Genomic DNA, 109,424 nt, shown 5'->3' with positions numbered 1-109,424 from the left:
AACATGTTGTCGGTGACCATCACGTCGAACTGCTTGGGCGCACGCACCAGCTGCATGGCGGCGTTGTCGACGTACATGTGCGACAGCTCGACGTCCGGGTAGTCCTTGGCCACTTCCTCGACGATTTCGCGCCACAGCTGGCTGGACGCCAGGACGTTGGCCTTGTCCACCGAGCAGAGTTTCTTGCCGCGCACGCGGGCCATGTCGAAACCGACCCGGGCGATACGGCGGATTTCGCTTTCGCTGTACGGCAGGGTGTCGTAGGACTGACGCTCGCCGCCTTCAAGCGTACGGGTGCCACGTGGCGCGCCGAAGTAGATGCCGCCGGTCAGCTCGCGGACGATGAGGATATCCAGGCCCGAAACGATTTCAGGCTTGAGCGACGAGGCATCGGCCAGTTGTGGGTAGAGGATCGCCGGACGCAGGTTGGCGAACAGGCCCAGTTGCGAGCGGATCTTCAGCAGGCCGCGCTCGGGGCGAATGTCGCGCTCGATCTTGTCCCATTTCGGGCCGCCCACGGCGCCCAGCAGCACGGCATCGGCCTGGCGCGCACGCTCCAGGGTCTCGTCGGCCAGCGGCACGCCGTGCTTGTCGATGGCCGCGCCACCGATCACGTCGTGGGACAGGCTGAAGTTCAGCTGGAACTTGTCGTTGGCCAGCTCCAGCACCTTGACCGCCTCGGCCATGATTTCCGGACCGATGCCATCACCTGGGAGAATCAGAATCTGCTTGCTCATGGGTTCCTCTTGTTCGAATCAAGCGACTCGCCGCAACGGCGGGCCGGAAAAATAACTAGCGCTCGGCCCAGAGCACCAGGACATCGGTGCTGAACGAGCCATCGGCTTCAATCTGGTAATACTGCCGTACTTCTTCGCCCATTGCCTGCTGCAAATGGCGTATGGCGTCACGCATCACCTGCGGGGTGCGCATGCGCTCGACCCAGGAGCCGAACTCCAGGCGCAGGCGCTGGCGGGTATGGCTGCGGGTGAACAGGCCGGCGTCGCTGACCTGCTGCAGCCACTCGGCCGCGGAAAAATCACGGACATGGCTGGTATCGCGCAAGACTTCGACGCTTTGCAGGTAGGTGTCGAGCAGCGGGCTGCCCGGCGACATCACGTCGATGAATGCAGCCACGCCGCCCGGCTTGAGCACCCGACGCACCTCGCGCAGGGCCAGGCCCAGGTCGCTCCAGTGGTGTGCCGAATAACGGCTGAAGACGAAGTCGAAGCTGGCGTCGGCGAACGGCAGGCGCTCGGCGGCGCCACGCGCGGTGACAATGTTCCCCAGTTGACGCTCGGTCGCGGTGGCGGCGACCACGTCGAGCATCTGCTGCGACAGGTCATAGGCCACCACTTCACGCACCAGTGGCGCGACATGGAAACTCACGTGTCCGGCGCCGCAACCCAGGTCCAGCACCCGTGCTTGCTCCTGCCCGGCCAGCTCAGCCTGCAGCAGGGCGAACTCACTGCCCTGGGCGTGTACGGCGCTGCTCAGGTAGGCGTTGGCCTGCTCGCCGAACTGGCGCTGGACGACATCCTTGTGGGTGGTGCTGGTCATTGGCATCTCCTGGGTCTTGATCGCGGGGCAAGCCCGCTCCTACAGGTGGGTGTAGGAGCGGGCTTGCCCCGCGATAGGTTCAACACATCAATCAGGCGTCACGAAACAGCCACGGCTGGCTCGCCCGGTGCTTGCCCTCGAACGCCTCGATGGCATCACGGTCCTGCAAGGTCAGGCCGATATCGTCCAGGCCATTGAGCAGGCAGTGCTTGCGGAACGCGTCGATCTCGAAGCTCAGTACCTTGCCGTCAGGACGGGTCACGGTCTGCGCCTGCAGGTCGATGGTCAACTGGTAGCCAGGGTCGGCTTCAACCTGCTTGAACAACGCGTCGACTTCCTCATCGCTGAGGATGATCGGCAGCAAACCGTTCTTGAAGCTGTTGTTGAAGAAGATGTCGGCGTAGCTCGGCGCGATGATGCTGCGAAAGCCGTATTCTTCCAGCGCCCACGGCGCATGCTCGCGGCTCGAGCCGCAACCGAAGTTCTCGCGGGCGAGCAATACGCTGGCGCCCTGGTAGCGGTCGTGGTTGAGGACGAAGTCCGGGTTCTTCGGACGCTTGCTGTTGTCCTGGTACGGCTGGCCGACATCCAGGTAACGCCATTCGTCGAACAGGTTCGGGCCGAAACCGGTGCGTTTGATCGACTTCAGGAACTGCTTGGGGATGATCTGGTCGGTGTCGACGTTGGCACGGTCCAATGGCGCGACGAGGCCGGTGTGCTGGGTAAAGGCTTTCATGCTGCGCTCCCTTGGATCAACTCACGGACATCGATGAAACGACCGGTAACTGCGGCGGCGGCGGCCATGGCCGGGCTCACCAGGTGGGTACGACCGCCAGCACCCTGGCGACCTTCGAAGTTGCGGTTGGAGGTCGAGGCGCAATGCTCGCCGCTCTCCAGGCGGTCCGGGTTCATCGCCAGGCACATGGAGCAGCCAGGCTCACGCCATTCGAAACCGGCCTCGATGAAAATCTTGTCCAGGCCTTCCTTCTCCGCCTGGGCCTTGACCAGGCCCGAGCCTGGCACGACGAGGGCCTGCTTGATGGTCGAGGCGACCTTGCGGCCCTTGGCGATCTCGGCGGCGGCACGCAGGTCTTCGATCCGCGAGTTGGTGCAAGAGCCGATGAACACCCGGTCGAGCTGGATGTCGGTGATCGCCTGGTTGGCGCTCAGGCCCATGTACTTCAAGGCGCGCTCGATGGAGCCACGCTTGACCAGGTCCATTTCCCGGGCCGGGTCCGGCACGCGCTGGTCGACCGCCAGGACCATTTCCGGCGAAGTGCCCCAGCTAACCTGCGGCTTGATCTGCGCGGCATCGAGCTCGACCACGGTATCGAACACCGCATCGGCGTCGGACACCAGGTCCTTCCAGGCCTCTACCGCCTGCTGCCACTGCTCGCCCTTGGGCGCGTACGGACGGCCCTTGACGTACTCGACGGTCTTCTCGTCGGTCGCCACCAGGCCCACGCGGGCGCCGGCTTCGATGGACATGTTGCAGATGGTCATGCGGCCTTCGACGGACAGGTCGCGAATGGCGCTGCCGGCGAATTCCATGGCATGGCCGTTGCCGCCGGCGGTGCCGATCTTGCCGATCACGGCCAGGACGATGTCCTTGGCGGTGACGCCGAACGGCAATTTGCCTTCGACGCGCACCAGCATATTCTTCATTTTCTTGGCCACCAGGCACTGGGTGGCGAGCACGTGCTCGACCTCGGAAGTGCCGATGCCATGGGCCAGGGCGCCGAACGCGCCGTGGGTGGAGGTGTGCGAGTCGCCGCAGACCACGGTCATGCCCGGCAAGGTCGCACCCTGCTCCGGGCCGATGACGTGGACGATGCCCTGGCGCACGTCATTCATCTTGAATTCGGTGATGCCGTATTCGTCGCAGTTTTCGTCGAGGGTCTGCACCTGCAGGCGCGACACCTGGTCGACAATGGCGTCGATGCCGCCCTTGCGCTCAGGGGTGGTCGGCACGTTGTGATCGGGCGTGGCGATGTTGGCATCGATGCGCCAGGGTTTGCGATTGGCCAGGCGCAGGCCTTCGAAGGCTTGCGGCGACGTCACTTCGTGAATGATGTGACGATCGATATAGATCAGCGCCGAACCATCGTCGCGCTGTTTGACCAAATGCGAATCCCAGAGCTTGTCGTAGAGCGTTTTGCCGGCCATCAGACTCTTCCTCATCATCTTTCTATGCCAATAACCCCTTGGCTTGTACGGACGATGCTATGAGGTTAGATTGAATAACTCAAATTCATAATTTTTATGCTTTGGATAACCAAAAGGAATTCGAGCAGTGGACCTGGCCAACCTCAATGCCTTCATTGCCGTCGCCGAGACCGGCAGCTTCTCAGGCGCCGGCGAACGCCTGCACCTGACCCAGCCGGCGATCAGCAAACGCATCGCCGGGCTTGAGCAACAACTGGACGTACGGCTGTTCGACCGCCTGGGCCGCGAAGTCAACCTGACCGAAGCCGGCCGCGCCCTACTGCCGCGCGCCTACCAGATCCTCAACGTGCTGGACGACACCCGCCGGGCCCTGACCAACCTGACCGGCGAAGTCAGCGGACGCCTGACCCTGGCCACCAGCCATCATATAGGCCTGCACCGCTTGCCGCCGCTGTTGCGAGCCTTTACCCGCCAGTACCCGCAGGTCGCCCTGGACATCCAGTTTCTCGACTCGGAGGTGGCCTACGAGGAAATCCTCCACGGCCGGGCGGAAATCGCGGTGATCACCCTGGCGCCGGAGCCTCATCACCTGGTACGCGCCGTGCCGGTCTGGGACGACCCGCTGGACTTCGTCGCCGCACCGGAGCACCCGCTGGCCTGCAATGGCGCGGTAAGCCTGGCGGACATCGCCCATCACCCGGCGGTCTTTCCCGGCGGCAACACCTTCACCCACCATATTGTCCAGCGCCTGTTCGAAGCCCAGGGCCTGACCCCAAACATCGCCATGAGCACCAACTACCTGGAAACCATCAAGATGATGGTCTCCATCGGCCTGGCATGGAGCGTGCTGCCACGCACTATGCTCGATGAGCAGGTGGCGCCCATCGCCTTGCCGGGCATACAGCTGTCCCGCCAGCTAGGCTACATTCTGCACACCGAGCGCACGCTGTCGAATGCGGCCAGAGCCTTCATGGCCCTGCTCGACAGCCATGCCAGCACCCCGAGCCATTGAGGTAGAACCCGGTCAGTACGACTCTCCAGGACGCGTCACCGCCAAAGGTCTGGTATCGATGCCCAAATCAGCGAATCCCTTTCCGCGCCTGCCGCGCATTCATGCGGCAGACCCCCAGGCGCTGGAGGAAACCTGGGAGAACGCCCCGCAGCTGCTGGCGGCGCTCAATGGCGCGCGCCTGGGGGCCTGGTTCTGGGACGTCGAGACCGGGCAGATCAGCTGGTCGCGGGGCACCCAGGCGCTGTTCGGCTTCGATCCCCACCAGCCGCTGCCCAATGACGTCGACTACCTCGAACTGCTCCCCCCAGAAGACCGCGCCCGCACCTTGCAGGCCTTTCATGCGGTGATCAACGGCGAGCCGGTGGAACAGGCCCTGCGCCACCGCATCCGCTGGCCCGACGGCAGCCTGCACTGGCTGGAGATCAACGGCAGCCTGGCCAAGGACAAGCATGGCCGGCCGCAGATGATCGGGGTGATCCGCGAGATCACCCGCCAGCGCGAACGGGAAACCGCGCTGATCAACTCGGAAAAGCGCTTCGCCACCCTGTTTCACCTGAGCCCCAACGTGATTCTCCTGAGCCGGCGCTCCGACGGCCTGATCTACGAGGTCAACCAGCACTTCGAACAGATCCTTGGCTGGCCGTGCCAGCAGGTGGTCAACAAGACCACCATCGAGCTGGGCCTGTGGGTCAATCCGCAGCAGCGCAATGTCGTGCTCGAAGCCACCCGCAACACCAGCGGCCCGGTGATCCTCGAGGTGCAGTTTCGCGCCAGCAGCGGCAAGATCCACGACGGCATCCTCAGCACCCAGAACATCGAACTGGAAGGCACGGCCTGCCTGCTCAGCACCTTTGTCGACACCAGCGAACGCAAGCGCGCCGAACAAGCCCTCAAGGACAGCCAGGAACGCCTCGACCTGGCCCTGGACTCCGCGCAGATGGGCACCTGGGACTGGCACATTCCCAGCGGCATGCTCTATGGCTCGGCCCGTGCAGCGGAATTGCACGGCCTGGAGCCGGTGCCTTTTCACGAGTCCTTCGAGGCGTTCTTCGAAGGGGTACCGGAGCATGAGCGCACCACGATGCGCCAGGCCTACCGCACCCTGCGCGAAGGACCGGCCGGCAACTACCAGTTCACCTACCGCATCCAGCTGGAAAACGGCACCTCGCGCTACATCGAAAGCCGGGCCCGGCTGTACCGCGACGAACAAGGCAGACCGCTACGCATGGCCGGCACCCTGCTGGACATCACCGAACAGGTCGAGCGCGAGCAACGCCTGGTCAGCTCGGAGGAAAAATTCGCCAGTCTGTTCCAGGCCAGCCCCGACCCGATCTGCGTCACCCGCCAAGACACCGGTCAGTTCATCGAGATCAATCCGGCCTTCACCCAGACCTTCGGCTGGAACACCAAACAGGTGATCGGCCACACCGCCGAAGAGATCGGCCTGTGGGCAGAATCGGCCCAGCGGGCCCGGCGCATCGAACGGGTGATCCGCGACCAGGCCCTGAACAACGTCGCCGTGGTGGTCAACCACAGTGATGGGCAACCCCTGACCTGCGTGATATCCAGCCGCCTGATCAAGGTCGACGACCAGCCCTGCAGTGTCACCACCCTGCGCGACATCACCCAGCAACAACGGGCCGAAGCGGCACTCAAGGCCAGTGAAGAGAAGTTCGCCAAGGCGTTTCATTCCAGCCCCGACGCCATCACCATTACCGAACTCGACAGCGGTCGTTACCTGGAGGTCAACGACGGTTTCTGCCGCCTGACCGGCTACAGCACGGCCGAGGTGATCGGCCGCACTGTGTACGAGATCGGCATCTGGGCCGACGACAAGCAACGCTCGGCACTGATCAGCGAATTCCAGGACAAGGGCCGCGTCCACCACCGGGAAATGCTCGGGCGCAACAAGCGCGGCGACATCCTCACCGTGGAGGTGTCGATCGAGCCGATCACCCTCAATGAAACCGAATGCCTGCTGCTCACCGCCCGCGATGTCAGCCTGCTGAAGAACGCCCAGGCGCAGATCCGTCACCTGGCCTACCACGACCCCCTGACCAACCTGCCCAACCGCGCCTTGCTGATGGACCGCCTGAGCCAGCAGATCGCCCTGCTCAAGCGCCACAACCTGCGCGGCGCCCTGCTGTTCCTCGACCTGGATCACTTCAAGCACATCAACGACTCCCTGGGCCACCCGGTCGGCGACACCGTGCTGAAGATCATCACCGCCCGCCTGGAAGCCAGCGTGCGCCTGGAAGACACCGTGGCGCGCCTGGGCGGTGACGAATTCGTGGTGCTGCTCAGTGGCCTTGAGGGCAGCCGCGACGAAGTCACGGAAAAGGTCCGCGAACTGGCCGACACCCTGCGCGAGCTGCTGGCCGAGCCCATGTCCCTGGATGGCCAGCGCCTGCAGGTGACACCGAGCATCGGCGTGGCGCTGATCCCCGATCACGGCACGACCCCCGCCGACCTGCTCAAGCGCGCCGACATCGCCCTGTACCGGGCCAAGGACTCCGGGCGCAACACCACCCAGTTGTTCCACACCACCATGCAGAAGGCCGCCAGCGAACGCCTGCGCATGGAAAGCGATCTGCGCATGGCCCTGGCCCGGGGCGAACTGGCCCTGCACTTCCAACCCCAGGTCGATGCCCGCGACAACCGTATCGTCGGCGCCGAAGTGCTGCTGCGCTGGCACCATCCGCAACTGGGCCAGCAACCGCCGACGCAGTTCATCCAGGTGCTGGAGGAAAGCGGACTGATCCTCGAAGTGGGCAGCTGGATACTCGACGAAGCCTGCGATGCCTGTGCCGGCATGCTGCGCGATCACCTGATCGATGCCTACGACTTCAGCCTGTGCGTGAACATCAGCCCGCGCCAGTTCCGCCAGAACGACTTCGTCGAGCGGGTCCTGCGCAGCCTCGATGACTTTCGCCTGCCCTACAGCATGCTCAAGCTGGAAATCACCGAGGGCATCGTCATCCAGAACCTGGACGACACCATCAGCAAGATGCGCGAGCTCAAGCGCTATGGCGTGAGTTTCGCCATGGATGATTTCGGCACCGGGTATTCATCGCTGACCTACCTCAAGCGCCTGCCGGTGGATACCTTGAAGATCGACCAGTCGTTCGTCCGTGATGCACCGGAGGACCCCAACGATGCGGAGATCGTCCGCGCCATCGTGGCCATGGCCCGCAGCCTGGACCTGTCGGTGATTGCCGAGGGGGTGGAGTTGTCGGAGCAGCTGGAGTTCCTGGAGCGGCTGGGGTGTCATTTGTACCAGGGATATCTGCACAGCCGGCCGTTGCCCCTGGGCGAGTTCCGGCGGATGTTGCTGGAAGCACCGGCCCTGTGACCTGTAGGAGCGGGCTTGCCCCGCGATTGCCGTCTGCCAGTTGCACCGTATCGCGGGGCAAGCCCGCTCCTACACGCGCCCAATAAAAAGGGCACCCGAAGGTGCCCTCTTGTGCATCACATCACTCAGTTCAGCGCAGGCTTGCTATCGCCGTTGATCGGGATGCGCTTGGCCTTGGCCTCTTCCGGGACGATGCGCAGCAGGTCGATGCTGAGCAGGCCGTTGGCCAGGCCCGCGGCCTTGACCTCGATGTGGTCGGCCAGGCGGAAGGACAACTTGAACGCCCGCTGGGCAATGCCCTGGTGCAGGTAGGTGACGCTTTCGCCGCTGCTGTCACGCTTGCCGCCGGTGACGGTCAGCACGCCCTTTTCCACTTGCAGGTCCAGATCCTGCTCCTGGAAACCGGCTGCAGCAACGACGATTCGATAGTGGTCATCGCCATGTTTTTCAACGTTGTAGGGAGGGTAGCTGCTACCCGCCTCATTACGCGCCGCGGATTCGAACAGGTCATTGAAACGGTCGAAGCCTACGGAATGACGGAACAGTGGAGCCAGAGAAAAAGCAGTAGTCATGGTACATCTCCTGAAAATCAGCGAGGTTGTGTAGTAGCGCGACCCGACTTCGGCATCGCGTACTCCTTAGATAAGGACCCTCGCCGGCTTTTCAAGCAACCCGACGAAAATTTTCACGCCGCCTGGCTGACCGGCATGCCGATCAACTGGCCAACCCGATCGCAATCGGTTTCCCGGCGCAGTTCGGCGAACAGTTCCACAGCCTCAGGGTAGGTACGGGTCAGCATCGCCACCCACTGCTTCAAGCGTCCCGGTGCCTGGCGCGGGGTCATCTGCGCCACCGCCTGGCCCCAGAAGTCGCGGATCAGCGGCAACAGGCCGTGCCAGTCCATGGGTACGAACTCGACGCCGTCGCGGGCAGCGGCGATCTGCCGGGCCAGGTCCGGGCGCGAAACCAGGCCGCGGCCGAGCATGATGTCCTCGACGCCGCTGACTTCACGGCAGCGCTGCCAGTCTTCGAAGGTCCAGACTTCACCGTTGGCGTACACCGGCACCTTGACCACGTCCTGTACCCGCGCCACCCACTCCCAGTGGGCCGGTGGCTTGTAGCCCTCGACCTTGGTCCGCGCATGCACCACCAGTTGCTCGGCGCCGCCTTCGGCCAGGGCACGGGCGCAGTCCAGCGCCACATCGGGGCTGTCGAAGCCCAGGCGCATCTTGGCGGTAACCGGAATGTGCGCAGGCACGGCACGGCGCACTTCACGCAGGATGGCATGGAGCAGCTCCGGCTCCTTGAGCAACACCGCACCGCCGCGGGACTTGTTGACGGTCTTGGCCGGGCAGCCGAAATTGAGGTCGATCACCGGCGCGCCCAGCTCGCAGGCCAGCACCGCGTTTTCGGCCAGGCACACCGGGTCGGAGCCGAGCAATTGCACACGCAAGGGCACCCCGGCCGTGGTCGCGGCGCCCTGATCCAGCTCCGGCGCCAGCTTGGCGAAGGTAGCGGCTGGCAGCAGCCGGTCGCAGACACGAATGAACTCGGTGACGCACCAGTCGATGCCGCCCACCTGGGTCAGTACGTCACGGAGGATGTTGTCGACCAGCCCCTCCATCGGGGCCAGGGCAATTTGCATGGGTGGCATCTCGGCTGAAAAAGGCCGGCAGTCTAGCAAAATCCGCGGCCTACAGCGCTCCGGCCATCAGCGCCGCACCATAACCTTCGATGAACTCGCTGGGCATGCGCTTGGGCCGACCTGTGGATAACTCGATACACACGAAAGTGGTCTGCGCGCGCAGCAAGGTGGTGCCGTCGCTGGGACGCACCAGCTGGAAGCGCCGGGTCATTTTCAGGCGTTGATCCCAGTCGACTATCCAGGTCGCCAGTTGCAACTCATCGTCTTCATAGGCCGAGGCCAGGTAGTCGATTTCGTGACGAACCACGGCCATGGCCCGGTCCAGGCGCCGATACTCGGCCAGGTCCAGGCCCAGGCGCTGGGAGTGGCGCCAGGCACAGCGCTCCAGCCAGGTGACGTAGACCGCGTTATTGGCGTGGCCGAGGCCATCGATGTCTTCGGCACCGACGCGCAGGTCGATGGTGAACGGTGTTGCCAGATCCCAACTCATGCCCGCTCCAGTTCTCTGATGAACGGGCAGAGTGTACCGGATGCTCAGGCCGATTGCCGCTCGCTGGCGTGCCTGGGCGCGAGCAGCGCCTGCACGCCTTCGATCAGTTGCGGGTCGGACAGCACACGCTGATGCCCCCCTTCGGGCAGCAGCAACAGGCGACTGTCGAACCAGGCCTCGTGAATGGCCAGCGCCTCGCTGGACGGCACCAGGCCGTCATCCTCGGCATGCACGACCAGTGCAGGAATATCCAGTTGATAGCCTTTCACATCAAGGCGCGCAATCGGCATCCCGACATCCCGCTCGACCTGGCGCACGAAGGCTGCTCGCGCCCGCGCCGGCATGCCCAGCCGGCGGGCGAAGCCACGCAGCACCCCCAGCAGTTGCGCCGGCGCGGCAATACTCACCGCCGCCTCGGCGCGCAACCCCCACTGCAGGGCCAGCATGACCGCAGAACCGCCCATCGAGTGACCGATCACCGCCCGCAGCGCCGGCAATTCGGCAGCAGCCTCCAGCAAGGCCCGGGCGAACAGCACGACATGCGCCTGATTACCCGGGGAATGACCATGGGCGGGCCCTTCCAGGGCCACGGCGGTGTAGCCGGAACGCACCAGGGTATCGATCAGGTGGGCGAACTGGGTCGGGCGCCCTTCCCAACCGTGCATCAGCAATACCGTTGGCCCCTGACCCCAGCGCAAGGCCGAGAGGCCGAAGCGCAAGGTAATACGTTCGGCGCGGGCCAGCAGCGGCAACTCCCAGTCCCGCGGCGGCAGGTTGCGCGGCGTCATGAACGCCCGGCGCATCTTGCTGGCCACATGCTCCGGTACCAGGTGTCCGAGGGTGCCGTTGACGCTACGAATCCAGCTCAAGGTATTCATCGCTTCGCTCCGGTGGATGGCGCAGGTTCAGACAACCGCCGACTTGGCGGCACGCAGGATGCGGTCAGACAATTCATCAGTGCCCAGGGCACGGGCCAGGGCAATGCCACCGACCATCAGGGCCAGGTCGGCCAGGACCTTGTCGGCGTCTTCGGGGCTGTCGGCCATGTTGGCCATCATCAGTTCGATGTGTTCGGCCAGGACTTCGCGGAAGGCATCTGGCAGGCGCGCCATCTCCACCAGGGAGGTGGGCAACGGGCAGGCATGTTCGGTGGCGTCACGGTGCTTGCGCGACAGGTAGAAAGCGGCGACCAGGCCACGGCGCTCCTCGCCGCTCATGTTCGGGTCGACTTCGGCGAGCAGGGCTCGACGCTCGGCAAGCAACTGGCGGAAGGCTTCCAGCATCAGCGCGTCCTTGCTGTCGAAATGCGCATAGAAGCCCCCGACCGTCAGCCCGGCAGCGCCCATCACCTGGTTGACGCTGGGTTCGGCGGGGCCGTGCTGGATCAATGCACTGCGGGCTGCCTCGAGAATCCGTTCGCGGGTTTTCGCCTTCTTGTCGTTCATGACCTGCCTCCAAATATTATGCTCACAATATTATTCTCATAATATTTTTCTGCAAGCACTATCGCCCGCCATTTGTCGTGGGGGTGCATAAGGAAGAGGAAGGAAGTTTTTTTCGCGGAAAAAACAAAAGGCTCATTCAATAATCGAATGAGCCTTGAAATCCCACAAAGTGGGTAAAGTGGCGTCCCCTAGGGGACTCGAACCCCTGTTACCGCCGTGAAAGGGCGGTGTCCTAGGCCACTAGACGAAGGGGACTTGTAACCTTCGTGCAGATCCGTTTTCACGAATCCTGGCAAAATTGGTGGAGCTAAGCGGGATCGAACCGCTGACCTCCTGCATGCCATGCAGGCGCTCTCCCAGCTGAGCTATAGCCCCAGATTTCTAGCCTCGCGGCCCAGCGACCTCTTTCGATGTCGCTTGTGTGAAACTGGCGTCCCCTAGGGGACTCGAACCCCTGTTACCGCCGTGAAAGGGCGGTGTCCTAGGCCACTAGACGAAGGGGACGAACCTTCTTACCTTGCCAACCCGGTCGCTGGAGCCCGGTTGACTCTGAAGTTGATACTACCAACTCCAGATCGGAATTTGGTGGAGCTAAGCGGGATCGAACCGCTGACCTCCTGCATGCCATGCAGGCGCTCTCCCAGCTGAGCTATAGCCCCACAATGTCGCTTTGAACTTGATTCGCTTGGCTGGGTGCTTCGCGTTTCGTTTTCGTTCATCGCTGTGGACGGGGCGCATATTAAGATCGGATCGCACACCTGTCAAATTTATTTTCGACTTTTTTTGAATTTTTTTTCCGAGATAACAAACACTTACCTTGGAACGCCCGGTTTTATTGGGCGCGACCGCTAAAACGCATCGCGGGACAAGCCCGCTCCTACCGTAGGAGCGGGCTTGCCCCGCGATGGGTACAACATTGAAAAAAGGTCAGGCGATAGTGCCCAACAGCTTCTCCCACTCCTTGTTTTCTTTCTTCGACACACCACCGAGCAGGTCCAGGGCCTGGCGCAGGCGGTAACGGGTCAGGTCCGGGCCGAGGATTTCCATGGCATCGAGCACCGATACCGAGCTGGCCTGGCCGGTGATGGCGGCGAACATCAGCGGCATGGCATCACGCAGCTTCAGCTCCAGCGCCTCGACAACGGCCTGGATGCAGCCGGTGATCCGCTCTTTTTCCCACTGGCGCAGGCTTTCGAGCTTCCACAGGATCAACTGGATCACCTGGCGAACCTGGTCGCCCGACAATTTCTTGCTCTCGAACAGCTTGGCATCGAGCTTCAGCGCGCCTTCGAAGAAGAAGCCGCCCAGCGGTGCGACCTGGCTGAAGGTCTCTACCCTGCCCTGCACGTGCGGCGCGATCTTCATCATGTAGTCGCTGTTGAACGCCCACTTCTGCAGGCGTGCGGCGAATTCTTCCACCGGCAGGTCACGCAGCCACTGGCCGTTGAGCCACGACAGCTTCTCGATGTCGAAGATCGGCCCGCCCAGGGACACTCGCGACAGGTCGAAGTGCTCGACCATCTCGGCCAGGGAGAACTTCTCGCGCTCGTCCGGCATCGACCAGCCCATGCGGCCCAGGTAGTTGAGCATCGCCTCGGGCATGAAGCCCATGCGCTCGTAGAAGGTCACCGAGGTCGGGTTCTTGCGCTTGGACAGCTTGCTCTTGTCCGGGTTGCGCAGCAGCGGCATGTAGCACAGTTGCGGCTGTTCCCAGCCGAAGTATTCGTAGAGCTTGATCAGCTTGGGAGCCGACGGCAGCCACTCCTCGCCACGCAGCACATGGGTGATGCCCATCAAGTGGTCGTCGACCACGTTGGCCAGGAAGTAGGTCGGCAGGCCGTCGGTCTTCATCAGCACCTGCATGTCCATGCGGTCCCACGGGATCTCGACTTCGCCACGCAGCATGTCCGGCACCACGCAGACGCCTTCGCTCGGCACCTTCATGCGGATCACATGCGGCTCGCCAGCGGCCAGGCGGCGCTGTACTTCTTCAGGCGAGAGCAGCAAGGCGCGGCCGTCGTAGCGCGGGGTTTCGCCGCGGGCCATCTGCTCGGCGCGCATCTGGTCCAGCTCTTCGGCGGTGCAGAAGCACGGGAAGGCGTGGCCCAGGTCGACCAGTTGCTGGGCGTACTGCTTGTAGATATCGCCCCGCTCGCTCTGCCGGTACGGGCCGTGCGGGCCGCCGACATCCGGACCTTCGCTCCATTCGATGCCGAGCCAGCGCAGGGCGTCGAAAATCTGCTGCTCGGACTCGCGGGTCGAACGCAGCTGGTCGGTATCTTCGATACGCAGGATGAATTCGCCGCCGTGCTGCTTGGCGAAGCAGTAGTTGAACAGGGCGATATAAGCGGTGCCGACGTGGGGATCGCCAGTAGGCGAAGGCGCGATACGCGTGCGAACGGTGGTCATGGACAGTCTCGAACTAGAGATGAAACAAAGGCTGGATGTTAACAGGGAGCGGGCATCGGGCTCCAGCAATGGGCGCGATCGGCACTTGTGAGCCTGGATCCAAACATTGTTAAATTTGCTTACATTTTTGGAACGATGGTACTCATGCCTGCTCAACTCAAACGCCGCCTGCTGGTTTTCATGACCCTGGTTGCGCTCGTCGCCCTCGCCTTTCTCGCCCACTGGTACATCAAGGGTCGCTTCTACGAAAGCACCGACAATGCTTATGTGCAGGGCGAAATCACGCGGATTTCCAGCCAGCTCGGTGCCCGTGTCGATGAAGTCCTGGTCCAGGACAACCAGCATGTCGCCAAGGGTGACCTGCTGGTTCGCCTGGAGCCGGATGATTTCCGCCTGGCCGTGGAGCGCGCCCGCGCCGCCCTGGCCACCCGCGAGGCCGAACACCAGCAGGCCGAAAGCCGCCTGACCCAGCAATCGAGCCTGATTGCCGCCGGCAAGGCCCAGGTCGCCGCCAACCAGGCCACCCTGGGACGCTGGGAACTGGACCTGAACCGCGCCCAGGCCCTGCGCAAGCCGGGCTTCGTATCGGAAGAACGGGTCACCACCCTGGCGGCGGAAAACAACGTTGCCCGCTCACAAGTCAGCAAAGCCCAGGCCGACCTGCAGGGCCAGCGCCAGCAGGTCAATGCCCTGTCCGCCGAGCTCAAGCGCCTGGATGCGCAGATTGCCAACGCCCGCGCCGAACTGGCCCAGGCCGAGCTGAACCTGACCCGCAGCGAAATCCGCGCCCCGATCAGCGGCATGATCGGCCAGCGTGCCGCGCGCAATGGTCAGGTGGTCCAGGCCGGCACCTACCTGTTGTCGATCGTTCCGGATGAGGACATCTGGGTCCAGGCCAACTTCAAGGAAACCCAGATCGGCCATATGCAGCCTGGGCAAATGGCCGAACTGTTGTTCGACAGCTACCCCGACACACCGATCCAGGCCCGGATCGACAGCCTGTTCGCCGCCTCCGGCGCGCAGTTCAGCCTGCTGCCGCCGGACAACGCCACCGGCAACTTCACCAAGGTGGTACAGCGCATTCCGGTCAAGCTGACCTTCGCGGCCGACAACCCGCTGCGCGGCAGGATCCGCCCGGGCATGTCGGTCACCGCCATCGTCGACATCCGGAACCACACCGACAATGGCCGGTGATGCGTTGATCCGTCCCGTCGGCGAACCCAGCCGGCGCGACTGGATCGCAGTAATGAGTGTGATGCTCGGCGCCTTCATGGCCGTGCTGGATATCCAGATCACCAACTCCTCGCTCAAGGACATCCAGGGCGCCCTGTCGGCGACCCTGGAGGAAGGCTCGTGGATCTCCACTTCGTACCTGGTGGCCGAGATCATCATGATCCCGCTGACCGCCTGGCTGGTGCAGTTGCTCTCGGCCCGGCGCCTGGCCGTGTGGGTGTCGCTGGGTTTCCTGGCCTCCTCGCTGCTGTGTTCCATGGCCTGGAACCTGGAGAGCATGATCGTCTTTCGCGCCCTGCAGGGCTTCACCGGCGGCGCGCTGATTCCGCTGGCCTTCACCCTGACCCTGATCAAGCTGCCCGAGCATCACCGCGCCAAGGGCATGGCGATGTTCGCCATGACCGCCACCTTCGCGCCGTCCATTGGCCCGACCCTGGGCGGCTGGCTCACCGAGAACTGGGGCTGGGAATACATCTTCTACATCAACATCCCGCCGGGCCTGTTGATGATCGGCGGCCTGATGTATGGCCTGGAGAAGAAAGAGGCGCACTGGGAACTGCTGAAAAGCACCGACTACGCCGGCATCGTCACCCTGGGCGTGGGCCTGGGTTGCCTGCAGGTGTTTCTCGAAGAGGGCCACCGCAAGGACTGGCTGGAATCGAGCCTGATCGTCGGCCTGGGCAGCATCGCCCTGCTGAGCCTGATCACCTTCGTGATCGTGCAGTACTCCAAGCCCAATCCGCTGATCAACCTGCGCATTCTCGGCAACCGCAACTTCGGCCTGTCGAGCATTGCCAGCCTGGGGATGGGGGTTGGCCTCTATGGATCGATCTACCTGCTGCCGCTGTACCTGGCGCAGATCCAGAACTACAACGCCCTGCAGATCGGCGAAGTGATCATGTGGATGGGGATTCCCCAGCTGTTCCTGATTCCGATGGTGCCGCAGCTGATGAAGGTGATTTCGCCGAAGATCCTCTGCACCCTGGGCTTTGGCCTGTTCGGCCTGGCCAGCTTCAGCTCCGGGGTGCTCAACCCGGACTTCGCCGGCGAGCAGTTCAACCAGATCCAGATCATCCGCGCCCTCGGCCAGCCGATGATCATGGTGACCATCTCGCTGATCGCCACGGCCTATATCCTGCCCCAGGATGCGGGCTCGGCGTCGAGCCTGTTCAACATCCTGCGCAACCTGGGCGGCGCCATCGGCATCGCCTTGCTGGCGACCTTGCTGGATGCGCGCACCAAGGTGTACTTCGACTACCTGCGCGAGTCGCTGGTGCCGAGCAACCCGCAGGTCGCCGAGCGCCTGGCGCAGCTGGCTGAAAGGCTGGGCAGCGACGCTGCGGCACTGGGCAAACTGAGCGAGATTACCCATCAGCAGGCAATGATCATGGCCTACAACGATGCCTTCCATTTTGTCGGCATCGGTTTGGCGATCAGCATGGTGGCGGTGTTGATGACGCGGACATTGCCGCAGGGGTTGAAGGCGGGAGAGGCCCACTGACGGCGGCGTCTGAATCGCGGGGCAAGCCCGCTCCCACCGGCTTTGTGGGAGCGGGCTTGCCCCGCGATGGCGTCCTCACGCCGTAATCATTCGCTCGCGCAATGCAGCAATCTCGTCGCGCAACTGCGCCGCCGCTTCGAACTCCAGGTCCCGCGCCAGCTGGTACATCTTCTCTTCCAGCTGCTTGATGCGCTTGGCGATTTCGCCCGGGGTGCGCAGTTCGGCTTCGTAGCGGGCGCTCTCCTCCGCGGCCTTGGCCATGCCCTTGCGCTTCTTGCTGCGCGAGCCGGGCACGTTGGCGCCTTCCATGATGTCGGTGATGTCCTTGACCACGCCCTTGGGCACGATGCCGTTGGCCTGGTTGAAGGCGATCTGCTTGTCGCGGCGGCGTTCGGTCTCGCCGATCGCCCGCTCCATGGAGCCGGTCATGTTGTCGGCATAGAGGATCGCCCGGCCATTGAGGTTGCGCGCCGCCCGGCCGATGGTCTGGATCAGCGAGCGCTCGGAGCGCAGGAAGCCTTCCTTGTCGGCATCGAGGATCGCCACCAGCGATACCTCGGGCATGTCCAGGCCCTCGCGCAGCAGGTTGATGCCCACCAGCACATCGAAGGTGCCCAGGCGCAGGTCACGGATGATCTCGACCCGTTCCACCGTGTCGATGTCCGAGTGCAGGTAGCGCACCCGTACGTCGTGGTCGGCCAGGTAATCGGTGAGGTCCTCGGCCATGCGCTTGGTCAGGGTGGTGACCAGCACGCGCTCTTCCATGGCCACCCGCTTGCGGATTTCCGACAGCAGGTCGTCGACCTGGGTGGTGGCCGGACGCACTTCCACCTGCGGGTCGACCAGGCCAGTGGGCCGTACCACCTGCTCCACCACCCTGCCGGCGTGATCGGCCTCGTAAGGCCCGGGCGTCGCCGAGACGAAGATGGTCTGCGGGCTGACGCTTTCCCACTCGTCGAACCGCATGGGCCGGTTGTCCAGCGCCGACGGCAGGCGGAAACCGTATTCGACCAGGGTTTCCTTGCGTGAGCGGTCGCCCTTGTACATGGCCCCGACCTGGGGAACGCTGACGTGGGATTCGTCGATCACCAGCAAGGCATCGGCCGGCAGGTAGTCGTAGAGGGTCGGCGGCGGCGCCCCGGCCGGACGCCCGGACAGGTAGCGCGAATAGTTTTCGATGCCGTTGCAGTAGCCCAGTTCGAGAATCATCTCCAGGTCGAAGCGGGTGCGCTGCTCCAGGCGCTGGGCTTCGACCAGCTTGTTGGCCTTGTGCAGGTACTCCAGGCGCTGTTGCAGTTCTTCCTTGATGCCCTCCACCGCTTCGAGCAGGGTTTCCCGCGGGGTCACGTAGTGGCTCTTGGGATAGAAGGTGAAGCGCGGCAGCTTGCGGATCACCTCGCCGGTCAGCGGGTCGAAGGCGGCAATGTTCTCCACTTCGTCGTCGAACAGCTCGATGCGGATGGCTTCCAGGTCCGATTCGGCCGGGAAGATGTCGATCACGTCGCCGCGCACACGGAAGGTGGCGCGGGCGAAGTCCATCTCATTGCGGGTGTACTGCAGGTCGGCCAGGCGGCGCAGCAGGGCGCGCTGGTCGAGTTTGTCGCCGCGGTCCACGTGCAGGACCATCTTCAGGTAGGTTTCCGGGCTGCCCAGGCCGTAGATGCACGACACCGTGGTGACGATGATCGCATCGCGCCGCTCCAGCAGCGCCTTGGTCGCCGACAGGCGCATCTGCTCGATGTGATCGTTGATCGAAGCGTCCTTCTCGATGAAGGTGTCGGACGACGGCACATAGGCTTCGGGCTGGTAGTAGTCGTAGTAGGAAACGAAATACTCCACGGCGTTATTGGGGAAAAACGCCTTGAACTCGCCATACAACTGCGCCGCCAGGGTCTTGTTCGGTGCCAGCACCAGGGTCGGGCGCTGCACCTGGGCGATCACGTTGGCGATGCTGAAGGTCTTGCCCGAACCGGTCACCCCGAGCAGGGTCTGGTGCGCCAGCCCCGCCTCGATGCCCTCGACCATCAGGCGAATGGCCTCGGGCTGGTCGCCGGCCGGCTGGAAACGGGTGACGAGCTGAAACTCGGACATGACGGACCTCTGTGTTATCGCGGCTGCAGGCAACTGTATCTATAGACAGTAGTTATACCGAATTTGTGTCACTGAGTGCCAGTTTCAACTCAGTGTTGCGGGCAATTGCCTCACCGGACCGGTCAATTCGACTAACGGTCGAAAATATTTCGGCCAAACAGCAGGAAAAGCTGCACCAGACTGTCGCCGTGACCGGTGGGTATCACTATACTGACTCCCCGTTTGTGCACCGCTCTAGTGCATTCGGCTGGAGCGTGCGAACTCTTCCACTCTCCATTCGAGCCAAGGTAATAATGAGCCTGTTTTCCGCTGTCGAGCTGGCACCACGCGACCCCATTCTGGGCCTCAACGAAGCATTCAACGCCGATACCCGTAGCAACAAGGTCAACCTGGGTGTAGGTGTGTACTGCAACGAAGAAGGGCGTATCCCACTGCTGCGCGCAGTGATCGAAGCCGAAACCCAGCGCGCTGCCCAGCACGCTTCCCGCGGTTACCTGCCGATCGACGGCATCGCCGCCTACGACCAGGCCGTGCAGAAGCTGCTGTTCGGTGCCGAGTCGCCACTGCTGGCCGCTGGCCGCGTGATCACCACCCAGGCCGTCGGCGGTACCGGCGCCCTGAAGATCGGTGCCGACTTCCTCAAGCAGATCTCGCCAGATGCCGTGGTCGCCATCAGCGACCCGAGCTGGGAAAACCATCGCGCCCTGTTCGAAACCGCCGGCTTCCCGGTGCAGAACTACCGTTACTACGACGCCGCCAGCAACGACGTCAACCGTAGCGGCATGCTCGAAGACCTCAACGCCCTGCCGTCGGGCTCGATCATCGTCCTGCACGCCTGCTGCCACAACCCGACCGGCGTCGACCTGAGCCTGGACGACTGGAAAAACGTCCTCGAAGTGGTCAAGGCCAAGGGCCACGTACCGTTCCTCGACATGGCCTACCAGGGCTTTGGCGACGGCATCTACGAAGACGCCTTTGCCGTACGCCTGTTCGCCGAGTCGGGCCTGAACTTCTTCGTTTCCAGCTCGTTCTCCAAATCCTTCTCGCTGTACGGCGAGCGCGTTGGCGCCCTGTCGATCATCACCGAATCCAAGGAAGAGAGCGCTCGCGTGCTGTCGCAGGTCAAGCGCGTGATCCGCACCAACTACTCCAACCCGCCGACCCACGGCGCCAGCATCGTTGCCGCCGTGCTCAACAGCCCGGAACTGCGTGCAATGTGGGAAGCGGAACTGGGCGAAATGCGCGGTCGCATCCACGGCATGCGCAAGCAGATGGTCGAGCTGCTGGCCGAGTACGGCGCGCAGCGCGACTTCAGCTTCGTCGGTCGCCAGCGCGGCATGTTCTCCTACTCGGGCCTGAGCGTTGAGCAAGTCGCCCGCCTGAAGAACGAGTTCGGCATCTACGCCCTGGACACCGGCCGTATTTGCGTGGCCACCTTGAACCAGAGCAATATCCATGTGGTGACCAAGGCTATCGTCGAGGTCCTGTAACTGATTAATTGCCCGGGGGAGGCTTGACTTCCCCTTAGCAATCAGTAAGATACGCCACAGATTCCGCGATAGCTCAGTCGGTAGAGCAAATGACTGTTAATCATTGGGTCCCTGGTTCGAGTCCAGGTCGCGGAGCCAAATACTTGAAAAACCTCCAGTTGCGCTGAGCACTGGAGGTTTTTTCGTTTCAGCCCTCCCCTATTGTGGATAAGGCTCGGTCACCGGCCGCTGCTCATCCACCAGAATCCAAACCAGCAATTTTGCCGGCTTCGCCTCACTGGCATTGCGCGACACCAGGTGCACGGCGCCCGGCGGCTCGTACCAGAAATCACCCGTCTTGTAGTTAACCGGCTTTTGTTCACCCTTGAGCTGGGAAACCACTTCGCCTTCGAGCACATAGGCCATGACCGCGCCCGGATGCTGGTGCGCGACGGACTTCTGCCCCGGCGCATAGTCGACCGTCAGCATGATGGCTTTCTTGCCCGGCGCGTTGGCTGGCAGTTGCTGCTGCAGGATGCCGACCGCCTCCTGGCCTTCTTCCGGGCCATGGGCCCAGGCGCCCGGCAGGGTGAACAGGCTGGCGACGATCAGCGTACTGATGGGTAACAGACGGGATTTCATGGGCATTACCTCGCAGGAGTGGATGCCGGCAGGTTATGCCGACGCCCGGGAGGTAAAAAGCGCCAATTCAGGGAAAAACGCGGAGGCTAATCAGCTGCGGCCAATGGGGTAGAAGGTGCCCGCGCTCCAGACGCCCAGCCATTCCTGGCCATCGATCTGGCGCGGCACGGCCAGCTCCACCAGCTGGTAGAACACATTGCGATGGATCAACGCTTCCAGGTTGCTGCGCATATGCACATAAGGCGAAGGCTCCTGGGTACTGGCATCGATCTCGAAGCGCAGAGGATGCTCAGGCCCCGCCTCGACCTGATCCTCGACATTGCTGGTGAAGCGCAGCACCTGCTGCTCACCACTGCCCTGCACGTCCAGGGCAACCGCCACGAATGGCGCATCATCGACCTTGATGCCGACCTTCTCCACCGGCGTCACCAGGAAGTAGTCGTCACCGTCGCGACGGATGATGGTGGAGAACAGCCGCACCATCGGTTTGCGGCCGATCGGCGTACCCAGGTAGTACCAGGTGCCGTCACGGGCGATGCGCATGTCGATATCACCGCAGAAATCCGGGTTCCACAGGTGTACCGGCGGCAACCCCTTCTCTGACTTGGGGATCTGCGCCAACAGATCATTGGCCTTGCCGCTTGCTGACATCACCCTCTCCTTACTGACTCATGCCCAGAAGACTGCGAGCGTAATCCTCAAGCGGTGGGCCAAGCAAATCTTCCGGCTTGTTGTCATGGAACGTCAGCAATCCGCCACGGCTGTTGATCCGCGTCGTGTCGATCAGGTAGCGGGTGCTGGTTTCGATCAGCATCAGTTGAATCACACCGGTATCGATCCCTAAGCGATCGACCGCCTGCTCGTCATACCATTCATCGCCATTGCCGATGCGGTCATCGGTGCGGGCAAAGCGCGCATACAGGAGGTAATGGGCGCCCACCGAACGCGCCTCGACCAGGGCGTCTTCAAGGCCCAGCGGCCCCTGGGCCCTGCGCACCAGGGGGAAGTACTCGATGAAGCCCTTGAAGGCCTCTTCGGCGACCACGTTGGGCCGTGGATAAGGGCCCTGGCCCGGCGGGACGAAGGCACCCTGGCCAATGTAGATGAACGAGTCAGGCTGCAAGCGTACCGACAGCGAGCGGCGGGTGTCGCTGTGGTCGAGCAGGCCAGCGTCGCTCATGTGGTAGCGAACACCCTCGCCCATATCGCTGACATTCATGCAGCCGCCCAGCGCCGTCAGCGCCAGCAGCAAACCCAGGCTACGCATCAATCCTCCAGTGGCCGGTGACGGAAAACCGGCGAATGGCCGACAGATGCAGCTTTTGCGCCAGTCTTAGCCGCCGATGATTTTCATCACCGTCACGCCACCGGAAAACGCCACCGGCTGCTTGTCGCCCAGGGCCTTGACCAGCAGCCCTTGCAGGGCAGGCAGCGCTTCATGGCGCGGCTTGTCGAGCAGGTCGCCGATGTAGTGACGATTGCTCGACGACAGGCAGCCGTGCAGCCAGCCGGTGGAGGACAGGCGCAGCCGCGAGCAGGTCCGGCAGAACGGCACGCTTTCGTTGGCGATCACGCCAAAGTAACCCAGGCCCGGGATCTGGTAGCGCAAGGCCGTGGCATCCACTGGCGCGTTGGCCTGCAAGTATTCGTAGCGCTCGCCGATCAGCTGCAGCAGGTGCTCGAGGCTGACAAACTGCTGCAGGAAGGCATTGTTGTCGCGGGCCAGATGGCCCATGCGCATCAGCTCGATGAAACGTAGCTCGAACCCGCGCGCCAGGCAGTATTCCAGCAGCGGGATCACCTGGTCGAAGTTCTGCCCGCGCAGGGGCACCATGTTGACCTTGATCTTCATCCCCGCCGCACTGGCCTGCTCCATGCCATCGAGCACGGTGGCCAGGTCGCCGCCGCGGGCGATGCGACGGAATGCATCGGGATCGAGGGTATCGAGGGAGACGTTGAGACGACGAATGCCCGCAGCACGCAGCAACGGCAGCTTGCGCGCCAGCAACTGGCCATTGGTGGTCAGGCTGATTTCATCCAGCCCCAAGGGCGCGACCGAGGTCAGGAAGGTTTCCAGCTTGGGGCTGACCAGGGGTTCGCCGCCGGTGACCCGCAAACGCTCGATGCCGGCCGCTTCGATCAGGTAGGCCACGCCGCGCGCCATGGCTTCGGCAGACAGCTCGTCCTGGGCCGCCACCAGACGCTTGCCGTCCGGTACGCAATAGGTGCAGGCATAGTTGCAGGCAGCGGTGAGGCTGACGCGCAAGTTGCGAAAACGCCTGCCTTGGCGGTCGACGATCATGGATGACTCCGGCATGGATGAATCGGGCTTGCAAAACCTGACTCAAAAATCAGGTTTTTGCAAGCCTTCATACCTGAGTATATTCCTGCATTGCACTTCCCTGTAGCGGCATCGGGCTGCCGAATGTGTCAGTTACCGGCCGCATCCGGGTCGCGCTTGCGCTTGTTACCCATGCGCACGCCGATGTCCATCAGGAACTGGAAGAAGCCTTCCTGGTCTTCCAGCACATTGCTCCAGAACGGCGAGTGATACAGGGCCACGGCACCGTGCACCAGGGCCCAAGCGGCGCAGTAGTGGAAGTACGGCGGCACGTCTTCGAGCTTGCCTTCGCTGATGCGCCCCTTGATCAGCAGGGTCAGGCGGTCGAAGTTGGAGGCACGGATCTTGTGCAGCTCCTCGACCATTTCCGGCACCTGGTTGCCCTTGACCACCTTCTCTTCGAGGCGGTCGAACAGCCGGTAGCGCTGCGGGTCGCGCATGCGGAATTCGAAATAGGCGCGCGACAGGGCTTCCTTGTCGCGGTCAACGTCGGCGGAGTGCAGCAGTTCGTTCAAATCGCGCTCGTAGTCGAGCATCAGGCGCAGGTAGATCTCCGCCTTGGATTTGAAGTGCTTGTAGATCGTGCCTTTGCCGATACCGACAGCATCAGCGATCATCTCGACGGTGACGCTGTCTTCACCCTGGTCGAGAAACAGCTTGAGCGCGGTATCGAGAATTTCCTGCTCACGGCGACGAAACTCACGGACCTTACGAGGTTCTTTCTGCATATGATGGACTGGATCGGAATCGAAGCCGGTTATTATGCCTAACTTGCGCCAAAATGCACGGATCATCCAACCATGTCTATGTTTCTCGATGAGTTTGAACAGGCACCAGGACTGCGCTATCTGAACCATGCAGCAGTGGCTCCCTGGCCGAAACGCGCCAGCCAGGCGGTTTCGCGCTTCGCCGACGAAAACGTTTGGCTAGGCGCAAGGGACTATCCGCAGTGGCTGGCAACGGAGCAACGCCTGCGTGAGCGGCTGATGCGCCTGACGAATGCACCGTCGACCGATGACATCGCCCTGATCAAGAGCACCTCGGAAGCTCTTTCCTTCGTCGCCTTCGGGCTTGACTGGCAAACGGGCGACCAGATCGTCATCAGCGACGAGGAGTTCCCGTCCAATCGCATCGTCTGGGAAGCCCTGGCCGACCGGGGCGTCGATGTAATCCAGGTCAGCCTCAAGGGCGCCGACCCGGAAGCCGACCTGCTCGCCGCCTGTGGCCCGCGCGTGCGCCTGCTGGCGATCAGCGCCGTGCAGTTCGCCAGCGGTCTGCGCATGGACCTTGCACGGCTTGGCCAGGGCTGTCGCGAGCGCAATGTGCTGTTCTGCATCGACGCCATCCAGCAACTGGGCGCCCTGCCCTTCGACGTGCAGGCCTGCCAATGCGACTTCGCCATGGCCGACGGGCATAAATGGATGCTCGGCCCGGAAGGCCTCGGGGTGTTCTACTGCCGCGCCGAGGTGCGCCCACGGCTGAAGCTCAGCGAGTATGGCTGGCACATGCTCGAACGCATGGGCGACTACTCTCGCCCCGAATGGGAACCGGCCCACAGCGCCCGGCGCTTCGAATGCGGCAGCCCGAACATGCTCGGCGCCGCAGCACTGGAGGCCAGCCTGTCGCTGCTGGAGGAAGTGGGCATCGAACAGGTGGCCGCGGCCCTGCAGCAGCGGGTGACCTGGCTACGCGACGGCCTGGCGGCGATCGCCGGGGTACGCCTGCACAGCCCGCAGGATCCGGCACGACGCAGCGGTATTGTGTCGTTCAGCATCGACGGCATTGATAACTTCGTGGTCTATCAACACCTCAAGCAGGAGCAGGTGGTGTGCATTACGCGAGGTCCTGGCGTGCGTTTTTCGCCGCATTTCTACACACCAAAGCACGTAATCGACGAAACTCTGGCTATAGTGCGACAGATTGCAGAGCGATGAGTGCTCAGCAGCCGCAGCCGTATTCCAAATCTGTTTAAAAAACGAGCAATGCGCGCTGGCAGCCCGCCAATCCTGACCAATACTTCAGGTGTTGACGCGGCACATCCCCCCAGTGGCGCGCCGATAAAGGTGCTCAGGGACCGCGTACCTTTGTTTTACTCCTAATGGTCTTAACCCGGATTCACCCCCCAGAACCCGGGTTTTTTTTGCCTGCAATAATCTGCCGGCACCACCATCAATCCGTGGAGGAGCTGTGGGAGCTGGCGTAGCCTGCGATACCAACACCGCGCAACCCATGACACCGCATCGCAGCTATCGCCGGCGATGCCGGCTCCCACAGTAGCCAGCCAATCAAGGCAAATGCCCTGTCAGCTCACCCGCGCCAGCGGGAACAGGCGCTTGAAGTTGGCGGTGGTCTGCTGCGCCAGTTGCTCGTAGCTTTCCCCCCGCAGCATGGCGACGAACTCCGCCACTTCCCGCACGTACTGCGGCAGGTTCGGCTTGCCCCGGTAGGGAATCGGCGCCAGGTAAGGCGAGTCGGTCTCCACCAGCAAGCGGTCGGCCGGCACCTGGCGGGCCACGTCGCGCAACGCATCGGCATTGCGGAAAGTGACGATGCCGGACAAGGAGATGTAGTAACCCAGGTCCAGCGCCGCCTTGGCCATGTCCCAGTCTTCGGTGAAGCAGTGCAGCACACCGGCCTGGCCCAGGTCAGCCTCGCGCAGCAAGGCCAGGGTGTCGGCGCGGGCTGCACGGGTGTGGATGATCACCGGCTTGCCGGTGGTTTTCGCAGCCTGCAGGTGCAAGCGGAACGACGCCTGCTGCAACTTGGCCGCTTCCGGCTCGTAGTGGTAGTCCAGACCGGTTTCGCCGATGGCCACCACATGGGGGTGTTCAAGCTCCTTGAGCAGCCAGTCCAGGGCCGGCGCACCGTCACTGGTCAGGTCCAGCGGATGGACGCCCACCGAGCAGTCGACATCGCTGTAGCGCTCGCTCAGCGCCTTGACCGCTGCCGCATTGTCGGCGCTCACGCCGATGCACAGGAAGTGCCCTACCCCCCTCGCCCGCGCCGCCTGCAGGGCAGCATCAAGGGAGCCCTGGTGGGCCGAAAGATCAAGACGGTCTAGGTGGCAATGGGAATCTACAAGCATGGCATCACGGCAACTGTGGAAAATGAATGGATTCGGGCTAACCGGCTCAACGCTGGCCGGGCAACATGGCCCAGGACGCCAGCAGTGCTTCGAGCAGCAGCACGCGGTTGAGGTTGGCCTTGGACAGGACTTTCTGGCGCTGGGCGAGGATCCAGTCCTGGATCTCCAGCACCTTGCCCTGGCCGCTCTTCTGCGCCAGGTACTGCACGACCTTGCGCATATCGCTCAAGCCTAATCCTTCCTCATCCTCGGTCAACTGATAGCGCAGGATCAGGTTGGACCAGTCGCAGAACCAGTCGAACAGCTGCAATAGCGGAATGGCATTCCAGGCCTCGGCCAGCTGGCTGGGGGATTGCTGTTGCTTGAGCAGCTTCTTCACCCCGTCGACCACCTGTGCACGCTGTTCACGCACGCCCTGGGCGTTCAGGGTGATGGCGGCCAGCGGCGAGCCGGCGGCCAGGCTCAGCAGCTCGAGGCGCTCCTGCTCGTCGCATTCCGGCAGCGCGCTGGTCAACCAGGCCAGGCTCTGGGCAGCATCGGGCAAGGGGCAGGCCTGCTGCACGCAGCGGCTCTTGATGGTCGGCAGCAAGCGGCTGGGCTGGTGGCTGACCAGGAGCAGCACGGTGTCGCCGGACGGCTCTTCCAGGCTCTTGAGCAAGGCATTGGAGGCGTTGATGTTCATCGCCTCGACCGGCTCGATCAGCACCACCTTGCGCCCGCCCAGCTGGGCGGTCTGGACCACGAAGGACACCAGGTCGCGCACCTGGTCGACCTTGATCGGCTTGTCGGCCTCCTCCGGCTCCAGCACATAGTTGTCCGGATGACTGCCGGCGGCCAGCAACAGGCAAGACTTGCACTGGCCACAGGCCTGCAGGTTGGCCGGGCGCTGGCACAGCAGCAACGCCATCAGGCGCTCGGCCAGGGCCCGCTTGCCGATGCCCTGGGGCCCATGCAGCAGGTAGGCATGGGCATGCTGGGTGCGACCGGCCAGTTGCTGCCACAGCGCCTGTTGCCAGGGGTAGGCTTCAGCCACGGCAACGCTCCAGGATTCGCGGCAGCACGGCGTCGAGTGTGTGCTGTACCTGCGCCAGCGGCTGCGACGCATCGATCAGCGTGTAACGTTGCGGGGCCGCCTTGGCGCGTGCCAGATAGGCCTGGCGCACGGCCTCGAAGAACGCCTGGCCTTCCTGCTCGAAGCGATCCAGGCGACCACGGGCTGCGGCCCGGGACAAGCCGATCTCTACCGGCAGGTCGAAGACCAGGGTCAGGTCCGGGCGCAGCTCGCCCTGGACAAACTGCTCCAGGGTGGCGATGCGCTCGAGCGACAAGCCGCGACCACCGCCCTGATAGGCATAGGTGGCATCGGTAAAGCGGTCGCACAGCACCACTGCGCCTCGCGCCAGCGCCGGACGAATCACTTGCGCCAGGTGCTGGGCACGCGCGGCGAACACCAGCAGCAGCTCGGTGTCGGCGTCCATGGTTTCGTCACTGGGGGCCAGCAGCAGTTCACGAATTTTTTCGGCCAGCGGCGTACCGCCGGGCTCACGGGTCAGGACCACGTCCACGCCCTGGGCACGCAGATGCGCGGCCAGGTACTCGCGGTTGGTGCTCTTGCCCGCGCCTTCGGGACCTTCCAGGGTAATAAACAAGCCGCTCACAGGCAGTCCTTAGAATTGATCATTGCGAGGTGGTTTCGCTGTCCGGTGCAGACGCTTCCGTCTGCGCCCCCGGCTGTGCTTCAGGCTGTGCGTCAGGCTGCACCTGAGACGGCTCCGGCTGCTCGGCAGGCGACTCCTGCGGCGTTTCGGCTGCAGGCTGGCCCTCAGGCGCAGGGCTTGAGCGGTAATCGGCGCGACGCTTGAGCTGATACTCGCGAACCGCCGAGTTATGGGCATCCAGGTCATCGGAGAAGACGTGGCTGCCATCGCCCCGGGCGACGAAATACAAGCTGCTGCCCGGCGTCGGATTCAGCGCCGCGTGAATCGCCTCGCGACCGACCATGGCGATCGGCGTCGGCGGCAGGCCGGCGTTGGTGTAGGTGTTGTAGGGCGTCGGCTCGCGCAAGTCGGCGCGGCTGATCTTGCCATTGTAGCGCTCACCCATGCCGTAGATCACGGTCGGATCGGTCTGCAGCAGCATGCCGATGCGCATGCGCCGCACGAACACGCCGGCAATCTCGCCGCGCTCCTGGGGCACGCCGGTTTCCTTCTCGATCAACGAAGCCATGATCAGCGCCTGGTACGGATCGCGATACGGCAAGTCGGTCGGACGCGCCGCCCACTCCTTGGCCAGCACCTCCTCGAGACGGGCATAGGCCTGCTGGAGGAACTCCACATCGGTCATGCCACGCACGAAGCGGTAGGTGTCGGGGAAAAAGCGCCCCTCGGGAAAGACCCCGGGATGACCGAGCTTGTCCATCACTTCGGTATCGCTGAGACCATCGAGGGTCTGCTTGATCTTTTCATGCTTGGCCAGCGCCGCACGCACCTGGCGGAAGTTCCAGCCCTCGACCAGGGTCAGGCTGTATTGCACCACGTCGCCACGGCGCCACACCTCGAACAGGTCGTGCACGGTCATGCCCGGGCTCAGGCGGTATTCGCCGGTGTGCAGCGGCACGCCGGCCATGTTGAAGCGCCAGTACAAACGCAGCCAGAACGCATCGTCGAGCAGGCCTTCGCGCTCCATGCGGTAGAACATGCGGTTGGGGTTGGTGCCGGTGGGCACGTCGAGCAATTGCTCCTGGCTGACGTGCAGGGGTTGGTCCAGCGCCGAGTTCACCTTCCAGGCGGAAAACCCCAGCATCAGGCCTGCCAGAATCAATCCGGTCTCCAGCAGCACCAAGAATTTACGTCTCACAAATCAGGTATCCAGTAGCGTACGGGCAATGGCCTGCAGTTTAAGGGTGAGCGGCCCCGGCGGCCAGTTCAGCGATGCAAAAGCGCGCACCGGCCAGATGCCGTAGACACTGTTGCAGACGAAGACTTCATCGGCCAGCTCCAGGTCCTTGAGGGACAGGTCGGTAATGCGCACGGCAATACCGGCAGCAGCGGCCTGTTCGATCAGCGCCGCGCGCATCACACCGGCCACGCCGCAGCGGCTCAGGTCGGCGGTCAGCAGCTCGCCTGCGCGCACCAGAAACAGGTTGCTGTACACCCCCTCGATGACCCGACCCGACGTGTCGCGCATCAGCCCTTCGGCATGCTCGGCATCCTGCCACTCGGCCCGCGCCAGTACTTGTTCGAGTCGATTGAGGTGTTTGAGTCCGGCCAGCAGCGGTTGTTCCGCAAGGCGTGTGGAACAGGCAAACAGGCGCACACCCTGTTCGGCATTGGCGGTGGGGTAAGCAGGCAAGGGACTGCCCTGAAGGATGCGCCGGGGCGCGCCCCCCGCAGCCGGCGCATAGCCGCGCTGGCTGTCACCGCGAACCAGGATCAGCTTGAGCACGCCATCACCCAGGGCACTGGCGTAACGGCACAGCTCATCGCGAATCAACCCGTGATCGGCGCTGATCGCCAGGCGCTGGCAACCCAGCGCCAGGCGATCGAGGTGAAACGCGAGCAACGAGGGTCGACCGGCCCGCACGGCGATGGTCTCGAACAGACCATCGCCATAGGCCAGCGCGCGGCTTTGCAGATTGACTGCATCGGCCGGCAGGCCATCGACCCAGGCGTGCATCAGCCGGCGAACCGGCGGAACACCAGCGAGCCGTTGGTACCGCCAAAACCGAAGGAGTTGGACAGCACGACGTCGATCGGCATGTTGCGCGCCTGGTGTGGCACGAAGTCCAGATCGCAGCCCTGGTCCGGCTCATCGAGGTTGATGGTCGGCGGTGCTACCTGGCTGTTGATCGACAGCACGCTGAAGATCGCCTCCACCGCACCGGCAGCGCCAAGCAGGTGACCGGTCATCGACTTGGTCGAGCTGACCGCCAGCTTGTAGGCGTGATCGCCGAACACCGACTTGATCGCCGAGGCTTCGGCCAGGTCACCGGCCGGAGTCGAAGTGCCATGGGCGTTGATGTAGTTCACCTGGTCGGCGTTCAGGCCGGCATCGCGCAGGGCATTGGTCATGCAACGCGCGGCACCGCTGCCGTCTTCCGGCGGCGAGGTCATGTGGTAGGCGTCGCCGCTCATGCCAAAGCCCACCAGCTCGGCATAGATGGTCGCGCCACGGGCCTTGGCGTGCTCGAGTTCTTCGAGCACCAGAGCGCCGGCACCGTCGGACAGGACGAAACCGTCACGGCCCTTGTCCCATGGACGGCTGGCACGGGTCGGGTCGTCGTTGCGGGTCGACAGCGCACGCGAGGCACCGAAGCCGCCCATGCCCAGGCCGCAGGCGGCCATTTCCGCACCGCCGGCGATCATCACGTCGGCTTCACCGTAGGCGATGTTGCGCGCAGCCATGCCGATACAGTGGGTACCGGTGGTGCAGGCAGTGGCGATGGCGTAGTTGGGTCCCTGTACACCCAGGTGGATCGACAGGAAACCGGAAATCATGTTGATGATCGAACCGGGTACGAAGAACGGCGAAATGCGCCGCGGGCCCTGGTCATGCAAGGTCCGGCTGGTTTCTTCGATGTTGGTCAGGCCACCGATGCCCGAGCCCATGGCCACGCCGATGCGCTCGCGGTTGGCGTCGGTCACTTCCAGGCCGGCATTACGCACTGCCTGAAAACCGGCTGCCAGGCCGTACTGGATGAACAGGTCGAGCTTGCGGGCTTCCTTGACCGACAGGTACTGCTCGACTTCGAAGCCCTTTACCGAGCCGCCGAAACGGGTGGAGTAGGCAGACAGGTCCGTATGCTCGATCAGACCTATGCCACTGCGGCCAGCCAGAATGCCCTGCCAACTGCTCGGCACATCCGTACCCAGTGGCGACAGCATACCCATACCGGTGACCACGACGCGTCTACGCGACACAGCACTCTCCTTATTCAACATTGACTACATGTCTTGTAAAGAAAAAACCGCACGCCGGCGAAGGCAGTGCGGTTTTTCCATGACAAGAAGCGACGACTACAACGTCTTAGGCCTGGTGGGCGTTGACGTAGTCGATAGCAGCTTGAACAGTAGTGATCTTCTCGGCTTCTTCGTCAGGGATTTCGGTCTCGAATTCCTCTTCCAGAGCCATCACCAGCTCAACGGTGTCAAGGGAATCGGCACCCAGATCTTCGACGAAGGAAGCAGTGTTCACGACTTCTTCTTCTTTAACGCCCAGTTGCTCGGCGACGATTTTCTTGACGCGTTCTTCGATGGTGCTCATACCTTGTTTTCACTCCTAATGGACATATGTCAGGCAGCTGGCCGGTGTGTAAGTGTATAGAAAGACGTCTGCTTTTCAAGCGCAACACGCCTTACCAGACCACACCTGCCAACCGACTAGAATCTGGATGCAGCTTTATAACGGATTTTAGACAGCTCGTATGACATTTTTTTGAAGCAATCCGTCACATTCGATTTACATGTACATGCCGCCGTTGACCGGAATGGTCGCGCCGGTCACATAACCTGCGCCTTCGGAAGCCAGGAACGCCACCACATTGGCGATCTCCTGGGCCTGGCCCAGGCGACCCAGTGGAATCTGGGTCTGCAGCGCTTCACGCTGCGCTTCCGGCAGTTCGCGGGTCATGTCGGTGTCGATGAAGCCCGGGGTCACCGAGTTGACGGTGATGGCGCGGGAACCGACTTCACGGGCCAGGGCGCGGCTGAAACCTTCCAGGCCGGCCTTGGCGGCGGCGTAGTTGACCTGGCCGACGTTACCCATGGCACCGACCACCGAGCCGATGCTGATGATACGACCCCAACGGGCCTTGGTCATGCCGCGCAGCACGCCCTTGGACAGACGGTAGAGGCTGTTGAGGTTGGTGTCGATGACGTCGAACCACTCGTCGTCCTTCATGCGTAGCATGAGGTTGTCGCGGGTGATGCCGGCGTTGTTGACCAGGATGGTCGGCGCGCCGAACTGCTCCCCGATAGCGGCCAGGACGGCGGAGACCGACTCGTCGCTGGTCACGTTCAGTTCCATGCCGGTACCGGTGATACCGTGTTCCTTGAGGGTAGCGGCGATACGCTCGGCACCCGAGGCGGAGGTCGCGGTACCGATCACGGTCGCGCCCAGACGGCCCAGTTCCAGGGCGATGGCCTGGCCGATACCACGGCTGGCGCCGGTAACCAGTGCAACTTTACCTTGCAGGCTCATGCAAGCTTCTCCTAAATCAGGCCAGCGCCGCGCGGGTGGCGGCGACAGCATCCGGGGTGTTGAGGTTGTAGGTGGTGACGCCGTCGGCGCAACGCTTGTTCAGGCCGGCCAGGACCTTGCCCGGGCCGCACTCGACCAGGTTGACCGGGCCGTTGGCGGCCAGGGTCTGCACGCACTCGACCCAGCGCACTGGCTGGTAGAGCTGTGCCAGCAAATCTTGCTTGAGCGCGGTCAGGTCTGCAGCGACCGCCGCGGTGACGTTCTGCACTACCGGAATTTCCGGGGCCTTCCAGTCGATGGCGTTGACCGCCTCGGCGAAGCGCTCGGCAGCCGGGCGCATCAGTTCGCAGTGCGACGGCACACTTACCGGCAGTGGCAGTGCACGCTTGGCGCCCTTGGCCTTGCAGGCTTCCATGGCGCGCTCGACAGCGGCCTTGGCACCGGCGATGACCACCTGGCCCGGCGAGTTGAAGTTGACCGCGCTGACCACTTCGCCCTGGGCCGCTTCGGCGCAGATGGCGACGACGTCGGCGTCGTCCAGGCCGAGAATGGCGGCCATGGCGCCCTGCCCGGCCGGCACGGCTTCCTGCATCAGTTGACCGCGGCGCTCGACCAGCTTGACCGCATCGGCCAGGCTCAGGCTGCCGGCGGCGACCAGCGCGCTGTACTCACCCAGGCTGTGGCCGGAGACGAATGCAGGGCGCGCACCACCCTCGGCCAGCCACAGGCGCCACAGGGCGATGGAGGCGGTCAGGATCGCGGGCTGGGTTTTATCGGTCTGATTGAGTTGCTCCTCCGGGCCTTCCTGGACCAGTTTCCACAGGTCGTAACCCAGAGCCTCGGAAGCTTCCTTGAAGGTCTCGATGATCAGCGGCTTTTCTGCGCCGAGCTCGGCGAGCATGCCGAGGGACTGCGAACCTTGACCGGGAAAGACGAATGCGAGGGATGCAGACATTGAACAAGCCCCTAATGATCTTGTCGTCGGAAAATGAAGCGCCCGGCACCGGGCCGAGCACAAGAAACTGAAGACTTGGATGATAGCGAGCACCAAGCGGTCACATTTAACCACTTCCTGGCGGATTATGCCTAAAGCAACAGGTCTTCCAGGCGCCCGTGCAGACGCTCGGGCAGGTTCTCCTGGATCTCGATCAGGGCGCGCTGGATGGCGCTCTGGAACCCTTGCACGCCGGCAGAGCCATGACTTTTGATGACAATGCCCTGCAGGCCGAGAAAGCTTGCGCCGTTATGTCGCGCCGGCGCCAGGTCAGCACGCAGGCGCTTGAGCAGCGGCATGGCCATGGCACCCGCCAGGCGCGCGCCCACGCCACCCTTGAACAGGGCCTCGATGCGCGCAGCGATCATGGTCGCCAGGCCTTCGCTGGACTTGAGCAGGATGTTGCCGACGAAACCGTCGCACACCACCACATCGGCCTCGCCGCGGTACAGGCCATCGCCTTCGACAAAGCCGATGTAGTTCAGGCCACGGGCGTTCTGCAGCAGGTTGGCCGCAAGCTTGACCTGCTGGTTGCCCTTGATGTCTTCGGTGCCGACATTGAGCAGCGCCACGCGCGGCCGGGAGATACCCAGGGCCTGGGCCGCCACCGAGCCCATCACGGCGAACTGGAAGAGGTTTTCCGCGCTGCAATCGACATTGGCGCCCAGGTCGAGCAACTGGCAGTAGCCGGTCTGGGTCGGAATAGCCGCGACCATGGCCGGACGGTCGATGCCGGGCAGGGTCTTGAGCACGTAACGGGACAGCGCCATCAGCGCACCGGTGTTGCCGGCACTGACGCAGGCCTGCACCTTGCCATCACGCAATAACTCAAGGGCCACGCGCATGGACGAATCGGGCTTGCCGCGCAACGCCTGGGACGGCCGCTCGTCCATGCCGATCACTTCGCTGGCCGCAACAATCTGCAGGCGCGCGCGATCCGCTGCCGACTGGCCAGCGATCAGATCTTCAAGGAGGGAGGGTTGACCGACAAGGGTCAGGTGTAGCGAGGGGGTAGCCGACAGGCAAGCAATACTCGCCTGAACAATGCTGCGGGGACCGAAGTCCCCGCCCATTGCGTCAATCGCAATGATCTGAGCGGACAAGGATTACTCGTCAGCGCCCTTGTCGATCACTTTACGACCACGGTATACGCCTTCTGGCGATACGTGGTGACGCAGGTGCACTTCACCAGTGGTTTTCTCTACGGACAGAGCGTTTTCCGAGAGGGCGTCGTGGGAACGGCGCATGTCACGGGCAGAGCGGGATTTTTTGTTCTGCTGAACAGCCATAATTGATTAACTCCTAAACGTTTGGGTCACGCTTTAACTGCGCCAATACACTGAACGGGTTGGACCGTGTTACCTCGTCCTTGCTCGGTTCGGGCTCATCGGCGCCCGCCGGCTGCTGGCATTCTTCCGGATGATGAGCAGGCACGATGGGCAGGGCGAGCAGAAGCTCTTCCTCGACCAAGGCCTGCAGATCCAAAGGATCTTCGCCCAGTTCCAGCACGTCATAACCTTTCGGTAACGACTGGGTATTCGCACCCTCCTTCACCACGGCGTAGGTACACTCGCTGTGGATCGGCAGGGTGACCAGCTCAAGACAACGCTGGCAAACCATCTTGACCTCGACGTCGAGTTCGGTGTGGATCACCACAGCCTTCTGCTCGTCTCGCTCAAAATCGAATTTAGCCTGCACCGTACCGACATTGTCGGAAAGCGGGTCGCAGAGTCTCTCCAAATCGGCGAGCTGCAGCGTTCCTTCAATAGAAACACCACGATCGGCCAATTTGCGCGGGTCAACGTGAGGTGGAATCGGGTCATTCAACATAGGCGCAGCATTCTAGGGATGACCCCCGCCCCTGTCAAAGGAAATTCGGCCCCGTTCAGCATGTTAGAATCGTTTCACTTGCCCAGGAGTTTATCATGCTGCCTTTGTTACTGGCTTCCAGCTCACCTTATCGCCGTGAATTGCTCGAGCGCCTGCGCCTGCCGTTCAGCTGGGCGAGCCCCGACATAGACGAACAGCGCTTCGACGAAGAGCCCGCCGTGGACCTGGTCAAGCGCCTGGCCCGGGAAAAGGCCCACGCCCTGGCCGACAGCCACCCCGATCACCTGATCATCGGCTCCGACCAGGTCGCCGTGCTCGGCGAACAGATCCTCGGCAAGCCGCACACCTTCGAGCGGGCCTGCGAGCAACTGCTGGCCGCCAGCGGCAACCACGTCACCTTCCTCACTGGCGTCGCCCTGCTCAACAGCCAGACCGGCCACTGCCAGGTCGACTGCGTGCCCTTCACGGTGAACATGCGCGAACTGGACCTGCCGCGCATCCAGCGCTACCTGCGCGCCGAGGAACCTTATGACTGCGCCGGCAGCTTCAAGGCCGAAGGCCTGGGCGTCAGCCTGTTCCAGAGCACTCACGGGGTCGACGCCACCAGCCTGGTCGGCCTGCCCCTGATCCGCCTGGTCGACATGCTGCTGGCCGAAGGCGTGAACCTGCCCTGATCCTGTGGGAGCGGGCTTGCCCCGCGATACGGCAGTGCGACCGATCGCGGGGCAAGCCCGCTCCCACAGGCACAAAAAAGCCGACCCCAGGGTCGGCTTTTTCTTGCAGCGAATCACTCAGCGCAGCGACGGCCCCTGGAAGCCCATCCACAGCGCCAGGCGCTCGGCAATGCTGGTGCCCAGGCGCTTGGAGAAGCGATCGAACGGCGACTCTTCGACCGTGAAGTCCACCAACTCCTTCTCTCCCACCACTTCGCGGGCCACGTAGCCGGCACTGCCCAGGCCATCCACCAACCCCAGGGCCAGCGCCTGCTCGCCCGACCAGATCAGGCCACTGAACAGCTCGGGATGGTCCTTGTCCTTCAGGCGCTCGCCACGCCCCTGCTTGACGCTGGCGATGAACTGCTTGTGGGTGGTTTCCAGCACGCCCTGCCAGAACGCCGTCTCTTCCGGCTTCTGCGGCTGGAACGGATCGAGGAAGGCCTTGTGCTCGCCTGCGGTATAGGTGCGCCGCTCGACGCCCAGCTTCTCCATGGTGCCGACAAAGCCGTAGCCCGCCGCCGTGACACCGATGGAGCCGACCAGGCTGGCCTTGTCGGCATAGATCTGGTCAGCGGCACTGGCGATGTAATAGGCGCCGGAGGCTCCCAGGTCGCTGATGACCGCGTACAGCTTGATGGCCGGGTACTCGGTACGCAGGCGACGAATCTCGTCATAGATGTAGCCCGACTGCACCGGGCTGCCGCCCGGGCTGTTGATCCGCAGGATCACCGCCTTGGTCTTGGAGTCCTTGAACGCGTCGCGCAGGCCGCTGACGATGTTGTCGGCACTGGCAGGCTCCTGGTCGGCGATCATCCCGCGCACCTCGACCAGCGCGGTGTGGCTGACGCTGCGCGAGGCTGCCTTGTCCATGTCCATCAAGGGCGAGAACAGGGCCAGGATGCCGAACAGGTACACAAAGGTCAGCAGTTTGAAGAAAACCCCCCAACGCCGCGCACGACGCTGCTCCTGCACACCCGCCAGCAGGGTTTTCTCCAGCAGCTTCCAGCTCTTCTGCTCTTCGTTGCTCTCGGCGTCGGGCGCCTTCCACTCGTCAGCCATGCTCACCTACCCTGGAATTACCGCGGCAGGCGTCCGGCTCAGCCAGGCCTGCAAATGTGAAAAATGCTCGATACAGACCTGCGGCCCAAACGCGCTCAAGGCCTGCGGCGACATGGCCCCATAGCTGACCGCCACCGAATGCATGCCGGCATTGCTGGCCATCAACAGGTCGAACGATGAGTCACCGACCATCAATGCCCGCGCAGGCTCGACCTGGCAATGCGCAAGGATCTCCTCGAGCATCTGCGGATGGGGCTTGCCCCGACTTTCGTCGGCAGCCCGGGTGATATCGAAGTAATCTTCCCAGCCATTGGCCCGCAGCACCCGGTCCAGGCCGCGACGCGCCTTGCCGGTGGCTACAGCCAGACGATAACCCTGGGCACGGAAGACTTCCAGCGACTCGACCACCCCCTCGAACAGCGGCGACGGCTGGTCGTCGAGGGCCATGTAGACATCGGCGTAGTGCTGGCGAAAGCTCGCCACCTGCCCGGCATCCAGGTGCGGATACAGCACGCTGATGGCCTCGGGCAGCGCCAGGCCGATGATGCCCTTGACCGCCTCGTCGTCACAGGTGGCCTCGCCGGCGCGCCCGGCCGCCAGGTGCATGGCCTCGACAATGCGCCCGATCGAGTCCGCCAGGGTGCCGTCCCAGTCGAAGATCAGCAGGTCGTAATCACGCTGCACTCAGGCGCTCCACGGTCTTGGCCCACATCTCGTCGACCGGCGCTTCGAGCTTGAGCTCACCGCCATCGGGCAGCGGCACGGTCAGGGCGTAGGCATGCAGGAACAGGCGCTTGCCGCCCAGTTCGCGAATCTCGCGGGTGAAATCTTCATCGCCGTACTTGCTGTCGCCCGCGATGCAGTGACCGGCATGCAGGGCATGCACGCGAATCTGGTGGGTACGCCCGGTGATCGGACGCGCCTCGACCAGGGTGGCGAACTCGCCGAAACGGCGCAGTACGCGGAACAGGGTCAGCGCCTCCTTGCCTTCATCGTTGACCTCGACCATGCGCTCGCCCGAGCGCAGGTTGCTCTTGAGCAACGGCGCGTTGATCTGCTTCTTCGCGGTCGCCCAGTGGCCACGCACCAGCGCCATGTAGCGCTTGTCGACACCGTCGCCGCGCAAGGCGGTGTGCAGGTGGCGCAACATGCTGCGTTTCTTGGCGATCATCAACAGGCCCGAGGTATCGCGATCGAGGCGATGAACCAGCTCCAGCTCCTTGGCATCCGGACGCAACTGACGAAAGGCTTCGATCACGCCGAAATTCAGACCGCTACCGCCATGCACAGCAATGCCGGCCGGTTTATTGAGCACGATCAAAGCCTTGTCTTCGTAGACGATGGCGGCCTCAAGACGCTGAAGCAAACCCTGGGCCACAGGCACGGGCTCGTCGCGCTCAGGCAGACGAACGGGCGGAACGCGCACTACGTCGCCCGCCTGCAGCTTGTACTCAGGCTTGATCCGTCCCTTGTTCACACGCACTTCGCCTTTGCGCAAAATGCGGTAAATCAAGGTCTTGGGCACACCTTTGAGCGCAGTGATGAGGAAATTATCGATTCGTTGGCCGGCAAGTTCCGGCGCGACCTCAATCAGCTGGACGCCGGAGGTCGGAGGGGCATTAGTCGTCATTTGCCAATCATAACAATTTTTGATGGATTTGAAGCACTTAATGATTGCTGCTATAGTCGCGAACGCCGCCAAAAGCGGCTGGCCAGCGGACCCACGGCTTCTAGCCGGCCCTGACCGACGCAATTCTCGAGGACGCGAGGCCGTCCGACGGGGCTTTTGCCAGTTTACAGAAATGCCTGGAATCGCCACCAGCGCCGTGCAGAGAAGACCGATAAAAAACAACAAGAGCGGTGTTTTGCCCTCCCCCACGTTTTTTTCGATGCCACTCTGCCAGTGCCGTCAATTTCACGCACTCATGGCGAAGGCTTCGGAAACACCTGCCTTGAACATAAAAGGCGCGGGCTCCCCTTTTGGAGCCGGCGAAAATGCAACCCGTTGCGGATTCAGCGCGCGGCAGCACCCGAATTATCAGGGATACGTGTAGGGTGGAGATGCACAACCGTCGGACCGTGTAGTACTGCGTCCGGTCCACCGGCCAATCTGGCCAGGTGAGCGGACCCGGTCTTGATCAAGATGCCCCTGGGGCGTCCACGGCCGAAGGCTGATTCCTCCTCCTGACTGAGTGCATTTGACACCACAGCAAGCAGGACGCGTCGTCGCGACTTCGGCAGCACTGGGTTACCAGCCTGGCTCGAATGTCGCTGGACACGGGGGTGGCCCGCCACCCCTTGCGCACCTGACACCGACCGTGAGAAGTCGTGTGTGCCGAACGCCGTTTCCGGCAGCCCGGAAACCGACGGTATTACATGAAAAGAATGCTGATTAACGCGACTCAACCCGAAGAGTTGCGTGTAGCGCTGGTAGACGGCCAACGTCTCTACGACCTGGACATCGAGTCCGGTGCGCGCGAGCAGAAGAAGGCCAACATCTACAAGGGCCGGATCACCCGGATCGAACCCAGCCTCGAAGCCGCCTTCGTCGACTTCGGTTCCGAACGTCACGGCTTCCTGCCGCTGAAAGAAATCTCCCGCGAATACTTCAAGAAGTCCCCGGAAGGCCGGGTGAACATCAAGGAAGTACTCAGCGAAGGCCAGGAAGTCATCGTCCAGGTCGAGAAAGAGGAACGTGGCAACAAGGGCGCGGCCCTGACCACCTTCATCAGCCTCGCCGGTCGTTACCTGGTGCTGATGCCGAACAACCCACGTGCCGGTGGCATCTCCCGCCGCATCGAAGGCGAAGAGCGCAATGAACTGCGCGAAGCCCTGAACGGCCTGGTCGCCCCTGCCGACATGGGCCTGATCGTGCGCACTGCCGGCCTTGGCCGCAGCAGCGAAGAAATGCAATGGGACCTGGACTACCTGCTGCAACTCTGGACCGCCATCAAGGAAGCCTCCCAGGACCGCGCCGCACCTTTCCTGATCTACCAGGAAAGCAACGTCATCATCCGCGCCATCCGCGACTACCTGCGCCAGGACATCGGCGAAGTGCTGATCGACAGCATCGACGCCCAGGAAGAAGCCCTGACCTTCATCCGCCAGGTGATGCCGCAGTACGCCAGCAAGATCAAGCTGTACGAAGACAGCGTCCCGCTGTTCAACCGCTTCCAGATCGAAAGCCAGATCGAAACCGCCTTCCAGCGCGTGGTCGACCTGCCGTCCGGCGGCTCGATCGTGATCGACCCGACCGAAGCCCTGGTGTCCATCGACATCAACTCGGCGCGCGCCACCAAAGGCAGCGACATCGAGGAAACCGCCCTGCAGACCAACCTGGAAGCGGCTGAGGAAATCGCCCGCCAGCTGCGCCTGCGTGACATCGGCGGCCTGATCGTCATCGACTTCATCGACATGACCCCGGCCAAGAACCAGCGCGCCGTCGAGGAAAAGGTCCGTGAGTGCCTGGAAGCTGACCGTGCCCGCGTACAGGTCGGTCGCATCTCGCGCTTCGGCCTGCTGGAAATGTCCCGTCAACGCCTGCGTCCTTCCCTGGGCGAAAGCAGCGGCATCGTTTGCCCACGCTGCAGTGGCACCGGCATCATCCGTGACGTCGAGTCGCTGTCGCTGGCCATCCTGCGCCTGATCGAAGAAGAAGCCCTGAAGGACCGCACCGCCGAAGTCCGCGCCCAGGTGCCGATCCCGGTTGCCGCCTTCCTGCTCAACGAAAAACGCAATTCGATCACCAAGATCGAACTGCGTACCCGTGCGCGTATCGTCATCCTGCCGAACGACCACCTGGAAACCCCGCACTTCGAAGTCCAGCGCCTGCGTGACGACAGCCCGGAAGCCCTGAGCGGCCAGTCCAGCTACGAGATCGCCGCCGCCGAGGCCGAAGAAGCCCAGCCAGCAGCCGCCACCCGCACCCTGGTTCGCCAGGAAGCCGCGGTCAAGACTGCACCGGCCCGCGCCAACGCCCCGGTTCCGGCCACCCCGGAACAACCACCGGTTGCCGCCCCGGTTCATGCCGCGCCAGAGCCAAGCCTGTTCAAGGGCCTGGTGAAGTCGCTGGTCAGCCTGTTCGCCGGCAAGGAAGAGCCTGCCGCAGCGCCGGTTGTCGCCGAGAAGCCGGCCGCCGAGCGTCCGCAGCGCAACGAAGAGCGTCGCACCGGTCGCCAGCAGAGCCGCAACCGCAACGGCCGCCGCGAAGAAGATCGCAAGCCGCGCGAAGAGCGTGCGCCGCGTGAAGAACGCGCACCACGCGAAGAGCGTCAGCCACGCGAAGAGCGCGCCCCACGTGAAGAACGTGCACCGCGTGAAGAGCGTCAGCCTCGCGCCCCACGCGAAGATCGCCGCCAGCGCGAAGAGCGTCCGGTCCGCGAACTGCGCGAGCCGCTGGACGCCGCTACCCCGGCTGTTCGTGAAGAGCGTCCTGAGCGCGCCCCGCGTGAAGAGCGCCAGCCTCGTGAAGAGCGTGCACCGCGTGAAGAACGCGCACCACGCGAAGAGCGTCAACCGCGTGAAGAGCGTCAGCCACGCGAAGAACGCGCACCACGTGAAGAGCGTGCACCGCGTGAAGAGCGTCAACCTCGCCCACCACGTGAAGAGCGTCAGCCTCGCGCCGCCGAACAGGCTGCCGAAGCGGCCGAAGAGCAACTGCCGAACGAAGAACTGCTGCAGGACGAGACCCTGGAAGGCGCCGAAGGCGAACGCCCACGTCGCCGCTCCCGTGGCCAGCGTCGTCGCAGCAACCGTCGTGAGCGTCAGCGTGACGCCAACGGCAACCTGGTCGAAGGCGCCGAGGAAGGTAGCGAAGAACAGCCACAGCCAAGCGAGCTGGGTGCTGAACTGGCTGCCGGCCTGGCCGTGACCGCTGCCGTCGCCACCAGCAACATCAGCGCCGAAGCCGAAGCCGAGGCCAACCAGCAGGCCGAACGCGCCACCGCTGCCGTCGAAGAAGCGGCACCGGCTGTCGAGGTTGCCGCTGCCGAGCCTGAAGCTGTCGAAGCACCTCAGCCAGTCGTGGCCGAAGTGGCCGAAGTCAGCGAAGTGGCTGAAGCGGTTGAAGTCAGCGCCGCTCCGGTTGTCGAGCAGCCGTTCCAGGCCCCGGTTGAAGCTGCCGAAGTCAGCATCGCCCCGGTGGTCGAAGAAGTGGTTGTCGCCTCGGTTGAAGTGGCCGAGCCAGTGGTTGCTGCCGAGCCGGAAGTCCAGGCACCTGCGCAGGCCGAGCTGCAAGCGGTTGCCGAAGTTGCTGCAGAGCCAGCGCCAGTAGCGGTAGAAGCCCCGGCTCCGGTCGTTGAAGCAGCTGTCGAAGCACCAGCTCCGGCCAGCGCCTTGACCAGCACTGGCCGCGCGCCTAACGACCCACGCGAAGTGCGTCGTCGCAAGCGCGAAGCCGAAGCCGCAGCCGCTGCTGCAGCTGCCGCCGCTGAAGCCAGTGCCGATGCCGCCACTGAAACCCTGGAAACCGCAGAAGAGCACAAACCGCTCGTCTGATCTTCCAGGCTGAAAAAAAGCCCTGCCAGGTAACTGGCGGGGCTTTTTTATGGTTCTTCACGGAATCCCGGAGGGGCTAGGCTCCTTGGGCTTGGGCTTGGGCTTGGGTGTCGAGGTGGCGAGCTTATCCATTCCATGCAGTGACGCTGCCGGCCCCTTCCGCCTTTACGGCGGGTCCCTTTTGTCTTGGCAAAAGGAACCAAAACCGCTCGCTCCTACATACGGCCCTACGCTGCGCTCCGGGTTCCCTCGCTACGGTGTCTTCCAGGGGCTGCGCGGCCTACGACTTGCTTCGCCAAGTCTACGGCTCGCGTTCTTCGGCTACGCCGAAGGGTGCTGCGCACCCGCCCCCTCCAGACACCTACGCTCGGCCTCCTGAAGTCGCGAAGTTACGGGTGGCGCCTGTGCTGGCGTATCTTCGAAAGCAGATTGTGGCGCAGCCTGGCTGACGCCATCGCGGGGCAAGCCCGCTCCTACGGTTGCTCTTGATCTTCATGCGCGTCAGTTCAGGCGCTGCAGAATGCGACTTCAGGAGGCCGAGTGGAGGTGCCTGTAGGGGCCGTGCGCAGCACCTTCGGCGTAGCCGAAGAACGCGAGCCGTAGACTTGGCGAAGCAAGTCGTAGGCCGCGTGGCCCCGGAGGGCGCCGGAGCGAGGGGACCCGGAGCGCAGCGTAGGGCCGGATGCAGGAGCAGGCGGTTTTGCCTACTTTTTCCAAGAAAAAAGTAGGCCGCCGTAAGGGCGGAAGGGGCCGGCAGCGTCGCCACATGGAATGGATAAGCTCGCAAGCCCAAGCCCAATCCCAATCCCAATCCCAAGGACCATAGCCCTCAGGATTCCGTGAAGAACCTTTTTTATTGGACCCTGAAACCACCCTGTAGGAGCGGGCTTGTCCCGCGATGCGATCTGACTGGCGCGATCGCGGGACAAGCCCGCTCCTACAAAGGCGCATCAGTACAGGTTCGGCTCCATTTCCAGCTCGACCCCGAAGCGCTCGAGAATGTCAGCCTGGATCTTCTGCGCCAACTGATGCAACTGCTTGCCGCTGGCCTGGCCATAGTTGACCAGCACCAGCGCCTGCAGGCGATGCACCCCGGCATCTCCCTCGCGATAACCCTTCCAACCTGCCTGCTCGATCAGCCAGCCTGCCGCCAGTTTCACCTGGCCGTCAGCCTGTGGATAAGCCACCAGGCCCGGATGCTGCTGGCGAATCCGCTCCGCCAGTGCAGCCGGCACTACCGGGTTCTTGAAGAAGCTCCCGGCATTGCCCAGCTCGGCCGGATCCGGCAGCTTTTCACGACGAATGCTGCAGATGGCATTGCTGACATCCTGCGCAGTCGGCGCAGTGATGCCCTGCTCGCTCAGGCGCTGGCGCACCGGGCCATAGTCCAGGTGCGCCTGCAGAACACGACTCAAGGCAAAGCGGACACGCAGGATCAACCAGCGTCCCAGATGACGCTTGAACAGGCTGTCGCGGTAGCCGAACTGGCACTGCTCCAGGTCGAACTCGCACAGCTCGCCGGTCTGGCGATCCAGCGCCGTGAGGCTGACAAACACATCCTTGATCTCGACCCCGTAGGCACCGATGTTCTGCATCGGCGCAGCGCCGACCGTGCCCGGGATCAAGCTGAGGTTTTCCAGGCCCGCCAGGCCCTGGGCCAGACTCCACTGGACGAAGGGATGCCAGGGCTCGCCGGCCTCGGCTTCGACAATCACCCGCTCGCCGTCGTCGGCAAGGATGCGTAGCCCGCTGCTCGCCATACGCAGCACCAGGGCCTGCACATCCGTCGTCAGCAGCAGATTGCTGCCGCCACCGATCACCAGCACCGGAACCTGCTGGCGCGCCGCCTCTGCCAGGGCATCACGGACGTCCGCATCGTTATGCGCCTGGGTGAAGTAGCGCGCCTTCACATCGATGCCGAAGGTGTTGTAAGGCTTGAGCGATACCTGTTCCTGCCACTGCCCGCTCATAGACGTCCCTTGAGTTCGATGACCAACCGCTGGCAGGCCGCTTCGATCAGGTCCAGCACCTGCTCGAAGCCTTGTTCGCCGCCGTAGTAAGGATCTGGCACCTCATCCAGCACGCCGTCGAAGCGGCGCAGGAACAAGTCCAGCTCGGCCTTCGCCCCTGCCGGCCGCATGGCCTGCAGATGGCCAAGGTTGCTCTTGTCCATGGCCAGGATCAGGTCGTAGTCGTTGAAATGCGAAGCACGCACCTGCTGGGCGCGTTGCTGCGACAGGTCGTAACCGCGCAGCTGGGCCGCGCGGCGGGTGCGGCTGTCGGGCTGCTTGCCGACATGCCAGTCACCGGTGCCGGCCGAGGCCACTTCGATCAGTGCATCCAGGCCTTCGGCCTGCAACTGGTGGCGCAGCACGCCTTCGGCCGTGGGCGAACGACAGATGTTGCCCAGGCAGACAAACAGAACCCGCATCAGGCCTCCAGCAAGCGCCGTACGCGCTCCAGGTCTTCAGGCGTGTCCACGCCCACCGGCGGCGCCTCGAAGGCATCGGCGACATGGATACGCACGCCGTGCCAGAGGGCACGCAGCTGCTCCAGCGATTCGGTCTGCTCCAGCCAGCATGGGCCCCAGCCGACGAAGTCGTGGAGAAAGCCGGCACGGTAGGCATACATGCCGATGTGGCGACGGTACGGCACGCCCGCAGGCAACGCGTCGCGGTTTTTTGCAAAGGCATCACGCGCGTAGGGCAACGGCGCGCGGCTGAAGGTCAGCGCCAGGCCATTGCAGTCGCTGACCACCTTGACCGCATTGGGATTGAACACGGCGCCGACATCGCTGATCGGTTCGGCCAGGGTGGCGATACCGGCTTCAGGGTGTGCCGCGAGGTTAGCCGCCACCTGATCGATGATCACCGGCGGGATCAACGGCTCGTCGCCTTGCACGTTGACCACGATGGCGTCGGCGGCCAGGCCCAGCTTGGTGGCTACTTCTGCCAGGCGATCGGTGCCCGACTCGTGGTCTTCACGGGTCATCAGCACTTCGGCACCAAAGGCCTCGCACACCTGGTAGATACCGGCGTCGTCGGTGGCGATCACCACACGGCTCGCGCCGCTCTTGCGTGCCTGTTCCCAGACATGCTGGATCATCGGCTTGCCGGCAATCGGCAGCAACGGTTTGCCCGGCAGGCGAGTGGATCGCAGCCGTGCGGGAATGACCACTGTGTAATTCAGGCTCATTTATCCAGGCGCTCGTCATCGCTCAGGGTACGGGCCTCGCTTTCCAGCATCACCGGGATGCCGTCGCGGATCGGGTAAGCCAGGCCTGCGCCCTTGCTGATCAGCTCGGTCTTGTCGGCGCTGAGCTTGAGCGGGCCCTTGGTGATCGGGCAAGCCAGGATATCGAGCAGTTTGGTGTCCATGGGTATTCCTTGAGGCCGGTGGCCGGAAAAAGAAAGCAATCAGGGCTGTGGCGATGCCTGCAACAAACGCTCTAGCTGGCCGTCGAACCAGGCCAGGAAGGCCGGGGACGGCACGGCGTCGACCGCCAGGTACCACCAGTCGTCAGCGGCGAAGGCACGGCATTTGACCGCGTCCTTCTCGGTCATGATCAGCGGCAGCGAAGGCGAGAAGCTCAGGGCCTCGGCGTTGTACTGCGCGTGATCGGCAAAGGCATGCGGTACTGGCCGCCAGTTTAGCCCTTGCAGGGTATTGAAGAAACGTTGCGGGTTACCGATGCCGGCCACTGCGTGCACGGCCTGGCCAGGCGCAAAATGTTCAAGCCCCACCCGTTCGCCACTGCGCAGGTTGACCAGCGCGCTGGGCCTGAGGGTAAAGGCGAAGCCATCGTCGCGGTCGGCAACAGCGCCATTGTAGAGCAGCGCATCCACTTCCTGCAGACGCTCCACCGGCTCGCGCAGGGGGCCGGCGGGCAGGCAGCGGCGATTGCCCAGGCCGCGGGCAGCGTCGATCAGCACCAGCTCCAGGTCCCGGGCCAGGCGATAATGCTGCATGCCGTCGTCGCAGAGGATCAGGTCCAGCACCTCGCTGGCCAGCAGTGCCTGCACGGCGCGGGAACGGTCCGGATCGATCATCAGCGGCACGCCGGTGCGCTGCACGATCAGCAACGGCTCATCACCCGCTTCGCTGGCGTCCTGCCCGGCCGTCACCCGCCAGGGCAGTTGCGGTGGCTTGGCGCCGTAGCCGCGACTGACCACGCCAACCCGCAGGCCTTGCTGGCGGCAATGCTCGATCAGACAGAGGATCATCGGGGTCTTGCCGGTGCCACCGATGGTGATGTTGCCCACCACGATCACTGGCACCGCTGCCCGGTAGCTGGCGCTCTCCCCGCTCAGGAAGCGGGCGCGCTTGCGCAACACCACCCGGCGGTAGAGCGCCTCCAGCGGACGCAGCAGCGCCAGTGCCGGATGGCCATCGTACCAGGCGGCAAGCAGGCGATCGGCAAGGGCCATCAGGGTGTCCCCTGAGCCGCCTCGACCGTGGTCATGCGCAACTGGCTGAAACCGAGCTTACCGGCCGCATCCATGGCAGTGACCACCGCCTGGTGCGGGGTCTTGCCGTCGGCGCTGATCGACAACGGCAGTTTGGTATCACCGGCAGATTCTTTCTGCAGGGCTTCGGTCAGGGTCGCCAGGTCGCTCCTGGGCAACAGGTTGTTGTTCACCGAATAGATGCCGTCGGCGCTGATGGTGATATCCAGGCGCTTGGGTTCGTCGTCCGGTGCCGGCGCGCCGCTGACCGACTCGGGCAGCTCGACGCGCAACTGGGTTTCGCGGGTGAAGGTGGTGGTCACCACGAAGAACAGCAGCAGGATGAACACCACATCGATCAACGAGGCCAGGTTGATGTCCACGGTCTCCCGTGGCTTGCGCCGGAATTTCACGCCTTGCCCTCGGCCAGGTCGACTTCACGGTCGCCCTGCACCACTTCGACCAGCTTGATCGCCTCCTGCTCCATGCCGACCACCAGCTCGTCGATGCGTCGCTGCAGGAAACGGTGGAAGAACACCGACGGAATACCGACCATCAGACCGGCAGCCGTAGTGATCAGGGCCTTGGAAATACCACCAGCCAGCACCGAGGCATTGGCTGCCATGCCGGTACCCATGAAGGCGCTGAAAATGTCGATCATGCCGAGCACCGTACCCAGCAGGCCCAGCAACGGCGCCATGGCGGCGATGGTGCCCAGGGCGTTGATGTAGCGCTCCAGTTCGTGGATCACCCGGGCGGCGGCTTCCTCGATGCACTCCTTCATGATCTCGCGACCATGACGGGAGTTGGCAAGGCCGGCGGCAAGGATCTCGCCCAGCGGCGAATCGGCGCGCAGGGCCTTGAGCTTGTCACTGGTCAATTGCTTGTCCTTGATCCACATCCACACCTGGCCCAGCAGGTGCGGTGGAGTGACCCGGCTGGCGCGCAGGGTCCAGAGGCGCTCGGCGACGATAGCCATGGCGGCGATGGAACTCAGAATGATCGGCAGCATCATCCAACCACCGGACTTGACCAATTCCCACACAGTAAGCATCCCCTTGAAAAAGTCCGTAACTCTACCATAGGACCCCTGCACGCTCATCTGCCGAAGGTCGTCAACCGGGCTGGCGCCAGAAGCGCCGCTGCTCGCGCAGCCCCGACGGCCTGCCGAAAGCCCCCAGTTGCAGGCGTAGCGCACCATGTACAGCGCTGTCGAAGGCTTCGACGCCATTGGTCCGGTAGCGTTCCATGACCTCGGCATGGGGGTGGCCGAAGGCGTTGTAGCGGCCACGGGAAATCAGCACACCGCGCGGCGTCGTGGCATCCAGCAGGGCTTGGCTGGATGAACTGCGACTGCCGTGGTGCGGCGCCTGCAGCCAGTCGATCCGGGTGGCCTGCCAGTCCCGGGTCCAGGCCCGCTCGCCGGCAGCGTCCAAATCGCCGGTCAGCAACAGGCGCTCGCCGCCCGCCTCGACCAGCAGCACGCAGGACTCCTGGTTGCTGTCACCCGCGCCCCGCCACTGCCAGAGCGAGAAACTCACACCGTCCCATTGCCACTGCCGTCCGCTTGCACAGGGCTGGGCCTGCAAGACGGCTGGCAGCCTGGCCGCCTCACCGCCGACCACGCTGCGCACCGGCAATCCGCGCTGTACCGCCGGCGCACCGCCAGCATGATCGGCGTCGGCATGGCTGAGCAGCATCAGATCGACCGCGCTCACGCCCAGCTTGTGCAAGGTCGTCAGCACGATCCGCTCGCCCAGGTCCTGGTCGGCCAAGGCAGGGCCTGCGTCATACAGCAGCGTGTGGTGACGGGTACGCAGGACCAACGCCAGGCCCTGGCCGACGTCCAGTTGCCAGACCTCGACCTGCCCGTGCGGCACCCGCTCCCTCGGCGCAAATACCGCCAGCAGCAGCAAGGGCCAGCCCAGCACCCGCATCGGCAGGCCGCGGGGCAACAGCAGCAACAGCACCCCCAGGGTCAACAGGCCCCAGACCAGCCATGGCACCGGCTCCGGCACCCAGGCCGGGCGCCAATGGGCCATTGCCGCCAGTAGGCGAAACAATCCATCGAGCAACCCGCCCGCCAGCCACAGCATGGCTTCGCCCAGTACCGGCAGGGGCAATAACAGGGTACCCAGCAGCGCCAGCGGCAATACCGCCAGGCTGACCCAGGGCACGGCGATCAAGTTGGCCACCGGCGCACTGAGGCTGACCGGCAGGCCCAGCGCCAGCAGCGCTGGCAGCAGGCCGACAGCGATCATCCATTGCGCCCTGCCCCAGGCCAGCCAGGGGTTCCAGGCGCCTAAACGACCGCTGAAGGTAAAGATCAGCACCGCGACGGCGACGAAGGACAACCAGAACCCCGGCTGCAGGCTGGCCAGCGGCTCCCACAGCAATACCGCATCGAGCGCCAGCAACAGCGGCACACCCACGCCCAGATGGCGATAGCGCAGGCGCCAGAGCAACACCACCGCCAACATCAGGCAGGCGCGCTGTACCGGCACCTGAAAGCCGGCCAGCCCGCCATAGCCAAGCGCCGCACCGAAGGCTGCGGCACAGGCCCAGGGCAACCAGGGCACGGCCCGCGGCCACAGGCCCAGCCGCGCCAACCCGGCGACCAGTCCATAGACCAGCCCCGCCAGCAACCCGACATGCTGACCGGAGATCACCAGCAGATGCACCGTGCCCGTGGCCTGCAGCGTCTGCCAGTCCTCCCGGGCAAGGCCGGCGCCATGCCCCAGCACCAGGGCCACCAGCGCCGCCTCGCGGCCCTGGGCCTGCACCGCCAACAACCGCTGACGCAGGTCGTTGCGCCAGGCCGGCCCGGCAGCTTCCAGGCGCTCGCCGGCCTTCACGCTGCCCGTGGCGCCGATGCGCCGGGCCAGCAGGGCCGCCTCGCGATCCGGACCATGAGGGTTGAGCAAACCCTGGGGGCGCTTGAGCGTGACTGCCAGGCGCCAGCGCTCGCCACTGGCTACCGTCGGCCCGCCAAACCAGCTCAGTTGCAGGCGTTGCGGCAACTGCGCCCGCCGCGACCAGGGATCGTCAAGTTCGAAGCGTACTGCTCGAGCGCCCTGCTCCGGCAGGCCGCTGACCCGGCCCTCCAGCCACAGGGTGCGGCCATCGAGGGCGGAATCCAGGCGATCATCCAGTGCCTGCTGCGCCGACAGGCAGGCCCAGCTCAGGCCCAACAGGAACAGCCCCAGCGGACGAGCCCGCCAGGGCAAACAACAAAGACCGACCAGGGCGATGACCACCAGCATCCCGACCGATGGCAACACCGGCAGAGCGCCCAGGCACAACAGCCCCAGTGCAAGCGCCAACATCCCTGTGCGCATGGCTTGAAGCTCCAGAAGCGATTCACCTTCTGAGGCTTAGATCACTGGCAGCGGGTGCTCGCTCAATAATTGTCACAAAGTCTGTAATGGGCGCTTTTAGAATCCGTGCATACTTGCCATCTTCCTACAGTCGAGAGCCTACATGCCGCGTCGTCTCTTCAAACGCTACATGCCCGACCCGACCAGCATCAGGGAACACAAATCCTTACGCTTTCTCGGCCGGCTGTTGCACGACCCGAACCTCTGGCACCTGAATCGGCACTCGGTGGCGCGAGCAATGGCTGTCGGTCTTTTCGCGGCGTTCATCCCGATACCGATGCAGATGCTGCTGGCCGCAAGCCTGGCGATCCTGGTGCGCGGCAACATGCCGATTGCCGTCAGCCTGGTGTGGCTGACCAACCCGTTCACCATGCCGCCGGTGTTCTACTGCACCTACCAGATGGGCGCATGGCTGATGCAGATTCCGCCCAGGACCTTGCCCGAGGAACTGACCTTCGAGTGGATCACCGACCAGCTGTCGACCCTGTGGCAGCCGTTCCTGCTGGGCTCGGTGGTGTGCGGCCTGCTGCTCGGCGCCCTGGCCTACTGCCTGACCATGCTCTATTGGCGCTGGTGGGTAGGCCGGCAGTGGCGCCGGCGCAAGCAAAAGGTGTCAGGTGCGCATTCCTCGGCCGCTGACCAGTAACCGGGCGCAGCCGACATACAGCACGGCAGTGGCTACCAGCATGAAGGCGATGGCCACGCCGATGCGGATATCCGACACGCCGAGAATGCCGTAGCGGAACGAGTTGACCATGTGCAGCACCGGGTTGGCCAGCGACACGGTCTGCCAGAACGGCGGCAGCAGGTTGATCGAATAGAACACCCCACCCAGGTAGGTCAGCGGCGTCAGGACGAAGGTCGGAATGATCGAGATATCGTCGAAGTTGCGCGCAAACACCGCATTGATGAAACCGAGCAACGAGAAGATGGTCGCCGTGAGCAACACCACCAGCACGGTCACGCCCAGGTGGTGCACTTGCAGGTCGGTGAAGAACAGCGACAGCAAGGTGACGATCACCCCCACCGCCAGGCCGCGCAGCACGCCACCCAGGGTGTAGCCGATGAGGATGGTATGCGGCGATACCGGCGAGACCATCAGCTCTTCGATCGAGCGCTGGAACTTGCTGCCGAAGAAACTCGACACCACGTTGCCGTAGGAGTTGGTGATCACCGACATCATGATCAGCCCCGGCACGATGTACTCCATGTAGGTGAAGCCACCCATGTCGCCGATCTGCCGGCCGATCAGGTTACCGAAGATGACGAAGTACAGGACCATGGTGATCGCCGGGGGCAGCAGGGTTTGCGGCCAGATCCGGGTAAAACGACGTACTTCACGGTAGACAATGGTATTGAGGGCGACCAGGTTGGCGCTCAGCTCCGAACTCATACCGCCACCTTCGCCAGGTTTTTCTCGACCAGGGACACGAACAGCTCCTCCAGGCGGTTGGTCTTGTTGCGCAGGCTCTGTACCTCGATGTTCTGTACCGCCAGCTGGCTGAACAGCCCGGTGATGCCGGCTTCGTTGTCCACGCCCTTGTCCACCTGCACCTCCAGGGTATTGGGGGTGACCAGGCGGCACGGGTAGCCGATCAGCGTCGGCGCCTGGGCCAGCTCCTGCTTGAGGTCGAGCAGGAAGGTCTCGACATGCAGCTTGCCCAGCAACTCACGCATGCTGGTGTTCTCGACGATGGTGCCGTGATCGATGATGCCGATGTGACGGCACAGCTGCTCGGCTTCTTCCAGGTAGTGGGTGGTGAGGATGATGGTAATGCCCTGCTGGTTCAGCTCGGTGAGGAAGCTCCACATCGAACGGCGCAGCTCGATATCCACACCCGCGGTCGGCTCATCGAGGATCAGCAGGCGCGGCTCGTGGATCAGCGCCCGGGCGATCATCAGGCGCCGCTTCATGCCGCCGGACAGCGAACGCGACGGCACATCGTGCTTGTCCCACAGGCCCAGCTGGGTCAGGTACTTCTCGGCGCGCTCCTTGGCCACCTTGGCCGGAATGCCGTAGTAACCGGCCTGGGTCACGACGATGTCGAAGGTCTTCTCGAACTGGTTGAAGTTGAACTCCTGCGGCACCACGCCGATGCTGCGCTTGAGCGCGGCGGGCTTGCGGTCCAGGTCGTGGCCGAAGACGCTCACGCTGCCGCTGGTCTTGTTGACCAGGGTCGAGAGGATGCCGATGGTGGTCGACTTGCCAGCACCGTTTGGGCCGAGCAAAGCAAAGAAGTCACCTTCGGCGACATCCAGGTCAATGCCTTTGAGGGCCTGGAAACCGTTGCCGTAGGTTTTGGTTAGCTGCCTTATGGACAGAGCAGAACTCATAGCGGGTCATGTACCAGTATCGAAGGTTCGGAACGCGGTCGGGCAGGCCGACCGCAACGTATATGAGCATGGTGCTTGTCCAGGTCATACAAGTACAGTCATGAGTATCGATAGTAACTATCAGATTGACCGTTGTGATCAGGTCAAGGCGGTCATCACCGCCGCCTGGAAGGCCGGCCGCTCCTGCAGGCGCTCGTACCAGGCGCGCAGGTGACGCATTTCGGGACGCTCGATGGGCATCTCGAACCAGGCGTAGGCGAAGCAGCCCAGGGGGATGTCGCCCATTCCCAGTTGCTCGCCCGACAGGTAGGGACGTTCGGCCAGGGCCTGGTCGGCAATCGACAGCAACTGCGCGCAGGTCTTGTGCGCGGCATTGATCGCCACCCAGTCGCGCTGCTCGGCCGGCGTGCGCAGGATGCCCCAGAACAGCGGGCGGAACGGCGTGGCCAGGGACGAAGTGGCCCAATCCATCCACTTGTCGGCCTCGGCGCGCTGGCGCGGATCCTCGGCGTACCAGCCCGAATCCCGGCCATATTGCGCCGACAGGTAGCGCACGATGGCGTTGGACTCCCAGAGCACCAGGCCCTGGTCCTCGATCATCGGCACCAGGCCATTGGGATTGAGTGCACGGTATTCAGGCTCGTTGACCAGGCCGAAGGCACCACCGGCATCGATCGATTGGTATTCCAGCCCCAACTCTTCTGCGCACCACAGTGCCTTCCTGACATTGGTCGAATTCTTTCGGCCCCAGATCTTGAGCATGACGACGTCCTTATGGGTAGGCGGGGCGCCCAGTCTACTCCAGACATCGACCCTGGCAATCGCCGGGGTGAACGCCTGCAGTCATGGCCTGTCACTGTTCAGACAGGCCGACCTGCAGATGCGGACTAAGCTCTGAGGGATCGGCCGACGCCCTGGATTCACGGAGGAAGGATTATGTTGCTGTTGTGGATAGTGGTTCTGGTGATCGGTGCGGCCTACCTGGCCCACCGGCGTATCGCCGCCGTGCCGGCGCTGGCCATGCTCGCAGCGTACCTGGTGCTGATGGGCATCTTCAGCCATGCGCCCGGCTGGCTGCTGGCAATTTTCTGGCTGGTGCTGGCCGCCAAGGCCGCGCTGGTACTGCTGCCCGAACTGCGCCGCAAGGTATTCAGCGGGCCGTTGTTCGGCTGGTTCCGGCGCACCCTGCCGCCGATGTCGCAAACCGAACGCGAGGCCATCGATGCCGGCACCGTGTGGTGGGATGGCGAACTGTTCAGCGGCCGGCCGAACTGGAACACCTTGCTCGGCTACCCCAAGGCGCAGCTGAGCGAAGAGGAACAGGCCTTTATCGACGGCCCCACCGAAGCGCTCTGCGCCATGGTCAGCGACTGGCAGATCGGCCAGGACCTTGACCTGCCGGCAGCCGCCTGGGAGCACATCAAGGCCAATGGCTTCTTCGCCCTGATCATCCCCAGGGAGTACGGCGGCAAGGGTTTCTCGGCCTATGCCCACTCACAGGTGGCCATGAAGCTGGCCACCCGCAGCGGCGACCTGGCCTCCACCGTCATGGTGCCCAACTCCCTGGGCCCTGCGGAACTGCTGCTGCACTACGGCACCGACGAGCAACGCAATCACTACCTGCCGCGCCTGGCCCGCGGCGACGACATCCCCTGCTTCGCCCTCACCGGCCCCCTGGCCGGCTCCGATGCCGGGGCCATGCCCGACACCGGGATCGTTTGCAAGGGCCAGTGGCAAGGTGAAGAAGTCATCGGCCTGCGCCTGAACTGGGAAAAGCGCTACATCACCCTCGGCCCGGTGGCGACCTTGCTGGGCCTGGCGTTCAAGGCCTACGACCCAGACCACCTGCTGGGCGAAGAGGAAGAACTGGGCATCAGCCTGGCCCTGGTCCCCACCGACACCCCCGGCGTCGAGATCGGCCAGCGTCACCTGCCCCTGGGAGCGGCCTTCATGAACGGCCCCAACAGCGGCAAGGACGTGTTCATTCCGCTGGATTTCCTCATCGGCGGCCAGGCCATGCTGGGCAAGGGCTGGATGATGCTGATGAACTGCCTGTCGGTAGGCCGCTCGATTTCCCTGCCGGCAGCCGGCACCGGTGCCGCCAAGTACGCCAGCCTGGTCACCGGCCAGTACGCGCGGATCCGCGAGCAGTTCAACGTGCCGCTGGCCGCCTTCGAAGGCATCCAGGAATCACTGGCGCGCATCGGCGGCAACGCCTTCCTGATGGACAGCGCCCGCCTGCTGACGGCCAAGGCGGTGGACCTGGGCGAAAAGCCCTCGGTGTTGTCGGCCATCCTCAAGTACCATCTGACCGAACGCGGCCGCGAATGCATCCAGCACGCCATGGACGTGCACGGCGGCAAGGGCATCATCATGGGCCCGAACAACTACCTGGGGCGCGCCTGGCAAGGCGCACCGATCTCCATCACCGTCGAGGGCGCCAACATCCTCTCGCGCAACCTGATGATCTTCGGCCAGGGTGCGATCCGCTGCCATCCTTTCGTGCTCAAGGAAATGGCCCTGGCGGCTCGCGAGGACCACGACCAGGCACTCAGGGAGTTCGACTCGTTGCTGATGCGCCACATCGGCTTTGCCGTTGGCAACGCGGCCAGCACCCTGGTACTGGGATTGGGCCTGGGGCATTTCGAGAAAGTACCGGGTGATGCCCTGAGCCAGGGCTACTTCCGCGCCCTCAATCGCCAGGCGGCGGCCTTCGCCCTGCTGGCCGACCTGTGCATGATGCTGCTGGGTGGTGAACTCAAGCGTCGCGAACGCCTGTCGGCGCGCCTGGGCGATGTGCTGAGCCACCTCTACCTGAGCTCTGCGGCGCTCAAGCGCTACCACGACCTGGGTTCTGCCGAGCACCTGCAACCGCTGCTGCGCTGGGCCATGGAAGAAAGCCTGGGCCAGGCCGAGAAAGCCCTGGACCGGCTGCTCGACAACTTCCCCAATCGCTTCCTTGGCTGCGCCCTGCGCCTGGTGGTGTTTCCGTTTGGCCGCCGGCATACCGGGCCGGGCGACGAACTGGACGCCGAGGTGGCGGCACTGATCGGCCGGGCCAAGGGCGACCCGGCGCTGGAGGCGCTGCTAGTCGGCTGCTACCGGCCGCAGGATGCCGACGACCCGGTCGGCGCCCTGCAGCACGCCAGCACCTTGCTCGATGAAGCCGCGCCGCTGTACGAAAAACTGCATCAGGCGCACAAGAACGGCCAGTTCAACAGCGCTCCCGGGCAATCCCGGATCGAGGCCGCGCTGGAGGCCGGCGTGCTGCAAGCCGGCGAAGCACAAACCCTGCAGGCCACCGAAGCCGCCCGCCGCGCCGTCATCGATGTCGATGCCTTCAACCAGGAGGATCTGCTGCCCACGCCCGGTAAAATTCGTTAACGGTCGGGACACAGGGCGCCGGGAGCCGTATACTCCCGCGCCCGTTTTTTTGCTCAAGAGGATCGCCCCATGGCCAACCCACATCTGGAGTATCACCTCCTTCTGCTCGATCACCTGCGCAGTATCCTGGTCGCCCTGGGTGAAGCCGAGCAGGTCCCGGAAGAGAGCCATGCCTTGTTCATGGAGCGATTCGATGAACTGCGCGCGCAATTGCCCGTCGATCCCCTGGAGAGCCAATACCTGGGCCAGGACCTGATGTGCCAGGTGATCCAGCGCTACCCACAGATCGCCCACCTGGTGCCACGCGACCTGCTGTGGTTCTTCGGCGGCGACTGCCTGCACTACATGCCCGACGAAGAGCTGCAGGTCTACCAGACCCTGGAAGAGCGCCGCTACGAGGCCGAGCAGAACGATGAGCCGTTTGACTGGAACCAGGAAAAGCAGCTGTTGAGCCTGTCGGACGACGACAGCAAGCATTGACCTGCGAAGGCGCGCAGGGCACACGTCTGCCCTGTCGCCTGACAGGCGCGAAAAAATCGAGACGAAAAAAAACGCCGTTCAATCGAACGGCGTTTCTTTATTTGGAGCGGGAAACGAGACTCGAACTCGCGACCCCGACCTTGGCAAGGTCGTGCTCTACCAACTGAGCTATTCCCGCAAATCTTGAAGCAACCGGATTAACCGGCAGGAAAGAAAGTGTAAACACCCTCTTTCCAACGCATGCAGTACCTTGGGTACTGCGACGCCAAATCTGGAGCGGGAAACGAGACTCGAACTCGCGACCCCGACCTTGGCAAGGTCGTGCTCTACCAACTGAGCTATTCCCGCAAAAATGGCGTCCCCTAGGGGACTCGAACCCCTGTTACCGCCGTGAAAGGGCGGTGTCCTAGGCCACTAGACGAAGGGGACGACGCCCGAAACATGTAAAACATGCTTCAGTTATCCGGATCAAACCTTAAGGCAAGACCCTGGATTCTTTAACAAGCCCTGCCGTTAAGCAAAGCCTTTGTAAACTGGAGCGGGAAACGAGACTCGAACTCGCGACCCCGACCTTGGCAAGGTCGTGCTCTACCAACTGAGCTATTCCCGCATTGGCGTCCCCTAGGGGACTCGAACCCCTGTTACCGCCGTGAAAGGGCGGTGTCCTAGGCCACTAGACGAAGGGGACACACTACAACATTCACTCCCTGCCGCGTTTCGCTGTGTGCTTTACGCTGCAAGTGGCGCGCATTCTAGGGATGCTTTGAGAGGTCGTCAACCCCTCTGTATAAATTTATTTAAATCAATGACTTCCCGGTGCTTTGCAATGCTGTACGCGGTTATGCGCGCCTGGGCTTTGGCGTTTATTTTCTGACACCCGGCCCTGGCTCAAACCCGCGTGCCTGCGGCAGGCTACCAGCAAAACGCTATCAGGGAGCCCCCGAGAACCGCCAAACAACCCTATCCGCCCAAATGCTTAGCCACTACACTCGAACGGTAAATCATCCTGTATGAGGCGTTATCGGTGACACCACTAATGATCACCCTGCTTATCGTGGCGGGGATCGCACTATTGATCGTGATCGGCTACCTCAACAATGTGGTCGAGAACAACAAGCTCGAGCGCGCCCGACTCAAGATCGAGCTGGCCGACCGTTTGCGCCGCTGTGGTGAGATCACCGAAACCTTCCCCGGCCAGTTGATGACCCCGGCCCTCAAGCTGCTGCTGACCCGCCTCGAACTGAACCTCAACCAGCGCCAGTTGGCCCTGGACAAGAACAGCCGCGAGATCCGTGCACGCATCGCCGAACTCGAAGGCCTGATCGCCCAGGGTGAGTCGCTGCCGGTCAACAACCCGCCCTCCCCGATCCAGACCGAGGCCCGGGCCAAGGATGTGCGTTTTCTGCTCGAAGGCATGCACAACCAGATCACCCGCGCCGCCCAGGAAGGCTTCCTGCCGACCACCGAGGCCAAGCACTGGATCAAGGAGATTCGCCACATCCTGGTACTGCTGCATATCGAGTTCTTCAACAACCAGGGGCAACAGGCGCTGCAACAGAGCCAGCCCGGCCATGCCCGCCTGGCGTTCGAACGCGGCGTCCAGTACCTGCGCAAGCAGCAGGACCCTGCGCTCTACCGTGAACAGCTCGAATACATGGAAAAACTGCTGGCCCGGGCCAATGCCCAGGTATTGAGCCAGCTGGAGCCGGCCGAGGATGAGGTCAACGAGCTGACCGAAGGCCTGAAGACCGACACCAGCGAAGACTGGAAGAAGAAAGTCATCTACGACTGATAACCCCCATCGCAGGCTTCGCCAGCCCCCACAAAGACAGTTGCTCCTACAACCTGGTGGGAGCTGGCGAAGCCTGCGATCGACCGCATAGCGGTCGTCAGCAATCGGTCAGGCGCAGGAAAATCTGTGCCAGACGCTCAAGCCCCGCCTGATCCGCCTCACTGAAACGCGCCAGTTTCGGACTGTCCAGGTCCAGCACGCCAATCAAGCGCCCGTCCTTGACCAACGGAATCACCAGCTCGCTGTTCGACGCACTGTCGCAGGCGATATGCCCGGGAAAGGCATGCACGTCTTCGACCCGCTGGGTCTGGCGACTGGCTGCAGCGGCACCGCACACGCCGCGACCGAATGGAATGCGCACGCAAGCCACCTGGCCCTGGAAAGGCCCCAGCACCAGCTCTTCATTGCGATTGAGGTAGAACCCCGCCCAGTTCAGGTCCTCGACCTGGCTGTACAGAAAGGCCGAGAACTGCGCGGCATTGGCAATGAAGTCGCGTTCGTCGGCGAACAGGGCTTCCAGCTGCGCCGCGAGCAGGCCGTAGCCTTCCAGGCCCGCGCCGGCAGCATTGAGGTCGATCATCGTTTTTGCTCCAACAGTTGCAGTCCTACCCAGTACCGGGCGAACTGATAGGCACAACGGCCATTACGGTTGCCGCGGCCGGTTGCCCAGCGCACAGCGGCTTTTTCCAGGGTTTCGTCGCGCTGCCAGACCAGCCCCGGCCCCTTGGCCAGTTCACTGATCCAGTGCTCGACAACATCGAGAAAGTGTTCCTGGGTGAACGGGTAGAACGACAGCCACAGGCCGAAGCGGTCGGACAGGGCAATCTTGTCTTCCACCGCCTCGTTGGGGTGCAGCTCGCCGTCGACCATCTTCCAGTTTTCGTTGTCGCTCTGTTTTTCCGGCACCAGGTGCCGACGGTTCGAGGTGGCGTACAACAATACATTGTCCGGTGCCTGCTCGAGGGAGCCGTCGAGCACGCTCTTGAGCACCCGGTAATCGCCCTCCCCGGCTTCGAACGACAGGTCGTCACAAAACAGCACGAAACGCTGGGGCAGCTTGCTCAGTTGCTCAACCACCCGTGGCAGGTCGGCCAGGTGATCGCGCTCGATCTCGATCAGGCGCAGGCCCGCCTGGGCGTGTTCGGCCAGCAAGGCGCGGACCAGCGACGACTTGCCAGTGCCGCGCGAGCCCCACAGCAGCGCGTGGTTGGCCGGCATGCCGTCGAGGAACTGGCGAGTGTTGCGCCCCAACTGATCACGCTGCAAGTCGACCCCGATCAGGTCGGACAGACGCATGTCCAGGCTGACCTCAAGCGGCAGCAGATAACCGCTGCGGCCATCACGCTGCCAGCGCGCAGCCAGGCAGTGGTTCCAGTCGATCTCCGGGCGCAGTGCCGGCAACAGGGGTTCAAGACGGGCGAGCACGGTTTCGGCACGCTCCAGGAATGCATTCAAACGAGAGTCCACAAGGCTTCCTCAGACGGTTTCAAGGACAACGGCACTGCTGAATGTGTGACAGGGCGTGCCAGCAGCCGGGACTGATCGGCTATGCTTCGCAGCGCACGGAACGTGAAACTGGCTCGGGACTCATGGATATCAAGTTCACCAATCGCCTGTCCTACAAGCAAGCCCGGCTGACGGTCCTGGTCGGCTTCATCCTGGGTACATTGCTCAGTCTCATCCAGATCGGCATCGATTATGCCAGCGAAGACGCCTCCATCAACCGCGAGATGCAGGCCCTGCTGCAAATCAGCCACAACCCGGCCTCGCGGATCGCCTACAACATCGATGCCGAGCTGGCCCAGGAACTCACCGCCGGCCTGCTGCAATCGCCGGCGATCACCCGCGCCAGGCTGGTCGACAACACCGACACGGTACTGGCCGACGCCCAGCGTCCCCGCCAGGAAAGCAGCTATCGCTTCATCAGCGACTTTCTCTTCGATGAAAGCCGCCAGTTCCAGGATTCACTGCTGCTCAGCCACATGCCGGACGACTACCTGGGCACCCTGTACCTGGAAGTCGATACCTTTCCGTTTGGCAGCCGCTTCCTCAAGCGCGCCGAAGTCACCTTGCTCAATGGTTTCATACGCAGCCTGATCCTCACCGGCATCTTGCTGGTGCTGTTCTACATCATGCTGACCCAGCCGCTGGTCCGGGTGATCAGCGCCCTGGCCAGCAGCAACACGCGCCATCCGGCTCGCTCGAAGCTGTCCTACCCGCCTGGCCACGAGCACGATGAGATCGGTGTGCTGGTCAAGGTCGCCAACCAGCAGTTCGTCAGCATGGCCACCGAGATCGAGCAACGGCGCAACGCCGAAAACCGCCTGACCGATTACCTCAACGAACTGGAAAACATCGTCTCGGCGCGCACCAATGAACTGAAGGCCAGCAACACCCGCCTGAGCCAGTCCAACGAGGAACTGGAACAAGCCCGGCGCCGCGCCCTGGACATGGCCCAGGCCCGGGCAGCATTCCTGGCCAACATGAGCCACGAGATCCGCACCCCGCTCAACGGCCTGCTGGGCATGATCGCGCTGTCGCTGGACAGCCCGCTCAACGCCGAACAACGCCAGCAGCTGTCGATCGCCCACGACTCGGGCAAAGTCCTGGTGGAGCTGCTCAACGATATCCTCGACCTGTCCAAGTTCGACGCCGGCCAGCTGGAGCTCGAACGCATCCCGTTCGACCTCGGCGCCCTGGTCGAGGACACGGCCAACCTGCTGTCGCAGAATGCCGCCCCCAGTGTCGAGCTGACCTGCCTGATCGACCCGAACTTTCCGTCCATGGTCCTGGGCGACCCTACCCGCGTGCGGCAGATTGTCAGCAACCTGCTGTCCAACGCGCTCAAGTTCACCCGTTTCGGCCGCGTCGATGTGCGCCTCAGCGCCACCCATGCCGGAGTGCGCCTGGAGGTCTGCGACACCGGCATCGGCATTCCCCGGGAAGCCCAGGTGCGGATTTTCCAGCCTTTCACCCAGGCCGGTGCCGGCATCACCCGGCAATATGGCGGCACCGGCCTGGGCCTGGCCTTGACCAACAACTTGTGCGAAGCCATGCAGGGCCGCCTGAGCATCAGTTCCGAAGCCGGATTCGGCAGCCAGTTCAGCGCCGAGCTGCCCCTGCCCAGCCACAGCCCGGCCATCCCTGTCGGCCGCCTGCGCGGCAGTGTCGCTGCCATCAGCAATGCCGGCAGCGGCCTGGCTGAACTGCTGCAGACATTGCTGCCGGCGTGGGGCGTGGACTATCGGCGTTATGACAGCCCCCAGGCCTTGGGTCAGGTTTCACCCGACCTGCTGATCACCGACGACCTGGACAGCCTGTTCGACCTGCGTCCCCATGTCCACGCGCCGATCCTGCTGGTCACCGCCTACGGCAACTTCCTCCCGGGCGAACAGGCCGCGAACCTTTCGCCATTGCAACAACAAGCCCGGCCACTGGCACGCAGCGCCCTGTACCAGGCCCTGCGCCGCACCCTGCAAGGTGCCGACAGCATCCACCCGTCCGCCCACGACGGCGCCCTGCACAGTGAACGCCGCGCCCGCATCCTGCTGGTGGAGGACAACCCGGTGAACCAGTTGGTGGCCAAGGGCATGCTGGCCAAGCTCGGCTGCGAGGTGAGCATCGCCGCCCACGGCGCCGATGCCCTGGAACATCTGGAGCGCGGCCATTTCGACCTGGTGCTGATGGACTGCAACATGCCGGTCATGGATGGCTACGAGGCCAGCCGGCAGATCCGCCAGAGTGGTCGCTGGCCGGAGCTGCCGATCGTTGCCCTGACCGCCAACGCCATGCCCGAGGAGCGTGAGCGCTGCCGGGCGGCGGGTATGAGCGACTACCTGGCCAAGCCCTTCCGTCGCGAAGAGCTGCTGGCCCTGATCGATCACTGGGTGCCGCTGACCGCTAGCTGAGCAGCTTCTCGATCGAATCGACCAGCGCCGCCGGCTTGGTGCTCGGCGAATAGCGGGTGACCTTGCCACTGGCCGGATCGAACAGGAACTTGGTGAAGTTCCATTTGATCCCCTGGGAGCCCAGCAGCCCCGGCGCACGTTTTTTCAACTCGACGAACAGCGGGTGGGCACCGGCGCCATTGACCTCGATCTTGCGAAACAGCGGAAAGCTGACGCCGAAATTGGTCTCGCAGAACTGGGCGATTTCCCGGGCATCCCCCGGCTCCTGCTTGCCGAACTGGTTGCAGGGAAACCCCAGCACCACCAGGCCCTGGCCCCGGTATCGCTGCCAGAGCTGTTCAAGCCCCTTGTACTGCGGAGTAAAACCACACTGGCTGGCCGTGTTGACCACCAGCAGCGCCTTGCCCTGGAAATCGCCCAGGACCTTCTGCTCACCGCCCAGGGTGACGCAGGGAATGTTCAGCAGCGAGTCGGCCATGACGTGTCACTCCTCTGTCAGCGTGGAACCAGGTCCAAGCAGACCGAGTTGATGCAGTAGCGTAGCCCGGTCGGCGGCGGACCGTCGGGAAATACATGGCCCAGGTGGGCGTCACAGTGCGCGCAGGTCACTTCGGTGCGGATCATGCCGTGGGAGGTGTCGCGAATCTCGATCATCGCGCTGTCCTCGATCGGCTCATAGAAGCTGGGCCAGCCGCAGCCGGAGTCGAACTTGGCCTTCGAGTCGAACAACGGCGCATTGCAGCAGATGCAGTGGTAGACGCCGTCGGTCCGGGTGGCGTTGTACTTGCCGCTGAACGGTCGTTCGGTGCCCTTGAGGCGACAGACCTGGTACTGCTCGGGGTCGAGCATTGCGCGCCATTCTTCCAGGGTTTTCTCGATCTTATCCATATGCAGGCCTCGGCAGACTAAAAACCCCGCACGGTGTCTTTTCCACAGCGCGGGCGGCACGTATATTATTGCGCCTCATCAGACATCAGTCTGGCACCCGCGTTACACGCATTTCAAACGATTTCACAGCGCAGTGCGCGGCGATCTTTTCTAATCGGGATCACATCATGCAGGTCAGCAAATCGAACAAGCTCGCCAATGTCTGCTACGACATTCGCGGCCCGGTGCTCAAGCACGCCAAGCGCCTGGAAGAGGAAGGCCACCGCATCCTCAAGCTGAACATCGGCAACCCGGCGCCCTTTGGTTTCGAAGCGCCGGATGAAATCCTCCAGGATGTGATCCGCAACCTGCCGACCGCCCAGGGCTACAGCGACTCCAAGGGCCTGTTCAGCGCGCGCAAGGCGGTGATGCAGTACTACCAGCAAAAGCAGGTCGAAGGTGTCGGCATCGAGGACATCTACCTGGGCAACGGCGTTTCCGAGCTGATCGTGATGTCGATGCAGGCGCTGCTCAACAACGGCGACGAAGTGCTGATCCCGGCCCCTGACTACCCGCTGTGGACCGCCGCCGTGAGCCTGGCCGGCGGCAACCCGGTGCACTACCTGTGCGACGAGCAGGCCGACTGGTTCCCTGACCTGGACGACATCAAGGCCAAGATCACCTCCAACACCAAGGCCCTGGTGATCATCAACCCGAACAACCCGACCGGTGCGGTGTACTCGCGCGAGCTGCTGCTGGGCATGCTGGAGCTGGCCCGCCAGCACAACCTGGTGGTGTTCTCCGACGAGATCTACGACAAGATCCTCTACGATGAAGCCGTGCACATCAGCACCGCCTCGCTGGCCCCGGACCTGCTCTGCCTGACCTTCAACGGCCTGTCCAAGTCCTACCGGGTGGCGGGCTTCCGCTCCGGCTGGCTGGCCATCTCCGGGCCCAAGCAGCACGCCCAGAGCTACATCGAAGGCATCGACATGCTGGCCAACATGCGCCTGTGCGCCAACGTGCCGAGCCAGCATGCGATCCAGACTGCCCTGGGCGGCTACCAGAGCATCAACGACCTGGTCCTGCCGCCAGGCCGCCTGCTGGAGCAGCGCAACCGCACCTGGGAACTGCTCAACGACATTCCTGGCGTCAGCTGCGTCAAGCCGATGGGCGCGCTCTACGCCTTCCCGCGGATCGACCCGAAAGTCTGCCCGATCCACAACGACGAGAAGTTCGTCCTCGACCTGCTGCTCTCGGAAAAACTGTTGATCGTCCAGGGCACGGCCTTCAACTGGCCGTGGCCGGATCACTTCCGCGTGGTCACCCTGCCGCGGGTCGATGACCTGGAACAGGCCATCGGCCGTATCGGAAACTTCCTGAAGACTTATCAGCAGTAACCTACAGGCATCCTGGAAAAGCCTGCGCCCCTTCAGCGCAGGCCTTTCAGATCAATCCCCCACCTCTTGTAAGCCTCGACGCTCTGGCGTGCGGGATGACGGATTTCGTCTGTAATACATAGAAGTACACAGTTTGAAATAGTCGCCCGGTTGAATCACTACGGCCCGCGCCTTATATACCCCGCATACGTGACATTTTTATCCGTCAGGAGACCGTAACAACCATGATGCGCATCTTACTGTTTGTAGCCACCAACCTTGCGGTCGTGCTGATTGCCAGCATTACCCTGAGCCTGTTCGGCTTCAATGGGTTCATGGCGGCAAACGGGGTTGACCTCAAGCTCGACCAGCTGCTGATTTTCTGCGCCGTGTTCGGCTTTGCCGGCTCGCTGATCTCGCTGTTCATCTCCAAGTGGATGGCGAAGATGAGCACCGGCACCCAGATCATCAGCCAGCCGCGCACCCGCCACGAGCAATGGCTGTTGCAGACCGTCGAGGAGCTGTCCCGCGAAGCCGGCATCAAGATGCCGGAAGTGGGCATCTTCCCGGCGTACGAGGCCAACGCCTTCGCCACCGGCTGGAACCGCAACGACGCCCTGGTCGCCGTCAGCCAGGGCCTGCTGGAGCGCTTCTCGCCCGATGAAGTACGTGCCGTGCTGGCCCACGAGATCGGCCACGTCGCCAACGGCGACATGGTCACCCTGGCGCTGGTGCAGGGCGTGGTGAACACCTTCGTGATGTTCTTCGCCCGCATCATCGGCAACTTCGTCGACAAGGTGATCTTCAAGAACGAAGAAGGCCAGGGCATCGCCTACTACATCGCGACCATCGTCGCCGAACTGGTCCTGGGCATCCTCGCCAGCATCATCGTCATGTGGTTCTCGCGCAAACGCGAATACCGCGCCGACGAAGCCGGTGCCCGCCTGGCCGGCACCAATGCGATGATCGGCGCCCTGCAGCGCCTGCGCTCGGAGCAAGGCGTGCCGGTGCACATGCCCGACACCCTGAACGCCTTCGGCATCAACGGCGGCCTCAAGCAAGGTCTGGCCGGCCTGCTGATGAGCCACCCGCCACTGGAAGATCGCATCGAGGCCCTGCGCCGTCGCGGCTGATCGACACAGCAATGAAAAAGGGCGACTTCGGTCGCCCTTTTTTCATCAGCGCTGCAGGCGATACACCCGCTCGTACAAACTCGTCACCCCCGCCTGAAGGAACTTCGGACTGTCTTCGATCACATCCCATGCCTCCAGCGCCTCTGGCTGCCAGGCTGCGAACAGTTGTCGCACTTCCTGATCGGGCACCGAGAAAGGCGGCCCGTCCAGCCGTTGCTGGTCATAGTCCAGGGTGATCATCAGGCCTCTGCAGCCCTGGGGCAGGCTGCCAGTCAGATGCGCGGCATAGCGCTCGCGCATGGCCGGCGGCAAGGCGATCACGGCGGCGCGATCGTACAGCCCGGCGCAGTCGCCGATCTCCTCACGGCCCAGGGCAAAGAAGTCGCCGCACAATAGCTCCAGATTGTCGTGGCGATAGACCTTGAAGGCACCCCGCTCACTGATCTGTGGCTGCAACCCTTGCTCGGCGAAAAACTGCTCGACGGCAAGCTGGGAAAGCTCCACGCCAAGCACCTGGTGCCCCTGCGCAGCCAGCCAGACCAGGTCCAGGCTCTTGCCGCACAAAGGCACCAGCACCTTGCTCGCCGCCGGCAGATTCAACAACGGCCAGTGTCGTTGCAGGTAGGCATTGACCTGCCCCTGATGAAATCCGATCTGGTTGTCCGCCCAGCGCTTGTGCCAGAACTCCGCCTGCATGGCATACCTCGAATATTTCGATCGATTAATGCTAAAACTTATATTGGATTTAGATTAATGACCTGATTGAAGATAGGCCCATCTTAACCTTCAGGACCCTTCTCATGCTGCCCAGCCTGTTTATTTCCCACGGCTCGCCCATGCTCGCCCTGGAGCCCGCAGCCAGTGGCCCTGCCCTCGCCCGCCTTGCCGCAGAATTGCCCAGACCGAAAGCCATTGTAGTGGTGTCGGCACACTGGGAGAGCCATGAGCTGCTGGTCAGCAGCGGCGCGACGCCAGCGACCTGGCATGACTTCGGCGGCTTCCCGGCGGCGCTGTATGCCGTGCAGTACCCGGCTCCGGGCGATCCGGCCCTGGCCCAACGCCTGAGCGAACTGCTCGGTGCCGCCGGCCTGCCCGCCCGCCTCGACCCGCAACGCCCCTTCGATCACGGCACCTGGGTGCCGCTGTCGCTGATGTACCCCAAGGCGGATATCCCGGTGGTGCAGGTGTCGCTGCCCACCCGGCTCGGGCCCAAGCTGCAGGAACAGGTGGGGCGCGCGCTGGCCGGTCTGCGTGAAGAGAACATCCTGCTGATCGGCTCGGGCAGCATCACCCACAACCTCGGCGAACTGGACTGGCATGCCGGCCCGGAAAGCGTCGAGCCCTGGGCCCTGGCATTTCGCGACTGGATGGTCGACAAACTGGCGGCAGACGACACCGCTGCCCTGCATGACTACCGGCAGCAGGCACCGTTTGCCGTACGCAGCCACCCGAGTGACGAGCACCTGCTGCCGCTGTACTTCGCCCGCGGTGCCGGTGGACGCTTCGGCATTGCCCACCAGGGGTTCAGCCTGGGCGCGCTGGGGATGGACATCTACCGCTTCGATTGACCCCCGTCGGAGCGGGCTTGCCCCGCGATAGCGATTCTTCAGGCATATCGCATCGCGGGGCAAGCCCGCTCCCACTCGAGGCAGTTGCCCCCACTGAAGATCAGGCAAAAAAAATCCCCGAACCAGTCGGGGATTTTTTTATCGCTCGCGGATCAGTCTTCGCGGTAGCGGCGCAGCTTCAGCTGCTTACCGGCAACGCGGGTGTCCTTGAGCTTGGCCAGCAGACGCTCCAGGCCCTCTTCCGGCAGCTCGACCAGGCTGAAGCTGTCGCGCACCTGGATGCGGCCGATGGCTTCGCGGGCCAGGCCGCCTTCGTTGAGGATGGCGCCCAGCAGGTTCTTGGCGGCGATACCGTCACGCGCACCCAGTGCGGTACGGCAACGGGCACGGCCTTCAGCCAGCGGCATCGGCGCACGACGCTCACGCTCGCCACGCTCCGGACGTTCACCGGTGCGCTCACGCGGGGTGTAGGTCGGCACCAGCGGCTGTTCTTTCTCTACCGCTTCCAGGGTCAGGGCCTGACCGTTGGTAGCCTTGCGCAGCAGGGCCGCGGCCAGGGCGCGCGGGCTGCAACCGATGTCGGCGGTCAGGCGATCGAGCAGATCACCGTGGGTCGATTCGGCGTCGGCAACCAGCGGTGCCAGGCTGTTGGTCAGCTTCTTGATGCGTGCATCGAGAACGGCCTGGGCGTTCGGCAGGCGAACTTCGGCAACCTTCTGACCGGTAACACGCTCGATGACCTGCAGCATGCGGCGCTCACGCGGGGTGACCAGCAGCAGCGCACGGCCTTCGCGACCGGCACGACCGGTACGGCCGATACGGTGAACGTAGGACTCTGGATCGTACGGCATGTCGACGTTGAACACGTGAGTGATGCGCGGTACGTCCAGGCCACGGGCAGCGACGTCGGTAGCGACGACGATGTCCAGGCGGCCATCCTTGAGCGAGTCGATCACGCGCTCGCGCTGGTTCTGGGCAATGTCACCGTTCAGCGCAGCGGCTTTGTAGCCTTTGGCTTCCAGGGCGCTGGCCAGGTCCAGGGTGGCTTGCTTGGTACGCACGAAGGCGATCAGCGCGTCGAACTCTTCCACTTCCAGCAGGCGCAGGACAGCGGAGACCTTCTGGTCGGCATGGACCATCAGGTGGGCTTGTTCGATCGCGGTAACGGTCTGGGTCTTGCTCTGGATCTTGACGTGCTTCGGCTCGCGCAGGTGACGCTCGGCGATCGCGCGGATCGAGGCTGGCAGGGTGGCCGAGAACAGAACGGTCTGGCGGCTTTCCGGCATGGCCTTGAAGATCACTTCCAGGTCATCCATGAAGCCCAGCTTGAGCATTTCGTCGGCTTCGTCGAGTACCAGGTGGTTGACGGTAGCCAGGACCTTCTCGTCGCGACGCAGGTGGTCGCACAGACGGCCCGGGGTAGCAACGACGATTTGCGCGCCGTTACGGATTGCTTTGAGTTGTGGGCCCATCGGGGCACCACCGTACACGGCCACCACGGTTACGCCCGGCATCTGCTTGGCGTAGGTTTCGAAAGCGGTGGCAACTTGCAGCGCCAACTCACGGGTTGGCGCCAGGATCAGGGCTTGCGGCTCGCGCTTGCTCGGGTCGATGCGGTTCAGGATAGGCAGTGCGAAGGCAGCGGTCTTACCGGTACCTGTCTGCGCCTGACCGATCATGTCGTGACCGGCGAGAATAATCGGGATCGATTGCTGCTGGATGGCGGATGGCTCTTCGTAGCCGGTAGCCAGCACAGCAGCAACAATGCTCGGATGAAGATCGAGAGCGGCGAAGCCGCCGGTTTCCTGGGTCATGGGTCTGCCTCTAAGTGCATCCGCAAAGACCCATGCTCCAAAGCTGCACATGCCTTGTAAGACCCGAAGGTCACCCTGGCAGCTTTGTCGGCGGGGATTTGCGAAAACGATTGAAGAAAAATAGGAACGTCAAGGAGAGTCCGCGGGGCGGACGCGCAGCCGAAGCTGGCTTCGGGGAATTGCACACCTTAAACGAGGTCCGGTAAAAGACCGGCGCGTACTATACCTGAATTCGCCATTTACGGGAGATTTTTTTATTGCAACGCACAAGGCCCAGGCCCCGTCTCGACGGTGCCCGGGGTGATGATGGGGCTGGCGGCTGAATCGATTATCCGCCGCCGGCCCGGCAACCCGGCTCAGGACGCCGGGCGTAGCGCGGCAATCAGCGATTGCAAGGAATAGCCCAGGCGTGGCGCCAGGGCCTCGGCGCGGGCATTGAGGCCCTCCAGGTCGAGGGTCTGGTCGAGGTCGGCCGGCACCATGAGGATCACGTTGCCCTCCTTGACCGGCAACTCCCAGTAGTGACGATGGTAAAGCCCGCGCAGCAGCGCCGCGCCCAGGGGCTTGCCGTCATCTCCGGCCCACTGGTTGATCACCAGCCAGCCACCGGGATTGAGGCGCTTCTGGCAGTTTTCCAGGAAACGCCAGGCCAGGTGAGCGACACCCGGGCCGTGGTCGGTATAAAGGTCGACGAAGATCAGGTCGGCCGGCTCGGCAGTGTCCAGCAGTTCCACCGCATCGCCGATACGGATATACAGGCGCGGGTCGTCGTCCAGGCCCAGGTACTCGATGGCCAGGCGCGGCACATCGGGACGCAGTTCGATGGCTTCGACATCCTCAAGGGGCAGGAACTTCAGGCAGGCCTGGGTCAGGGTGCCGGCGCCAAGACCGAGGAACAGCGCGCTCTCAGGCTCCGGATGGCACAGCGCACCGATCAGCATGGCACGGGTGTAGTCGTACTCCAGCCAGCTCGGGTCGGCGGTAAACACGCAGCTCTGCTCGATGGCCTCGCCGAATTCGAGGAAACGATAGTCCTCGACTTCAAGCACGCTGATGGTGCCGTACTCGTCCCGCACCTGGGCCAGCAGCCGCTCCACCCGTTCCTCTGTCATGCTGTCTCCCGGCACACGCCGCTACCCCAGGCAAAAACCGCCATTGTCCGTCAATGGCGCCAGTGCAACAAGGCGCGCGGCAACTGTTAAGATGGCAGGCAGCCCTTCTACGACAAGACCGAGCCTGTGATGAAGCAACCCTGGAGCCCTGACAGCTGGCGCGCCCTGCCGATCCAGCAGCAACCGACCTACCCCGACGCCGAGCACCTGCTCAAGGTCGAGCAGACCCTGGCCAGCTACCCGCCGCTGGTTTTCGCCGGCGAAGCCCGGGAGTTGCGCCGACAGTTCGCCGAGGTCACCCAGGGCCGGGCGTTCCTCCTGCAAGGGGGCGATTGCGCCGAGAGTTTCGCCGAGTTTTCCGCCGCCAAGATCCGCGACACCTTCAAGGTACTGCTGCAGATGGCGATCGTCATGACCTTCGCCGCCGGCTGCCCGGTGGTCAAGGTCGGACGCATGGCCGGGCAATTTGCCAAGCCACGCTCGGCGGGCGACGAGACCATCGGCGGGATCACCCTGCCGGCTTACCGGGGCGACATCGTCAATGGCATCGGTTTCGACGAAAAGAGCCGGGTGCCGGACCCCGAGCGCCTGCTGCAGGCCTACCACCAGTCCACCGCCAGCCTCAACCTGTTGCGTGCCTTTGCCCAGGGCGGTTTTGCCGACCTGCACCAGGTGCATAAATGGAACCTGGACTTCATCGCCAACTCGGCCCTGGCGGAAAAGTACAGCCAGCTGGCCGACCGCATCGACGAAACCCTGGCGTTCATGCGTGCCTGCGGCATGGACAGCTCGCCGCAACTGCGCGAAACCAGCTTCTTCACCGCCCACGAAGCGTTGCTGCTCAACTATGAAGAAGCCTTCGTTCGCCGTGACAGCCTGACCAATGACTACTACGACTGCTCGGCGCACATGCTGTGGATCGGCGACCGTACCCGCCAGCTCGACGGCGCCCACGTCGAGTTTCTGCGCGGGGTCAACAACCCCATCGGGGTCAAGGTCGGCCCGAGCATGGACACCGACGAGCTGATCCGCCTGATCGACGTGCTCAACCCGGCCAACGACCCGGGCCGCCTCAACCTGATCGTGCGCATGGGCGCCAGCAAGGTCGGCGAGCACCTGCCGCGCCTGATCCAGCGGGTGGAACGCGAAGGCCGCCAGGTGCTGTGGAGTTCCGACCCGATGCACGGCAACACCATCAAGGCCAGCAGCGGCTACAAGACCCGCGACTTCGCGCAGATCCTCAGCGAGGTCAAACAGTTCTTCCAGGTGCACCAGGCCGAAGGCAGTCATGCCGGCGGCATCCACATCGAGATGACCGGACAGAACGTCACCGAATGCATCGGCGGCGCCCGACCGATCACCGAGGACGCCCTGTCGGACCGCTACCACACCCACTGCGACCCGCGCATGAACGCCGATCAGTCGCTGGAGCTGGCCTTCCTGATCGCCGAGACCCTCAAGCAGGTCCGCCGCTGAAGGCACTGCGGGCGAGCGCCACGCGCAAGCGTGCGGCGCTCGCCCGCGGGCAGTTCAGTTGCACCCGGGCCAGGCCCAGCCAGGCGGCCATGCGCTGCAGGCTGTCGGCCAGGGCCTGCATCCCCGCCTCATCCAGCCCCGTCGCTTCTTCATGCACCGCGTGAACCGCCAGCTGCTCCTGGGCGCGTTCGGCGCGCAGGTCGACCCGGGCGGCAATCCGTTCGTTGTGCAGGAAGGGCAACACGTAATAGCCGTACACCCGCTTGTGCGCCGGGGTGTAGATTTCCAGGCGGTAGCGGAAGTCGAACAGGCGCTCGGTGCGGTCGCGCTCCCACACCAGCGAATCGAAGGGTGACAGCAAGGCGCTGCTGGCGACCTTGCGTGGCAGGCGAGCGGACTCCAGACAATACGCCGGTTGCGACCACCCCTGCACCGTGCAGGCCTGCAGCACGCCCTCCTCGACCAGCTCGGCCAGTCGTGCCTGGCTGTCCGCTGGCGCCAGGCGAAAGTAGTCACGCAGGTCCTTCTCGGTCGCCACCCCCAATGCGCCTGCCGCGTGCAACAAAAGCCCGCGTTGCGCCTGGGCCTCGGTCATGGCCGGTTGCTGCAGCAAGGCCTCGGGCAGCACCCGCTCGGGCAAATCGTACAACCGCTCGAACCCCCGACGACCGGCGACACTGACCAGCCCGGCGGCAAACAGCCATTCCAGCGCATGTTTCTCCGCGCTCCAGTCCCACCAGGGGCCGGCGCGTTCCTCTCGGGTCGACAGGCTGCCGGCCCCCAGCGCGCCCTGCTCGGTGACCGCCGCCAGCACCCGGGCGATGGTCGCCTGCTGTTCACGGCCAAAGCGCGCCAGCTGTTGATAGATGCCCTGCCCCTGCCGCGCCCGCTCCATGCGCCAGCGCAGCAAGGGATAGAGTTGCAGCGGCAACAATGAAGCTTCATGCCCCCAGTACTCGAACAGTTTGCGCTGGCGACTGCGTCCCCAGGCGAGCTGGTCCAGCAGTGCCTGTGGATAACTGCCCAGACGGGAAAACAGCGGAAGGTAGTGCGAACGCACCAGGGCGTTGACCGAATCGATCTGCACCGCGCCCAGGCGTTCGATCACCCGGCCCAGTTGCGCTGCGCGAACGCCGGGGCCCGCCTGGCGACTGCCGAAACCCTGGGCGGCCAGGGCCAGGCGACGCGCTTGAAGCAGGGAAAAGGACTGAGTGGTGGGCATGTCCGGCTCCTTGTGAACAGGCCCACCTACAGTAGTCGTGGCCCCTCCCTGGCGCGACTCATTTTTTCAGCGGGTCATCCCAGAATGGGCGTTCCACTTCCTGCCAGACATCGGCACGACTCATGCCGATATCGTGCAGCGCGGCATCGCTCAGGCGCGCCAGTTCCATGCGCTGGGCATGCAGTTGGCGCCAACGCGCCAGTTGCTGGATCGCGTCGTGGATCAGGTGGGAGAAGCCGCCGTGGTGAGGCTGCGGATGGATCAGGACAAAGCCTTTCTGACCTTTCATCGTCTTACCCTCCTTGTTGGGATGACGCCAGTCTCTGCCCGGGACTAAGATCAATCCAACGAATGTTCCTGATGCAACACATCTAGGAGATTGATGCCTTGTCCCAGTACCAGAGTATCGATTCCGAGGTCCTGCGCACCTTCGTGGCCATTGCCGAACATGGCGGCTTCACCCGCGCCGGCGAAGTGGTCAACCGCACGCAGTCAGCGGTGAGCATGCAGATGAAGCGCCTGGAGGAGGACATCATTCAGCGCCAGTTGTTCGAGCGCGATGGCCGCCAGGTGCGCCTGACCGCCGAGGGCCAGGTCTTGCTGGGCTATGCCCGGCGCATCCTGAAACTGCATGGGGAAGTGTTCAACACCCTGCGCATGCCGCACATGGTCGGGATGGTGCGCATCGGCACGCCGGACGACTATGCCATGCGCTTTCTGCCCGGCATCCTTTCCAGCTTCGCCCAGACCTACCCGCTGATCCAGGTCGAGGTCCATTGCGAAAGCTCGCGGCAGTTGATGCAACGCCAGGACCTGGACATGACCATCATCACCTGCGAGCCCGGCCATGAGGTCGGTCAGTTGTTGCGCCGCGAGCGGGCGGTGTGGGTCCAGGCCCAGGGCTTTTGCCCCCATGAGCACAATCCGCTGCCACTGGCGGTGTTCAACACCGATTGTTGTTGCCGCACCTGGGCCTGCAATGCCCTGGATGCGATCGAAAAGGAGTACCGCATCGCCTACACCAGCGCCAGCACCGCCGCGATCATGGCGGTGGTCAGCGCCGGGCTGGCCGTTACGGCGCAGTTGCAGAGCCTGATCACCAGCGAGCTGCGGGTGATCGGCGAGGCTGAAGGCCTGCCCGGCCTGCCCACCGCCAGCATCATGCTGCTGCGCAACAACAGCAGCCAGTCGCCGATGACCGACTGCATGGCCGACTACATTGCCGAAGGCTTCAGATCTTGAAGGCGAGCATCACTGCACAAAGCACGAGGAAGGCGCAAAACAGTGAACGCAGGACTTTTTCCGGCAGGGCGTGAGCCAGTTTCACCCCCCAGCTGATACTCAGCAGGCCACCCACGGCCAGGGGAATGCCCATGCTCCACTGCACATGCTGGTGCAGGCCGTAGGTCAGCAAGGTCACCGCCGTGCTCGGCGCCGCCAGGGCCAGGGACAACCCCTGGGCGACCACCTGGGTAGTGCCGAAAACGCTGGTCAGCACCGGCGTCGCCACCACCGCCCCGCCCACGCCGAACAGGCCGCCCAGCACCCCGGCACCACCGCCGAGCACGCCAAGCCACGGCCAGGGGTGGCGCATCTCGCTGCTCGGCTGCGCCGCCCCCATGAACATCCGGGCCAGGTTCCAGGCCGCCAGCGCCACCAGGAACAGTACAAAGCCGAAGCGCATGGCCTGGGCATCGACACCCACCGCCCAGATCGAACCGAGCCAGGCAAAGACGAAGCCGGCCGCCGCCAGCGGCAACGCATGGCGCAGCTCGATGCGATTACGCTGGTGATAGCGCCACAGCGCCAGCAGCACGTTGGGCACCACCATCACCAGCGCCGTGCCCTGGGCCAGCTGCTGGTCCAGGCCAAACAGCACGCCAAGCGCCGGAATCGCGATCAGCCCGCCGCCGATGCCGAACAATCCGCCCACCGTGCCCAGTGCCGCGCCCAGCATTATGTACATCGCCCACTCGATCATTGCTGCCCCTCAAGAAATCCAGTGCAGCCATGCTACTGATCTGCTGCTAGCGGGGAAACGCACAGCAACGCACAATGGCTATGCCATTTACGCAAAAGCAGATCCGGCAAATGAACCCTGACGCCCTGACCGAACAACTGAGCCTGTTCCTCGATGTGCTGGAAACCGGCAGCTTCTCCGCCACCGCCCGCCGCCACCCGCTGACTCCATCGGCCGTGGCGCGGCGTATCGATGCGCTGGAAAGCGCGGTCGGCAGCCGCCTGTTCATCCGCAGCACCCACGCCGTGCGCCCGACTCCGGCCGGCAATGCCTTCGCCGAACGCGCCCGGCGCATTGTCGACGAGCTGCGCCTGGCGCGTGCCGAGGCCGTGTCGTTGAGCAATGCACCGGAAGGCCTGATCCGCATCGATGCTCCGGCCGCCTTCGGTCGTCGCCACCTGGCACCAGCCATCGCCGACTTCCTGGTGGCCTACCCTGGGCTCGACGTGCAACTGCGCCTGATCGACAGCTTTGTCGACCTGCACGGCTCACACCTGGGCGAAGTGGACCTGGTGCTGCGCGCCGGCCCGCTGGCCGACACCCGCCTGGTGGCCACGCCACTGGCCTATATGGTCCGTGTCGCCTGCGCCAGTCCCGCCTACCTGGCGGCCCGCGGTATTCCCACCACCCCGGCCGAACTGCCAGCACACGACGGGCTGGATTGGGACGGCCTGGCCCCGCCCTTTGCCTGGCGCTTTTCCTGCGACGGCCAGATGCGCCTGTATCGCCCGACCCGCATGCGCATGAGCGCCAACAATGCCGAAACCCTGCTGTTCGGCGCCCTGGCGGGCCTCGGCATCGCCCACCTGCCCACCTGGTTGATCAGCGACTACCTGCTGCGCGGCGAACTGTTGCCGCTGTTCTGCGACAACGGCTTGCCGGCCGCCGAATCCAGCGGCATCTACGCCCTGCGCCTGGAACATGAAACGAACTCGCGCAGCCGCTTGCTGCTCGAATTCCTCAAGAGCCGCTTCAGCCCGGTGCCGCCCTGGGACCTGGCGCTGCAAAGCGGGCTGCGCTGGTAATCAGCGCGCTAATGAACAGCGTGCTAAATTCAAAGGATCAATCGATCAAGGACCTGCATGAACGCCGACACCAAAGCCCCCGCCCCAGGCCACGAACTGCTGCTGGACAACCAGGTGTGCTTCGCCCTGCACTCCACTTCGCTGCTGATGACCAAGGTCTACAAGCCGTTGCTGCAAGCGCTGGGCCTGACTTATCCACAGTACCTGGCGATGCTCGTGCTGTGGGAACAGGACGGTTTGACCGTGGGCGAGATCAGTCAACACCTGCTGACTGACCCGGGCTCGCTCACGCCCCTGCTCAAGCGCCTCGAAGCCGAAGGCCTGCTCAAGCGCACCCGCAGCCGTGAAGACGAACGGGTGGTGCTGGTGCACCTGACCGACCAGGGCCGTGCCCTGCACACCAAGGCCCAGAGCGTTCCGCCCTGCATCCTGGCGGCCAGCGGACAAACCGTGGAACGCCTGCAACAGCTGCAGCGCGACCTGCTGGAACTGCGCACCAACCTGCAAAAAAGCCTCTGAGGTCTATGCTGTGAGTGGCCGTTTGAACCTGTGGCCGAAAATTAGCTTGCGCACTAAATAATTGCGCGCTAAGTTAATCCCATACCCACTCAGCGCTGCGGCGCAATACTCAAGCGAGGCTCACTATGCAAAAGGTCACTCCGCTGTACATTGCCGAAGCCAAATCCACTGGCGGTCGCGACGGCAGCTCGCGCTCCAGCGATGGCAAACTCGAAGTCAAGCTGAGCACCCCCAAGGAACTGGGTGGCGCGGGTGGTGACGGCACCAACCCCGAGCAGATGTTCGCCGCCGGCTATTCGGCCTGCTTCATTGGCGCCCTGAAGTTCGTCGCCGGCCAGGAGAAAAAAGCGCTGCCTGCCGACAGCTCCATCACTGCCAAGGTCGGCATCGGCCAGATCCCCGGCGGCTTTGGCCTCGACATCGACCTGCACATCAACCTGCCGGGCCTGGCCCAGGCCGAGGCGCAAGGCTTGGTCGAAAAAGCCCATCTGGTCTGCCCTTACTCCAACGCGACCCGTGGCAATGTCGATGTACGCTTGCACGTCACTGTCTGACACTAAAACGCAGGCATAAAAAAACCCGGCCAAGGCCGGGTTTTTCATGGGCGCAAGAATTACTTCTTGGAACGGCCCTTGAAGCTGTTGTCGCGGGTGTCGATGTCGATCCACTCGTCGATCTGGATGAAGTCGGCAACCTGGACTTCAGTGCCGTTCTTCAGCTTGGCAGGCTTCATGACCTTGCCCGAGGTGTCGCCGCGAGCAGCGTTCTCGGTGTAGACAACCTGACGGCTGATGGTGGTCGGCAGTTCTACCGATACCAGGCGGCCTTCGAAGAACACGGCTTCGCAGATGTCTTCCATGCCTTCTTCGACGAACGGCAGAACGGCCTCGATGTCTTCGGCGTTCAGCTCGTACATGGTGTAGTCGGTGGTGTCCATGAAGGTGTAGGAGTCACCGCTGATGAACGACAGGGTCGCTTCTTTGCGATCCAGGATCACGTCGTCCAGCTTGTCGTCCGCACCGTAAACGGTTTCGGTCTTGTAGCCGGTCAGCAGGTTCTTCAGCTTGGTCTTCATGATCGCGCTGTTACGGCCCGATTTGGTGAATTCAGCTTTCTGAACCAGCCACGGGTCGTTGTCGATCCGCAGTACGGTACCGGGTTTCAGTTCTTTACCAGTTTTCATTACGTGATATCCGAATTTGGATGGATTTACAAAAATCGAGGCCGCGTATCATAGCCAATTTCGGTAAAACTGTACCAGCGCCGTGGCGAGGTCCGGCTGAGCGGCCTGAACGGCGCTCCAGCGGCGGGCATGCCGGTCGAGCTCGTCCCAGTGCTCAAGCACCTGTTGCCAGGCCTGGCCCATGTCGCGGTCCATGTTCCAGGCGCGCCACAGATCGACGATGGCCGTCTTGGCCGGCTGCGACAGCCCCTCGACGTAGTGATCGAGAAACGCCTCGAGTTTTTCCCAATGGGCGTATTCTTCCTGCACATAGATATGCCAGAGCAGCGGACGCCCCGCCCATTGCGCACGCACGAACGAGTCTTCGCCGCGCACGGCGTTGAAGTGGCAGCACCAGAGTAGCTGATCGTACTCATCCTGGCTGACGAACGGCAGGATCTGCACGGTCAGGGCACCACGGCTGGCCACGCTGCCCACCTGCAAGGCGCCCTCGCCCAACCAGGCCTGCACGTCCCCCAGAATACGCCCCTCGGGCACCAGCAAATGGTTGGCGCGACTGTCGGCCGCCAGGGCATCGAGCCAACTGCCAAGGCCCGGATTCTCGTAGGCGAACAGCGAGATCAGGCGTGCGTCGTCGGCTGCCGTCACGCCCAGGCGCTGGAGAAACGCTTGCTTCGCAGCCGGATCCTGTTCGAACGCTTCGCGCCGCGCCAGCAGGGAAGCCTCGCGCAGCAGGCCGCCGGTCTTCGCGGTAAAGCCGGGAAAGAAAAACACCTTGCGCAAACCATTGGGCTGCGGCGATGGCAAGCCATGGCAGCCTTCGACCCAGTGTTCGGCGCTGAGGTACTCAAGATTCAGCCACAACGGCGCACGCGCGCAGTCGAGCATGGCCTGCACGTACGCGGCCGGCAGTTGACAGGCAAAGGCGCCGATGACTACGTCGGCGACCGGGGTCGGCTGCCAGTCCGCCTGCCAGTGGCAGACTTCGACGCCCTGCTGCCATTGCTGCGCCGCCAGGGGATCGACTTGCGGACAGATGCGGGCAAAGGCGCCGAGGTCATCCACCCACAGGCGCACGGCAACCCCCTGCTCGGCCACCAGTTGCCGGGCCAGGCGCCAGGTCACGCCGATGTCGCCGTAGTTGTCGACGACACAACAGAAGATGTCCCAGTTCGCTTTCATCGCGGGTTCCGTGGAAAAAGCGCCGATTGTCCGGGTAAATCATCGCAGACAAAAGCGTGATACGAAAAAAACCTGCCGCGCCATGCGACAATGAGCTTCCGTCCCGGCCAGGAGGCCATCATGCCCCGCCCTCGCGAACTGAAAATCACCCTCAAGCCTGCGCAGTTGATCCTGTGCGTCGCCCTGGGCCTGTGGCTCGGCGCCGTGGCCATTGCCCTGAGCCTGTGGTTGGCCGGGCGCCTGCTGCCCGAGGCGGTACAACCCCTGGGCCAGGTACTGAGCCCAGCGGCGAGCGCCCCGGCCTATCCAGCGGCGCAATCCGATGAGCAGGGCCAGATGTTCGAGCACTACAAGCAGATCCTGCGCAACCAGGAACTGCAACAAGCCCAGGAGCAAGCCGAAGGCAGCGTGCGCAACCTGTCCAACCCCAAGTGCCAGTTCTGGCTGCAACAGAACCGTACCGCCCCGACTGAAAAAAGCCGTGCCCTCGTCCTGGAATTGTGCAACTGACGCCATGAACAAAGCCGACCTGCTGCAACGCATCATCGATGCCCTGGGCGTCGATCTGGACGTGGTCCAGCGTGCCGCGCAAACCGCCTATGAAGCGGCCACCGCCGAAGAGAACATCGCCGAGAACAAGTACGACACCCTGGGCCTGGAAGCCTCCTACCTGGCAACCGGACAAGCCCGACGCATGGAAGAGATCCGTCAGGCGCGCAAGGCGTTCCAGCACTTGGTGCTGCGCGACTACGACCCGGCCTGCGGCATCCAGGTCAGCAACCTGGTGACCCTGGAGGCCGAGAGTGGCGGTTGCCAGCGGCTGTTTCTCGGGCCGGAAGGCGCGGGGTTGAAGATTGGTGAGGGCGAGCAGCTGGTTACGGTGATTACCCCGCGTTCGCCACTGGGGCAGTGCCTGGTCGGCAAATGCGAGGACGAAGAGGTCAGTCTGGTTCTGGGTGGCGTACCCCAGTGCTTTGTCGTGGTCGCAGTGAAGTGAATCGGCCTGAGGGTCTCTTCGCGGGGCAAGCCCGCTCCTACAGGCATTGCACCCGGTAGGAGCGGGCTTGCCCCGCGATGCGTTCAGCTCCCCAACGCATCGAACCGCCGCGCCAGCCCCTGCACGGCAAACTGCTCGATGATGAAATCGATGAACGCCCGGGTCTTGCCCGGCAACAGCCTGTGCTCGGCGTAATACAGGGAAATGTTGCCATCATCCACATACCAGTCCGGCAACACCCGCACCAGGCTGCCCGCCTGCAGGTAAGGCACGGCAAACGGCATGCTCACCAGGGCCACGCCCAGGCCCTGCTCGGCGACGCCACAGGCGGCCTCCGAATCGCTCATGGTCATGCGTAGGCGCAGGTTCAGCGGGCTTTGCTCCTGCTGGCGACTGGTCAATGGCCAGGAGCGCACCCGCCCGGTCTGGGGTGAGCGGATCAGGATGCCGTCCAGGTCCTTGAGGTCGGCCGGCTGACGAATCGGCGGGTGGCGCTCAAGAAACGCCGGGGAGGCCACCAGGATCCGGTGCGCCGGGGTCAGCTTGCGCGCCACCACCCCTTGGGGCAGGTCGAAGCCACCGCCAATGGCCGCGTCGAAGCCCTGGCCGATCAGGTCGACCTGGCGGTTGTCGAAGTGCCAGTCCGGGCTGATGGCGGGATAGCGCTGCAGGAACTCGGCCAGCAGCGGCACGACATACAGGCGGCCAAACACCGTCCCCATGCTCACCTTCAAGGTGCCGGCCGGCTGCCCTTCGGCGCTGGCGAGATTGGCCACGGCATGCTGGATGGTCTGGAAGCTGCTGGCGACTTCACCGAGAAAGCGCTGGCCGGCCTCGGTCAGGGTCAGCCGACGGGTGCTACGCTGGAACAGCCGCACCCCCAGACGCGCTTCCAGGCGGGCGACGTTCTTGCCTACCGCTGCCGGCGTCAGGCTCAGGCGCCGGGCCGCCTCGGCGAAGCTGCCGACTTCGGCGCTGCGCACGAAGCATTCAATACTGCTGAAGGTTTCCACACCCGCGATTCCATACCTTTGGTTTACACAGACTATAGCGATTACCGGCTACTCAGTAGGTAATACGCCGCCGATACTGAGCACCATCCAAGGCATCCAGCCTTGTTCTTTCGGGAGCATGACATGTCGACTCAAACTCGCCTCACCGGCAAGGTTGCCCTGATCCAGGGCGGATCACGCGGCATCGGCGCCGCCATCGTCAAACGCCTGGCCGCCGAGGGCGCCAGTGTCGCCTTCACCTACGCCAACGCCACGGCGCAGGCCCAGGACCTGCAGCAAAGCATTATCGCCAATGGCGGCAAGGCCCTGGCCATCCAGGCCGACAGCGCCGACGCCCACGCCGTGCAACAGGCCGTGGAGCACACGGTTGCCGCTTTCGGCGGCCTCGACATCCTGGTCAACAACGCCGGTGTGCTGGCGGTGGCGCCACTGCTGGAATTCGACCTGGACGATTTCGACCGCACCCTGGCGGTCAATGTGCGCAGCGTCTTCGTCGCCACCCAGGCCGCGGCCCGGCACATGGGCCAGGGCGGGCGCATCATCAACATCGGCAGCACCAATGCCGAGCGCATGCCGTTCGCCGGCGGCGGCCCGTACGCCATGAGCAAATCGGCACTGGTCGGCCTGACCCGTGGCCTGGCCCGTGACCTCGGCCCGCTGGGCATCACCATCAACAACGTACAGCCCGGCCCGGTGGACACCGACATGAACCCGGCCAAGGGCGAGTTCGCCGAAAGCCTGATGGGTTACATGGCGGTGGGTCGCTACGGTGAAGTCGAGGAAATCGCCGGTTTCGTCGCCTACCTGGCGTCCCCGGAAGCGGCGTACATCACCGGCGCCAGCCTGACCATCGACGGTGGCTTTGCCGCCTGATGCCGTCAGCCGCCATCCCGGGCAGCCAGGCTGTGCTCGATCATGCGCACAAACGCCCTGGCTGCCGGGGTCGGATGCTTCGACCAGATCGCATACAGGTGGCGCCGCGGCGCATCACGCACCACTGCCGTCGCCACTGCCTCGAAGCCGCTGGCAATGCGTGCTGGCACCAGGCCCACGGCCAGGGCGCGCTGGACGAATTTTTCCACCAGGCGAATATTGCTCACTTCGAACTGCACCCGGTGCGGTACACCCGCCGCCGCAAAGGCTTCGTCCGTCTGCCGGCGGGCACCGGTGCCGGCGGGAAAGTCCACCAGCGGCAGGTCGCGCAGATGAGCCAGCGACAAGCCGTCAATAACCGCCAGAGGATGATCAGGCGCGAGCACCGCCACCAGTTCCTCTTCGGCCAGCAAGCGGTACTCCACCCCTTCCGGACGCTCCCCCGACCAGACGCCGATAAAACCCACGTCCAGGCGACGCTCGCGGACATCGGCAATCAACAGCTCGCTCTTGGCCATCAGCCAGCGAATATCCACTTTCGGGTACTGGCGATGAAAGCCGGCCAACAGATCGACCAGATCCAGTTCGGTCAACGAGGAGATTTCGCCGATCGACAACTGCCCACGCACCTCGCCACAGGCGGCCGCCACGTCTTCAGCGATACGCCGGGTGGCCTCCATGGCCGGCCGGGCACTCTGCACGAAGGCTTCTCCGGCCGGCGTCAGGCGCACCCGCCGCGAGCTACGCTCGAACAGGCTGGCGCCCAGGGTCTCCTCCAGCCGGGCGATCTGGTGGCTCAAGGCCGACTGCACCACATGACAGCGCTCGGCGGCGCGAGTGAAGCTGCCGGTTTCGGCTACCGCCAGGGCGTACTCGATCTGCTTGAGGTTCATGGATTGATCTATTTTCGAGATGGATAGAATGAAAACGATACATTGGCGTCATGCTAGCGCATTTCCGATACTGTCACTCTCCAACTGCCACTGATCGAGACGGTCCATGACCTCCTCCACCATTACCCTTAGCCGCGGCCTGATCCTGCTGATGGCAACCGCCACCGGCCTCGCCGTGGCCAGCAACTACTACGCCCAACCGCTGCTGCACAGCATTGCCGAACATTTCGGCCTGACCACCGCCAGCGCCGGGGCCATCGTCATCGCCGCCCAGCTCAGTTATGGCGCCGGGCTGTTGTTGCTGGCGCCGCTGGGCGACCTGTTCGAACAACGCCGGCTGATCGTCAGCATGATCGGCATCAGCACCCTGGGCCTGCTGATCAGCGCCGTGTCGCCAGGGCTGCCCTGGCTGTTGCTGGGCACCACCCTGACCGGTCTGTTCTCGGTGGTCGCCCAGGTGCTGGTGCCCATGGCCGCCGGCCTCAGCGACCCGGGCCAGCGCGGCCGGGTGGTCGGCACCCTGATGAGCGGCTTGCTGCTGGGCATCCTGCTGGCACGCACCGCCGCCGGTTTCATGGCCGAACTGGGCGGCTGGCGCAGCATCTACCTGCTGGCGGCGGCACTGATGGCGATCTGCGCCATTGCCCTGTGGCGCGCCTTGCCCGAGCGCCACCAGCATGCCGGGCTCAATTATCCGGCGCTGATCGGCTCGGTGTTTCGCCTGTTCGTCGACGAACCGATCCTGCGCCTGCGCTCGCTGCTCGGCTTGCTGGCGTTCAGCCTGTTCGCCCTGTTCTGGACGCCCCTGGCCTTTCTCCTCTCGGCAGCGCCTTATCACTACTCCGACGCTGTGATCGGCCTGTTCGGCCTGGCCGGTGCCGCCGGCGCGCTGTCGGCCAACTGGGCCGGACGCCTGGCCGATCGCGGCAAGGGTCCACTGGGCACCACGGTCGGGCTGCTGGCGCTGCTGCTGTCCTGGGTGCCGCTGGGCTTTGCCCAATCGTCGCTGCTGGCACTGCTGATCGGCGTACTGTTGCTGGACCTGGCGGTGCAACTGGTACACGTGAGCAACCAGAACGCCGTGATTGCCCTGCGCCCGGAAGCACGCAATCGGCTGAACGCCGGTTACATCACCTGCTACTTCATTGGCGGTGCGCTAGGCTCTCTGCTCGGCACCCAGCTGTTCCAGGCCCGGGGCTGGCAGGGCATTGTCGTCGCCGGCTTCATCATCGGCAGCCTGGCCCTGCTGGTCTGGGCCCTGGCCGAACGCCAGCGCAGCCTGAAGGCACGTACGGCCTGAGGGGCAGTGCAGATCCCGGGCGACCCTCCGTCGCCTGGCGATTGACTTGTGGTGGTGCCGGGCGCTCAGTAGCGCGTGGACAATTGCCCTCTCAATCTGGATGACACGATGACAAGACTCACGGTTCAGTCCGGCGACTTCTTGCAAGGTGAAGGCGAATATCGCAACGGATCGCTCACACTCAAGACCTGCCGCAGCCCCTCCCCCGGCGAAAAAATTGCCGTTACCCGCATCAGTGAGCTGGTAGTCGCCAACCAGGAGTCCAGCCGCAGCCTGGGCAGCGCCCTGGGCTGGGGCATGGCCGGTGCCCTGGTGGCAGGTCCCGTCGGCCTGATTGCCGGCTTGTGGCTCGGCGGCAAGGAAGAGGAGGTGACCTTCCTGGCCACCTTCAAGGACGGGCGCAAGCTGCTGGCCATCACCGACAGCAAGACCTGGTCGAAGATCAACGGCCACTGGCGCCGTCATTCGCCAGCGCTGGCGGATCGCTGAACCCGCCAGTCGTTCGCTCAACCGCTTGAAACCTTGTAGACAGGGGCACCCTGATCCGGTCGCCCCTGCTAAGATGCGCGCCCGCCTGCCCGGCGCAATGCCGGCGGCTATCCACACGTTGTGACTTTCAACCCCATCCCCATGGACCGCGACGACGCCTGTCGGCGCGTCTGCTGCGTGCTTTCAAGGAGCTTTTTGCATGACCCTGCCCCACCCTCGCCTGCCCTTGAGCCTGCTTGGCTTGAGCCTGGCCCTGCCCGCCTCGCACAGTCTGGCCCAGGACAGCGTCATCCTGGCCCCGGTCGAGGTGTCGCAAACCTACAACGAGGGTTACCAGGTGCAGGAAGCATCGGTGGCGGGTTTCGCCCCGGCAGCGTTGCTCGACACTCCGGCATCGGTGGCCGTGTTCAGCCAGCAACTGCTCGCCGATCGCCAGGTGCGCCTGCTCAGCGAAGTGCTGCAAAGCGATGCCTCGGTGGGTGAAAGCTATGCACCGATCGGCTACTACGAGAACTTCAACGTGCGCGGCTTCGAGCTCAACGCCGCCAGCAGCTACAAGATCAACGGCCAGACCATCGCCGGTGAACAGAACGTGGCCCTGGAGAACAAGCAGCAGGTCGAGCTGCTCAAGGGCCTGTCCGGCCTGCAGAGCGGTGTTGCCGAACCTGGCGGCCTGATCAACTACGTGACCAAGCGCCCTGAAGAGGTACGCTCGGTGACGGTGTCGAGCAACGATGAGGGCGAGCGCTACATCGCCACGGATATCGGTGGCTGGTTCGGCAGCGAACGCCAGTTCGGACTGCGCGCCAACCTGGCCCATGAAGACATCCGCTCCTATGTCGACCACGCCGACGGCACGCGCGACTTCGCCGCCCTGGCCTTCGACTGGCAGATCAACCCCGATGCCGTGCTGCAACTGGACGCCGAGTACCAGCAGCGCGATCAGCGCTCGGTGCCGGGTTACCAACTGCTCGGCGGCACCAGCCTGCCCCACGGTATCGACCCCCATGACCGCCTGGCCTACCAGCAGTGGGCCAACCCGGTCGGCATCGACTCGCTGAACCTGGGCGGACGCTTCGAGTACCGCTTCAACGACACCTGGACCGGCAGCCTCAGCGCCTCGCGCAGCAAAGTGGTGATCGACGACTACAGTTCCTTTGCCTGGGGTTCCAGCGAGGGGGCCTACTTCAGCAGTGCCGGCGACTACGACATCTACGACTACCGCAGCCCCGACGACACGCGGCGTACCGACGAAGCCCAGGCGACCCTCAGCGGGCGCTTCGATGCCCTGGGCCTGGGCCATGAACTGACCTTGGGCAGCAGCGCCCAACGGCGCACCCTGGACCAGCGCCCTTACTTCAACGAATGGATCGGCAGCGGCAATATCTACCAGGACACCCCGGCACTGGCGCCGTCCGACAAGACCCCAGGCGACAGCACCCGCCGCCTGGACAGCCGCCAGTACGGCCTGTTCGCCAGCGACCGGATCAGCTTCAACGAGCACTGGCAGACGGTCCTCGGCGCACGCCTGGTGCGCCTGGACGAGAAAACCTTCGATGAACAGGGCAACCCCGGTCGCCACACCCGCGACTATGAGCTGCTGCCCAATGCCGCGTTGATCTACAAGCCGCGTGCGGACATTTCCCTCTACACCAGTTACAGCAAAGGGATTTCCTCCGGCGGCACCGCGCCGTGGTTCGCCAGCAACAGCGCCGAAATCCTCGCACCGACCCTGTCACAACAGCTGGAAGTCGGCATCAAGCGCGACTGGCAGCGCCTGAGCCTGAGTGCGGCGCTGTTCCAGCTACGCCAGGCCTACCAGTATTCCCGGCCGGATGGCGAAGGCGGCTTCACCTACGTGCAGCAGGGCCAGCAAAAGAACATCGGCCTGGAGCTGGGGGCTAGCGGCTGGCTGACCTCGCGCCTGCAGATCAATGCCAGCGCCGCCGCCATCCGTGCCCGGGTCAAGCACAGCGGCACGGCCGACTACGAAGATCACCAGGCGCTCAACGTGCCGAACCTGCGTGCCGCCGTGCAGGCCGACTACAGCCTGCCGATCGAGGGCCTGGCCCTGCTTGGCGGTGCACGCTACAGCGCCAGCAAATACGCCAACCAGGCGGGCACGGTAGAGGTGGGCAGCTATGCGGTGTTTGATCTGGGCAGCCGCTACAGCACCCGCATCGGTGGCTACGACACGGTGTTCCGGCTGATGGTGGATAACCTGTTCGACAAGCGTTACTGGCGTGATGCCGGGGAGTACCTGGGGGATGGCTACCTGTTCCAGGGGGCGCCGCGGACTGCACACCTTTCGGCTTCGGTGAGCTTTTGAGGCGCTGATCGCGGGGCAAGCCCGCTCCTACACCGGTAGGAGCGGGCTTGCCCCGCGATGGCCCAAACAAAAAGCCCCCGACCTTTTCAGGACGGGGGCTTTTCTAAAAGTGGCGGTGAAGAAGGGATTCGAACCCTTGATACAGTTTCCTGTATACACACTTTCCAGGCGTGCTCCTTCAACCGCTCGGACACTTCACCGGGTATCGTCAGGCGTTCAGCCCGTCGAGGTGCGCTAATGTAGTCGAAACCTTCGTCGATGGCAAAGGTTTTTTTCAGAATTTTCATGCGCTTAAGCCGGATCCCGAAAAAAACCGGGCGCAGGTGGCAAAGCCGCCAATCTCTGGCGTGCTTCGGCAGCCCTGCGCCGCGCACTCCCGCCAGGCAAGGCAAAACGCCACGGAGCTGACTGGCCAGTCAGTCACGGCGCTTTACCTGCCCCTCCGGCCTGAGTAACGTCTGCTCAACTCTCCCCTTAGGAACCTGTGTCATGAGTGAGCTGATTACCTACCACCTCGAAGACGGCATCGCGACCCTGACCCTGAACAACGGCAAGGTCAACGCCATTTCGCCTGACGTGATTGCCGCCTTCAATGCCGCCCTCGACCAGGCCGTGCAGGATCGCGCCGTGGTAATCGTCACCGGCCAGCCCGGTATTCTGTCCGGTGGCTACGACCTCAAGGTAATGACCTCCGGTCCCCAGCAAGCCGTCAGCCTGGTGACCGCCGGCTCCACCCTGGCCCGGCGCATGCTCTCGCACCCGTTCCCGATCATCGTTGCCTGCCCAGGCCACGCCGTGGCCAAGGGCGCCTTCCTGCTGCTCTCGGCCGACTACCGGATCGGTGTCGAAGGCCCGTTCAACATTGGCCTGAACGAAGTACAGATCGGCATGACCATGCACCACGTCGGGATCGAACTGGCCCGTGATCGCCTGCGTCGCTCGGCGTTCCACCGCTCGGTAATCAATGCCGAGATGTTCGACCCGGTCGGCGCCGTGGACGCGGGCTTCCTCGACAAGGTGGTACCTGCCGAGCAACTGCAGGAAGCTGCCCTGGCTGCCGCCCGGCAGTTGAAGAAAATCAACCTGCACGCCCACAAGCTCACCAAGCTCAAGGTGCGCAAGGCCCTGCTCGACACCCTGGACGACGCCATCATCCGCGATCAGGAACACCTGGCCTGACCCCCTACCAAGGCCTGATTGCGCTTGTTTGCGCAATCAGGCCGGGATGACCGCATTCAGCGTTTGCTCACCTCTGTGCACGCCCGTACACTGCGCCGCGTTTGTCTGGTGTGAGTCGTAGAATGCTATTTCTTGTTCGCATGCTCCTGTTGGGGCTGCATTGTTTCGTGGTCGGTGTACTGGGTGTGCTGATCGGCCTGTGCCGGCCGTTCAACCCGGACAACAGCCGGATCTTCGCCCGGCTCTATGGCCTGCCGGCCACCTGGCTGATGCGCCTTGAGGTCAAGGCCGAGGTCGGCCCGCTGTTCGACCAGCCACCCGGCTGCGTGATCGTCGCCAACCACCAGTCCAACCATGACCTGTTCGTGCTCGGCCATGTGGTACCGCCGCGCACCGTGTGCGTGGGCAAGAAAAGCCTGAAATGGATTCCCTTGTTCGGCCAATTGTTCTGGCTGGGCGGCAATGTGCTGGTCGACCGCGGTAATTCCTACCAGGCCCGTCGCGCCATGCAGACCACCACCCGTACCCTGCGCGAAGACGACACTTCGATCTGGGTGTTCCCGGAAGGTACACGCAACCCCAATGAGCAGCTGGTCCCGTTCAAGAAGGGTGCCTTTCACATGGCGGTCGAAGCCGGTGTGCCGATCGTACCGGTGTGCGTCAGCCGCTATGCCAAACGCCTGAGCCTCGGCGGCTGGCGCCGTGGCAAGGTGATCATTCGCTCCCTGCCGCCGATCGCCACCAGCGGCCTGACCCAGCAGGACGTACCGGCGCTGGCCGAACAATGCCGCGCGCAGATGCAACGCTGCATCGACCTGATGGAAGCCGAACTGCCCCGCACCTGAACGGTTGCCGAATCCTGCGTGTCAGACCAAGCTACTGGCACGGTAATCAGAAGAAGCGAACCACCATGGGACGAGTCGTTGCGGCGGCGGTGTACAGCGCCGGCAGAAAAGTCACCAACATCACCCTCGATGAAGGCGCCCAGTGGGCGGCCAAGCCCGGGCATTTTGTCTGGATCGGCCTGGAAGAGCCCAACGCCCAGGAGCTGGCCAACCTGCAACGCCAGTTCAACCTGCATGAACTGGCCATCGAGGATGCGCTGGAGAAGCACAGCCGGCCGAAGCTGGAAACCTTCGGCGATGCGCTGTTCATCGTCACCTACTCGCCGGTGCGCCATGAAGGCAAGCTGGAATTCATCGAAACCCATATCTTCGCCGGCAACGGCTACATCATCACCGCCCGCAATGGCCACTCCCGGTCCTACGCCCTGGTGCGCCAACGCTGCGAAGCACGTCCGCTGCTGCTCGAACATGGCGAGGACTTCGTGCTCTACGCCCTGCTCGACTTCGTCACCGAGAACTACCAGCCGGTCAGCGAAGCCATTCATGGCGAGATCGAAGAACTGGAGCAGAGCGTACTGAACAACTCACTGCAGGAAGAGGACATCCAGCGCCTGCACAGCCTGCGCCGCGACATCCTGCGCCTGCGCCGCTACGTGGCGCCCATGGTCGAGGTCAGCGAAGAACTGCAGCGCCTGACCTTTCCGTTCATCGACAAGAACATGCGCCCGTATTTTCGCGATGTGCAGATCCACGTCACCCGGCAGATGGAAGACCTGGCCGGAATCCGTGACATCGCCAGCCAGACCATCGAGATCGGCATGCTCCTGGAGGCGTCACGCCAGAGCATCGTGCAGCGCAAATTCGCCGCCTGGGCGGCGATCCTGGCCTTCCCCACCGCCGTGGCAGGGATCTACGGGATGAACTTCCAGAACATGCCGGAACTGAGCTGGCACTACGGCTATTTCGCTGTGCTGGGCGTGATCGCCGTGGGCTGCACGGCGCTCTACGCCAGCTTCAAACGCTCCGGCTGGCTTTAGCAGCCTGCGGCTGGGCAATGAAGCGCAGCATCCACTCGCCCACCAGGCCACCCTGGTGCTCTTCGACCAGGCTGGCCACGGCCTTTTCGTAGACCTCCGGGCCCAGGCTTTGCTGGCGCAGGTCCAGCAGCGCCCGCGAGTAATCGTGGACGAACTCGGGGTGGCCCTGGAAGCACAGCACCTGGTCGGCGATGTGGTAGGCGGCGAACGGGCAGAAATCGCTCGAAGCGATGACCGTGGCGTTCTCCGGCAGTTGCGTGACCTGGTCCTGGTGGCTGATCAACAGGGTCAGTTCGGAGACGTGCGGGTCCATCCACGGCGCCCGCGCCGCCAGGGTGTAGCGGTGAATGCCGACACCCCAGCCCTGCTCGGCACGCTCGGTCTTGCCGCCCAGCAGCAAGGCCAGCAACTGGTGGCCGAAACACACGCCCAACAACTTGTCGCCACGCTGATAACGCTCAAGCAGGAAAGTCTTGAGGGTCGCAATCCACGGGTCGTCGCCAAAGGAGTCGGCCTTGCTGCCAGTGACCAGGTAGGCATCGAAGACCTGGTCGTCGGCGGGGTACTCGCCGTTCATCACGTTATACACGTCGAACTCGGCGGCGATCGACTGGTTGGCGAACAGCTGCTCGAACATCCGTCCGTAGCCCTGGTACTGCCCGATCAGTTCGGGTCGCAGGACGTCGGTTTCCAGGATGCAGATGCGTAGCGACATAAAAGTAGTCCTGAACGACAAAGGCGGGATTGCCCCCTAGAGCCTGCCGCGAATAAGGCTTACAAGCAAGTAGGATGCACTGACGAACGGTCATCCACTGTGGATCCAAGTGCCGGACAGACGAAAGCGTCTAGCAAGGGGAATGCTGATTGGTAGCACATGGCCTCATAGCGGAAATACACATTAATTAATAAGTTCATACGAAAGCGTTCTAAAACAGAGCTGACGTTGACCCTAAGGTTAGTTGTATATCCATCAGCAAAGGTTCACGTCTGAACGTCAAACCGCATTACCCATGTTTGCCGGATCGACGACAAGGAAGCCACAAGGCACTCAGGAATAACAACAAAAAGGCGGTCAGCCATGTTCAAAACACACAAAGTACGTCAAGCCGGGCTCATTCTCTTCGCCACGACATTGCTGTTGATCTTGCCGAACTTGTCGCGTCTGTTCGGTTGAACCTCGTTGTGGCTCTTTGCGGTCGTGCGCAGGTAATCTGCCAGCCCTGATGGTTGGAGATTGCCCATGCGCCGCTGCCTCGTCCTGTTATCGACCCTGCTCTGCCTGCCCCTGCAGGCGGCGCAATTGACCCTGGAACTGGGCAACGGCAGTCGTCATTGGCAAAGCGCCGAACTGCTCGCCCATCCCCAGGCCCGGGACATCCGCATCGATGACGATGTGTCCTACAAGAAAACCATGCACTACCGCGCGGTGCCGCTGGCTGCGCTGTTACCGGGCATAACGCCCCAGGACCACCTGCAGGCCGTGGCCGAGGACGGCTTTGCTGCCGAAATGCCCGCCGCCCCCTTGCTCAAGGACGGCCCGAGTCGCGCCTGGCTGGCCATCGAAGACCCGGCCAGGCCCTGGCCTCCCCTGGGCAATGGCAAGCACAGCGCCGGCCCTTTCTATCTGGTCTGGACCCAGCCGCAAGCCGGGCGTATCAGCCCGGAACAGTGGCCCTTCCAGGTGGCCAGCATCCGTCGCCTGGCGCCGGTGGCCGAGCGTTTTCCCGCACTGTTGCCGGCATCGACCCTGGCCGCCGACGACCCGGTCAACCTCGGTTTCACCCTGTTCCAGAAAAACTGCCTGGCCTGCCACCGCCTCAACGGCGCGGGCGACGCGCAGTTCGGCCCAGACCTGAACCTGCCTCACAATCCCACCGAATATTTCCAGCCGGCCTTCCTGCGTCGCTATATCCGCGACCCGCAGAGCCTGCGCCAGTGGCCCCAGGGGAAAATGCCCGGTTTCAGCAGTACGGTACTCAGCGACACGGAACTGGACGCACTGCTTGCCTACCTGGCGCATATGGCCACGCGCAAGCCTTGAGGGTGGGGTGTAAAGGTACTCAGGAAAGGGAAAGCGACTCACAGAGGGCGGGTCAGGCCGCCCCCGTGCGCCTTGTATTCAAGCCAGCTGGCGCTCCTGTTTGACGCCCCAGCCTTCGATTTCCCCGCCCAGGGGAGCGATCACCGCTTCGAAGTTCTGCTCGAATTCGTCGATGCCGCCGTAGGTGGCGTACATCACCTTGCTCAACTCCAGGTGCCAGGCACCATCGTCGCGCTCATGCACCTGGGCGCTGAGCGATTCGCCACGAAACTGTCCCGCTGCCCGTCGTGCCCGCGCCTCATCGGGAAAAACCGCATAGAACTCAATGGGATGGATCTGGGCGAAGTTGAACCCGCCTTCTTTCATCCGGCGCAATACCGTGCTGCTGATGTCCTCGTATTGGCTGCTCATGAATCGTCCTCCTGATTACTGATTGGATAGACTTTCAGTGCAAAACGCACCTGCCCGCCACACAAGCCGTGCGGGGGCAATTCGAGCTGAATGCATGACGTGGATCGGCAAGCCCGGGCTGGGGTAAATCCGGCCCGACCTTGTTTGCAGCGTAGCGCTTTGGCGCCAAGGGTGCCAGCCAGCTGGGCGTTTCAGGGCGCTTCGGTGATCGAGGTGACCTCCACGCCGTTCTGCTCCTTGAGCCATTTGGCCGTGGGCATGCTGTCGCGGCCATCGAAATCATTGAGGTCCAGTTCGTCCATGACCGGAAACAGATGGCTGCGGACCAGGCGCGCAGCCTCCTCGAGCGTGGGTGGTTGTTCGCTGGTGTAGGGCAGCGAGGCTCGCTCGCCTTTCTGATCAACAAAGGTAATGACCCAGTCTTTCATTGGACTCTCCTCTGCACTGATCAACAACAACTTACCTTCCGTTGACTCGCATGGCCGCGAATTGTTCAGCCACGGTCCAGCCAACCCGCAAAAAAAAAGAGGCCCTGAAGGGCCTCTTTTTATTCAGTGTAGCGTTCGCTCACTTACTTGGGCGTACCGTGGACGACACCGGCGGTGTTATCCAGCAGGCTCTTGGTCGCGGTCTGGATGAACGACTCGAGCTTGTGGGTCAGGTCCTTCTGGTCCGGGCTTTCGATCAGCTCGGCCTTGAAGTTGGCGCCCAGTTCGTAGCGATACATGCGCGGCGACATGTCCTTGGACTCGATCAGGATGCGGTCACCCTTGACCAGGCCGACGATCTGCTCGCTGCCCGACGGCTTGATCATGCCGAAGCCTGGGTCGCCCGCCGGCAGGTTGAGCAGATCACGGCCCCAGCACTGGTGACGGGTTTCGCCGCCCAGGCGGCCCATGATGGTCGGCACGATGTCGATCTGGGTACCTACGGTGTGGTTGACCGCACCGAACTTCTCCTGGATGCCAGGGGCGATCAGCAGCAGCGGCACGTTGAAGCGGCCCAGGTCCAGCTCGGTGACTTGCTGGTGGTTGCCGAAGCCGTGGTCGCCGACGATGACGAACAGGGTTTCCTTGAAGTACGGCTCCTTGCGCGCCTTCTCGAAGAACTGGCCCAGGGCCCAGTCGGAGTAACGCATGGCGGTCAGGTGCTGGTCGAGACGGCCCTGGCCGGTCACGGCCTCTACCGGCAGCTGGGCCGGCAACGCATACGGGGTATGGTTGGACAGCGTCTGCAGCAGGGCATAGAACGGTTTCTTGCCGTAGTTCTTGGCCAGCTCTTCGGCGCCACGGTCGAACATGTCCTGGTCGGACACGCCCCAGGTCGGATCGGAGAACACCGGATTGACGAAGTCGTTACGGCCAATGAAGGTGGTCATGCCCTGGTTGCCGAAGAACCCGGACTGGTTGTCCCAGGCGAAGTCGCCGTTGTAGACGTAGACATCGTCATAGTCACGGGCGCTGAGCAGTGCCGGCAGGCCCGACAGCTTGTGGCCGCCTTCTGGGGTCTGCATCAGGTACTCGAAACCTGGCAGGTTCGGGTAGCAGGCCATGGTGGCGAACATACCCTGGTGGGTGTGGGTGCCGTTGGAGAAGAAACGGTCGAACAACAGCCCTTCCTTGGCCAGCTTGTCGAAGTACGGGGTGATGTTGTTCGGGCTGCCCAGGGCGCCCACCGAGTGACCGGCGAAGCTCTCCATGAGGATCACCACGACGTTCTTGATCGGCAGGGTGTTGTCGGCCGGCGGGGTGAAATCGCGGCGAATGGCGGCGCTGTCGGCATCGACCAGTTTGTCGTTGTCGGTCAGCAGCATGTCGCGCACGGTCTGGGTGGCCAGGGTCTGCTCGATGGTCGATTTCCAGACGTTGGCACGGTCTTCGCCGAAACGGCTCTTGGCGGCATCGATCAGGGTCAGGGTGCCGTTGAGGCCCAGCTGGTTGACGAAGTTCGAGTCAGTGGTGAAGGCATCGCCCCAGCGCATCGGCGGACCCTGGCGCAGGGTGCCGCGAGCGGCGACGACGGCCACCAGCAGGACCATGAAGAACACCACGCCACGCACGTACCAGGGGGCGACGCTGCGGCTGCCGGCCACTTTACTCTCATAGACGCCACGGGGACGGGTCAGGCGGTCGATGCCCTTGAACAGCAGGCTCAGCAGCCAGGTGCCGACAATCCACGCCAGCAGGTAACGCACCACCGGGAAGCCGTACCAGAGCATGCTCAGTACGGTCTTGGGATCTTCCTTGATGTACTGGAACACCAGGCCGTTCAGGCGCTGGTGGAACTCGCGGTAGAAGTCCATCTCCATGAGGCCGAGGAACATCACGACGCTCGAACCCAGGGTCAGCCACAGGCGGAACAGGCCGCGCGCAGCCATGGCCCGGGCGCTGAGGACGGCCAGCAGCAGCGGAATGCTCAGGTAGACCACCACCCGCAGGTCGAAGCGCAGGCCGTTGAGGAAACCCTCGGCCACGGTCGACATTGGTGTGTTACCAATCATGTCATTGTTGTAGATCAGCAGGCCCAGGCGGACCAGGCTGAGCATCAGCATGATGACCAGGCCACACAGCAAGGTGTAGGCCAGGTGCGATTTTAGCGTCGGTTGCAGCGGGCGCGACGCGGCCCGCTGGTCACTCAAGGCGTCCGTGTTAGCCATGGATTGGAGGATCCCTAGGATTCAAATTCAAGAAAGGCAAAAAAAGCGAAGCGGCAAATGTGCACTAAACCCGAGGGCAATGCACGGCCATTCGGCGAACGGATAATTGCGCGCGCGGATTTTCCATAATCGAATGTGAAAATTTCGTTGATAACAGCCTTGGGCGGCGACTTGCGCTATCGTGGTCGTTCATTCATTACCCAGGCGAAGCGCCATGTATTACCGCTACCAGCCCAGTCCGCTCGGCCCGTTGTTGCTGGCCGGCGATGAACAGGGTCTGCACCTGGTGCACATGGACGCCATGCAGGCCTGGGAACTGCCGGACACCTGGCAACCGGCCGGCCGGCAACTGGATGAAGTGGCCCGGCAACTGGACGAGTACTTCGCCGGCCAGCGCGAGCAATTCGAGCTGGCACTGGCGCCGCTGGGCACGGCCTTCCAGCGCGAAGTCTGGCAGGCCTTGCAGCGCATCCCCTACGGCACCACCTGCAGTTATGCCGAGCTGGCCCAACGTATCGGCCGCCCACGGGCGGTGCGCGCGGTCGGCACGGCCAACGGTGCCAACCCGATCGCGATCATCGTGCCCTGCCATCGGGTCATCGGCAGCAATGGCACCTTGACCGGCTACGCCGGCGGCGTGGAGCGCAAGCAGCTGTTGCTGGAGCTGGAAGGCGCCTGGCTGATCTGATCACTGTGGGAGCGGGCTTGCCCCGCGATTGCGTGCGTTCAGGTACACCGCAATCGCGGGGCAAGCCCGCTCCTACAGACGGTCAAGCACCGACAGCGGTTACAGGCGCACATTCCCCCGTGGCCCGGCGATCGCCCAGATGATCAGCCCCAGCACCGGCAGCAGCAGGATCAACAGGATCCAGAGAATCTTCGGCCCCATGGCCACGCCGCTTTTCAGCACATTGATGATCGCCCAGATATCCAGGGCGAGGATGATCAGCCCCACCAGGCCGTTGAATGTGGAACCCATTGTTTCGCTCCAGCGCGTAAGTGTGCCCAAAGGATAGTTGGCTATAAGGCCCATAGAAGGGAATCGTTGGCCGGGTTGCGACACCGCTGGTTACACTCGAGCCAAAGAATCCTGCCCCGAGAGGTCGTCATGCCCCCCGCCCAAAGCGCCGCCAGCCCGGCACCCGTGTCACTGCTCAATGCCTGGGTGCAACAGGCACAAGCCGCGCCGTGGCTCAGCGCCGGCCTGGGCCTGAGCCTGCTGGCCGTGCTCGGCCTGCTGCTGGCCAGCGCCTGGAACGCGGTGCACGGCGATCACCAGCACAACCTGCAGCTGGCAACGCTCGGCGGTCTGGCCGGATTTGCCGCCACCGCCCTGGGCGCCATCATGGCCGTGGTGCTGCGTGATGTCAGCGCCCGCAGCCAGGATGTGATGCTCGGCTTCGCCGCCGGAATGATGCTCGCCGCCAGTTCCTTCTCCCTGATCCTGCCAGGCCTGGACGCCGCCCGCGAGATCACCGGCAATGGTCCCTTTGCGGCATTGACCGTGGTGGTCGGCATGGGCCTGGGCGTGTTGCTGATGCTGGGCCTGGACCGCTTCACCCCGCACGAGCATGAAAGCACCGGCCCCTGCGGGCCACAGGCCGAACGGATCAACCGGGTCTGGCTGTTCGTGCTGGCGATCACCCTGCACAACCTGCCCGAGGGCATGGCCATCGGCGTGAGTTTCGCCAATGGCGACCTCGCTGTCGGCCTGCCGCTGACCAGCGCCATCGCCATCCAGGACATTCCCGAAGGCCTGGCCGTGGCCCTGGCTTTGCGTGCCACGGGCTTGTCGAGCTTCAAGGCGGCGTTGGTGGCCATCGGCTCGGGCCTGATGGAGCCGCTGGGCGCCATCATTGGCCTAGACATTTCCACCGGTTTTGCCATCGCCTACCCAGTGAGCATGGGTCTGGCTGCCGGCGCCATGATCTTCGTGGTGTCCCACGAGGTCATCCCGGAAACCCATCGCAACGGCCACCAGACCTCGGCGACCCTGGGCCTGATGGGCGGCTTTGCGGTAATGATGTTCCTCGACACCGCCCTCGGTTAAACGTGCACCGCCACCCGCAGCGCCTCCAGGGCAGGTGCTGCGGCGATCTTGAGTGCCTCGCAGAGTTCCAGCACCCGCGCCAGGTCGTTGTTGCCGACCATGACCATCTGCAGTTCGTCATCGAGCAACTGACTGAAATTCACCAGCACATAGCCCCCCTGCTCCTTGTTCAACGCCCCCATCTGCACCTGGATGCGGTTGAGCGCGGTCAGCGGATCGACCTTGGCCAGTTGCTTGGGCTGGAGGTTGAAAGCCACGCTCTTGTCGAAAGAAGCGACGATTTGGGCGAACAGGTCTTTGTAGCTGTCGGCCTGGAACAGCACGGTGTCCGGCAGGCTGCCCACCACGATCCATTCGCCCAGGGAGAACGGGAAGCTGTCGTCGTAGTTGATATCGGGATTGGCGGCGAGAAAGGCTTGCGGGTCGGCATAGGCCTGGACGGCTTCGTCGGCGATGCGCTCGATTTCGTCCTCGCGCATGCAGCCAGCGCTGATTTTGCCGATGAGTTCGACCAGTTGGGATTTCATGAAGGGGCCCTGCGACGATAAAAAAAGTCGCCAAGGATAGCCGCAAAAGCCCCCCGGGGGTTAGCCGGCCAGCGCCTTCAGCTGTGCGGCGGTGTCGTTGGCGCCCATGGCCTGGGCAGCACCCAGGGCGGAAATACCCCTGGCATCCTGGCGCTGCGGATCGGCGCCCTGGCCCAGCAGGTACTCGACTATGGCGCTGCGGTTGAACATGGCCGCCATCATCAGCGCGGTGCGCCCATCGGCCCCGGCCGAATCCACGGCTACCCCCCGCTCCACCAGCAAGCGGACCATGGCCAGGTCACCCTTGAAGGCTGCACCGGCCAGGGGCAACTGGCCGTTGTCATTGGCGATCATCGGGTCGGCGCCGTGTTCGAGCAGAACCCGGACGGCCTCGACATGACCGTGATAGCTGGCGAGCATCAACAAGGTATCGCCCTTGTGGTTGCGCAGGTTGGCCGGCAGGCCGCTGTCGAGCAAACGCGCGAGCATCGCGTCATCACCCTGGCGCGCCCGGTCGAAAACCGCCTCGGCAAACGCGTCGGTTTGATCGTCGTTGATGGGAGTGGCGCTACGTTGATCGGACATGGGGAACCTCCTGGCAGCCGGAAAAGCCCAAGTATTTGCCAGGGACGATTGCCGGTCCATTGTGGATAACCCATGGTGCCGACAGAGCAATTCTATTGGCGGGGAATCTTGCAAAATGCAGGGTGCCAGGTGCACGACCTTGCACATTGCACGGCGGCCTGATTCCAAAGCAAGATGTAAGACATTGATTAACAAGAAAATTATTAATCACAAAAGGCTGGCACAGTCGCTGCACCCATCACTCCATGTCTGCCATCCACAGCCAGGAGTTGATATGGACCTCATCCAGGAAAAATTCGCCTCGGTATTTTCCGCCTACGACGTGACCACCCAGGCGCGTCCCGATGGTGGCATCCTGCTGACCTTGCGTGCGGCAGATGGCAAGCAGGTCAGGCGCTCGATTTCCTACGGCCAGCTGCACAGCGCCGAACAACTGACCTGGGCGATCAGTGCGATTCGCCGCGACCTGGCCGAGCAGGCCAGCGAGTTGCCGATGATTTCCAGGCTGCAGAGCCAGCAGCGGTTTGCGCTGCCGACCTATCGTTGAATTGCGTGGAGTCCCATCGCGGGGCGAGCCCGCTCCCACAGGCCCCTTGAGTCAATCGTCCAGTCGGGCAAAGGACTCGGCGATGGGTTCGCCGCTGTACACCGCAGCCCCGCCCTGGGCATCGCGGTTGAACAAGCGGATCACCACGAAATGCGGGTTCTCGCCCATGTCGACCCAGTGCCGGGTGCCCGCCGGCAGCACGATCAGGTCGTTTTTCTCGCACGCCACGGCATAGACATAGTCACCGACACGCAGGGTGAACATCCCGCGACCGGCAACGAACAGGCGCACCAGATCTTCTTCGAGGGTACATTCGCGCAACTCGACCGCTTGCGGTTCCTGGCTGCTGACACGTTCGACATCGACGCTGCGATAGCCACCTGCGGTCATCAGCCGGTCGATATCGCCCTGGTAGGCGGCGATCAGCGCTTCATCGCTGGCATCCGACGCAATCGGCGCGGCCTGCCAGCGCTCGAAACGCACGCCCTGCTCGGCCAGGGTCGCGGCGATGTCCTCGGCGTGGGTCAGGACCTTGTTGGGAATGTCCGGGGTGGAGCAGTGGTAAACAGTCAGGCTCATGCCCTGTCCTCTTTCATTCGGGTCGCCATGATAACGGCTGCAGCCAGGGCTGCGACGCTGGCAATACTAAAGGTGGTAGCCGGCCCCAGCAGGTTCCAGCTGTAGCCTGAATACAGGGCGCCCAGGGCGCCGCCGGTGCCCGCCAGCGCGGCGTACAGGGCCTGGCCCTGGCCTTGCTGGCGCGCCCCGAAACTGCGTTGCACGAAGGCAATGGACGCTGCATGGAAACTGCCGAAGGTGGCCGCATGCAGGACCTGGGCAAACAGCAGGATCCACAGGTGTTCGGCGAAATTGCCCAGCAGCAGCCAGCGCAACGCCGCCAGGGCGAAACTGGCCATCAGCACCCGACGCAGGGAAACCCGGGCCAGGATCCAGCTCATGGCCAGGAACATCAGCACTTCGGCCACCACGCCCAGGGCCCAGAGCATACCGATGATGCCGCGGCTGTAGCCCAGATGCTCCAGGTGCAGGGTCAGGAAGGTGTAATAAGGCCCGTGGCTGAGCTGCATCAGCGCCACGCAGATATAGAACGCCGCGACGCCCGGGCTGGCCAACTGCTTGAGAAAGCCTGCGCCGCCGCTGCGCTCGTTCTGCCCGGGGGGCTGGGCGTTGGGCACCCAGAGGCTGGCCAGGACAATACCGGCCATGATGATGACCAGGGTCTGCGGGTAGACATCCAGGCTCAACCCGTCGAACAGACGCCCCAGGCCGACCACGGTGAGGATGAAACCGATCGAGCCCCACAGGCGGATCTGGCTGTAACGCGCCGTCTGCCCCTGCAAGTGCGCCAGGGTGATGACCTCGAACTGCGGCAGCACCGCGTGCCAGAAGAACGCATGCAGGGCCATGACCAGCGCCAGCCAGGCGTAGCTCTTGTCGAAGAAGATCAGGGAAAAGGTCGCCAGGGTCGACAGCGCCCCCAGGCGCACGATCAACAGGCGCTGGCCACTGCGGTCACCGAGCCAGCCCCACAGGTTGGGGGCGATGCAGCGCATCAGCATGGGGATGGCCACCAGCTCGCCGATACGCGCGCTGGAGAACCCCAGGTGATCGAAATACAGCGCCAGGAAAGGCGCTGTAGAGCCGAGCAAGGCGAAGTAGAACAGGTAGAAACTGGACAGTCGCCAGTAGGGAATCGGCGCCACGGCTCAGCAAGCCGCGGCGCGCAGGACGGCTACCGGCATTACAGCTGGCCCAGTACCGGCGTGTTCACCTTCACATCGGCGTTCTGCCCGCGATGACGCAGCAAATGATCCATCAGCACGATGGCCATCATCGCCTCGGCGATCGGCGTGGCGCGGATGCCCACGCACGGATCGTGACGCCCCTTGGTGATCACTTCCACCGGATTGCCATGGATGTCGATGGACCGGCCGGGGGTGGTGATGCTCGAGGTCGGCTTCAGGGCCAGGTGGGCGACGATCGGCTGGCCGGAGGAAATGCCACCGAGGATGCCGCCGGCGTTGTTGCTGAGGAAACCTTGCGGGGTCATCTCGTCGCGGTGCTCGGTGCCGCGCTGGGCGACGCTGGCGAAACCGGCGCCGATCTCCACGCCCTTGACCGCGTTGATGCTCATCAGCGCGTGGGCGAGCTCCGCATCCAGGCGATCGAAGATCGGCTCGCCCAGGCCCGGCATCACGCCTTCGGCGACCACGGTAATCTTCGCCCCCACCGAGTCCTGGTCACGGCGCAGCTGGTCCATGTAGGCCTCCAGCTCCGGCACTTTGTCCGGGTCGGGGCTGAAGAAGGCGTTCTGTTCCACCGAGTCCCAGGTCTTGAACGGAATCTCGATCGGGCCCAGCTGGCTCATGTAGCCGCGAATGCGAATGCCCTGGGTGGCCAGGTATTTCTTGGCGATGGCACCGGCCGCCACGCGCATGGCGGTTTCCCGCGCCGAGCTGCGGCCACCGCCACGGTAGTCGCGCTCGCCGTACTTGTGGTGATAGGTGTAGTCGGCGTGGGCCGGGCGGAACAGGTCCTTGATCGCCGAGTAGTCCTTGGACTTCTGGTCGGTGTTGCGAATCAGCAGGCCGATGGCGCAACCGGTGGTGCGCCCTTCGAAGACCCCGGAGAGGATCTCGACTTCATCGGCTTCCTGGCGCTGGGTGGTGTGCCGGCTGGTGCCGGGCTTGCGCCGGTCGAGGTCGTGCTGCAGGTCGGCCAGGGAAATTTCCAGGCCCGGCGGACAGCCATCGACAATGGCGACCAACGCCGGACCATGGCTTTCGCCAGCGGTGGTGACAGTGAACAGCTTGCCGTAGGTATTGCCGGACATGCAGGACGCTCCGCGAATCAGCCTGATTTGAACAAGGCCGCCAGTATACGCAGGCTAACCATTCAGTTCATCCCTGATGGCGAACCTTCTGCCCGGACGCAGGTCAAAAAGCCATCTCCTCGATAGTGGCCCCCTGATGTTGCGCGTTCTCGCGGTACTCGCCCTGCTCTTCAGTGGCCTGGTCCAGGCGGCTGCGCCCACGGTCCTGCAACGACCGATCAGTCTCGATACCGGCAACGGCACGTTGTATGGCAGCCTGTTGCTGCCGCGCAGCGAGCAACCGCCGCCGGTGGTGTTGATCATCCCCGGCTCCGGCCCCACCGACCGCAACGGCAACAACCCCGACGGCGCCCACACCGACAACCTCAGGCAACTGGCCCTGGTGCTGGCGAAAAACCACATCGCCAGCGTGCGCTACGACAAGCGCGGCGTGGCCGCGAGCCTCGCGGCGACGCCGGACGAGCGCGACCTGACGGTCGAAGCCTACGTCGCCGATGCCGTGGCCTGGAGCCACAAGCTCAAGGCCGACCCGCGCTTCGGCCCGCTGATTCTGCTCGGCCACAGCGAAGGCGCACTGATTGCCAGCCTGGCCGCCCAGCCGGCTGGTGCCAGCGCCTTGATCAGCGTGGCCGGCAGTGGCCGGCCGATCGACGAGGTCTTTCGCAGCCAGATCGTCGAGCGCCTGGCCGATCGCTACGTGGCGCCGGCCACCCAGATTCTCGACAACCTGAAGGCCGGACGGGTCTCCTACAGCGTCCCCGCGCCCTTGCGCGATGTATTGCGCCCCAGCGTCCAGCCCTACCTGATCTCACTGTTCCGCCAGGATCCGGCAGCAGCGTTTGCCCAGGTCAAGGTACCGGCCCTGATCATCCAGGGCACCCACGATATCCAGGTCGACGTCAGCAATGCCGAACGCCTCAAGGCCGCCAGGCCCGATGCCGAGCTGGTGCTGATTCCCGGCATGAACCATATGCTGCGCATTGCCCCGCAGGACGCCCGCCTGCAACGCGAGGCGTACCTGAACCCGCAACTGCCGCAAGCCAGCGAGCTGGGTGAGCGGATCTTCGACTTTATCCACAGGCTCCCGGCCGCTTGAACGCCACAGGGCGAAATTCCACCTCCAGTCCTGAACGATCCTGCCGATAAGCCGGTGCTGGCATGGAGATTGTGTCCAGCCTGCTGCGCACAAGAGGATTGCCGTGATGACTGAAGCCGCCCCCCAGGAAGCCCTTGATACGCCAGAGGCCGCGTCGGTACCTGCCCCGCTGCCCTGGGCCGAGGTCGCCCCGGAGCATTTCCAGATGCTGCGCCTGGCGCCGCTGCCCACCGACCGCAACAGCGGTGCCCGGCCGCTGCGTTTCGTCCAGTACGGCTATGCCGAGCGCCACAACAAGGACCTGAGCCTGCTGCGCCTGGCCATCCAGCTGCCGGGGCAGAAGGTGCGCAAGGAACAGAACCACCTGGACATCTGGGTCGACCATCAGGAAAAAAGTGTGCGCGTCGGTCCCGACAGCGGCCTGCAGATCGAGCCCTTGAACCGTGGCCTGGGGCGTTTCCTGCTGGCCCAGGCCGTGATCTGGGCCCAGCGCAAGTGGTCGCACTACCGGGTCGAGGGCGCGGCCCTGGCGAACAAGGACGCGCTCAACGAAGACACCCGCCTGCGCCGCGACCATGTGTTGCACAGCCATGGCCTGGAGGTTGAGTACGCCGATGCCCAGCACCTCAAGGGGCGCTACGTCGAGCTGCAGGTGGGCGAACTCAAGGGGGGATGGAACAGTGAAAAGGTGCAGCGCATCGAGATCCTCGATGCTGCCCAGATGCTCCAGCAGGCCGACCAGAACCTGCAGGAAAAGGAAGCGCAGCTGCGCGAGCGTGACGAGCGAGTCAGCAAGTACCGCCGCGAAGACAGCGGCTTGCGCTTCACCATCACCTGCCTGGTGGCCTTTGCGGTGTTCCAGGCCGGGCTGCTGATCTGGATTGCCACCCACCGCTGAAAGCCATCGCGGGGCAAGCCCGCTCCCACGGTAGGAGCGGGCTTGCCCCGCGAAAAATCACACCTTACACCCGCGAAGCAAACAGCCCCTGATGCTGGCGGCACTGCTCGGCCGTGAGCATGAACACCCCGTGCCCGCCACGCTCGAATTCCAGCCAGGTGAAATCCACCTCCGGGTACAACGCCTCGACATGCACCTGGCTGTTGCCCACTTCGACGATCAGCAGGCCTTTTTCGCTCAGGTGATCCGCCGCCTCGGCCAGCATCCGCCGTACCAGGTCCAGGCCATCGTTGCCGCAGGCCAGTCCCAGCTCCGGTTCGTGATGGTATTCCTCCGGCATGTCGGCGAAATCTTCGGCATCGACATAGGGTGGGTTGGACAGGATCAGGTCGAAACGCTGGCCCGGCAAACCTTCGAAACCATCGCCCTGCACGGTGTACACCCGCTCGTCGAGGCCATGGCGCTCGATGTTCTGGTTGGCCACTTCCAGCGCTTCGAACGACAGGTCGGCCAGCACCACCTCGGCATCCGGGAACACCTCGGCACTGACGATACCGATGCAGCCGGAGCCGGTGCACAGGTCGAGGATGCGCGCAGGCTCGTTCGCCAGCCACGGCTCAAAACGCTTTTCGATCAGCTCGCCGATGGGCGAGCGTGGAATCAGCACGCGCTCGTCGACGATGAACGACAAGCCGCAAAACCATGCCTCGCCCAGCAGGTAGGCAGTCGGCACGCGGTCTTCGATGCGCCGCTTGAGCAGGCGCTGCAGGTGCACGACCTCGTCCTCTTCCAGCTGGCAGTCAAGGTAGCTGTCGGCAATTTCCCAGGGCAGGTGCACCGAGCCCAGCACCAGCAGCCGCGCCTCGTCCCAGGCGTTGTCGGCGCCATGCCCGAAAAACAGGCCATGCTCATGGAAACGGCTGACAGCCCAACGGATATGATCGCGCAGGGTGCGCAGGCGAGAAGTGATCACGACAGACTCCTTGAAAGACGACCTGCGATTCTACCAGCCCGGTCAAGGAAAAGGTCGGCAAAACGCCTTGTAAGTTTTTCACCGGCATGGCTGCAGGCCACTAACCACGCCGCTTGTACGCGAAGCGATTCACATAAGCGCTCAGGCAAGGGACAATAGGTGAAAAGCCCTATCCAAAGGAGCCCTTGATGTCTGTTCCAACGACGATGTTCCACCTCAGTGGCCGCGGCTACCCGCCAGCCAAACTGAGCAATGCCAGCCTGGTCATTATCGACGCGCAAAAAGAGTACCTCAGCGGTCCGCTGGCGCTGTCGGGCATGGACGAGGCGGTGAAGAACATCGCTAAAATGCTCGAGGCTGCGCGCAAGGCCGGTCGCCCGATCATCCACGTGCGCCACCTGGGCACGGTCGGTGGCCTGTTCGATCCCCAGGGCCCGCGCGGCGAGTTCATCCCAGGCCTGGAACCCCGGGGCGACGAGGTGATCATCGAAAAGCGCATGCCCAACGCGTTCAAGAACACCCAGCTGCATGAAACCCTGCAACGCTTCGGTCACCTGGACCTGATCGTCTGCGGTTTCATGAGCCATTCCAGTGTCAGCACCACCGTGCGCCGGGCCAAGGACTATGGTTACCGTTGCACCCTGATCGAGGATGCCTGCGCCACCCGTGACCTGCCATTCAAGGACGGTGTCATTCCCGCTGCGCAGATCCAGCAGAGCGAGATGGCGATCATGGCCGACAACTTCGCCTGCGTGGCCCCCACCAGCAGCCTGATCTGAGCGGTCGGGCGACGGGCTGGCGGAACCACCTTGCGGCTTTTCGGTCAAACTCCGGATATCCATAGAGGAAATCGGCATGAAGTTGTCCGACGGTTTCGATGCCAAACGCTTGCGCCAGCGTGAGCCACGCAACTGGGGCGCACGCCTGGCGGCAGCCTTTTCGGCGCTGCTGGCGACCCTGGGTGTGCTCCTGGCCATGGCCGGCACCGCCAGCCTGCTCGGCAATCCCGAGGCGCTGGCCGAGCTCAATGCCAACCGCTCCGGGGCCGCGGTGATCCTCGCCGCCGGCCTGTTGTTGCTGTACCTGGGCGTCTGGTTCTGGCGCCGCAGCCGTCTGCGCCTGCGCCGCAGCCGCGAGCTGAACCTGTCGCCGCACCTGATGAAGAAACACGATTGACTGCAACCTGTGGAGGAGTCGCGTAAACTGCGCCGCCCAGGCGGAGGCTTACATGCAAGACGACGATTTTTCCCTGTTCAAGAGCGAGATGCGCGGCGTCAAGCCGATCAAGCATGATCGCGCCGAGGTCGGCAAGCCCAAGGCCGACCGCAAGCAGCTGGCCGGCCTGCGCCAGGCGGCCACCGTACGAAGCGACCAGAGTGTGGTCGATGGTCTTTCCGACCAGTTCGTCATCGATGTCGGCCCCGAGGATGATCTGCACTGGCGCCGTGATGGCGTGCAGGAAAGCCAGATGCGCAAGCTCAAGCTGGGCCAGATCGCATTCGAAGGCAGTCTCGACTTGCACGGTATGAATGTCGAGAAGGCCCGCGAGACCCTCTGGGCCTTCCTCGCCGAGGCCACCCGCTTCGAAGTGCGCTGCGTGCGGGTCACCCACGGCAAGGCCGTGCGCCTGGATGGCAAGAAGCCGATGATCAAGAGCCACGTCAACACCTGGCTGCGCCAGCACCCGCAAGTACTGGGCTTTACCTCATGCCAGGCCCGCCATGGCGGCACCGGCGCGGTGTATGTCATGCTCAAACGAACCATGCTCGAAGGCCGTGACGAGTAACGCCGTACTTGCAGCGCCGTCACAGCCGCCGTACCCTTCGCGTTTGCGATAAATACCACAGGTAGATCCATGTCCCTGGAACAGAACTACACCGCTATCCTCGGCCAGATCGGCGAGGACGTCTCCCGCGAGGGCCTGCTCGACACGCCCAAGCGGGCTGCGAAGGCCATGCAGTACCTTTGCCGCGGTTATGAACAAACCCTGGAAGAAGTCACCAACGGCGCCCTGTTCAGCTCCGATAACAGTGAAATGGTCCTGGTCAAGGACATCGAGCTGTACTCGCTGTGCGAACACCACATGCTGCCGTTCATCGGCAAGGCCCATGTCGCCTACATTCCCGATGGCAAGGTCCTGGGCCTGTCGAAGGTAGCGCGGATCGTCGACATGTACGCACGTCGCCTGCAGATCCAGGAGAACCTCAGCCGCCAGATCGCCGAGGCGGTCCAGCAGGTCACCGGCGCCCTGGGCGTGGCAGTGGTCATCGAAGCCAAGCACATGTGCATGATGATGCGCGGCGTCGAGAAGCAGAACTCGACCATGATCACCTCGGTCATGCTCGGTTCGTTCCGTGCAAACGCCGCCACCCGCAGCGAGTTCCTCAGCCTGATCAAGTAAGCAGGCGCGTCATCGAGCCGACCCACCGTGGTCGGCTTTTTTCATTCCCAGGAGTTGCCATGATCGTCAAAGCACTGCGTGTGGGCCTTGGCCAGTTGATCGTATTCGCCGACTGGATCAGTCGCCCGGCCAAGCTCAAGCGCGACCCCGCGGCCCAGGCCAAGGTCGAGCAACAGGCCAAGGGCCTGAGCCTGTATCAGTTCCACGCCTGCCCGTTCTGTGTGAAAACCCGCCGCACCCTGCACCGCCTGAATGTGCCGGTGGCCCTGCGCGATGCCAAGAACGACGAACAGCACCGCCAGGCCCTGCTCGCCGAGGGCGGCAAGGTCAAGGTGCCGTGCCTGCGCATCGAAGAAGGCGGCAAGACCACCTGGATGTACGAATCCAAGGTGATCATCGACTACCTCAACAAGCGTTTCGCTGCCTGATCGTTCAACCGATCATGGGCACATGACGGGGATGGCTGGCGACACGCTCCAGCCATTCCTTCACCGCCGGGTAACCCTCCAGGTCAAAGCCCCCCTGCTGGGCGACATGGGTGTAGGCATACAGCGCGACGTCGGCGATCGAGTAGCTTTCGCCAACCAGGTATGGGGTTAGCTGCAACTGCTTCTCCATCACCCGCAGGGCCTTGTAACCGCCCTTGTGCAAGGTCTTGTACTCCTCGATGCGTTCCTGCGGCAGCCCCAGGTAGAACTGGATGAAGCGCGCCACGGCAATGTACGGCTCGTGGCTGTACTGCTCGAAGAACTGCCATTGCAGCACCTGGGTACGCAAGCGTGGCGAGCTGGGCAGAAACTCGCTGCCATCGGCGAGGAAGTTGAGGATCGCGTTGGATTCCCACAGGTAGGTACCGTCTTCGAGCTCCAGCACCGGCACCTTGCCGTTGGGGTTCATGGACAGGAACGCCGGGGTTTCCGTCTCGCCCTTGAGGATATCCACCGAATGCCACTCGTACGGCAGGTCGAGCAGATGCAACATCAGCTTGACCTTGTAGCAGTTGCCCGACTGGTAATCTCCATAAACCTTGTACATCGCTCCCCCCATTCAAAGGCGCAAACCTGGCCGCACTCATAGTTGGTGACTGTACGGCTAAATGCAATGCCTGCTGTATGGCAACGGTCAATAACCTGCGCGGTAGTCTGAAAAAACTGCTTACACCTAGAACAAGGATCGACCCCCATGTCCGATGCCACTTCCGCGCAATTGCGCCCGTTGGCCGACTCTTCGCCCTCAGCCGTCGTCGCCGGCTTCATCGCCATGATGACCGGCTACACCAGCTCCCTGGTGCTGATGTTCCAGGCCGGCCAGGCCGCGGGCCTGACCAGCGGGCAGATTTCCTCCTGGATCTGGGCACTGTCGATCGGCATGGCCGTGTGCAGCATCGGCCTGTCCCTGCGCTACCGCACACCGATCACGGTGGCCTGGTCGACCCCTGGCGCGGCGCTGCTGATCACAAGCCTGGGCGGCGTCAGCTACGGTGAGGCCATTGGCGCCTACATCACCTGTGCGGTGCTGGTGGTGATTTGCGGCCTGACCGGCAGTTTCGAACGCCTGGTCAAGCGCATTCCCGCCTCGCTGGCCTCGGCCTTGCTGGCCGGTATCCTGTTCAAGATCGGCAGCGAGATCTTCATCGCCGCCCAGCACCGCACCGCCCTGGTGCTGGGGATGTTCTTCAGCTACCTGATCATCAAGCGCCTGTCGCCGCGCTATGCGGTGCTGGCAGCCTTGCTGGTGGGCACGGCCTTGTCCGGCGCCATGGGCCTGCTGGATTTCAGCGGATTCCGCCTGGAAGTGGCGACACCGGTATGGACCACGCCGAGCTTTTCCCTGGCGGCGACCATCAGCATCGGCATTCCGCTGTTCGTGGTGGCCATGACCTCGCAGAACATGCCCGGCGTCGCCGTGCTGCGCGCCGACGGTTACCAGGTGCCGGCCTCGCCGCTGATCTCGGTCACCGGCCTGGCCTCGCTGGTGCTGGCGCCCTTCGGCTCCCACGGCATCAACCTGGCGGCCATCAGCGCCGCCATCTGCACCGGCCCCCACGCCCATGAAGACCCGAACAAGCGCTACACCGCCGCGGTCTGGTGCGGCGTTTTCTACGGTATCGCCGGTATCTTCGGCGCCACCCTGGCCGCCCTCTTCGCCGCCCTGCCCAAGGAACTGGTGCTGTCGATTGCCGCCCTGGCCCTGTTCGGCTCGATCATGAATGGCCTGACCGTGGCCATGAACGAGGCGAAGGAGCGCGAGGCGGCGTTGATCACCTTCATGGTCACCGCCTCGGGCTTTACCCTGTTCTCGATCGGCTCGGCGTTCTGGGGGATCGTGGCGGGCGTGCTGACCTTGATGATTCTCAACTGGCGCAAGGCTTGAAGGATCGCAGGCTCCCACACTCTGCCCCCGTGGGAGCAACTGTCTTTTGTAGGAGCGGGCTTGCCCCGCGATTGCAATCGGTCAGTTACATCGCATCGCGGGGCAA

General features: G+C 63.6%; 109 protein-coding genes, 11 tRNA genes and 1 pseudogene (1 of these 121 running past the window's edge). 43 read left to right on the top strand and 78 right to left on the bottom strand.

Annotated features, from left to right (window positions below):
* The 4 genes from leuB to leuC form a co-directional block, all read right to left on the bottom strand.
* Window positions 1–737: the 5' portion of a 3-isopropylmalate dehydrogenase gene (gene leuB / locus M2D63_RS05410; protein ID WP_285861786.1), read on the bottom strand. Its footprint begins 346 nt before the window's first position; only the first 737 of its 1,083 coding nucleotides appear in the window; it begins with the start codon at window positions 735–737; its stop codon lies off the left edge, out of view.
* Between the two features lie 55 nt (window positions 738–792).
* Complete coding sequence (locus M2D63_RS05405; protein WP_285861785.1) at window positions 793–1,557, bottom strand: class I SAM-dependent methyltransferase; 765 nt, start codon at window positions 1,555–1,557, stop codon at window positions 793–795.
* A 91-nt stretch (window positions 1,558–1,648) separates the two neighbouring features.
* Window positions 1,649–2,293: a 3-isopropylmalate dehydratase small subunit gene (gene leuD, locus M2D63_RS05400; protein WP_285861784.1), complete on the bottom strand. Its 645-nt coding sequence runs from the start codon at window positions 2,291–2,293 to the stop codon at window positions 1,649–1,651.
* The gene (gene leuC, locus M2D63_RS05395) at window positions 2,290–3,723 is read right to left on the bottom strand and encodes a 3-isopropylmalate dehydratase large subunit (protein ID WP_285861783.1); all 1,434 of its coding nucleotides are present in this window, start codon (window positions 3,721–3,723) and stop codon (window positions 2,290–2,292) included. The genes leuD and leuC overlap by 4 nt, the downstream gene beginning before the upstream one ends.
* Before the next feature lie 127 nt (window positions 3,724–3,850).
* Here leuC and M2D63_RS05390 point away from each other — a divergent pair, with 127 nt between their 5' ends.
* Both M2D63_RS05390 and M2D63_RS05385 read left to right on the top strand, forming a co-directional pair.
* Window positions 3,851–4,735, top strand: a complete 885-nt coding sequence (locus tag M2D63_RS05390) for a LysR family transcriptional regulator (protein WP_285861782.1) — start codon at window positions 3,851–3,853, stop codon at window positions 4,733–4,735.
* 58 nt (window positions 4,736–4,793) lie between these two features.
* Window positions 4,794–8,087 carry a PAS domain S-box protein gene (locus M2D63_RS05385; protein WP_285861781.1) on the top strand — a complete coding sequence of 1,098 codons (3,294 nt, stop codon included), beginning with the start codon at window positions 4,794–4,796 and terminating at the stop codon, window positions 8,085–8,087.
* A gap of 125 nt (window positions 8,088–8,212) precedes the next feature.
* Here M2D63_RS05385 and M2D63_RS05380 read toward each other — a convergent pair whose 3' ends face one another.
* From M2D63_RS05380 to gltX, 10 genes are all read right to left on the bottom strand, one after another.
* Complete coding sequence (locus M2D63_RS05380) at window positions 8,213–8,659, bottom strand: Hsp20 family protein (RefSeq protein ID WP_285861780.1); 447 nt, start codon at window positions 8,657–8,659, stop codon at window positions 8,213–8,215.
* Window positions 8,660–8,772: 113 nt separating this feature from the next.
* Window positions 8,773–9,732 (bottom strand): tRNA-dihydrouridine synthase, encoded by a 960-nt coding sequence (locus M2D63_RS05375; RefSeq protein ID WP_285861779.1) that lies wholly within the window; start codon window positions 9,730–9,732, stop codon window positions 8,773–8,775.
* A gap of 49 nt (window positions 9,733–9,781) precedes the next feature.
* A complete protein-coding gene (locus tag M2D63_RS05370) occupies window positions 9,782–10,222 on the bottom strand; it encodes a thioesterase family protein (RefSeq protein WP_285861778.1) in 441 nt (146 codons plus the stop codon).
* Window positions 10,223–10,266: 44 nt separating this feature from the next.
* Window positions 10,267–11,100: an alpha/beta hydrolase gene (locus M2D63_RS05365; RefSeq protein ID WP_285861777.1), complete on the bottom strand. Its 834-nt coding sequence runs from the start codon at window positions 11,098–11,100 to the stop codon at window positions 10,267–10,269.
* A gap of 27 nt (window positions 11,101–11,127) precedes the next feature.
* Window positions 11,128–11,667, bottom strand: a complete 540-nt coding sequence (locus M2D63_RS05360; protein ID WP_285861776.1) for a TetR/AcrR family transcriptional regulator — start codon at window positions 11,665–11,667, stop codon at window positions 11,128–11,130.
* Window positions 11,668–11,846: 179 nt separating this feature from the next.
* Window positions 11,847–11,922 (bottom strand) — tRNA-Glu (locus tag M2D63_RS05355).
* 44 nt (window positions 11,923–11,966) lie between these two features.
* Window positions 11,967–12,042 (bottom strand) — tRNA-Ala (locus M2D63_RS05350).
* 53 nt (window positions 12,043–12,095) lie between these two features.
* Window positions 12,096–12,171 (bottom strand) — tRNA-Glu (locus M2D63_RS05345).
* Between the two features lie 79 nt (window positions 12,172–12,250).
* Window positions 12,251–12,326: transfer RNA gene (locus M2D63_RS05340), tRNA-Ala, on the bottom strand.
* A gap of 268 nt (window positions 12,327–12,594) precedes the next feature.
* On the bottom strand, window positions 12,595–14,076 hold the full coding sequence (gltX, locus tag M2D63_RS05335) for a glutamate--tRNA ligase (RefSeq protein WP_285861775.1): 1,482 nt from the start codon (window positions 14,074–14,076) through the stop codon (window positions 12,595–12,597).
* A gap of 144 nt (window positions 14,077–14,220) precedes the next feature.
* Between gltX and M2D63_RS05330 the strand changes: the two genes are divergently transcribed.
* Window positions 14,221–15,270, top strand: coding sequence for an HlyD family secretion protein (locus tag M2D63_RS05330; RefSeq protein ID WP_285861774.1), 1,050 nt, complete (start codon window positions 14,221–14,223; stop codon window positions 15,268–15,270).
* Window positions 15,260–16,810: an MDR family MFS transporter gene (locus tag M2D63_RS05325; protein ID WP_285861773.1), complete on the top strand. Its 1,551-nt coding sequence runs from the start codon at window positions 15,260–15,262 to the stop codon at window positions 16,808–16,810. Before M2D63_RS05330 ends, M2D63_RS05325 begins: the two co-directional genes overlap by 11 nt.
* 75 nt (window positions 16,811–16,885) lie before the next feature.
* Here the strand turns inward: M2D63_RS05325 and uvrB are convergent, their stop codons facing one another.
* Window positions 16,886–18,901, bottom strand: coding sequence for an excinuclease ABC subunit UvrB (uvrB, locus tag M2D63_RS05320; protein ID WP_285861772.1), 2,016 nt, complete (start codon window positions 18,899–18,901; stop codon window positions 16,886–16,888).
* Window positions 18,902–19,194: 293 nt separating this feature from the next.
* Here uvrB and M2D63_RS05315 point away from each other — a divergent pair, with 293 nt between their 5' ends.
* Window positions 19,195–20,391: an amino acid aminotransferase gene (locus tag M2D63_RS05315; protein WP_285861771.1), complete on the top strand. Its 1,197-nt coding sequence runs from the start codon at window positions 19,195–19,197 to the stop codon at window positions 20,389–20,391.
* Window positions 20,392–20,453: 62 nt separating this feature from the next.
* Window positions 20,454–20,529 (top strand) — tRNA-Asn (locus M2D63_RS05310).
* 60 nt (window positions 20,530–20,589) lie between these two features.
* Here M2D63_RS05310 and M2D63_RS05305 read toward each other — a convergent pair.
* The 5 genes from M2D63_RS05305 to M2D63_RS05285 form a co-directional block, all read right to left on the bottom strand.
* Window positions 20,590–21,012: a cupin domain-containing protein gene (locus tag M2D63_RS05305; RefSeq protein WP_285861770.1), complete on the bottom strand. Its 423-nt coding sequence runs from the start codon at window positions 21,010–21,012 to the stop codon at window positions 20,590–20,592.
* 90 nt (window positions 21,013–21,102) lie between these two features.
* Window positions 21,103–21,663: a DUF1285 domain-containing protein gene (locus M2D63_RS05300; RefSeq protein WP_285861769.1), complete on the bottom strand. Its 561-nt coding sequence runs from the start codon at window positions 21,661–21,663 to the stop codon at window positions 21,103–21,105.
* Between the two features lie 10 nt (window positions 21,664–21,673).
* The gene (locus tag M2D63_RS05295; RefSeq protein ID WP_285861767.1) at window positions 21,674–22,279 is read right to left on the bottom strand and encodes a DUF4823 domain-containing protein; all 606 of its coding nucleotides are present in this window, start codon (window positions 22,277–22,279) and stop codon (window positions 21,674–21,676) included.
* Window positions 22,280–22,345: 66 nt separating this feature from the next.
* Window positions 22,346–23,314 carry a GTP 3',8-cyclase MoaA gene (locus M2D63_RS05290; RefSeq protein ID WP_285861766.1) on the bottom strand — a complete coding sequence of 323 codons (969 nt, stop codon included), beginning with the start codon at window positions 23,312–23,314 and terminating at the stop codon, window positions 22,346–22,348.
* Between the two features lie 128 nt (window positions 23,315–23,442).
* Window positions 23,443–24,081, bottom strand: coding sequence for a TetR/AcrR family transcriptional regulator (locus M2D63_RS05285; protein WP_285861765.1), 639 nt, complete (start codon window positions 24,079–24,081; stop codon window positions 23,443–23,445).
* A gap of 72 nt (window positions 24,082–24,153) precedes the next feature.
* Here M2D63_RS05285 and M2D63_RS05280 point away from each other — a divergent pair, with 72 nt between their 5' ends.
* On the top strand, window positions 24,154–25,287 hold the full coding sequence (locus M2D63_RS05280; RefSeq protein WP_285861764.1) for an aminotransferase class V-fold PLP-dependent enzyme: 1,134 nt from the start codon (window positions 24,154–24,156) through the stop codon (window positions 25,285–25,287).
* A 368-nt stretch (window positions 25,288–25,655) separates the two neighbouring features.
* Here M2D63_RS05280 and M2D63_RS05275 read toward each other — a convergent pair whose 3' ends face one another.
* From M2D63_RS05275 to M2D63_RS05220, 12 genes are all read right to left on the bottom strand, one after another.
* A complete protein-coding gene (locus M2D63_RS05275; RefSeq protein ID WP_285861763.1) occupies window positions 25,656–26,438 on the bottom strand; it encodes a TatD family hydrolase in 783 nt (260 codons plus the stop codon).
* Between the two features lie 46 nt (window positions 26,439–26,484).
* A complete protein-coding gene (locus tag M2D63_RS05270) occupies window positions 26,485–27,471 on the bottom strand; it encodes a DNA polymerase III subunit delta' (RefSeq protein WP_285861762.1) in 987 nt (328 codons plus the stop codon).
* Window positions 27,464–28,096: a dTMP kinase gene (gene tmk / locus M2D63_RS05265; RefSeq protein WP_285861761.1), complete on the bottom strand. Its 633-nt coding sequence runs from the start codon at window positions 28,094–28,096 to the stop codon at window positions 27,464–27,466. Before tmk ends, M2D63_RS05270 begins: the two co-directional genes overlap by 8 nt.
* Window positions 28,097–28,115: 19 nt before the next feature.
* Entirely contained in the window at window positions 28,116–29,294 is a 1,179-nt protein-coding gene (gene mltG, locus M2D63_RS05260; RefSeq protein WP_285861760.1) for an endolytic transglycosylase MltG, read from the bottom strand.
* 3 nt (window positions 29,295–29,297) lie between these two features.
* Window positions 29,298–30,113 carry an aminodeoxychorismate lyase gene (gene pabC, locus M2D63_RS05255; RefSeq protein ID WP_285861759.1) on the bottom strand — a complete coding sequence of 272 codons (816 nt, stop codon included), beginning with the start codon at window positions 30,111–30,113 and terminating at the stop codon, window positions 29,298–29,300.
* Complete coding sequence (gene fabF, locus M2D63_RS05250) at window positions 30,113–31,357, bottom strand: beta-ketoacyl-ACP synthase II (RefSeq protein WP_285861758.1); 1,245 nt, start codon at window positions 31,355–31,357, stop codon at window positions 30,113–30,115. Before fabF ends, pabC begins: the two co-directional genes overlap by 1 nt.
* 106 nt (window positions 31,358–31,463) lie before the next feature.
* Complete coding sequence (gene acpP / locus M2D63_RS05245) at window positions 31,464–31,700, bottom strand: acyl carrier protein (protein ID WP_065257230.1); 237 nt, start codon at window positions 31,698–31,700, stop codon at window positions 31,464–31,466.
* Between the two features lie 195 nt (window positions 31,701–31,895).
* Window positions 31,896–32,636 carry a 3-oxoacyl-ACP reductase FabG gene (gene fabG, locus M2D63_RS05240; protein ID WP_285861757.1) on the bottom strand — a complete coding sequence of 247 codons (741 nt, stop codon included), beginning with the start codon at window positions 32,634–32,636 and terminating at the stop codon, window positions 31,896–31,898.
* Between the two features lie 16 nt (window positions 32,637–32,652).
* Complete coding sequence (fabD, locus tag M2D63_RS05235) at window positions 32,653–33,591, bottom strand: ACP S-malonyltransferase (RefSeq protein WP_285861756.1); 939 nt, start codon at window positions 33,589–33,591, stop codon at window positions 32,653–32,655.
* Window positions 33,592–33,722: 131 nt separating this feature from the next.
* Entirely contained in the window at window positions 33,723–34,733 is a 1,011-nt protein-coding gene (gene plsX / locus M2D63_RS05230; RefSeq protein ID WP_285861755.1) for a phosphate acyltransferase PlsX, read from the bottom strand.
* 3 nt (window positions 34,734–34,736) lie between these two features.
* Window positions 34,737–34,919: a 50S ribosomal protein L32 gene (rpmF, locus tag M2D63_RS05225; protein ID WP_010223221.1), complete on the bottom strand. Its 183-nt coding sequence runs from the start codon at window positions 34,917–34,919 to the stop codon at window positions 34,737–34,739.
* 13 nt (window positions 34,920–34,932) lie between these two features.
* Entirely contained in the window at window positions 34,933–35,460 is a 528-nt protein-coding gene (locus M2D63_RS05220) for a YceD family protein (RefSeq protein WP_285861752.1), read from the bottom strand.
* Between the two features lie 95 nt (window positions 35,461–35,555).
* On the opposite strand from M2D63_RS05220, the gene M2D63_RS05215 reads away from it, so the two are divergent.
* The gene (locus M2D63_RS05215; RefSeq protein ID WP_285861751.1) at window positions 35,556–36,134 is read left to right on the top strand and encodes a nucleoside triphosphate pyrophosphatase; all 579 of its coding nucleotides are present in this window, start codon (window positions 35,556–35,558) and stop codon (window positions 36,132–36,134) included.
* Window positions 36,135–36,251: 117 nt separating this feature from the next.
* On the opposite strand, the gene M2D63_RS05210 is transcribed toward M2D63_RS05215, so the two are convergent.
* From M2D63_RS05210 to rluC, 3 genes are read right to left on the bottom strand one after another with little or no spacing between them, the layout of a single operon-like run.
* Entirely contained in the window at window positions 36,252–37,235 is a 984-nt protein-coding gene (locus M2D63_RS05210; protein WP_285861750.1) for a S49 family peptidase, read from the bottom strand.
* Between the two features lie 6 nt (window positions 37,236–37,241).
* The gene (locus M2D63_RS05205) at window positions 37,242–37,919 is read right to left on the bottom strand and encodes an HAD family hydrolase (protein ID WP_285861749.1); all 678 of its coding nucleotides are present in this window, start codon (window positions 37,917–37,919) and stop codon (window positions 37,242–37,244) included.
* On the bottom strand, window positions 37,909–38,865 hold the full coding sequence (gene rluC / locus M2D63_RS05200) for a 23S rRNA pseudouridine(955/2504/2580) synthase RluC (RefSeq protein WP_285861748.1): 957 nt from the start codon (window positions 38,863–38,865) through the stop codon (window positions 37,909–37,911). Before rluC ends, M2D63_RS05205 begins: the two co-directional genes overlap by 11 nt.
* Before the next feature lie 746 nt (window positions 38,866–39,611).
* On the opposite strand from rluC, the gene rne reads away from it, so the two are divergent.
* Window positions 39,612–42,731, top strand: coding sequence for a ribonuclease E (rne, locus tag M2D63_RS05195; RefSeq protein WP_285861747.1), 3,120 nt, complete (start codon window positions 39,612–39,614; stop codon window positions 42,729–42,731).
* A gap of 950 nt (window positions 42,732–43,681) precedes the next feature.
* Here the strand turns inward: rne and murB are convergent.
* The 8 genes from murB to M2D63_RS05155 all read right to left on the bottom strand — a co-directional run bounded on the left by murB (window position 43,682) and on the right by M2D63_RS05155 (window position 50,514).
* Complete coding sequence (gene murB / locus M2D63_RS05190; RefSeq protein ID WP_285861746.1) at window positions 43,682–44,701, bottom strand: UDP-N-acetylmuramate dehydrogenase; 1,020 nt, start codon at window positions 44,699–44,701, stop codon at window positions 43,682–43,684.
* Complete coding sequence (locus tag M2D63_RS05185) at window positions 44,698–45,162, bottom strand: low molecular weight protein-tyrosine-phosphatase (protein WP_285861745.1); 465 nt, start codon at window positions 45,160–45,162, stop codon at window positions 44,698–44,700. The genes murB and M2D63_RS05185 overlap by 4 nt, the downstream gene beginning before the upstream one ends.
* Window positions 45,162–45,926 carry a 3-deoxy-manno-octulosonate cytidylyltransferase gene (kdsB, locus tag M2D63_RS05180; RefSeq protein ID WP_285861744.1) on the bottom strand — a complete coding sequence of 255 codons (765 nt, stop codon included), beginning with the start codon at window positions 45,924–45,926 and terminating at the stop codon, window positions 45,162–45,164. Before kdsB ends, M2D63_RS05185 begins: the two co-directional genes overlap by 1 nt.
* Window positions 45,923–46,108: a Trm112 family protein gene (locus tag M2D63_RS05175; protein ID WP_045187141.1), complete on the bottom strand. Its 186-nt coding sequence runs from the start codon at window positions 46,106–46,108 to the stop codon at window positions 45,923–45,925. The genes kdsB and M2D63_RS05175 overlap by 4 nt, the downstream gene beginning before the upstream one ends.
* Before the next feature lie 39 nt (window positions 46,109–46,147).
* Complete coding sequence (lpxK, locus tag M2D63_RS05170) at window positions 46,148–47,158, bottom strand: tetraacyldisaccharide 4'-kinase (protein ID WP_285861743.1); 1,011 nt, start codon at window positions 47,156–47,158, stop codon at window positions 46,148–46,150.
* The gene (locus M2D63_RS05165; RefSeq protein ID WP_285861742.1) at window positions 47,158–47,589 is read right to left on the bottom strand and encodes a biopolymer transporter ExbD; all 432 of its coding nucleotides are present in this window, start codon (window positions 47,587–47,589) and stop codon (window positions 47,158–47,160) included. Before M2D63_RS05165 ends, lpxK begins: the two co-directional genes overlap by 1 nt.
* Window positions 47,586–48,221, bottom strand: a complete 636-nt coding sequence (locus M2D63_RS05160; RefSeq protein WP_285861741.1) for a MotA/TolQ/ExbB proton channel family protein — start codon at window positions 48,219–48,221, stop codon at window positions 47,586–47,588. The genes M2D63_RS05165 and M2D63_RS05160 overlap by 4 nt, the downstream gene beginning before the upstream one ends.
* A gap of 70 nt (window positions 48,222–48,291) precedes the next feature.
* Entirely contained in the window at window positions 48,292–50,514 is a 2,223-nt protein-coding gene (locus M2D63_RS05155) for a DNA internalization-related competence protein ComEC/Rec2 (RefSeq protein WP_285861740.1), read from the bottom strand.
* A gap of 142 nt (window positions 50,515–50,656) precedes the next feature.
* On the opposite strand from M2D63_RS05155, the gene M2D63_RS05150 reads away from it, so the two are divergent.
* Complete coding sequence (locus M2D63_RS05150) at window positions 50,657–51,199, top strand: DUF2062 domain-containing protein (RefSeq protein WP_285861739.1); 543 nt, start codon at window positions 50,657–50,659, stop codon at window positions 51,197–51,199.
* On the opposite strand, the gene M2D63_RS05145 is transcribed toward M2D63_RS05150, so the two are convergent.
* The 3 genes from M2D63_RS05145 to M2D63_RS05135 form a co-directional block, all read right to left on the bottom strand.
* Window positions 51,167–51,946, bottom strand: a complete 780-nt coding sequence (locus tag M2D63_RS05145; RefSeq protein WP_285861738.1) for an ABC transporter permease — start codon at window positions 51,944–51,946, stop codon at window positions 51,167–51,169. The genes M2D63_RS05150 and M2D63_RS05145 overlap by 33 nt on opposite strands.
* Window positions 51,943–52,887 (bottom strand): ABC transporter ATP-binding protein, encoded by a 945-nt coding sequence (locus M2D63_RS05140; protein ID WP_285861737.1) that lies wholly within the window; start codon window positions 52,885–52,887, stop codon window positions 51,943–51,945. The genes M2D63_RS05145 and M2D63_RS05140 overlap by 4 nt, the downstream gene beginning before the upstream one ends.
* A 138-nt stretch (window positions 52,888–53,025) precedes the next feature.
* A complete protein-coding gene (locus M2D63_RS05135; RefSeq protein ID WP_285861736.1) occupies window positions 53,026–53,649 on the bottom strand; it encodes a glutathione S-transferase family protein in 624 nt (207 codons plus the stop codon).
* 174 nt (window positions 53,650–53,823) lie between these two features.
* On the opposite strand from M2D63_RS05135, the gene M2D63_RS05130 reads away from it, so the two are divergent.
* Both M2D63_RS05130 and M2D63_RS05125 read left to right on the top strand, forming a co-directional pair.
* On the top strand, window positions 53,824–56,271 hold the full coding sequence (locus M2D63_RS05130; RefSeq protein WP_285861735.1) for an acyl-CoA dehydrogenase: 2,448 nt from the start codon (window positions 53,824–53,826) through the stop codon (window positions 56,269–56,271).
* Between the two features lie 69 nt (window positions 56,272–56,340).
* Entirely contained in the window at window positions 56,341–56,751 is a 411-nt protein-coding gene (locus M2D63_RS05125; protein ID WP_285861734.1) for a PA2817 family protein, read from the top strand.
* 102 nt (window positions 56,752–56,853) lie between these two features.
* Here M2D63_RS05125 and M2D63_RS05120 read toward each other — a convergent pair.
* The 5 genes from M2D63_RS05120 to M2D63_RS05100 all read right to left on the bottom strand — a co-directional run bounded on the left by M2D63_RS05120 (window position 56,854) and on the right by M2D63_RS05100 (window position 57,439).
* Window positions 56,854–56,929 (bottom strand) — tRNA-Gly (locus M2D63_RS05120).
* A 94-nt stretch (window positions 56,930–57,023) separates the two neighbouring features.
* A tRNA-Gly gene (locus M2D63_RS05115) sits at window positions 57,024–57,099 on the bottom strand.
* A gap of 5 nt (window positions 57,100–57,104) precedes the next feature.
* A tRNA-Glu gene (locus tag M2D63_RS05110) sits at window positions 57,105–57,180 on the bottom strand.
* A gap of 105 nt (window positions 57,181–57,285) precedes the next feature.
* Window positions 57,286–57,361, bottom strand: a tRNA-Gly gene (locus M2D63_RS05105).
* A 2-nt stretch (window positions 57,362–57,363) separates the two neighbouring features.
* Window positions 57,364–57,439: transfer RNA gene (locus tag M2D63_RS05100), tRNA-Glu, on the bottom strand.
* A 336-nt stretch (window positions 57,440–57,775) separates the two neighbouring features.
* On the opposite strand from M2D63_RS05100, the gene M2D63_RS05095 reads away from it, so the two are divergent.
* On the top strand, window positions 57,776–58,543 hold the full coding sequence (locus M2D63_RS05095) for a hypothetical protein (protein WP_285861733.1): 768 nt from the start codon (window positions 57,776–57,778) through the stop codon (window positions 58,541–58,543).
* 97 nt (window positions 58,544–58,640) lie between these two features.
* Here the strand turns inward: M2D63_RS05095 and M2D63_RS05090 are convergent, their stop codons facing one another.
* Window positions 58,641–59,123 carry a GAF domain-containing protein gene (locus tag M2D63_RS05090; protein ID WP_285861732.1) on the bottom strand — a complete coding sequence of 161 codons (483 nt, stop codon included), beginning with the start codon at window positions 59,121–59,123 and terminating at the stop codon, window positions 58,641–58,643.
* Complete coding sequence (locus M2D63_RS05085) at window positions 59,120–60,010, bottom strand: ATP-binding protein (protein WP_285861731.1); 891 nt, start codon at window positions 60,008–60,010, stop codon at window positions 59,120–59,122. Before M2D63_RS05085 ends, M2D63_RS05090 begins: the two co-directional genes overlap by 4 nt.
* A 122-nt stretch (window positions 60,011–60,132) precedes the next feature.
* Here M2D63_RS05085 and M2D63_RS05080 point away from each other — a divergent pair, with 122 nt between their 5' ends.
* Complete coding sequence (locus M2D63_RS05080) at window positions 60,133–62,451, top strand: response regulator (protein WP_285861730.1); 2,319 nt, start codon at window positions 60,133–60,135, stop codon at window positions 62,449–62,451.
* Here M2D63_RS05080 and M2D63_RS05075 read toward each other — a convergent pair.
* Complete coding sequence (locus M2D63_RS05075; protein ID WP_285861729.1) at window positions 62,444–62,929, bottom strand: glutathione peroxidase; 486 nt, start codon at window positions 62,927–62,929, stop codon at window positions 62,444–62,446. The two genes, M2D63_RS05080 and M2D63_RS05075, sit on opposite strands and share 8 nt — an antisense overlap.
* 17 nt (window positions 62,930–62,946) lie before the next feature.
* Window positions 62,947–63,339 (bottom strand): peptide-methionine (R)-S-oxide reductase MsrB, encoded by a 393-nt coding sequence (msrB, locus tag M2D63_RS05070; protein WP_285861728.1) that lies wholly within the window; start codon window positions 63,337–63,339, stop codon window positions 62,947–62,949.
* A gap of 167 nt (window positions 63,340–63,506) precedes the next feature.
* Here msrB and M2D63_RS05065 point away from each other — a divergent pair, with 167 nt between their 5' ends.
* Both M2D63_RS05065 and htpX read left to right on the top strand, forming a co-directional pair.
* On the top strand, window positions 63,507–64,718 hold the full coding sequence (locus tag M2D63_RS05065; RefSeq protein WP_274112816.1) for a pyridoxal phosphate-dependent aminotransferase: 1,212 nt from the start codon (window positions 63,507–63,509) through the stop codon (window positions 64,716–64,718).
* Between the two features lie 224 nt (window positions 64,719–64,942).
* Window positions 64,943–65,830, top strand: a complete 888-nt coding sequence (gene htpX / locus M2D63_RS05060; RefSeq protein ID WP_130265684.1) for a protease HtpX — start codon at window positions 64,943–64,945, stop codon at window positions 65,828–65,830.
* A gap of 45 nt (window positions 65,831–65,875) precedes the next feature.
* Here the strand turns inward: htpX and M2D63_RS05055 are convergent, their stop codons facing one another.
* The gene (locus tag M2D63_RS05055) at window positions 65,876–66,526 is read right to left on the bottom strand and encodes a thiopurine S-methyltransferase (protein ID WP_285861727.1); all 651 of its coding nucleotides are present in this window, start codon (window positions 66,524–66,526) and stop codon (window positions 65,876–65,878) included.
* Between the two features lie 104 nt (window positions 66,527–66,630).
* Here M2D63_RS05055 and M2D63_RS05050 point away from each other — a divergent pair, with 104 nt between their 5' ends.
* Entirely contained in the window at window positions 66,631–67,398 is a 768-nt protein-coding gene (locus tag M2D63_RS05050) for a class III extradiol ring-cleavage dioxygenase (RefSeq protein WP_285861726.1), read from the top strand.
* 152 nt (window positions 67,399–67,550) lie between these two features.
* Here the strand turns inward: M2D63_RS05050 and M2D63_RS05045 are convergent.
* Together M2D63_RS05045 and M2D63_RS05040 are read right to left on the bottom strand one after the other, a co-directional pair.
* A pseudogene (locus tag M2D63_RS05045) lies at window positions 67,551–69,246 on the bottom strand (DEAD/DEAH box helicase).
* A gap of 322 nt (window positions 69,247–69,568) precedes the next feature.
* A complete protein-coding gene (locus M2D63_RS05040) occupies window positions 69,569–70,324 on the bottom strand; it encodes a spermidine synthase (protein WP_285861725.1) in 756 nt (251 codons plus the stop codon).
* Window positions 70,325–70,453: 129 nt separating this feature from the next.
* On the opposite strand from M2D63_RS05040, the gene M2D63_RS05035 reads away from it, so the two are divergent.
* The gene (locus tag M2D63_RS05035) at window positions 70,454–71,800 is read left to right on the top strand and encodes a class II 3-deoxy-7-phosphoheptulonate synthase (RefSeq protein ID WP_285861724.1); all 1,347 of its coding nucleotides are present in this window, start codon (window positions 70,454–70,456) and stop codon (window positions 71,798–71,800) included.
* Here the strand turns inward: M2D63_RS05035 and M2D63_RS05030 are convergent.
* Window positions 71,781–73,022, bottom strand: coding sequence for a winged helix-turn-helix domain-containing protein (locus tag M2D63_RS05030; RefSeq protein WP_285861723.1), 1,242 nt, complete (start codon window positions 73,020–73,022; stop codon window positions 71,781–71,783). The genes M2D63_RS05035 and M2D63_RS05030 overlap by 20 nt on opposite strands.
* Window positions 73,023–73,080: 58 nt before the next feature.
* Entirely contained in the window at window positions 73,081–73,311 is a 231-nt protein-coding gene (locus M2D63_RS05025) for a DUF1127 domain-containing protein (protein WP_285861722.1), read from the bottom strand.
* A 98-nt stretch (window positions 73,312–73,409) separates the two neighbouring features.
* Here M2D63_RS05025 and M2D63_RS05020 point away from each other — a divergent pair, with 98 nt between their 5' ends.
* Entirely contained in the window at window positions 73,410–74,264 is an 855-nt protein-coding gene (locus tag M2D63_RS05020; protein WP_285861721.1) for a LysR family transcriptional regulator, read from the top strand.
* Here M2D63_RS05020 and M2D63_RS05015 read toward each other — a convergent pair.
* Window positions 74,254–75,003, bottom strand: a complete 750-nt coding sequence (locus M2D63_RS05015; protein WP_285861720.1) for a sulfite exporter TauE/SafE family protein — start codon at window positions 75,001–75,003, stop codon at window positions 74,254–74,256. The two genes, M2D63_RS05020 and M2D63_RS05015, sit on opposite strands and share 11 nt — an antisense overlap.
* 110 nt (window positions 75,004–75,113) lie before the next feature.
* On the opposite strand from M2D63_RS05015, the gene M2D63_RS05010 reads away from it, so the two are divergent.
* The 3 genes from M2D63_RS05010 (at window position 75,114) to M2D63_RS05000 (ending at window position 77,140) form a co-directional block, all read left to right on the top strand.
* Window positions 75,114–76,067, top strand: a complete 954-nt coding sequence (locus tag M2D63_RS05010) for a LysR family transcriptional regulator (RefSeq protein ID WP_285861719.1) — start codon at window positions 75,114–75,116, stop codon at window positions 76,065–76,067.
* Window positions 76,068–76,124: 57 nt separating this feature from the next.
* The gene (locus tag M2D63_RS05005; RefSeq protein ID WP_285861718.1) at window positions 76,125–76,586 is read left to right on the top strand and encodes a MarR family winged helix-turn-helix transcriptional regulator; all 462 of its coding nucleotides are present in this window, start codon (window positions 76,125–76,127) and stop codon (window positions 76,584–76,586) included.
* Window positions 76,587–76,711: 125 nt separating this feature from the next.
* A complete protein-coding gene (locus M2D63_RS05000) occupies window positions 76,712–77,140 on the top strand; it encodes an organic hydroperoxide resistance protein (protein ID WP_285861717.1) in 429 nt (142 codons plus the stop codon).
* A 59-nt stretch (window positions 77,141–77,199) separates the two neighbouring features.
* On the opposite strand, the gene efp is transcribed toward M2D63_RS05000, so the two are convergent.
* Together efp and earP are read right to left on the bottom strand one after the other, a co-directional pair.
* Entirely contained in the window at window positions 77,200–77,769 is a 570-nt protein-coding gene (gene efp / locus M2D63_RS04995) for an elongation factor P (protein ID WP_285861716.1), read from the bottom strand.
* 48 nt (window positions 77,770–77,817) lie between these two features.
* Window positions 77,818–78,951, bottom strand: a complete 1,134-nt coding sequence (gene earP, locus M2D63_RS04990) for an elongation factor P maturation arginine rhamnosyltransferase EarP (protein ID WP_285861715.1) — start codon at window positions 78,949–78,951, stop codon at window positions 77,818–77,820.
* Between the two features lie 120 nt (window positions 78,952–79,071).
* Here earP and M2D63_RS04985 point away from each other — a divergent pair, with 120 nt between their 5' ends.
* Entirely contained in the window at window positions 79,072–79,461 is a 390-nt protein-coding gene (locus M2D63_RS04985; RefSeq protein WP_285861714.1) for a hypothetical protein, read from the top strand.
* Window positions 79,462–79,465: 4 nt separating this feature from the next.
* Window positions 79,466–79,948, top strand: coding sequence for a transcription elongation factor GreAB (locus M2D63_RS04980; RefSeq protein WP_285861713.1), 483 nt, complete (start codon window positions 79,466–79,468; stop codon window positions 79,946–79,948).
* 83 nt (window positions 79,949–80,031) lie between these two features.
* Here M2D63_RS04980 and M2D63_RS04975 read toward each other — a convergent pair whose 3' ends face one another.
* Window positions 80,032–80,961, bottom strand: a complete 930-nt coding sequence (locus tag M2D63_RS04975; protein WP_285861712.1) for a LysR family transcriptional regulator — start codon at window positions 80,959–80,961, stop codon at window positions 80,032–80,034.
* A gap of 123 nt (window positions 80,962–81,084) precedes the next feature.
* Here M2D63_RS04975 and M2D63_RS04970 point away from each other — a divergent pair, with 123 nt between their 5' ends.
* Window positions 81,085–81,834 carry a 3-oxoacyl-ACP reductase family protein gene (locus M2D63_RS04970; protein ID WP_285861711.1) on the top strand — a complete coding sequence of 250 codons (750 nt, stop codon included), beginning with the start codon at window positions 81,085–81,087 and terminating at the stop codon, window positions 81,832–81,834.
* A gap of 5 nt (window positions 81,835–81,839) precedes the next feature.
* On the opposite strand, the gene M2D63_RS04965 is transcribed toward M2D63_RS04970, so the two are convergent.
* Window positions 81,840–82,727, bottom strand: a complete 888-nt coding sequence (locus M2D63_RS04965; RefSeq protein ID WP_285861710.1) for a LysR family transcriptional regulator — start codon at window positions 82,725–82,727, stop codon at window positions 81,840–81,842.
* 106 nt (window positions 82,728–82,833) lie between these two features.
* Here M2D63_RS04965 and M2D63_RS04960 point away from each other — a divergent pair, with 106 nt between their 5' ends.
* From M2D63_RS04960 to M2D63_RS04950, 3 genes are all read left to right on the top strand, one after another.
* The gene (locus tag M2D63_RS04960; RefSeq protein WP_285861709.1) at window positions 82,834–84,027 is read left to right on the top strand and encodes an MFS transporter; all 1,194 of its coding nucleotides are present in this window, start codon (window positions 82,834–82,836) and stop codon (window positions 84,025–84,027) included.
* 108 nt (window positions 84,028–84,135) lie between these two features.
* Window positions 84,136–84,516: a hypothetical protein gene (locus M2D63_RS04955; protein ID WP_285861708.1), complete on the top strand. Its 381-nt coding sequence runs from the start codon at window positions 84,136–84,138 to the stop codon at window positions 84,514–84,516.
* Between the two features lie 199 nt (window positions 84,517–84,715).
* Window positions 84,716–86,845, top strand: a complete 2,130-nt coding sequence (locus tag M2D63_RS04950) for a TonB-dependent siderophore receptor (protein WP_285861707.1) — start codon at window positions 84,716–84,718, stop codon at window positions 86,843–86,845.
* 110 nt (window positions 86,846–86,955) lie between these two features.
* On the opposite strand, the gene M2D63_RS04945 is transcribed toward M2D63_RS04950, so the two are convergent.
* Window positions 86,956–87,045 (bottom strand) — tRNA-Ser (locus M2D63_RS04945).
* Between the two features lie 289 nt (window positions 87,046–87,334).
* Here M2D63_RS04945 and M2D63_RS04940 point away from each other — a divergent pair.
* The 3 genes from M2D63_RS04940 to M2D63_RS04930 all read left to right on the top strand — a co-directional run bounded on the left by M2D63_RS04940 (window position 87,335) and on the right by M2D63_RS04930 (window position 89,906).
* On the top strand, window positions 87,335–88,024 hold the full coding sequence (locus M2D63_RS04940; protein WP_285861706.1) for a crotonase/enoyl-CoA hydratase family protein: 690 nt from the start codon (window positions 87,335–87,337) through the stop codon (window positions 88,022–88,024).
* A gap of 122 nt (window positions 88,025–88,146) precedes the next feature.
* Window positions 88,147–88,869: a 1-acyl-sn-glycerol-3-phosphate acyltransferase gene (locus tag M2D63_RS04935; protein WP_285861705.1), complete on the top strand. Its 723-nt coding sequence runs from the start codon at window positions 88,147–88,149 to the stop codon at window positions 88,867–88,869.
* 65 nt (window positions 88,870–88,934) lie between these two features.
* Window positions 88,935–89,906 carry a magnesium and cobalt transport protein CorA gene (locus M2D63_RS04930; RefSeq protein ID WP_285861704.1) on the top strand — a complete coding sequence of 324 codons (972 nt, stop codon included), beginning with the start codon at window positions 88,935–88,937 and terminating at the stop codon, window positions 89,904–89,906.
* Here the strand turns inward: M2D63_RS04930 and M2D63_RS04925 are convergent.
* Window positions 89,884–90,621 (bottom strand): amidotransferase, encoded by a 738-nt coding sequence (locus M2D63_RS04925; protein WP_285861702.1) that lies wholly within the window; start codon window positions 90,619–90,621, stop codon window positions 89,884–89,886. The genes M2D63_RS04930 and M2D63_RS04925 overlap by 23 nt on opposite strands.
* Window positions 90,622–91,146: 525 nt before the next feature.
* Here M2D63_RS04925 and M2D63_RS04920 point away from each other — a divergent pair.
* Window positions 91,147–91,947 (top strand): cytochrome c, encoded by an 801-nt coding sequence (locus M2D63_RS04920; RefSeq protein ID WP_285861701.1) that lies wholly within the window; start codon window positions 91,147–91,149, stop codon window positions 91,945–91,947.
* Window positions 91,948–92,025: 78 nt separating this feature from the next.
* Here M2D63_RS04920 and M2D63_RS04915 read toward each other — a convergent pair whose 3' ends face one another.
* The 3 genes from M2D63_RS04915 to M2D63_RS04905 all read right to left on the bottom strand — a co-directional run bounded on the left by M2D63_RS04915 (window position 92,026) and on the right by M2D63_RS04905 (window position 95,014).
* Window positions 92,026–92,358 carry a ribonuclease E inhibitor RraB gene (locus tag M2D63_RS04915; protein ID WP_285861699.1) on the bottom strand — a complete coding sequence of 111 codons (333 nt, stop codon included), beginning with the start codon at window positions 92,356–92,358 and terminating at the stop codon, window positions 92,026–92,028.
* Window positions 92,359–92,549: 191 nt separating this feature from the next.
* Window positions 92,550–92,786 carry a hypothetical protein gene (locus M2D63_RS04910; protein WP_285861698.1) on the bottom strand — a complete coding sequence of 79 codons (237 nt, stop codon included), beginning with the start codon at window positions 92,784–92,786 and terminating at the stop codon, window positions 92,550–92,552.
* Between the two features lie 143 nt (window positions 92,787–92,929).
* On the bottom strand, window positions 92,930–95,014 hold the full coding sequence (locus tag M2D63_RS04905; protein ID WP_285861696.1) for an LTA synthase family protein: 2,085 nt from the start codon (window positions 95,012–95,014) through the stop codon (window positions 92,930–92,932).
* Window positions 95,015–95,228: 214 nt separating this feature from the next.
* On the opposite strand from M2D63_RS04905, the gene M2D63_RS04900 reads away from it, so the two are divergent.
* Window positions 95,229–95,702 carry a methylated-DNA--[protein]-cysteine S-methyltransferase gene (locus M2D63_RS04900; protein WP_285861694.1) on the top strand — a complete coding sequence of 158 codons (474 nt, stop codon included), beginning with the start codon at window positions 95,229–95,231 and terminating at the stop codon, window positions 95,700–95,702.
* 99 nt (window positions 95,703–95,801) lie between these two features.
* On the opposite strand, the gene M2D63_RS04895 is transcribed toward M2D63_RS04900, so the two are convergent.
* A complete protein-coding gene (locus tag M2D63_RS04895; protein WP_285861692.1) occupies window positions 95,802–95,993 on the bottom strand; it encodes a PLDc N-terminal domain-containing protein in 192 nt (63 codons plus the stop codon).
* A 129-nt stretch (window positions 95,994–96,122) separates the two neighbouring features.
* On the opposite strand from M2D63_RS04895, the gene M2D63_RS04890 reads away from it, so the two are divergent.
* Window positions 96,123–97,064 carry a ZIP family metal transporter gene (locus M2D63_RS04890; protein WP_285861691.1) on the top strand — a complete coding sequence of 314 codons (942 nt, stop codon included), beginning with the start codon at window positions 96,123–96,125 and terminating at the stop codon, window positions 97,062–97,064.
* Here M2D63_RS04890 and M2D63_RS04885 read toward each other — a convergent pair.
* Window positions 97,061–97,591 carry a hypothetical protein gene (locus M2D63_RS04885; protein ID WP_285861690.1) on the bottom strand — a complete coding sequence of 177 codons (531 nt, stop codon included), beginning with the start codon at window positions 97,589–97,591 and terminating at the stop codon, window positions 97,061–97,063. The genes M2D63_RS04890 and M2D63_RS04885 overlap by 4 nt on opposite strands.
* A 60-nt stretch (window positions 97,592–97,651) precedes the next feature.
* Window positions 97,652–98,176 carry an ankyrin repeat domain-containing protein gene (locus tag M2D63_RS04880; protein WP_285861688.1) on the bottom strand — a complete coding sequence of 175 codons (525 nt, stop codon included), beginning with the start codon at window positions 98,174–98,176 and terminating at the stop codon, window positions 97,652–97,654.
* 274 nt (window positions 98,177–98,450) lie between these two features.
* Between M2D63_RS04880 and M2D63_RS04875 the strand changes: the two genes are divergently transcribed.
* Entirely contained in the window at window positions 98,451–98,723 is a 273-nt protein-coding gene (locus M2D63_RS04875; protein ID WP_285861686.1) for a DUF3509 domain-containing protein, read from the top strand.
* Window positions 98,724–98,774: 51 nt separating this feature from the next.
* Here the strand turns inward: M2D63_RS04875 and M2D63_RS04870 are convergent, their stop codons facing one another.
* The 3 genes from M2D63_RS04870 to aroC are packed head-to-tail and all read right to left on the bottom strand — an operon-like array spanning window position 98,775 to window position 101,577.
* Window positions 98,775–99,302, bottom strand: a complete 528-nt coding sequence (locus tag M2D63_RS04870; RefSeq protein WP_285861684.1) for an acireductone dioxygenase — start codon at window positions 99,300–99,302, stop codon at window positions 98,775–98,777.
* A complete protein-coding gene (locus tag M2D63_RS04865; RefSeq protein WP_285861683.1) occupies window positions 99,299–100,447 on the bottom strand; it encodes an MFS transporter in 1,149 nt (382 codons plus the stop codon). The genes M2D63_RS04870 and M2D63_RS04865 overlap by 4 nt, the downstream gene beginning before the upstream one ends.
* A 38-nt stretch (window positions 100,448–100,485) precedes the next feature.
* On the bottom strand, window positions 100,486–101,577 hold the full coding sequence (aroC, locus tag M2D63_RS04860; protein WP_285861681.1) for a chorismate synthase: 1,092 nt from the start codon (window positions 101,575–101,577) through the stop codon (window positions 100,486–100,488).
* Between the two features lie 133 nt (window positions 101,578–101,710).
* On the opposite strand from aroC, the gene M2D63_RS04855 reads away from it, so the two are divergent.
* Window positions 101,711–102,673 carry an alpha/beta hydrolase gene (locus M2D63_RS04855; RefSeq protein WP_285861827.1) on the top strand — a complete coding sequence of 321 codons (963 nt, stop codon included), beginning with the start codon at window positions 101,711–101,713 and terminating at the stop codon, window positions 102,671–102,673.
* Between the two features lie 106 nt (window positions 102,674–102,779).
* Entirely contained in the window at window positions 102,780–103,571 is a 792-nt protein-coding gene (locus M2D63_RS04850; RefSeq protein WP_285861680.1) for a hypothetical protein, read from the top strand.
* 64 nt (window positions 103,572–103,635) lie between these two features.
* Here the strand turns inward: M2D63_RS04850 and prmB are convergent, their stop codons facing one another.
* Window positions 103,636–104,544: a 50S ribosomal protein L3 N(5)-glutamine methyltransferase gene (prmB, locus tag M2D63_RS04845; protein ID WP_285861678.1), complete on the bottom strand. Its 909-nt coding sequence runs from the start codon at window positions 104,542–104,544 to the stop codon at window positions 103,636–103,638.
* A 188-nt stretch (window positions 104,545–104,732) separates the two neighbouring features.
* On the opposite strand from prmB, the gene M2D63_RS04840 reads away from it, so the two are divergent.
* The 5 genes from M2D63_RS04840 (at window position 104,733) to M2D63_RS04820 (ending at window position 107,373) form a co-directional block, all read left to right on the top strand.
* Window positions 104,733–105,323, top strand: a complete 591-nt coding sequence (locus M2D63_RS04840; protein WP_285861677.1) for a cysteine hydrolase family protein — start codon at window positions 104,733–104,735, stop codon at window positions 105,321–105,323.
* Between the two features lie 76 nt (window positions 105,324–105,399).
* Entirely contained in the window at window positions 105,400–105,720 is a 321-nt protein-coding gene (locus M2D63_RS04835; RefSeq protein WP_285861676.1) for a hypothetical protein, read from the top strand.
* A 52-nt stretch (window positions 105,721–105,772) separates the two neighbouring features.
* The gene (locus M2D63_RS04830; RefSeq protein WP_285861675.1) at window positions 105,773–106,330 is read left to right on the top strand and encodes a Smr/MutS family protein; all 558 of its coding nucleotides are present in this window, start codon (window positions 105,773–105,775) and stop codon (window positions 106,328–106,330) included.
* 69 nt (window positions 106,331–106,399) lie between these two features.
* Window positions 106,400–106,945 (top strand): GTP cyclohydrolase I FolE, encoded by a 546-nt coding sequence (gene folE / locus M2D63_RS04825; protein WP_285861674.1) that lies wholly within the window; start codon window positions 106,400–106,402, stop codon window positions 106,943–106,945.
* A 59-nt stretch (window positions 106,946–107,004) separates the two neighbouring features.
* Complete coding sequence (locus M2D63_RS04820; RefSeq protein WP_285861673.1) at window positions 107,005–107,373, top strand: glutathione S-transferase N-terminal domain-containing protein; 369 nt, start codon at window positions 107,005–107,007, stop codon at window positions 107,371–107,373.
* A gap of 4 nt (window positions 107,374–107,377) precedes the next feature.
* Here M2D63_RS04820 and M2D63_RS04815 read toward each other — a convergent pair whose 3' ends face one another.
* Entirely contained in the window at window positions 107,378–107,980 is a 603-nt protein-coding gene (locus tag M2D63_RS04815) for a glutathione S-transferase family protein (protein WP_285861672.1), read from the bottom strand.
* 147 nt (window positions 107,981–108,127) lie between these two features.
* On the opposite strand from M2D63_RS04815, the gene M2D63_RS04810 reads away from it, so the two are divergent.
* Window positions 108,128–109,318 carry a benzoate/H(+) symporter BenE family transporter gene (locus M2D63_RS04810; protein WP_285861671.1) on the top strand — a complete coding sequence of 397 codons (1,191 nt, stop codon included), beginning with the start codon at window positions 108,128–108,130 and terminating at the stop codon, window positions 109,316–109,318.
* Window positions 109,319–109,424: the final 106 nt, after the last annotated feature.

The sequence above is a fragment of the Pseudomonas sp. BJa5 genome, assembly GCF_030272875.2.
Taxonomy (GTDB): domain Bacteria; phylum Pseudomonadota; class Gammaproteobacteria; order Pseudomonadales; family Pseudomonadaceae; genus Aquipseudomonas.
Note: the sequence above shows the minus strand (reverse complement) of the source record. Positions and strands in the feature narration are given on the sequence as shown.

Excerpts from the sequence above, each read along its gene's own strand:
- earP (WP_285861715.1), bottom strand. The coding sequence starts at position 78,951 with ATGAAAGCGAACTGGGACATCTTCTGTTGTGTCGTCGACAACTACGGC.
- M2D63_RS04875 (WP_285861686.1), top strand. The coding sequence starts at position 98,451 with ATGGACCTCATCCAGGAAAAATTCGCCTCGGTATTTTCCGCCTACGAC.
- M2D63_RS04900 (WP_285861694.1), top strand. The coding sequence starts at position 95,229 with ATGTATTACCGCTACCAGCCCAGTCCGCTCGGCCCGTTGTTGCTGGCC.
- M2D63_RS04930 (WP_285861704.1), top strand. The coding sequence starts at position 88,935 with ATGGGACGAGTCGTTGCGGCGGCGGTGTACAGCGCCGGCAGAAAAGTC.
- M2D63_RS05055 (WP_285861727.1), bottom strand. The coding sequence starts at position 66,526 with ATGCAGGCGGAGTTCTGGCACAAGCGCTGGGCGGACAACCAGATCGGA.
- M2D63_RS04895 (WP_285861692.1), bottom strand. The coding sequence starts at position 95,993 with ATGGGTTCCACATTCAACGGCCTGGTGGGGCTGATCATCCTCGCCCTG.
- M2D63_RS04815 (WP_285861672.1), bottom strand. The coding sequence starts at position 107,980 with ATGTACAAGGTTTATGGAGATTACCAGTCGGGCAACTGCTACAAGGTC.
- M2D63_RS05175 (WP_045187141.1), bottom strand. The coding sequence starts at position 46,108 with ATGGACACCAAACTGCTCGATATCCTGGCTTGCCCGATCACCAAGGGC.
- M2D63_RS04910 (WP_285861698.1), bottom strand. The coding sequence starts at position 92,786 with ATGAAAGACTGGGTCATTACCTTTGTTGATCAGAAAGGCGAGCGAGCC.
- M2D63_RS05300 (WP_285861769.1), bottom strand. The coding sequence starts at position 21,663 with ATGTCAGCAAGCGGCAAGGCCAATGATCTGTTGGCGCAGATCCCCAAG.
- M2D63_RS04980 (WP_285861713.1), top strand. The coding sequence starts at position 79,466 with ATGAACAAAGCCGACCTGCTGCAACGCATCATCGATGCCCTGGGCGTC.
- M2D63_RS04820 (WP_285861673.1), top strand. The coding sequence starts at position 107,005 with ATGATCGTCAAAGCACTGCGTGTGGGCCTTGGCCAGTTGATCGTATTC.
- M2D63_RS05145 (WP_285861738.1), bottom strand. The coding sequence starts at position 51,946 with ATGAGTTCGGAGCTGAGCGCCAACCTGGTCGCCCTCAATACCATTGTC.
- M2D63_RS04985 (WP_285861714.1), top strand. The coding sequence starts at position 79,072 with ATGCCCCGCCCTCGCGAACTGAAAATCACCCTCAAGCCTGCGCAGTTG.
- gltX (WP_285861775.1), bottom strand. The coding sequence starts at position 14,076 with ATGACCACCGTTCGCACGCGTATCGCGCCTTCGCCTACTGGCGATCCC.
- M2D63_RS04960 (WP_285861709.1), top strand. The coding sequence starts at position 82,834 with ATGACCTCCTCCACCATTACCCTTAGCCGCGGCCTGATCCTGCTGATG.
- M2D63_RS04965 (WP_285861710.1), bottom strand. The coding sequence starts at position 82,727 with ATGAACCTCAAGCAGATCGAGTACGCCCTGGCGGTAGCCGAAACCGGC.
- M2D63_RS05000 (WP_285861717.1), top strand. The coding sequence starts at position 76,712 with ATGCAAAAGGTCACTCCGCTGTACATTGCCGAAGCCAAATCCACTGGC.
- M2D63_RS05135 (WP_285861736.1), bottom strand. The coding sequence starts at position 53,649 with ATGCTCAAGATCTGGGGCCGAAAGAATTCGACCAATGTCAGGAAGGCA.
- M2D63_RS05280 (WP_285861764.1), top strand. The coding sequence starts at position 24,154 with ATGTCTATGTTTCTCGATGAGTTTGAACAGGCACCAGGACTGCGCTAT.
- aroC (WP_285861681.1), bottom strand. The coding sequence starts at position 101,577 with ATGTCCGGCAATACCTACGGCAAGCTGTTCACTGTCACCACCGCTGGC.
- rluC (WP_285861748.1), bottom strand. The coding sequence starts at position 38,865 with ATGACGACTAATGCCCCTCCGACCTCCGGCGTCCAGCTGATTGAGGTC.
- pabC (WP_285861759.1), bottom strand. The coding sequence starts at position 30,113 with ATGCACGCCTGGGTCGATGGCCTGCCGGCCGATGCAGTCAATCTGCAA.
- M2D63_RS05295 (WP_285861767.1), bottom strand. The coding sequence starts at position 22,279 with ATGCGTAGCCTGGGTTTGCTGCTGGCGCTGACGGCGCTGGGCGGCTGC.
- M2D63_RS05050 (WP_285861726.1), top strand. The coding sequence starts at position 66,631 with ATGCTGCCCAGCCTGTTTATTTCCCACGGCTCGCCCATGCTCGCCCTG.
- M2D63_RS05090 (WP_285861732.1), bottom strand. The coding sequence starts at position 59,123 with ATGATCGACCTCAATGCTGCCGGCGCGGGCCTGGAAGGCTACGGCCTG.
- rne (WP_285861747.1), top strand. The coding sequence starts at position 39,612 with ATGAAAAGAATGCTGATTAACGCGACTCAACCCGAAGAGTTGCGTGTA.
- M2D63_RS04885 (WP_285861690.1), bottom strand. The coding sequence starts at position 97,591 with ATGAAATCCCAACTGGTCGAACTCATCGGCAAAATCAGCGCTGGCTGC.
- htpX (WP_130265684.1), top strand. The coding sequence starts at position 64,943 with ATGATGCGCATCTTACTGTTTGTAGCCACCAACCTTGCGGTCGTGCTG.
- M2D63_RS05215 (WP_285861751.1), top strand. The coding sequence starts at position 35,556 with ATGCTGCCTTTGTTACTGGCTTCCAGCTCACCTTATCGCCGTGAATTG.
- msrB (WP_285861728.1), bottom strand. The coding sequence starts at position 63,339 with ATGGATAAGATCGAGAAAACCCTGGAAGAATGGCGCGCAATGCTCGAC.
- M2D63_RS04950 (WP_285861707.1), top strand. The coding sequence starts at position 84,716 with ATGACCCTGCCCCACCCTCGCCTGCCCTTGAGCCTGCTTGGCTTGAGC.
- M2D63_RS04880 (WP_285861688.1), bottom strand. The coding sequence starts at position 98,176 with ATGTCCGATCAACGTAGCGCCACTCCCATCAACGACGATCAAACCGAC.
- M2D63_RS05325 (WP_285861773.1), top strand. The coding sequence starts at position 15,260 with ATGGCCGGTGATGCGTTGATCCGTCCCGTCGGCGAACCCAGCCGGCGC.
- M2D63_RS05275 (WP_285861763.1), bottom strand. The coding sequence starts at position 26,438 with ATGCTTGTAGATTCCCATTGCCACCTAGACCGTCTTGATCTTTCGGCC.
- M2D63_RS05040 (WP_285861725.1), bottom strand. The coding sequence starts at position 70,324 with ATGACAGAGGAACGGGTGGAGCGGCTGCTGGCCCAGGTGCGGGACGAG.
- kdsB (WP_285861744.1), bottom strand. The coding sequence starts at position 45,926 with ATGAGCCTGAATTACACAGTGGTCATTCCCGCACGGCTGCGATCCACT.
- M2D63_RS04890 (WP_285861691.1), top strand. The coding sequence starts at position 96,123 with ATGCCCCCCGCCCAAAGCGCCGCCAGCCCGGCACCCGTGTCACTGCTC.
- M2D63_RS04850 (WP_285861680.1), top strand. The coding sequence starts at position 102,780 with ATGACTGAAGCCGCCCCCCAGGAAGCCCTTGATACGCCAGAGGCCGCG.
- M2D63_RS04970 (WP_285861711.1), top strand. The coding sequence starts at position 81,085 with ATGTCGACTCAAACTCGCCTCACCGGCAAGGTTGCCCTGATCCAGGGC.
- M2D63_RS05080 (WP_285861730.1), top strand. The coding sequence starts at position 60,133 with ATGGATATCAAGTTCACCAATCGCCTGTCCTACAAGCAAGCCCGGCTG.
- M2D63_RS04920 (WP_285861701.1), top strand. The coding sequence starts at position 91,147 with ATGCGCCGCTGCCTCGTCCTGTTATCGACCCTGCTCTGCCTGCCCCTG.
- M2D63_RS05315 (WP_285861771.1), top strand. The coding sequence starts at position 19,195 with ATGAGCCTGTTTTCCGCTGTCGAGCTGGCACCACGCGACCCCATTCTG.
- M2D63_RS05125 (WP_285861734.1), top strand. The coding sequence starts at position 56,341 with ATGGCCAACCCACATCTGGAGTATCACCTCCTTCTGCTCGATCACCTG.
- M2D63_RS05130 (WP_285861735.1), top strand. The coding sequence starts at position 53,824 with ATGTTGCTGTTGTGGATAGTGGTTCTGGTGATCGGTGCGGCCTACCTG.
- M2D63_RS05140 (WP_285861737.1), bottom strand. The coding sequence starts at position 52,887 with ATGAGTTCTGCTCTGTCCATAAGGCAGCTAACCAAAACCTACGGCAAC.
- M2D63_RS05015 (WP_285861720.1), bottom strand. The coding sequence starts at position 75,003 with ATGATCGAGTGGGCGATGTACATAATGCTGGGCGCGGCACTGGGCACG.
- M2D63_RS05285 (WP_285861765.1), bottom strand. The coding sequence starts at position 24,081 with ATGCAGAAAGAACCTCGTAAGGTCCGTGAGTTTCGTCGCCGTGAGCAG.
- leuC (WP_285861783.1), bottom strand. The coding sequence starts at position 3,723 with ATGGCCGGCAAAACGCTCTACGACAAGCTCTGGGATTCGCATTTGGTC.
- M2D63_RS04830 (WP_285861675.1), top strand. The coding sequence starts at position 105,773 with ATGCAAGACGACGATTTTTCCCTGTTCAAGAGCGAGATGCGCGGCGTC.
- M2D63_RS05305 (WP_285861770.1), bottom strand. The coding sequence starts at position 21,012 with ATGAAATCCCGTCTGTTACCCATCAGTACGCTGATCGTCGCCAGCCTG.
- M2D63_RS05375 (WP_285861779.1), bottom strand. The coding sequence starts at position 9,732 with ATGCAAATTGCCCTGGCCCCGATGGAGGGGCTGGTCGACAACATCCTC.
- M2D63_RS04835 (WP_285861676.1), top strand. The coding sequence starts at position 105,400 with ATGAAGTTGTCCGACGGTTTCGATGCCAAACGCTTGCGCCAGCGTGAG.
- M2D63_RS05065 (WP_274112816.1), top strand. The coding sequence starts at position 63,507 with ATGCAGGTCAGCAAATCGAACAAGCTCGCCAATGTCTGCTACGACATT.
- M2D63_RS05025 (WP_285861722.1), bottom strand. The coding sequence starts at position 73,311 with ATGAAAGGTCAGAAAGGCTTTGTCCTGATCCATCCGCAGCCTCACCAC.
- fabD (WP_285861756.1), bottom strand. The coding sequence starts at position 33,591 with ATGTCTGCATCCCTCGCATTCGTCTTTCCCGGTCAAGGTTCGCAGTCC.
- M2D63_RS04955 (WP_285861708.1), top strand. The coding sequence starts at position 84,136 with ATGACAAGACTCACGGTTCAGTCCGGCGACTTCTTGCAAGGTGAAGGC.
- rpmF (WP_010223221.1), bottom strand. The coding sequence starts at position 34,919 with ATGGCTGTTCAGCAGAACAAAAAATCCCGCTCTGCCCGTGACATGCGC.
- M2D63_RS05380 (WP_285861780.1), bottom strand. The coding sequence starts at position 8,659 with ATGACTACTGCTTTTTCTCTGGCTCCACTGTTCCGTCATTCCGTAGGC.
- M2D63_RS04915 (WP_285861699.1), bottom strand. The coding sequence starts at position 92,358 with ATGAGCAGCCAATACGAGGACATCAGCAGCACGGTATTGCGCCGGATG.
- M2D63_RS05290 (WP_285861766.1), bottom strand. The coding sequence starts at position 23,314 with ATGATCGTCGACCGCCAAGGCAGGCGTTTTCGCAACTTGCGCGTCAGC.
- M2D63_RS04840 (WP_285861677.1), top strand. The coding sequence starts at position 104,733 with ATGTCTGTTCCAACGACGATGTTCCACCTCAGTGGCCGCGGCTACCCG.
- M2D63_RS04940 (WP_285861706.1), top strand. The coding sequence starts at position 87,335 with ATGAGTGAGCTGATTACCTACCACCTCGAAGACGGCATCGCGACCCTG.
- M2D63_RS05150 (WP_285861739.1), top strand. The coding sequence starts at position 50,657 with ATGCCGCGTCGTCTCTTCAAACGCTACATGCCCGACCCGACCAGCATC.
- M2D63_RS05035 (WP_285861724.1), top strand. The coding sequence starts at position 70,454 with ATGAAGCAACCCTGGAGCCCTGACAGCTGGCGCGCCCTGCCGATCCAG.
- leuD (WP_285861784.1), bottom strand. The coding sequence starts at position 2,293 with ATGAAAGCCTTTACCCAGCACACCGGCCTCGTCGCGCCATTGGACCGT.
- M2D63_RS05010 (WP_285861719.1), top strand. The coding sequence starts at position 75,114 with ATGAACCCTGACGCCCTGACCGAACAACTGAGCCTGTTCCTCGATGTG.
- M2D63_RS05370 (WP_285861778.1), bottom strand. The coding sequence starts at position 10,222 with ATGAGTTGGGATCTGGCAACACCGTTCACCATCGACCTGCGCGTCGGT.
- M2D63_RS05220 (WP_285861752.1), bottom strand. The coding sequence starts at position 35,460 with ATGTTGAATGACCCGATTCCACCTCACGTTGACCCGCGCAAATTGGCC.
- acpP (WP_065257230.1), bottom strand. The coding sequence starts at position 31,700 with ATGAGCACCATCGAAGAACGCGTCAAGAAAATCGTCGCCGAGCAACTG.
- M2D63_RS05155 (WP_285861740.1), bottom strand. The coding sequence starts at position 50,514 with ATGCGCACAGGGATGTTGGCGCTTGCACTGGGGCTGTTGTGCCTGGGC.
- lpxK (WP_285861743.1), bottom strand. The coding sequence starts at position 47,158 with ATGGCCCTTGCCGATCGCCTGCTTGCCGCCTGGTACGATGGCCATCCG.
- M2D63_RS05405 (WP_285861785.1), bottom strand. The coding sequence starts at position 1,557 with ATGACCAGCACCACCCACAAGGATGTCGTCCAGCGCCAGTTCGGCGAG.
- M2D63_RS05330 (WP_285861774.1), top strand. The coding sequence starts at position 14,221 with ATGCCTGCTCAACTCAAACGCCGCCTGCTGGTTTTCATGACCCTGGTT.
- efp (WP_285861716.1), bottom strand. The coding sequence starts at position 77,769 with ATGAAAACTGGTAAAGAACTGAAACCCGGTACCGTACTGCGGATCGAC.
- murB (WP_285861746.1), bottom strand. The coding sequence starts at position 44,701 with ATGAGCGGGCAGTGGCAGGAACAGGTATCGCTCAAGCCTTACAACACC.
- M2D63_RS05360 (WP_285861776.1), bottom strand. The coding sequence starts at position 11,667 with ATGAACGACAAGAAGGCGAAAACCCGCGAACGGATTCTCGAGGCAGCC.
- M2D63_RS05210 (WP_285861750.1), bottom strand. The coding sequence starts at position 37,235 with ATGGCTGACGAGTGGAAGGCGCCCGACGCCGAGAGCAACGAAGAGCAG.
- M2D63_RS04905 (WP_285861696.1), bottom strand. The coding sequence starts at position 95,014 with ATGGCTAACACGGACGCCTTGAGTGACCAGCGGGCCGCGTCGCGCCCG.
- M2D63_RS04810 (WP_285861671.1), top strand. The coding sequence starts at position 108,128 with ATGTCCGATGCCACTTCCGCGCAATTGCGCCCGTTGGCCGACTCTTCG.
- M2D63_RS05005 (WP_285861718.1), top strand. The coding sequence starts at position 76,125 with ATGAACGCCGACACCAAAGCCCCCGCCCCAGGCCACGAACTGCTGCTG.
- folE (WP_285861674.1), top strand. The coding sequence starts at position 106,400 with ATGTCCCTGGAACAGAACTACACCGCTATCCTCGGCCAGATCGGCGAG.
- M2D63_RS04935 (WP_285861705.1), top strand. The coding sequence starts at position 88,147 with ATGCTATTTCTTGTTCGCATGCTCCTGTTGGGGCTGCATTGTTTCGTG.
- M2D63_RS05075 (WP_285861729.1), bottom strand. The coding sequence starts at position 62,929 with ATGGCCGACTCGCTGCTGAACATTCCCTGCGTCACCCTGGGCGGTGAG.
- M2D63_RS05030 (WP_285861723.1), bottom strand. The coding sequence starts at position 73,022 with ATGCCCACCACTCAGTCCTTTTCCCTGCTTCAAGCGCGTCGCCTGGCC.
- M2D63_RS05365 (WP_285861777.1), bottom strand. The coding sequence starts at position 11,100 with ATGAATACCTTGAGCTGGATTCGTAGCGTCAACGGCACCCTCGGACAC.
- M2D63_RS04925 (WP_285861702.1), bottom strand. The coding sequence starts at position 90,621 with ATGTCGCTACGCATCTGCATCCTGGAAACCGACGTCCTGCGACCCGAA.
- M2D63_RS04870 (WP_285861684.1), bottom strand. The coding sequence starts at position 99,302 with ATGAGCCTGACTGTTTACCACTGCTCCACCCCGGACATTCCCAACAAG.
- fabG (WP_285861757.1), bottom strand. The coding sequence starts at position 32,636 with ATGAGCCTGCAAGGTAAAGTTGCACTGGTTACCGGCGCCAGCCGTGGT.
- M2D63_RS05185 (WP_285861745.1), bottom strand. The coding sequence starts at position 45,162 with ATGCGGGTTCTGTTTGTCTGCCTGGGCAACATCTGTCGTTCGCCCACG.
- uvrB (WP_285861772.1), bottom strand. The coding sequence starts at position 18,901 with ATGTCCGAGTTTCAGCTCGTCACCCGTTTCCAGCCGGCCGGCGACCAG.
- M2D63_RS05385 (WP_285861781.1), top strand. The coding sequence starts at position 4,794 with ATGCCCAAATCAGCGAATCCCTTTCCGCGCCTGCCGCGCATTCATGCG.